The organism is Nostoc sp. KVJ20 (genome assembly GCF_001712795.1).
In the GTDB taxonomy this organism is placed as follows: Bacteria; Cyanobacteriota; Cyanobacteriia; order Cyanobacteriales; family Nostocaceae; genus Nostoc.
Genome location: NZ_KV757636.1, coordinates 1 through 107,689, shown reverse-complemented (window position 1 = coordinate 107,689; position 107,689 = coordinate 1). Strand labels below are relative to the sequence as shown.

Genomic DNA, 107,689 nt, shown 5'->3' with positions numbered 1-107,689 from the left:
GAAAGGGCTGGTCCTAATAACTTGTCTGAAATGGTATTAGTTTTATAAAAGCCTTTGGGAATTATGTGATTAAGTATATTCGTCTTAACTACACAGAAAAAACTCATGGGCTTTATAGTCTCTCTTGTCACTAGCCTAATTGCAATTCTCGTCTATCTCAATACACATAGCATCTCTGGTGAAAGGTCACGTTTAGCTATACGCACAATTATGATGTTGATTGGCAGTATTGCAGTACTGAATTCTTTTTCTAGGCTTTTGGTGATTGTCCCACCTGGTAATGTCGGTGTCGTCAATTTATTTGGTGAGGTTCCTGAAACTACTCTTAATCCTGGTGTCCACTTGCTGAATCCCTTTAGCAAGGTGCTGAATTTTTCTACTCGCCTTAAGGATATAAAGGAAAATATAGATGCGACATCCCAAGAAGGTTTGAGCCTAAATCTTGATGTTAGTCTTCAGTACAAGCTAGATCCGCAAAAGGCAGCTACAGTCTATAAAACAATTGGAACTGATGAAACACAACTGGTAATTTCCAGATTCCGCTCTACTGTCCGCGCTATCACGGCAAACTACCCAGCCAATGCTATTTACTCTACCAAACGCCAAGAAATTGCCCAAAAAATTGACCAACAACTCACCCAAGAAATACCGGCTTTGGGTTTCATCGTTGAGGAAGCTCTTTTACGAAACATCAAAATGCCTGATACTCTACAAGCTGCAATTCAAAACAAACTCAAGACAGAGCAAGAAAATCAGCAGATGAAATTTGTTTTAGAGAAAGAGCGTCAAGAGGCAGAAAGAAAGCTTATTGAAGCACGAGGTATAGCTGATTCCCAAAAAATTATCTCTAATGGACTTACCAACCAAGTGCTACAATTACGAGCGATTGAAGCCACAGAAAAGCTAGCTCAATCTAATAATTCTAAGCTGGTAATTATTGGCTCTGAAAAAGGCGTAGTGCCTATTATGATTCAGCCAGAAACAGGAACCTCAAAGCCCTAAAATTTTTCATCGGGTCAATATCTTGACATAATGCTAATTGTATGAATATACACTATGTAGGGGTTGCTAGTGAGGTGCGTAGGCTTTGCTCGCACTTCGGCTGCGCTCAATGACCGCCGTAGGCATCGCTCCAAGGCTGAGATTCTTGATTTCTGAGAGCAGTCGGGAATCTTTTTTAATCTATAAAAGGATTCGTAAACCGCACGCCCTCAACCGTCGCACCTGATGCAAAGTCCTCAGTATAAACTTCTTCAATTTGGTTGAGTCGCGCCGTTGCCCAAATTTGCGCGTCCCAAAACCCGAAGTAATGGGTTTCCACACCGCGAATCGCTTCTAGGGAAATGAGCCGTGTAATATCAACGACATGGCAAGCAGCTAAATAGTTACGCATTCGCACCAGCGCCTCAGCAGGAGTTAAAAGCAATCGCCGAGTCCTGGTTGTGGCCATAAAAAACTCTCCCAACACCTGGGTACTAATTACTGCCTTCCCAGAACGAATCAATTGGTCAGTAATTGCGATTGCTCGTTCCTGTTTCACTATATCTAGTGGGTCGTAGATATAAACGAGAATATTAGTATCCAGTAAAACCCTACCGTTCATAAAGGTCTTCACGCTGCCAATCCCGACCTCCAAGTTGAGCAGGTCGAGTTTTGATTTGCTCAATAAATTCTCTTTCGGCTTCCCACATTGCAAGATTAGTTTGAGGTGGAGTTATTTCACCAAGATGAAGATCAATAGCTTGGCGAATAATCTCTGCTTCACTTACACCCGCCTGTTGAGCGATCGCTTTTAGCAAATGTTCTTGACGTGGTTCAATATAAATTTGCTTGCGAATTTTACTTGACACAATTTAAATTTTATATGATGTATACATTACATTATACGTTATATGTGAGTACGCATTAGCCGGGTGTATTCGAGTAGGCTGGAGGAATTGTTTTTTCCACCTGACAAAGAGATTGACGATCGCTCAAATCTGGATACTTTTGCAAATAATCTCGTACCCACATACAACCAGAGTGCAATATCTGGTTACTATCTAAAACGCGATTGAGTTGCCAGAGAATCACAACATCATCTAACCCGGCAGATGCTAGCAATGCTCCTTGATTCTGGGTAGCGGGGTAAAAGGCAACATTCAATGCTCGCTGTTCATGTCCTTCCAGAGTAGCGCGGAGGATGCCATCTAGCGACCAAAGTTTTACTTTATTATCCCAACCAGCAGAGGCTAAGACAGTACCCCAGTTGTCGGGGAGTCCAGAATGGGGGGGAATGAAGGTGATGCCATTTACCCGATCTGTGTGGGCGGGAATGGTGCGAATTAATTTACCTTCTAACGACCACAGCTTAATTGTCCTGTCCTCGCTGGCTGTAGCAACGAACTTTCCATCAGGACTAAAGACGACATCCCAAATAGTATCGTTATGACTTTTGAGGGTGAATTGTGGCTGAGATGGAAACTTTCCCTTCGCGTCCCGTTGCCAGAGGCGAAGAAACGTATCTCGACCGCCGATCGCTAACCATTGGTTATCATGGCTAAATGCTCCAGCATTGAGGCGATCGCGGTTTTTGGGTAGGGACTCACTCAAGGTTTCGATGAAAGTACCATCCCGCTTCCAGAGTTTAGCAGTGCCGTCCCAACTGATGGAAGCTATTTCTAGCCCATCGGGACTAAACACCACATCCCGCACTGTTGCGTTATGGGCTGAAATCATTTTTAAGGGTTTTCCCTGCATCGTCCATAAAGTCAATGAACCATCGTCGCTACCTGCGGCGATCGCCTTCCCGTCTGGGCTGATATCCACTGACCAAACCTGTCCCGGTGGCGGGGTTAAGGTGTTGAGCAGTTGTCCGGCTCGACTCCACAGCTTAATGGTACCATCAGCACTAGAAGAAACGATTGTTTGCCCATCGGGGCTAATGGGCGTGTGCCAAACAGAGGCACGATGACCCCGCAATACCGTGAGAATATCGCTTTGCAGCTGCCACAACCGCACCAAGTTATCTTCACCAGCGGAAATCAAACGACGACCATCGGCACTGAAAGCTACTTCCCATGTACCGTTAATATGGGCATACAGGGTTTGATTGACAGTTCGATCGCTGTTCCAAAACTTAATTGTGTTATCCCAACCAGCTGAAGCGAGGGTTTGTCCATCGGGGCTAAAGGCGAGAGTCACCACACTGCTGTCGTGTTCTGTGGCAGTTTCCAATAAAGTGCCAGTGACAGTCCACCAGATAACATTACCAATCCAGTCTCCAGCTACCAGAGTTTGTCCGTCAGGGCTGAAGGTGACGCTCATCAGACGGTTTTTGCCTTTTTTGGATGCGATGGGATTATTCAGTGTCCGAATTTTCTTACCCTCTAGATTCCAGAGGATGAGAGTATTATCATCACTGACCGAGGCTAGGATGTTAGCATCAACAGGACTAAACGCCACCTTTGAAACTGCATCGCTGTGTCCCTTAAAAGTGCGAATCAAGCTGCCGTCGATGCGCCAAAGTTTTACTGTCCTGTCGTTACTAGCCGAGGCAATCCATTGTCCGTTAGGGCTAACGGCGAGCGATCGCACCCAATCTTGATGTCCGTTGAGTGTTTTAACCAGTGTGCCGTCCAGCTTCCACAGGCGCACCGTGCCATCTTGCCCAGTCGAAATTAGTCTATCGCCTTTGGGAGTAAAGGTGACATCAAAGACTTCTCCTTTGTGACCTCTAAGTACTTTTACCAATGTGCCATCGCTTTTCCACAGAGTAATCTTACCCTGTTGGTGAGCAGCAGCGATTGTCTGTCCGTCGGCAGTGATGGCAATACCCCGCACTTTTCCCTGTTTACCGTTTAGGCGGTTGCGTTCAATGACTTGAAAGGTGGCACGGCGCAATTCTCGATCTACCTTGGTAACTAACTCAGCAGGCACTCCCGACAATTTGCTCAATCGAGTCTGCGCTTTGATGGCACTGACTAAAGCATCTAATCGATTCCCAGAGGCAAACTGAGCTTCCGAGACGTTAGCGATCGCTTCAATTTCTCGGAGAGTGGCTTGATGTCTTTGAGCAAAGGCATACATTCCTAAAGAACTGGCGACGACGAAAGCAATACTAACAGTCCCCAGTAACCACTTTTGCAAGCGACTGGCGCGTTTTTCTTGTTGCAGCCGCTTTTCAACTTCTTGCAGTCGCCGGAATTCTTCTTGTCGTTTCAAATCATCTAAGTCGGTGCTGGTGCCAAACCATTTCACCACCTGTCCGCTTCCATCCTTGATGGGAATTGCCTGATTGAGAAACCAGCGATAGTTTCCCGCCACATCTTGTATTCTCAGTTGCACTTCATAGGGTGAGTTGGTTTCTACAGAATGTTTGCAGGCGGCAAGGTTATTAAGGCGATCTTCAGGATGAACCACATCCAGGCTTTTCCAATTTGTCACCTCCGAATGCGATCGCCCCAAAAAGGTGCTTAAGTGCTGGTTGGTATAAGATAGTCTACCATCTGGCTCTACAATCCATACCATCTGGGGCATTGCTTCTGCTAGTTGCCGAAAGAACCTTTCGCTTTCTTGCTGCGCCGCAAATTGCCGCCGGATTTCTTGCTGTTCTGCATCCTGACTGGTGGCAAGAAATTGGTAATCTAAATCGCTGAGGCTTTTGTTTTGCGCCCACTTTTGGGCATCAATCAGGGCTTGTCCCCGTAAAAGTCGAGATGTATCCTGTTGTTGAGAAGCAATCCAAGCTGATAGTGTTTCCGAGTAAGGACGTAATTGATTTAATTGTTCCTCTACCCATTCCCAATTGAAAACTTCTTGATATATGCGATTGCGGATTTGCAGATATCCTTGATGTTTAACTACCAAACCAGAAAGCAGCAGTTCTACCTGTTCTCGACTGTCGTCGGCTGCTACAGGCATAGCTTGTAAAAGTTGCTGATAGATACCCAGTAATCTACTAACGCGCTGGCTATTGTAAAGTAGGCGATTGCGAATTGTGCGTAAATGCTCTGGTTCGTCCTGAGATTCCCAATTTTTAATGATTTGCGATCGCACTAAACACTCTATCCAATCTGCTTCCTTACCTGGTGTAATCTCCAAAGGTGGGCTAGTTTTGCCGTTGCTACTTTCTAGATTCATGCCTTGGCTGTAATGCTGTTGCTTGGTTATTACCACCAACTGACATAATTTTTGCGTTAGAAATGGCTGTCCATTAGTCCAAGCAATAATTTCTTTAAATACTCTTTGGGGATTGTTCACAACTTGCTCTAATCCCACTACCAGAGGTTGAGCCTCTGCTAATGTAAACCCTTCTAAATTAATAGCAACACCGATATTAAAAGGTGTTTTGAGTTTATCTTGAATTAAATCAGAGGGAGTTGCAACCCCAAATAAAGCAAAACCCAGTCGTTCGTATTCAGGATTATGGACTCTTTGTTGATAACAAGCCCGAATCCACGCATAGAAATCATCTATGCCAAAGCTTAATTGCAGCAAGCTATCAATTTCATCAATTAAAATAAAAATGCGATTGTTACTCAGATTGACTAGCAAAATATCTTCGATAAAATTGCCCAAGCGTTGTATGAGTGAAAACTCAGTTTGTTCTTGCCACCAAGCTGCAAAATCGATTTTTTTAGCTAATCCAAAACTATGCAGCAAGCGGATAATTATCCCTTTATAAAATTGTGTCGGGGTGAGTTCTTGGCTGCGTATCTGCGTAATATCAATGTAAGCACAACTAAAGCCTTCATTTTGTAATCGTTGCTTGGTATGTACCAGCAGTGAAGATTTGCCTATTTGACGACAGTTGAATACATAGCAAAATTCCCCTGCTTTCAGGGCTGTATAAAGCTCAATATCTGCTTGTCTATTAACATAGTTAGCAGCATTAGCATTTAGACAGCCACCAACTTTATAAATGCTTTTGTTCATAATAGCAAATCATCATTTGCTTAACTTTGTTGAATTACGACATCAGATATTTTTTCAAGAAGCCTTGATATAATTGGCAACTAATTACCCATTTTTGTTGCTGCAACTGAATTAACCCCATATTTTCTAATTGGTAGGCAGTTAATATATCTAAATCGATATTTTTATCTTTTGTTAAAAAGATTTTCATAGTATCTAATAATTGGGTATTTTTTTGTAATTTATTTAATAAATTTTGTAAATGTTGACGATAAATTCCTACTTCTGTGATTGCTGTTTGCAAAATTTCTTCTAAGGTTAATTTATGATAAAGCAGGTGATAAAGAGTAATATTTAGTAATGCTGGATGTCCCCCGATTAATTCCATTAATTGCTGCACTTGCTTGTTTTGTTGCCAATCAATTCCATAGCGGTTTGCTAACTCAATTACTTGCTCAGAAGTAAATTCTGATAATTTCAATGGTAGCCCAATGTTAAAAGGAGATTGATTAATTTCAATAGAAAGACAAACATCTGTTGAATAAACAATCACCAAACGCAGCTTTGTCCATACTTCATCCTGTTGCGCTTCTTCTTGCCACGAACGTAACAGAGGTAGAAATTCATTGGCTAGATCGGGATATTCAAAAATATGCTGAACTTCATCTAATACTAATAATAAAGGTTTTTCTAAAGGTGCAAGCAAACATTCTTTTAGATAAAGAGTGCAGCTGAGTTTACTACCTATTTCTTCGTCCCAATGTTTATCGACATTAAATTCTCTGCCTAATTGACGAGCAATACTAGCAGCTAACCATTGCATGAATAATTGAGGTTTTCGCAAAACATCAATATCAACTTGATCGATATTGATTTTTGCAGTTTCATACCCTAACATTCTGGTATGAGCTACAATCCGCAACACCAGAGAAGTTTTACCCATGCCTCGACAACCTTGAATGCGAATTACGCATCCCGGTTGCGTGATTTCTTGATATGCTAGTTCTTCTAATGGAGGACGAGGGATATAGAATTTAGAATCTAAAGATAAAGGAGCGCAGGGATATTTTATATATTCACTAATCTTTGCTCCATCGTTGTAATTGCTCTCTTTGTTGAGTGTAATTTCACTCTTAATTTTCTCTTCACCGAGAAAGACGGAAACAATTTGAGATGGTGCAGTATTTGGTGTGATTGTTTGTTGTTCCCCCGACAATTCACTTTCTGGTAATAAATCTGCATTAGCTGAATTTTCAGATAAATCTCGATCTATCAGTTGTCTATCTTCTGGCGAATATTCCCGCAGAAAATCCATATCATTGGCATCATAGAGGGTGTAATCATCTTCATGCAACACTAAATCAAAAGCACTAAAGCAGATTCGCATGGTACGCGGATCTATCCTCGAATTCAAAGACCATAAACGGCTTAAACTAGAGGTAGAAATTCCAATGCGATCGCTTAATTCTACTTGGGTAAAACGTTTACTTCCTCTTTTTTGTCTCTCTTCTTCTAAAATTGCAGTTTGCAATCTCTTCAACCCAACAACAGTCAGAACTGCTCCTCTTTTTCGCAGTGATTTATTTTTGTCTGCTTTCATCTCTAAATGAGATTTTTTAGTTGTTTTCATATTAATTTTTATTAAAAGGGTTCTTTCAGACTTAAATGACGTATGTGATGTTTTAATTGCTGTAATCTAGATATCAACAGATATATACTACACCTTAACTGATGTAAGTGAGGTTTTTGAACTGCACAAACCTCAATTGATTTTTTAGTCGTGGCAAAATAAAACAGTATTAAAAAATCTTTAGAGGTATACGTAAGCAAGTAGTTAATACACGTATATAAAAATACAAATATTGTTAGTAAATGAAGTACACCTTTGCTCAATCCTTCCATTGTCAAAGCTACAGACTATACACGAGTGTTTTCAGCTAATTTGCGGGCAAGTTAGGTTAACTGATTTATCTGCGCTTGAAGTAAATAAGAAAATATGAAAGATTTAAAGGCAGTGCCAATTATTTCTTGCAATATGCTGTTCAATTAAGAGTTCGATTTGTCGAGGTTAAATAGAACGACTTGAAAAAAACAAACTATGTGAAGTAATGTAAAAACTTTGGTATTTAGTTCGTAGTAAGGACTTCAGTCCTCACTACAAACCTTTAATTATTTACACCATTCTACTTACTGTTTAAGAAGCTGACAACGCAAATGAAAGTCATCGTGTTTTAGACATACAAGAAAGGTGCAAAAACGCCGATTATCAAAACAGAATTCAGGAGTCAGAATTCAGAATTGAATTGGAGTCCGACTGGTGAATGAATAAGCGGCGTTTTTGCACCCCCACTAAATCAATGATTTAGCGGTCTGCAATTAGTGGCGGGTCAGAATCCCCCACTAAATTGGTTCTGACTTCTGAATAGGCAAAATCATAATGTTTTTTACTTAATTTGCTTGTTTTTGTATGAAGCTTTTAAATCCGCTTTGGGTAATCGCCATGAAAAGCATCAATAAAAAATTCGTTGCTCTTTGTTTTATCACTGCTGGCAGTCTTTTTTGGAGCATGGAGGGGCTGGTTAGCTCTGCCCAAGCTCAAAGTTTTGAACCTGTTTCTACAATCATTTCCCAATCTTCTAAACCTGTCACCTACATGACAGTACTGGACAAAAATACAATCGTCATCCAAATTACGGAGGGCGAATTTAACTTCCACGGCTATCTGGAGAGGACATCTGGCAATACATTCATTGGCGAAAACGAGCAGGTGCGCGTCATCTATGATCGAGGTACTAAGCAGGTTGTGGTGATTAACAAAAAGACGGGGACTGAGTTTTACAACTACTACTTCTCTGATACCAATGAAGGGGCGCTTTAGGTTAAAGCAATCCAATTTGTAATAATTCCTAAGATTATTTGCACTCTTGAGAAAACAACATGAAAATAAACCGTTTAATTCCGATCGTTGTGAGTTCCCTAATCATCACGATCGCCCTCAATGCCCAGGCTCAAAATGCTGGAGATCCCGTTCGCGGAATTCAAGATTTAGTGAATGTTCGCGGACGAGATGGAGAAGCCATACTCCAGAAGCGGGGCTATAGGTTTCGCTGGGCTGAAAAATCTGATGATTCTACTTATAGCTTTTGGACTCAAACTAAAACAGGTCGGTGCATTAGTGTGAGGACAGAACAAGGTCGCTACGTTTCTCTGGTTGATACCGGAACTACAGCAGATTGCGATCGCGGAGATAAGAAACGTCCTCAAAATACAGGCAATTCGTCTTCCCGACCCTTGCCAGACCTAGTAGGAGCGAGGGCTGGTCAAGCAGAGGGCGAATTGCGGCGGCGGGGATATACCTATCGCCGTAACGAAAAAGTGTCAAATACTTCTGTTGCTTCATTCTGGGTTGAAGGCAACTCAGGTAAGTGTGTAGAAATCGTTACCTCAAACGGTCGCTATCAAAACATCTTTTACGTTGATTGGCATCACTGCCATAGATAATCTAATCCTGTTCTTGTGTCTAAACCGATTGACACTGGCGAAATTCTCAATGATAGAGTTTCCAAACAAATTCATCTAGAGTCAATGCAACTAATGAAAAGCTTGCGAACATTAGCCCCTACTATTGTGGGTTTATTAACTCTGACAGTCACTCATCCTGTTAACGCTCAAGCAGTGATTGACACTTTAGACAACGGTAATCTGAGTGTGACTGGTATGACACAAGGAAGAGGCTGTACTGTCCTTTTTAACCCTCAAGGAGAGATCCTTCAACGGGGTCGATCCTGTAATTCAACAGAAATCCGTAAAGCCCAGACAGCGATCGATAGCTACCTGCGGGAACAGCGCACATCTGACAATCACAATAGCAGTTCGTCGCGCCAAAATCTGACCTTGATCTGCTATGGTGAGGGTCGCAAACCGACTGTCACAAATAGCTATGGATATGAATGGAACGATCGCCGCAATCGCTACGAAGCAAGTAATCGCATAGAGTCAACGACTAGCGACTTCGATTCCGAGGTTCAGGTCGAAATCCGTGATACACAGGGAAAAATCCATCTCGGCGGAAGGCTCATCGCGCCGATCAATTCCGGTGGTGACAATGGATGGTGGAAGCTCGACAACCTTCAGGTTTCGCCCGATCGCATTACGGGAAGATACCGGATGAACGGACTAAATAAACCGCGTGTTAATATCGACCGGCGCAGTGGCAGGATCGCCATAGATGGGATTGAAAAGTTTCGGGGCGAGTGCAACTCAGGCGATTGGGGCAGTAGCAGAACCCGATTCTAGTTTGCTGTATTGTTGGGTTTCGTCAAGACAAAAACAAAACCCATGTCTTCGCAGTTGAAAACTGGTTTGCTGATTAATTAGAACAATAAACAATGAATTGTTTGCGACGGAGAAACTATCACATGGAAAACTCTGCCTTGACTCTTATTCGTAGTGTTTTAGCCGCCTCGGTTATCACCACATCGCTCACATTTAGCTTCACTGCACCGTCGTTAGCTCAGGCTCATACGACAGTACGGTTTTCCGCTGGCAACGATAACACTTTTATGCGGTCTTCGATCACGGGCAACCACTACCACGACTATGTTCTGAATGCGCGGGCAGGGCAGAGGATGTCGGTTTCGTTGATTACCAAAGGATCAGCATACTTCAACATTCTCCCACCAGGCAGCACAGATCGGGCAATTTATAACAGCTCAATATCGGGTAACGACGGAAACGTTCGTTTGTCACAGAGTGGTAACTATACAGTTCGTGTGTATCTAATGGGTGGCAGTAAGGACAGAAATCGAACGGTTCCTTTTGAACTTTCAGTCGGTATCTTGTGATGGTTGCTTTTCAATACTAGAGAAAAGCTTGAAAACTGTTAGAAGCGATACGTTTATCGCATCGCTTTTAACAGTTTTCTTGATCGCTGGAAGTGCAACAGTCTAAACACCTCCAACAGCGTATTATGTGCGGGATCTTAGGCAGAAATTTTCTGCCCAATATAAGGGAACTCCAAAAAATAAATTATCCAATTTTCGGAATCACAACGACTTTTCCTCCCCCTGCTCCCTGCTCCCTGCTCCCCTGCCTGTTTAGCACCGCAAAAAGGAAAATTGTATGTCCCCCCTAAGAAACGAAGCCGCTGTACCGGTTGAATATCGGCTGTTTGGACTCGATCGCCGGCTCATTTGGCCGACGGTGAGCGTTTATCTTGTGGTGTTTTTATGGTCGGGAGTCATGCCAGCCATCAACGAGGCTGTTCATAACAAGGAGGTTTTAGCAGGGACAGCTTATAATGTCGGTTCCGTAAGTTTTACGCCAACCCAAGGCTGGGTGCTAACTAAGGCCCCATTCCCTGCCGGGAATTCATCAACCGCAGAGGTCTTCAAAGATGGTGTCACGTTTAGCGTCAAGAGCGGCGTCTGGAAGGGAACTGCCGAGGAACTCCTCAACCAGATCGTGAAAGACCAGAATGAATTTGTTGTCGAGGGTAAACCAGTTCCCATTACAACACTGCAAAAGGTTGCCGGAGTAGCTAAGAGAATTAATAGTCCCAACTATACTGGTCTACTGCTCGCATACGTCGATGGCAAGGGTCAGGGAATCGAAGTGATTGTGAAGGGCCCGGCCGCTACCTCCACACAACTGGAGCAACCGATCGCTGACATGATTAAGAGCATCACATTTAAACCAAAGGAGGGCGATTAGTGACTAGCACGGCAAAGAGTGAGGACACAATCCGCAAGGCTGCCATTGCTCGTTCAGGCTGGAGCTATCCCGTCCGATTTTTTCAGCCGCACAACCCGGCGTGCTACCTGTATTGGTTGCTCGTGCTGAAAGGCACCTATGTTTTCAGCGGACTTTTGTTGAGCAGCGCCATCTATCCCACCGCTCTGTTCATCGCCCTCTCGTCTCAGGCATTGTATTGCCTGCCTTGGATCTGGTTTCTCACGCACAAAGATCGCTATGAACGCGAGCCAGCCAAGCTCGCGCTGCTTGGCTTCCTCTGGGGCGGACTAGTAGCGCCGTGGGTCATGGCGCTCCCTGGCAATGGTGCAATCCTATCCCTAATAGCGAAGCTGGCCAGCTTCGACTTTTATAGCCATTGGAGTCCGCCCATCACGGCACCCATCGTGGAAGAAAGCTCCAAATTCGTCGGGCTTATCATGCTCTCTTTACTAGCACGCAACCATGTCCGCAACGCCTACGACGGGTTTCTGCTTGGTGCGTTTGTGGGTCTCGGCTTTCAGGTCTTTGAAAACGTGTCTTACATTGTGGGCGCACCCGACGCAAGCTTTGGATCGCAGCAGGTTGCTGATGCGTTCCAGGTATTGGTAGGGCGCACATCTGTCGGTTTCTGGAGTCACTCGCTCTTCACGGCGGTTGCGGGTACGGGATTTGGCTACTTCCTCGAAGCGAAAAATCGCTCGTTCGGCCATCGGCTCGCGGTTTTGGTAGGTTTCTTTCTGTTGGCTTGTCTGGCTCATGGCTGTTGGGATGCCATTATTGGGTTTATCGGCTTCGGGCTCATCGGCATCGTCATTGGAACGGTTGCGATTTTGCTTGCGTGGCGGTTCTCCGAGCAGCGTCAGCGCAAGTTTGTCCGCGTCCTGCTGGCTGACGATGTTGCAAACGGAATCGTGACAGAAGCCGAACTGGATGCGATTTCTAACCGACCGAGAAATCGGCGAGCTTACCTAAAAGAGATCAAGTCCTCATCCGGGTCTGAGGCGGCAAAACGCGCTGGGTTAATACTTGATGCGGCGATCGATCTTGCAGCTGCAATTGCATCTACGGACAGTCTCGATAGTCCGGCAGCCAAAGCCGCGCGTGCGGAGATTGCAAGGGTGCGCGGTGCAGCACAGTTAGGTCGATTAGAGTAGATTCCAGCGGAAATGCTGAGGCGATCGAGAGTGCCTGATACAGTAGAGCATGACTCCAAGATCGAGTTGCTCAATCACTTTACCAGAGATTATGTTCCTGTTTAATCGCTTCCTCCATTCAATAATTCGGTTTGTGCTAGTCAGCGTGATGACGATCGCAATAGTACTTGGTTGGAGTGCGATCGCCCACAGTCAACTCTCCTCCTCACCCACCGCCGCTTCTAACGATCCGCACAAACCGCCTAAAGGCGTCACCCGTCTCGGTGAATATGAAATTGCCAACGTGAATTCACCACTAGACAAAAACCTTTTATTTAAGGTTGTCTCTCCCACTGTTTTTAATCGCGACGAACCGCCAGAGGGAAGTCTTCCTGTGGAAGTACGTGCTGAAGAAATTACGCAACGGCTGATGCGAGCGCTCGATAGAGCCAACAAAGCCAAAGAAACTCCCATAATTTCTGTTGCCACCCTGAATAACCGCCTAATCCTCCAGCTCAATGACGATCAAACGACCCGTTCTTTAAGGCTGGTGACAGTGACAGAGCCAGATGGTGACTACTATGGGAAAACACTGGAGGAATTGGCCCAGGAGTGGCAAAAAATATTACAAGCAGAAGTGGAACGCATCGAGCGACTCTTCTCACCTAAGGTATTGTCTCAACGGGTTGGCCAGGCACTACAAATAAGCATCGGCTTGGTGTTGGGCAGTGTTGTGTTATGGTTCCTGCGGCGAACTCTAATTCGCAAACAGACGGTATTGCAAGCTCGTTATCAAGAGCATATAGCTGAGGCAAAAGAGGCTGCGGTCAAACGCTCTCAGGCAGAAACATCGGCCAATATTCAGGCAATCGACACCAGCGAATCAGAGGCACACACCATCGCCCATCAGCGATCGCAATTTCTAGAAATCATCCAGCGACAGTTCACTCTCAAGCGCCAACTGGGGATCTATTCTTTTCTTACCTTGCTACTGTTTTGGGCGTTTATTCTCGGATGGTACATCGGCATTGTGGTCATCATGTCTCGCGTCCCCTACCTGATGAGATGGTGGAGTGAAGCTTTAGCCCGTCCCCTCGCGCTGCTGATTATTTGGTTTTTCACTAGTATTGTCATTCGTATTGGCAAAAGCTTAATTGACTACATCATCGATGTCTGGACAACCCATCCCTCTCTCCCTTTGAGTGAAACTCAACGGATTACCCTGCGATCTGCAACAGTTTCCGGGGCACTAAAAGGATTAATCACCTTTGTTTTCATTACCTTCGGTATCTTGCGGACTCTAGACATTTTTAATGTACCCACTAGTTCAATTTTGGCAGGGGGTGCTGTCATCGGTATTGCAATTTCCCTTGGTTCCCAAAGTTTGATGAAAGATTTGGTCAATGGCTGCTTAATTTTGATGGAGGATCAATTTGCTGTAGGAGATGTGGTTGAGATTGGGAATAAAAGCGGACTGGTGGAAAATCTCAACCTACGCGTGACTCAACTACGCAATGGCGAAGGTAAGTTAATTACCATTCCTAATAGCAATATCACTGATGTCAACAACTTAACCCGCCTTTGGTCGCGGGTAGACTTTTCTATTGTGGTAGCCTATGAAAACGACCCGAAGCAGGTTTTAGAAATTCTCAGGCAAGTCTCCCAGCAATTGTATAGCGAAGTGGAATGGCGCGATCGCCTGCCAGAATCACCCGAAGTCCTGGGCATTGATGACCTCTCCCACACGGGTATGCTAGTGCGCGTTTGGATTAAAACGGCACCGATGGAACAATGGAATGTTGGGCGAGAGTTCCGTCTACGAGTGCGCCTAGCCTTTGAAGCAAACAATATCCAGATTGGCAGACCACAATGGATTACTTACAACACAGATAAAGAGTAAAGGCTTTAAACCCTTACCCTTTGCTCTTTCCCTAATCTACACAGGTCAATATTTGTGTGTTGAATTACTACTTACCATATCTTCACGCGGTCTTTTTCATCCAACCACATAGGATCGCCCGGTTTGATGCCAAAAGCTTTGTAAAATCCATCCTCATGCTGAAAAGGAGCAAAGCCACGATAAGAGCCTGTAGCATGGGGATCGGTTGCTGTCTCTTGGCGAAGAATTCCTTCATTGGTTTTCATAGCCCATAACTGAGACCAGGCAATAAAGCAACGCTGTTCGGGTGTGTAGCCATCGATTTTTTGATTAGCTTGGGGATTTTCTTGCAAATATTTTTGTAGCGCCTCATAAGCTAGACTGACCCCACCAGCATCAGCCAAATTTTCTCCTACGGTAAGTTTTCCGTTCAATTTCAACCCTGGAAGCACTTCAAAAGCATTAGCTTGTTTCACCAATTTATCGGTCTGGGCTACAAACTTAGCAGCATCTTCATCAGTCCACCAATTCTGGAGATTACCTTGAGAATTGTAAAGTCGCCCTTGACTGTCAAAACCGTGAGTCATTTCATGACCAATTACAGCTCCCATAGAACAAAAATTCACGGCTGCATCGCCCTTGCTATCGAAGTATGGTGGTTGTAAGAAAGCCGCAGGGATCTCAATTCCGTTTTGGCTTGGATCGTAGGCTGCATCTACGCTGATAGGCAATGTGGCTTCTGGGTCGTTGAACTCATCACGGATTACTGATTTGCCCAACAAGGCCAAATTGCGACGGGAGAGAAATTCTTTGATCCGTATCACGTTGCCAAAATAGTCATCCCGTTGAATATCAATACTGGAGTAATTAATCCATTTCTCTGGATACCCTACTTTGATAACCATACGGTCAAGTTTTTCCAGGGCTGATTTACGGGTAGGCTCACTCAGCCAGCGATTCGCTGCTAACCGCGCCCTGAACACCGATTTAATCTGTCCAATCATACCTTCTACCCGTTGTTTGGATTCGGGAGAAAAATATTCTTTGACATAGAGTTCAGATAGAGGATGACCTAATAATTCAGGAATCTGGCCGGATACAATCTCAGCACGGGGCGGAAGCTGAATTTTTCCATAGCGACTCTGAGCATAGGCAAGCGCAGGCTCGTTAAATGCAGGAGTCAGATAGTGTTTGGTTTGCAGCAATACCACCCAACGGAGATAGGTCTTGATGTCTTCTATCGGGTATTGCTTGAGTATCTGGTTTAGCTCTGCCAATGCCTGAGACTCGACAACAATGACATTTCCCTTGGTCGGTAATCCCAACTTTTGAAAATAGGTCTTGACATCGAAGTTGGATAGCAAAGACTCAAGCTCTGCAAACGACATCCTTTTGTATCTGCGGTTGGGGTCTCTTTTTTCTACAGGGCTAAGTTTTTTGCTGGCAAGGCGAGTCTCTATTTCCAGAATCTTCTTAGCTGTGGCGGCTGCTTTTTCAGGAGAATCGCCAGCGATTTTTAAGTTGTCTGTGATGAACTTTAAATAGGCACTGCGGATAGCAGCCGTGTCTTGATTCAAATATTCTGTTTGACTTAGGAGGGACAGTTGGCGATCGCCCACATAGACACTATTGATGGTTCTATTCTGGGTATCTGCTCCAATCTCAACCCTAAACATCAAGGTATCATCTCCACTGAATATGACTGACAAATCGGCGAGGGTTGCCGTTAAAGTCTGAGGAGAGTTGATAGCCTCAACACGGTCAAACATTGGCTTCAGAGGAGAAACCCCCAAAGCTTTCAGCCGCTTCTCATCCATGCCTGAGCTATAAAAGTTACCAACCTGTTGCAACGGGCTTCCTTTAGATGCCTTAGCGCTTTGAGCAGCTGCTTGTGACACTATTTTTTGCACCTGCTGGGAAACCTGCTTGGCTAAAAAGTCACTATCAGACACTCGCAGAAGGTCTGGAGTAAGTTGAACACCATCGAGCCATTTGCCTGCTGCAAATTTCTGGAAATCCTGCTTGGGGTCTACCGTGGTGTCTATTTTACTTACCGAAAAACCCAGAGGAAACTTAGTATGAGAAACTTGTTCGGCTTTGCTGCTATTGGATTGATTACTGCAAGCGGTAGTGTAGGGTATGGCGGAAATTCCCAGAATTAAAAAGATACTGCTGGTTAACCGGGGAATGGCAGAAATTTTCTGATTGTTTTTCATGTTTATCAAAATAGAATTTAGGAGTCAGAATGGGCTAAACCTTAGCTATCCGCTAACAGAATGAATTGGAGTTCGACTGGCGGATAGCGTAGTGTTAGCGAGTCTTTTCCCTTGGCGCTATCGAGCGTCTTGATTCAGAATTCTGAATTCTGAATCAATGCCAGTTTGTTAATTTCATTAAATCTTTGACTGGTTCTGGAACTGAGATTGAATATAGTGTTTATTTTTAGTCTTTGAAAAATTTATCTTGGTTAATTGCTTCATTTTCAGCTAGATTTGACTTTGATATTTTCACAAAATTATTAAAATTTAATAGCTATTCTCTCATAAGAGTTTGATTTCAAAAATAAATAAATACAAAATTTTTGTGTATACATGAAATCGAAAAATATCCTTAAAGTACTTTGCTTGTCGATTTACTTACTCAATGGAGTATAGTCTGTTGGAGCTATCTGAAAAAAGTCAGATGCTCGTAAGTAAGTTTCTGACCTTAACTGATGTATATGATGTTTTGAATAAAGTAATTTATCTCTTAACTGATTTAAGTGATATTTCTCTAACTGTAAGTAAATTCATGGATATTTTTTGATAAAAAAATAAAATATACAACGTATATTAAAGCTATTTTAAGAAAAATTTTAGGTTTACCTCCAAATTAAATATCAAAAAATTAATAATAAAACCTTGTAAAACAAGAGTAAAAATATAACTTTCTGACCAGTTTAATCATGATGGTGCTTTGGGCTAATTTGCCTGTAAGTAGATTAACTGATTTATCTGCACTTGAAGTCAAGAAGAAAACATGGGAAATTTAAATCTATCTAAAAATTTTAAGGATTCTGTTCTCTATCTTTGTTCCAAGATGGGTAAGTTTAACGAGCAAATCCGAAAACAAGCTACAAAGGCTAGGTCAAGTTTAATTTGTCAATATTTAGGCGAACAAAAATCATGAAACTTAAAACATTAATTGTTACTACTGTTGTATCTTTAGCATCATTTGTTGCGACTTCTCCAGTGAAAGCAAATATTTCTCACGGACGAGTGCAAGGAATTAATGATGTTTCTGTAACCCCAAATTCTTCTGTTGTAAATCAGTTAAACCAGCCTTATTTCATCGCTAGAACTAATTGGGTGACACTAGCTGGAGGACGGTCAAAAAGAATTAACCTACGTACAAGACCAACTATCAATTCATCTACTAAGGGCTACGGGTTAGGTGGCGATCGCGTCCAAAACTTAGAATGCGTTCAAGACAAAGATAGAGGTGGTCGTAACCGTAACTGGTGTCGAGTGAAATTCCCGAAATCGGGAGCAATTGGTTGGATTCGTAGCGACAACATTATTTTCAGCGATGGTGGCGAATAAAATTGCAGTCGTACACCATAGACACTGGACGATGACTTTGAGTGAGTCTATTGCCGTTCAAGAATCGCTTAATTTGTAGTGTGAAAAGTTTGTGAGTTTTTAGTTTTTGAAAGATTAAGGTGTTAATCAATGGAATATATTGCTTATCCCTCTTTTGTCAGAGTGGGAGAATCCAATCGCCCAAAAGGTTACAGGGCTTTAATTTCCACGTTTTATCTATAATTTTTAGCTTCTGTTAGAAAATAAAGCCTCAAACCTTGATGAAATCAAAGTCTTAGAATCAGGCTGAGATTATTGTTTTCCGAGAGTGACAAAACAGGGTTATTCATCTATGTTCGTGGCCTACGAAGAGGCAAACGGTCAGGCAAAATCTATCGACTATGAATTTCCCAAGTTTGACTTAGATTGGAAGAAGTCTCTGAAATCTTCTGTTTGGTTATCGTTAGCTGGTTTTATAGTATTTTTTACAGCTATTACCCAAGTGTCAGCAGCATTAGGCGCTTATGTCAGAACTAACGGCAGTTGTCTTAACGTGCGTGTAAGCCCCTACACTAGTTCTTCAGTTGTAGACTGTATTCCCAACGGTACTAGAATTACCAGCACTGGTAGAGCCAATGGTTTTGTTCGCCTATCCAGAAATAGATATGTAGCTGCAAGATGGGTAGGTGATACGTATAACTCTCGTTCAAACAACCCAACCTCTGCTGGAGTAGGTGGACGCATCACACTCAGTTATGGTTCTAGAGGTTCTGCTGTATCACAAGTACAAAGGCGTTTAGGGATTAATCCTACAGGTTATTACGGAAATACGACTATTGGGCTAGTCCGGCAGTTTCAAGCCAACAATGGTTTGCGTGTCGATGGTATAGTCGGCCCCCAAACTCGCAGTGCTTTATTTGGATCGTATAGCACTGTAGATGAAGGATACTTATAAACATAAGTAATCTAGTAGTTCGCCAAGTGAACTTGGCGGGGTAAAGGGTAAGGGGGAAGGGGGAAAGGGTTTAAATCCCTTAACCTTTCCCCTTTTCCCTTTCCTCAGTCCTCACTTAGCATTTTTGGGTTGGCAGACTACTAGGAATGACCAGAAAGAAAAAGGTACAATCCCCTTAAACAGCACTCAATGTTTCATAACCCACACTCAACGATCCGCATTAATCAATATGTCTGAGATTCAAAACAAAGTGGTAATCATCACCGGAGCCAGCAGTGGTTTAGGTGAGGCGACTGCGAAGCGACTTGCAGCTAGTGGAGCCAAGCTGATGCTGGCTGCCCGCCGAGAAGATCGGCTCAAAGAATTGGTTGCAGCGATCGCTAAATCAGGAGGGACTGCAACCTACCGAGTGACGGATGTGATAGATCGCGCACAGGTAGAAACTTTGGCGAAGGAAACTTTGAGTACTTATGGCCGTATCGATGTGCTGATCAATAATGCTGGCTTGATGCCGCTTTCTCCCCTCGACCAAGTAAAAGTGGAAGAGTGGGATCGGATGATTGATGTCAACATCAAGGGCGTTCTCTATGGGATTGCTGCCGTGTTGCCGATTATGCGTCAGCAAAAGTCTGGTCATATCATTAACCTATCGTCTGTGGCTGGACATAAGGTGTTTCCGGGGGCAGCAGTCTATTGTGCTACCAAATACGCAGTACGAGCAATTTCTGAAGGACTGCGGCTAGAGTCAAACGGTGAAATCCGTTCAACCAATATCTCACCAGGAGCCGTTGACACTGAACTGACTACCACGATTACCGATCAAGACACAGCAGCGGGAATTAATCAACTTTATGCGATCGCCATTGATGCAGATGCTGTTGCCCGTGCGATCGCATACACTATTGAGCAGCCTAGTGATGTTGATGTGAATGAAATCATCATCCGTCCAACACGTCAAGAACTTTAGTTGATATCCTCACTGTAGCTTTAGCTTTTTTCTTGAATCTGTGGGTGACTTCATCCCATTCGCTGATGAGCGAGTGCAACAGTGAAGAAATGAGGATTTTTTAATTAAAAATAGTATTTCATAGACAACAGAAGACTCTATGATCAAAAAAGGAGCCTAACTTAGGCTCCTTAATCAAAAAGTGGTAAGAGAATTGTGACTACTTGATAGTTACCTTACCGCCAGCTTCTTCGATCCGCTTCTTAGCATCTTCAGCGGCATCCTTAGCAATACCTTCTTTAATTGCCTTGGGCGCAGCTTCCACCAAGTCTTTCGCTTCTTTCAGACCCAAACCGGTCAATTCGCGGACAATCTTCAGGACAGCAATTTTCTTATCAGCTGGGACTGATTCGAGAAGCACTTCAAACTCAGTTTGCTCAACAGCTTCTTCAGCAGGAGCAGCACCACCAGCACCAGGCATCATCATCATGCCACCAACGGGTGCAGCAGCACTCACGCCGAAAGCTTCTTCAATTTGCTTAACTAACTCAGAAGCTTCGAGCAAAGAAAGGGTTTTTAGTTGTTCTAAAATTTGATCGGTTGCAGCAGACATTGATATAACTCCTGTAATTTTGATTATTTATTTGTCATCGGTCATTGGTCTTTAACTATAGACTTTTGACTCTTGACTGATGAACCACGAAGTCTATTCAGCAGCAGTTTCAGTGCTACTATCAGCTTCAGTCGCGGCTTCGGTGCTGCTATCTTGTACAGCAGCAGTCTCGGTGCTACCACCACTTTGCTCTTGGTCGGCCACAGCCTGCAAAGCACGAGCCAGTGAACCAGGAACTTCGTTGATACCCACAGCAATCTTGGTCGCCAAAGCGTTGATAGCCCCAGCAATTTGTGCGATGAGTTGTTCCTTAGATGGCAAGTCTCCGAGAGCCTTGACATCTGGTTCTTTGAGTAGGCGACCTTCCATAACACCGCCACGAAGTTCTGTCTTCTTGGTGGCTTTTTGGAAGTCTTGGTAAGCCTTAATTGCAGATGAAAAATCTTCTTTGACCAGCAAAAAGGCTGAAGAACCTTTGAGTAGTTCTGACAATGGCTGCCATTTTTCTTCACCTTCAATAGCAATGCCCATCAAAGTATTTTTAGTTACTTTGCAGACAGCACCACTCGGACGTAGCCGCCGCCGTAAATCGGTAATCTCAGCAACAGTTAATCCTTGATACTCTATTACCAGTGCCAGAGTTGACTCACTCAAAGTTTCTTTGAGGTCAGCTACTATCTCTTTTTTATTTTCTAGTGTTCTACCCATTCCAATCTCACCTCCTTAAAACAATCGGGGAAGTGCCCTACTTGTACGTTTTTTCTCAACCTGAACCAAACAAAACAACAAACCCCAGCTAACATAGCCGGGGTTGAGAGTAAGACTCGTGATGCCATAGTTATTACACCTTCATAGGTGGTAATTCTGACAATTAGAGTTTCAACCTCGGCAGGATATTTAAGCTATTAGCACCTGCTGTCTCCGGCTTTGTCTATTTAATTTTGTCATTAGTCATTTGTCCTTTGTCTTTTGCATTTACAAATGACTAATGACTAATGACTAAAAATCAACTTGCTTCGCTCAGTTTCAAATCTCGTAGGGCGCTGATATCAACTTTAATTGATGGCCCCATTGTGGCTGACACATAAAATGTGCGCCAATAACGACCTTTAGCTCCTGAAGGACGGTTACGGTCAATCGTCTCCTGCAATGCCTTCAGGTTGACTAACAAATCTTCAGGCGAGAAAGTTGTCTTACCAAACATAACATGGACAATACCAGTTCGATCAGCTCGGAATTCTAATTTACCAGCTTTGAATTCTGCGATCGCACCTGCTAAGTCAAATGTTACGGTTCCACCCTTGGGCGATGGCATCAAACCACGCGGCCCAAGCAACTTACCCAGTTTCGCTACCTGTGGCATCACATCGGGTGTGGCAATCAGTTTGTCAAAATCCATTCTACCTTTCTGGATTTCGTCAATCAGTTCTTCTGACCCTACTAAATCAGCACCAGCGTTGCTTGCTTCGTTTACCTTTTCGCCTCTGGCTATCACCGCCACTCGGACGATTTGTCCTGTACCTTTGGGCAGTGCTACCGTTGTCCGCAACTGTTGGTCTGTATACTTGGGGTCAATTCCGAGCCGGATATGGGCTTCAGCAGCTTCGGTAAATTTAGCTGTTGCTGTGTCTTTAAGAAGGGCTAAAGCCTCTAAAGGATGATAGTCCTTCTCTTCTACTTTTGCTTGCAATCCCTGCAAACGACGCGATATTTTTGGCATTTTGTTCTCCTGGGGTAATTCCGAAGCTTCGCCTCTCCCCCGATAATTTTTAGTTATTTGTCCTTTGTTATTTGTCCTTCGTCAGTTACCAATGACTAATGACTAATGACCAATGACTAATCCGTGACTGTTATACCCATATTTTTAGCCGTTCCTGCCACAATCTTCATTGCCGCGTCGATGTCGTTGGCATTGAGGTCAGGGAGTTTGGTTTGGGCTATTTCTTGCAGTTGTGCTTTGGTAATTGACCCAACCTTCTTTTTGTTGGGTTCATTTGAGCCTTTCTCAACTTTTGCCGCCTTCCGAATCAGCACTGATGCTGGTGGCGTCTTGAGTACAAATGTAAAACTCCGGTCTTCAAAAACCGAAATTTCTACAGGTATTACCATTCCAGCTTGGTCTGCTGTTTTGGCGTTGTACTCTTTACAAAACATCATGATGTTGACACCATGTTGACCCAATGCGGGCCCCACTGGCGGTGCTGGGTTGGCTTTTCCAGCATTCAAGGCCAGTTTAATGACCGCCACTACTTTCTTCGCCATTTGTATTTAGCTCTGTTTCTCTACCTGATTAAATTCCAATTCAACTGGTGTATCCCTACCAAAAATTGAGAGCAAGGCTTTAAGCTTACTCCGCTCTGGAGAGACTTCAATCACCTCGCCTTCAAAGTCTTTAAATGGACCAGAAAGCACCATTATCTTATCACCAGTAGCCATGTCAATTTTGACAACAGCTTCTTGTTCGCTGGTTTGTTTGAATATACGTTCTACTTCTGAAGAACTCAGTGGTATGGGATGCACGTGACCGCGACCCTTACTACTACCACGTTTTTGTTCTGAACCGACAAAATTAATTACATGGGAAGTGTTTCGTACCACCTGCCAGGTATCATCATCCATCATCATCCGCACCAACACATAGCCAGGGAAAACCTTTTCCTCTGTATGCTGGCGACTGCCGTCTTTGCGGATTTTCACCGCTGGCGTTTGCGGAATTTCTACTTGGATAATTTTGTCAGCTACATCAAAAGTTTGAATGCGTTGTTCTAGGTTCGTCTTTACACGTTTTTCACAGCCTGAGGCCACTTGCACTGCATACCAGCGTGCTTCTTTTGACGCTGTTTCTGCTGCTTCTGCTGTGTCTTCCGACTGGAAGGTTGAGTTGCGAGGTTCGTCTGTTGCAAAAGTCATCAGAATACCTGTTTGGCTGCCCAAGCAAACAATCCATCGACCAAGTATATCAAAGATGCGGAGAGTGCCACCATTAACAACACAGCGGCGGACTCGCTCACTATCTGTTTCCGACTGGGCCAAACTACTTTTTCAAGTTCTTCTTTGGTTCCCTGGATGAAGTTGCCAAAGCTAAACCCATTTGTGGTTTCTGGCAATTCTGCTTCATTTTTTTTGGCCACGACCGATTATCCCCCGTTTCTTACTCAATTTTGGATTTGGGATTTTAGATTTACCCCATGCTTTTAGGCAAGGGTACTCAACTTCAGATTTTGGGTTGTCAATTTATTTAGAGTTTTTGTCAATCCCAAATCTCAAATTTAAAATCTAAAATTTGTTCGTCCAGTTTTGCAGTTTCGACTCTATTTCACTTACTGGAAGCAAAACAACTACAAACACAATAAGTTTACCCGAAATTATTATCGCTAACTGCTATATTAACAGTTGCGTAATTATTTCGGGCTTAGTTTTTGCTCTTGAGCGCGCCCTGGAGGACTTGAACCCCCGACATCAGGTTTTGGAGACCTGCGTTCTACCAACTGAACTAAGAGCGCACAAGCTGTTTTTGATTCAGTGATTGCGCTGAACTAAATTTTAGTTTAACGCAATATGAGATTTATATCATACCTTAATTTTGTCTGAAAAACAAGTCAGCGGCAGATGCCGCTTGAGATTTCTCCCATCATGATTGAAGGACGAATCACAAAGGGCGGTCAAACCGTTGCTTGATTCTGGTTGCCTTACCTACGCGATCGCGGAGATAATAGAGTTTAGCACGGCGTACCTTACCGCGACGTATGACTTTGATGCTGTCAATCCGGGGAGAATGCAGCAAAAATACCCGCTCAACGCCCACGCCTTGAAAAACCTTACGGACTGTAATCGTTTCGTTGATGCCACCATTACGCTTGGCAATTACTACTCCCTCGTAGGGTTGTACGCGATATTTTTCGCCTTCCTTGATTTTCACTCCCACTTTTACAGTGTCGCCCACGTAAATGTCGGGCAGATTCGATTTTATCTGTTCCGCTTCAATGGAGCGGATAATCTCTTGAGCATTCATAGTCTTTCTGTCTGCTTAAAAAAATCTCACGATCATCAATGATAAATCGATAATCCTATTTCAGTCTACTTGTTGGGATTGATAATTTTACTGATACAACGGTCTAAAGATCAAAGCTATATTGCAGAATGCTGTACCACAGGGGTAAAATTTATGAAATTTAGCGTCGTCATCAGTACCTATAATCGCTTGAATCTGCTGCAAAGAGCAATTGACTCGGCTCGGAACCAAACAATCGAGTGCGAGGTGGTTGTTGCCGATGATTGTTCATCTGATGACACCCAAACCTATCTTAAAGGCTTAGGCGACAAGGTTGTTTATCATCGTAATGAAGTGAACCTTGGTCATGCAGCAACAGTAAATGCTGGAGTTGCCAAAGCTAGCGGCGACTGGATTAAGTTTTTAGATGATGACGACTATTTAGCGCCTAACTGCATAGAAGAGATGGCAAAAGCGATCGCACTTCGTCCCGATGCTGTAATCTGCTCTTGTGTCGCGGCTCAGGTGGATGATAATGAAGTTGAACTCTCTCGCACTCCCCAAGTTGGCCCCGGTTTAGCTTTTTATATCCCCCAAGCCGATATTCACTACGGTATGCTTTTAGAACTTGTACCTTTTGGCACACCTGTACAAGTAGCTTGCCGACGTGATGCTTTCCTGCAAACTGGTGGTTGGGACTCTACACTCGATGCTAACTGTGATGACATCGATTCCTGGATTCGGATTGCTCAATTTGGTGATGCTATTTTCTTCAACCAGTGTCTTGCTTACCGCACTATCTGGCCTGGTGCGTATAATCAAAAGTTTTCTTTGTCTCGGCGGTTGGCGACAAATATTTTGATGAAGGAGAAAATTTACGCTTTGGTAAATGAGCAGCATCGCTCAAAGATTCCAGTCTTGCAGGATATAAAAAATTACCTGAAACTCCATTGGATTTTAGTAGCACTGAAGCAAAAAAATATCAAGAGTTTTCTTTCAATGATCGATCCGTCTATACTTTCTCCTCAGTCTTGGAAGTTTTTGCTAACTGCTGCTTCATCACGCCGCTCTCAAGGAAACAATTCTCAGGTTCGTAAACTTGTATTAATTGCGTCGTAGCTTTTTAAGCGTTGGCAGTACTTTCCCTTATTGTTTATACCAATTTTCTAAGAAGCTGCACAGAATCAGCCTTGGTGAGACAAGTTGCTCAGAACAACTGCTTTTATAGCAACCTCACAGGTAATTGGTATTAGCAACTATGCATTAGTCACACCTTTCTTAAAAAGGTCAAAACCCTTGTTGCAAATTTGTTTTATGACTTTATAAAAGATGCATTATATCAATAATCATGAATTGATTATTGATATAATGCCTATATTATTGACATTGAATCACAAATTCATTACCTGTAAGCGATCGCACTGGCAAAAAGTAATGGATAGCCTTAACAAAGGGAGGGTGATCGTGTAAATGCTAGACAAAGACGTTTGTACCAACTACCAGATTTGTAGCAGTGAAATTATTCAAAGTCACAAAGGTGTTAAAACTTTCAATACCACCAAAACCATCGGGGTCAATCTGAACTTGCGTAGAAGTACCCGATTGTACAAACTGCAAGTATTGGTTGATGCCAGGAATTCCACTGTCGTCTAGACTTCTGAATAGATCACTTAAATCTAACTGATCTTCGCTCTGATTAAAATCAGTGATCGTATCACCGATGTCACTCAAGGCTTGGTAAACGAACTGGTCATTACCGCTACTGCCAGTGAGGATGTCATTACCAGCACCACCAATGAGGATATCATTGCCACTACCACCAATGAGGGTATCATCCCCCGCACCACCACGCAGCAGATCGTTTCCACTCTTGCCATCAATGCGGTCATTACCCCCCTGACTGCTGATCACATCGTTGGAGTTGTCAAGACCGTTGACATTATTGTTCAGGTCGTTAAGGAAGGTGACTCTATTTTTACCAAAGACGGTGCTTTGGGTAGAGTTTGCATCGAAGACATCAAAGCTGTCTTCAATGCTGGTTTGCCCATCAAACAGGATATTACCCAAATCTACGCTGGCTCCAGTAGATTTGCGGAGATTATCGAGTTTTTCTAGATCAAAGTTTTGCAGGATGACGTTTGGACTGTTCGCCAAGTTTTCAAAGGAGACTAACAGATTGCTACTATTCTGGGTGAGCAGCAGATTTCGGGCAGTTAAGCCAGTACCCTCAAATTTAAGGGTATCAGCTTCGGCAATCACCGCATTTGTTGGGTTTGTTCCTTTACCCACACCACCGAAATTTGTGATAATCTGCGTTCCCTCGTTGAGGCCAATCACAAATTTGTTTTGACCGCCATCGCCTGCAAAAGTTTGGACTTCATAGGCACCAATGTCAACTTTACTGCCAGATATCCGATCAAATCCAGCGCCACGTTGGTCAGTGGTGACACCAACAGGAATTAGGGCATTATTGCCAGCATTAATAGCAGGACTACCCACAAGTGGAGCATTAGTTAAGGTGACACCACCATTATTTTCTAGTGGCCCTAGTTTAGAGTCGATGGGGTTGACGCTGTTACCCACAATGCTGTTGGTAGTAAAGCCAGTGCTACCTGTGTTGTCACCAATCAGGTTATTGCCGACATCAGTGAAGTTGCCAGAAACGTCAGGCTTGAGGATAGAGGATTCAGAAGAGTCATATAAATTTTTGTTGAAGTTGCCTGCAATGATGGTGTTGCCAGCGATAACAGTACCATCTGAGTCATTAAAAATGCCTCCACCATCGGCATTACGAACGTAAAAGTCTTGTGCGTTGTTATTGGTAATGGTGCTGTTGGCGAGGGTAAGACTGCCTGAGTTAGAAATGCCACCGCCGTCGATGTACCCCCTATTGCCAGAGATAGTACTATTGCTCAGGTTGAAGATGCCTGAGTTATAGATGCCGCCACCGCTTTCGGCTGTACTATCAGAGATGGTGCTATAGTTCAGGTTCACGGTACCTGAGTTATAGATGCTGCCACCGTAAGATGGCAAAGGGTTAGGGCCGCCGCGCTCAAGACCACTAGCGATCGCAATATTATTAGAGAAAGTACTTCCCGTTATGCTGAGGTTACCTGTATTGAATATTCCGCCGCCGTAAGCGGGGTCGTATTTGATCGAGGCAATGTTATTAGAGATGCTGCTATTAATTAGGCTGAGATTGCCTGTGTTAAATATGCCGCCTCCTAGTGACGATCCCCTATTATCCGAAACAGTGGTGTTAGTCAGGCTAAGGCTACCTCTGTTAAAGATGCCGCCTACAGACCCAGTGCTACCAGATACAGTGCTATTGGTCAAGTTTAGGCTGGCATTGCTATTGAGAAAAATACTACCAAAGCTATCACTAGCATTAGCAATTTTCAAGCCATTAATGCTAGTATCTGTCCCTGTTCCTGATATCTCAAATACGCCTTTACTATTGTGTCAGTATTAATAGGTGGCTTGCTAGTGAATTGGACTTCATAAGCACCAATATCAACCACACCGTTAGATATTCGGTCAAATCCAGGGCCTCTTTGGTCTGTGCTGGCGCTAACTAGGGAATTATTGCCTGCATCAATGGCGGGACTACCCGCAAGTAAAGCTTGAGTTAATGTTGCACCACCATTATTTTGTAGAGGGCTGAGTTGGGGATTAATGGGGCTGGCGTTGGTGCCCACTAAGGTGCTGGTAGTCAAACCAGTACTACCAGTATTATTACCAACTAGGTTATTGCCAGAGTCGCTAAAACTACCAGCCACATCGGGCGTGATGTTGCTGGAGGTGGAGTTGTCGAAGTTACCGGCAATGATGCTGTTCCCAACGGTTATAGTCCCACCATCGTTGAAAACGCCGCCACCGTCGCCAGTCCCATCAGCGTTAGAGTCAGCTGTGTTATTAGTAATTGTGGTGTTGATGAGGGTGAGGGCGTCGTTGTTATAGATGCCGCCGCCCTCAGTAGTATTTGTATTCCCAAATACAGTACTGTTCGTCAGGGTAGCTGAACTGGAAGAAAAGATATATTCATCTTGGATAGATAAGTTAGAAATGCCGCTTCCTGTATTGTTTGATACAGTACTATTGTTAAGCCAGAGAATGCTGTCTCGGTTATAGATCCCAGTTTTCGTATTACCTGAGACAGTGCTATTTGTAAGCCTGATGTTACCAGGATTAAGTATGAACGGAGGAATACCAGTGATGGTGTTAAAGATGCCGTTTTCAGTATTGCTAGAGACAATGCTATTAGTTAGACTGACTGTGCCTCCTTCGTTAAAGATGCCGCTTCCCGTATTTCCAGAAACAGTGCTGTTAGATATATTTAGGCTACTATAGCCTCTGTTAAAAATGCCGCTTCCTGTATTGTCAGAAACGGTGCTGTTAGTTAGACTGACGTTGGTATAGGTTTCGTTAAAAATGCCGCTTCCTGTATTGTCAGAAACGGTGCTGTTAGTTAGGCTGAGAATAGCATTGTTGTTAGTTTTAATACCGCTATCATTACCATTAGCGATCGCCAAACCATCAATGCTAACATCTGTTACTAATCCTGATATCTCGAACACCCTGGAAGCATTATTTCCACTCACGGTAAGCAAAGATGACCCAGTGCCCAAGATGGTAAGATCATCAGTAATCGTCAGTTGCCCAGAGGTCAGGGTAATTACATCTGGGGTGTTATCCGTGAATACACCCCCAAAAGTGATCACATCATCCCCTGGAGTAGCATTAGCTAAGTTAATTGCTTCCCGAAGTGTGGTAATGCCGTTGTTCGCATCACCATCATCTGCGTCTCCGGTATCATTCACCGTTATGGAATTTAATTGGAAGTTTGGAGTATGTGGAGTTAGCATTTTGTTACTTCAAGATAAGGTTATGAGGTCAACTCAAACTGACTGAAGCTTTATATTTACTAGGGTTTTCACACAAATACTAACAGTACTAACGAATTATTTATTACTATTTATTTCTTTTTTATCATCAGGCAAATTGCTGTTTTTGTAAAGTCATAAAAGTATTTCAGTAGTGGCCAAGAGAGGGAAATGGGGAATTCTAACAAGGACGATTTTGGAGTTTTACCCCGATTTATCGAGCCGTTATTGAATAACTCTTTAAGCTAAGTAACTAGTTAGAAACGCTTTTAGTCAGTAGTAAGTGGTCATTTTTACACACTACTGACTGCTTTTGAGTTGTCACTGAAGAACTCAATAAGTATAGCGGTAGCCACATAGGTTAGGACATTTTGAAAACCCCAAGGCTAGGAATAGTAATACTTTTACCTCCTGCCTCCTGCCTCCTGCTATATGTAGATTCACACTCAGTTACTTATCTTTATTTTTTATACACATCTTAAAGATTATGCGAATCATACATATTTTGAACCATGTTCAAGAAATAGGTAACGGTATTGTGAATGTGGCTGTGGATCTGGCTTGTCTACAGGCAAAATCTGGTTATGAGGTAGCGGTTGTTTCTGCTGGTGGTGAATACGAGACTTTACTAGATATTTATGGTGTTAAACACTACCAACTAGACCAAAGCCGGAAACCGATAAATATGATCAAAGCAGTTATGCGTTACCGAGCGATCGCAGCTGAATTTCAGCCGGATATTGTTCATGCCCACATGATGACGGGAGTGATATTAGCACGTATTTTTAAAGGAAACAAATATGCTTTAATTTCTACAGTCCACAACGAATTTCAACGTGCGAGTCTGCTGATGGGTTTGGCTGACAGGGTAATTGCTGTCAGTAAGGCTGTGCAAGATTCTATGTTTAGGCGCGGTATTCCAGAAAACAAGTTGCGGGTGGTATGTAACGGAACTTTGGGCAGTCCCCGCACTCGACAAATACAAGATTATCAACCTCTACCATTACAGCATCCAGCGATCGCAACTGTAGCCGGGATGTATCAACGTAAGGGAATTGCTGAGTTAATCGCCGCCTTTGAACAAATTGCCTCAGATTTTCCCCAAGCGCATCTTTATTTGGTAGGAAATGGCCCTGATAAGCAGCTATTTGAGGCACAGGCACAAGCAACTTCTGTAAAAGAACGCATTCATTTTGAAGGTTTCCAACCAGAACCTCAACGCTATCTGATATCTTGTGACATATTTGTGCTGGCTTCCCACCGTGATCCTTGCCCTCTGGTACTTTCGGAAGCTAGAGAAACTGGAACTGCGATCGTTGGTACTCAGGTAGATGGGATTCCTGAAGCTTTGGATAATGGGCAAGCAGGTCTTTTGGTGCCAGTAAAAGATAGTAATGCTTTGGCTGGGGTCTTAGTGCAATTACTGAGTAATGCCGAGATGCTGGACGAGTGGAAACAACGGGCAAATCAAAACCTAGAGAGGCTGAGTGTTGCCCGTGTCCATCAGGAAACAATGACAGTGTATCGGGAGTTAATTACAAAATGAGGGCATGGGGCATTGGTGATTATTCAGTTATCACCAGTCCCCAGTAACAGCTTTAACAGTGTAGCGATCGCTTTAGTTTGAAAGCTACCCCTAAAGCGCCAAAAACGAGCACACCCAAAACATTAGTTGATTCAGGAATGGCGGTGTAAGAAGCACCCACCCGGATCGGCCCATCTCTATCCTCTTGATCTGCTGGTATTGCTGGAATGATTCCACCACCTGGGGTTAAATCGGGTTTGGTAGAAAATAGATTGTAAAATATATCTCCGTCTCGGATTACGCCACCACTATAAGTGATCAGGTTGCCTTCAACGGTAACGTTTGCAAAGATATCCTCTAGACCAGGAATACTAGAGAAACCAATCTTTCCATCTCCATCAACATCTCCCCACTCTACCGGCTCATTATCAAATGATGGATTAGAATCGGCATTAGTATAGAACAGCGTTTGTAAGTCAAAAACGAAGCTTCCTATATTATTGCCAGTACCATTTATTAAATTGTTAGCTCTATCTGGGACACCATATTCTATTCTTTCTCCTGGTAGAATATCTGGCCCAAGGGTTCTTGGTTCTCTCGTTTTGAATATGTCTTCATTCACAGTCGTCACGATGGGTTCTACAAAAATGACGGCTCTTGCTGGTGTCCAAGATAAAAGACTAATTCCTGCTGCTCCTAGAACAGATAAGGCTATTTTGGTTGCAATTGTAGTCATATTTGTGTCCTTTTCATATTGGTTAAGAGAATGCTATACCGCATGGGTTAAATCAAACAGCAAAAACTCACTTTTCAACTGCTATCTATCTGCTAGATAAATAGTGGTTAATGTGTGCTTGCTCACTGAGTTGATATCTACTCATAGGTTGATTTATAAAGCAATTCTTGTAATGCTTTATCACGATAACTAGTAATTTCACGCAATCTTTATAAAAAATCTAAATTAGAACTGATGCGTTGACATATTAGACAATATGTGAATCATAAAATTATCTTTACTTCTATTGAAGAAGAATTCAGAATTCAGAATTCAGGAGTCAGAATTCAGAATTCAGAATAAAGACGCGACGCTCGTTCGCCCTTGGCGTCTCCCCTTGGGAGAAGACTCGCTAACGCTGCGCTATCGCGGCTTCGCTTACAGTCAGGGATTCAGACCGACGCAGAAATTGTTGCACCACCAAATTTTCTTGTTTTGTGGGAGTGCAAAAACGCCGATTATTCAGACGCAGTATTCGAGCGTCATTACGAATTACGAATTACGAATTACGAATTACGAATTATTCTAATCCTGTTGGTGAGCGAATTTATAACCGCCCCAGAGAGAAAGAGCGATCGCAATTACCAGCAAAATCGGTATGCTGTACCAAGGAAACTGGGACAAGGGTAAATGAGCCGCTGCACGCAGTCCGATGCTGGCGTAGGTCAACGGTAACAGGTAAACTACAACCTTGAGGGCAGATGGTAATGTCGCAGGGTCAAAGAAAGTCGCTCCTAAGAATGACATAGGGATAATTATAAAGTTGTTGTAGAGTCCAACTGATTCGAGCGATCGCACACTCAACCCCACAATCACCCCTAACCCAGCAAATACCGAACAATTCAGCACTACTAACAGTAAAAATAGTGGGTTGAGAAAATTCCAGTTTCCAGTCAACAGCAACGCTACCAAAATCACCGAACCGGAAGTCATCAACCCCCGCACGACTCCCGCCAGCATTTTACCTATGTGCAGCGCTAAGGGGTGTATAGGAGTTAACAACAATTCCTCGAAGGTTTTGCTAAATAGTCTGTCTCCACAAATTGAAAATGTCGTTCCACCAAAGCTAATCGTCATGGATGATAGCGCCACCATTCCCGGTAATATGAATTCCAAATAGTTGTCATAATTACCACTAATCCCTGAGCCGGGTTTGATAGAACTACCCAAACCCAAGCCAAAAGCTAAAATATATATCAGTGGAGATATTAATCCTGATGCAGCAACTTGTACAATTCTCACACGTAAATCTAACCAATCTCCCCAAAAAATAGTCAGAGTATCAGCTAGGAAGATTTGAAGTTGCGAAGTTTTGAACCTCTTGCCCGAAAGTAGCGCTCTTTGAGATGTCACGTGCTTTCAATTACTTATCAAAATTTCATTAAGTGTTAATTTACATTGTTTTACACATCAATTACTAGGGGTAACAAAAATATCTCATCCTAAAAATTGAAAAGTAACAACAAAAGCTAGATAATCTCAGCATTCTGACTGTTTTAATAGTGAAAATTGAATTAAGACCATCTGATAATCATCAAAAATGTGCTATCATAATCCATCAATACAAGAAGTAAAAAATTAACTAACAAGTCAAACAAAACTCATAACTAACAACAATTGGTTAACAATCAAACTAAATAAAAATACTCACCAATTATTCCAGATAGAAGCAATAAGACATAAAGTTGAACTTCTGTCCAGATATTATGTGCCAAATATTATGTGAAGTCGGCAAGAATGAATTTAGCTATTTTAAACTAATGTAAAATTAATAATATTGGGAGGAAGCCCAAAGAGTGATATTTGGAATCTCTCACTGATTCAAAGTACCGAATACAGTGCTGGGAGGACATTAAGACCACTAAGTTATCAAGATAAATTCATATTTTTCTCAGTTACCGTGAACGTAGCACAGAAAATCACAGACAATTGCATTAAAGACTAGGCATACTGAAAAGAGGGAGCAAACTTTAAACCACTCCCTGCCAAATAGGCGTGAAGGTGATTAAGCAACAATGAGACGTAAACCCACTGGTAGATCGACTACTACTTCTAAACCCTCTATTTTCCAATCCCCTATGTTTAACCTCTTCACCATCGCCATTATGGGAGGGGTGTTGATTTTGGGAATTGGGATTGGCATTGCTTTTAGTTCTACAACCACGTTGGCGCCATCAAATGTGGCTTCCCGTGAATTCATTGACACCAAAGCACCAAACCCTGAGATTTGTGTACAGTACGGAGCTAGCGCGATGGTGATGGACGCTAGACTGTTCGTCACTCTCAACCCCTTCAACGTCTATGTTGCCCAGCCGAGTATGCGTCCTGGATGCGTAATCCGGCAAAATAACTGGGCGCTTTTAGAGCAACGTAAGCTGGTAACTAACGATCAGGTAAGAGATTGCAAAAATCGCTTGAATACCTTTGGTTTCACAGGTAACTTGGACAGTGACAAACCTGATATTAGGTGTATATATCAGAATGAAGCTGCTCAAAACTTCTTCACGGCTCAACCAGGAGCAGTTGGAACACCTCAAGAAACGGACAGATTTTAGATTTGGGCATTGGGTATGGGGCATTGGGCATGGGGCATTGGGCATTGAAAAGAGGCAGAGGGGCAGGGAGCAAAGGAGAAAGAGGTAATTTTTTATTCTCCCCCTTGCCCCCTGCACCCTGATCCCCTGCTTCTTCCTTGTCCCCCTCAGTTCCCCCTGCTTCCTATCTATTTTTAGGAAGGGGTTGACCAAACTCGATCACCTGGACATCGGGAACATTAGGGACTGTTGGAACTGGAAATTCCGACATACCGAAAGGAGGAATGCTATTCAAATTACCGGGTTGATTTGGGAAAGAAGGAGGGGGAAGAATCAAACCAGGTTGTTGAGAGGATGTATTCGGAGTTAGGGGAGGTACGGTTACAAAAGGCTGTCCTAAATTATTAGTAATTGTTGAGGGCAGTTCATTGGATGGAGGGGGTACTGTCAGTAAGGGTGGTTGTGCGTTAGTAGTACTTATCGGTAGGTTAGTAGGAAGTTGAGGTAGTTTCTTGGGTGAAGGTGGGGAGTTTGCTGGTTTCACTACAGCAGTTTTACCAGAAATAACTGGACGTAATACCCAGCGAGTGGAGTTTTTTGGGGAAACGGGTTGCAGTTGTACTTGTTTGGGATTAAAAGCTGTGCCCGATGCTAAATCTAGGACAATGCGGGTGTCGTTCTCATTCAATTGAGAAACGCGAATGCTTTTGATTGATCCAGAATAATTTTGTTGCGTGGTAACGTTACCCAACTTAGTATTTGGTAAATCTACAACAAGGCGAGGAGGTTGGGCTAAGTAGAAATAACGGGGAGTTGTGCCTGCCGAGAGGGTGATTTCGAGTTGCTGTGTTTTGGTAGAAAAACGCCATTTATTTAGCTTTGCCACTGGTGTAGCAGCTGTAGTGAAAGTTTCGAGGGCGATCGCTGCACAAAAGCCTAATAGACTGATGCTAAATAGCTGCTTGCGCCATTGGCAAAATTGCCTAGTCTTTAGTCCCTGATCCATTCTTTTTATCTGCTCCATAAAGCCCATACAATGCGCTCACATTGCTGTTTACTTCGCCCTTCCAATAACTATCCCCACTCCCCAATTCAATTAGCTGTTTTGGGGCACAGCGGTAAATTTCAGAGTTTTGGGAATGCCATTTATAGTTAATTGACCTGTCATATTACCTTTATCTACCAATTGCATTTGAATTGTGACTGAGTTCAGAGGATCATTTTGGGGGTAAGGAATATTACAAAGGATTGATTTGCCAACTTTCCCAGATAGATTTAATTGTTGGTTTTTCAAAATGCCTGCCAGAGAGTGCTTTTCATCAGTATTGGCGCTAGCGTTTGCCGATAAGACAGAGGCATTTAAGTAAATACCCGACTGTTGAATGTTTAACGTCAGGGTATCCGATTTTTCACAGTTAGGCAAATTCTCAGCCAGCGTTAGACGATACCTGCCGTTAACTAGAGGAGGAGCCTTGAGATTGTTTTCTCCATAAATGGTTACAGTTTTAAACAACAGTAGCACTGAACTTATTGCTACTCCGTAAAAAGCTAAAGATTTGAAGTTGAAATGATTCATGTGTTGGAGTGGGGAGTGGGGGAGCAGGGGAGCAGAGGAGCAAGGGAGAAGAGTTTTCCCTTCTGCCTCTTTTCAAGCCCTCTCTTGTGCCGACTGGGTTACCACAGCGCTGGCTCCTCTTGATTACTAACTTCAGGAAGCATGGAAGTTAGATGAGCGGTGACTTGACTGTAGCGGCGGGTAATTAGCAGGGAGGAACGGCATTGGATGGCTAGTTGATCTGTATATCTTCCCAAGGTTTGACGCTCAATGCCCCAAGTGCGGCTGGTGCCAGCAATTGTCAGGTCTACACTTTTTGAGGCTTCGATTAAGGCTTGGATTGGCTCTGGGGACTGGACAATTTTGATTTCAATGCGATCGCGTACACTTTTCGGTAATTGCTCGATCATCGTGTCGAGTTCGTAACTCAATTTATCTTTGAGGCGATTTTCGGGTAAAACGTGTAAAACCTGCAACATACAAGTTTCATGATTGATGAGCAGTCTGAGCGCAAGTATAAGCGCCAAATCATCATGGATATTTGCAGAATAGGGGACTAACAAACTTTCTAAGCGATCGCTTCCCCGGTCTACAAATACTGCCACATCAACTGGTGCAGTGGTGAGAATTTGACCGACTTTTCCACCTAAACGATTGCTACTAAAGGCTGGACGATGCCATCCCACGAGAATTAAATCAACTTGGTCTAGTGCGGCAATTTGTGATGTTTCCCGTGCGACATTGCTAGATGTGCGAACGATGGGATGCACATAAGAGCGTGTTTCTAGCGGTTCGAGAGTATTTATCAATTCATCTAGTTGTTGGCGACGCTGGGCGATTAATCGGTCTGCTTCATCTGGGGTACTTTCAAAGGCATAATCTTCTTCAAATTCAATCAGGCTAAGAGGGTTAACAATGGCGGGATGTCGGTAGTTAAGAGCGATGCTGACTGCCAACTGTACCAGCCCTTTTTGGGTACTCGGATTAGCCACTGGCACTAAAATTCGGTAGGGATGAAGATAACTTACACTTCCAGCGGTGACATCTGTATCTATATCGTCATCGTCTGTTTCTGCTTCCAACTCCGGTTCCATGACATCTAACCTGATCAGCTTCTTCGGGTATGTCCATTCCACCAGTGGCGAGGTCATGAATGTAGTTACCAATGCCATAATTACCAGCATGGTAAATATTAAGGGGGAAATTACCCCTAACTCTAGACCAATGTTTAGCACTATTAGTTCAGTTAAGCCGCGAGTATTCATTAACCAACCGAGTGCCGAGGCTTCTCGTTTACTAATGCCACTGACACGAGCTGCTACATAAGTGCCAAAATATTTGCCTGCGATCGCCACTCCTAAAACCAACGCACACAACAGCCACAATTTTGGACGGTTGAGCAAGCCAATATCCGTCCGTAAGCCACTGTAGGCAAAAAATATTGGCAGCAAGAATATCAGGACAAAATCTTCGGTTTTTACTGCCAATTCCCGCACTAAATCTTCATTTTTGGGCATGGCTACTCCCAGTAAAAATGCCCCAAAAATTAAGTGAATACCAATTAGTTCGGTGATTAGTGCCGACGCAACCACGCCCATATAAATCCCAGCTAGCCACAATTGGCTGAGGCGTCCCGCACGAAGGTAGTGTTTGACAAGACCTTGGAGAAACCAACGTCCCAGCGTCAACATCAAGCCGATGTAAATTATGCTGGCGATAATTGTGGGTATAGCACCAGCAAAGTTACCAGTCCGAGCAACTGCGATCGCTACTGCTAAGAGACACCAAGCTGTCACATCATCCACCGCTGCACAAGTTAACGCTAAGGTTCCTAAACGCGTTCCTTGTAAATTGTTTTCAGTAATAATTCGCGCCAACACTGGAAAAGCAGTAATTGACATTACCGCCCCCAAAAACAACGCGAAGGCAGTGAAGGATACGCTTGCATTGGAAACTAGGGGATAAATTATTACTGCTAGCAATGTTCCTAGAGAAAACGGCACCAAAATACTCACATGAGAAGTCAAAACAGCCACGTCTAGCTGACTATTGAGGTATTTAGGATTTAGTTCTAACCCAATCAGAAACATGAAAAATATTAGTCCCACCTGAGACAAAACATTTAGGAAAGGAAAAGTCTCTGGTGGAAACAAGGTAACTGCTACGTGGGGAGCAATTAAACCAAATAAAGATGGGCCGAGCATAATTCCGGCGACAATCTCACCAATTACCAGCGGTTGCTTAATAGAACGGAATGCTAATCCTACTAGCCTTGAAAGTCCAATAACAATCAGCACCTCAACCAGAACGAGAATAACTATGTGCATGGTTTCCTCACAATTAACTATCTGGTTTCTATCAGATGATTCTTTAAAAGACTGGAAAATGTCAAGTTCGTTAGATCAAACCAAGAGTAATTTGTGTTTTGTTGTTATGTCAATTGCTGTTACGATGCAGTAGTAGGCAGGAAACAAGAATTATGATGATTTTCGCAGCTAAATCTCTAATTATCGGCATTAAAAAAATTAAGTAATAGTTAGTCAGTTTGTAGTAGCGCTTAAACGCAACTACAAACAAAATAGCGGTGATAATGAAGTTGAAAGCAGATAATTTTACCCAAATACTAGGTAACTAATTTTATATTTGAATCTGCTTAAGCGGAAGATTTATCGTAGCTTGTATTATGTAACAAAAAAGCAACGAGCGGTGATGCCATCAGGGTAGTAATGACTGCCATAATCACCATAATCGTGAATAAAGTGGGGGTAATTATCCCTTGCTCCAGACCAATATTGAGGATGATTAATTCCATCAAACCACGAGCATTCATCAGAGCGCCGATAGTTGCTGATTCCCGCCAATTTTCGCCAGCCAATTTTGCAGCCAACATACAAGCAATGCCTTTACCGAGAATTGCGATCGCAATAATTAAGAACGTAATTCCCCACAAAGTCGGTGTATTTACCAGTCCAATTTGAGTGTTCAATCCAGAGAAAACGAAAAATATCGGTAACAGAAAAGAAGTAGTGATAAACTCTGTATATTGGCGAATCTGTTGGGCAAATTCTCCGCGTGGTGTCACCGCTCCCAGCACAAAAGCACCAAATATTGCATAGATGCCTGTGACATCGGTAAACCACGCACAAAACATCAAAATTATCAACATCAAGGTCAAGGTTTGTCTGTTCACACCTGCATCGCGTTTTGTCATGCGTGTGAATGCTCTCAGTAGAGGTTGTCCGACAAAAATTGCAAATAGCACGTAGCAAATGCCACCACCAATTGCTAATATGGCAATGCTCAGAGAATTTTTCACGCTAGCAAGGACGATCGCTAGCAAACACCAAGCAACTGCATCATCTACTGATGCTGCACCTAAAGCCAAAGTCCCAAACCGGGTTTGTGCAAGACCGCGTTCGTAAAGAATGCGAGCTAACATCGGAAAAGCCGTAATTGTCATCGACGCACCTAGATACAATGCGGCTGACCAAGCTGTAACTTTTGGTTGAAAGAAATTGCCATTGTGATAAAACCAAAAAGATGCGATCGCTCCTAAAATAAAAGGAGTAATAATTCCAGCCGCAGATAGCAAGCTTGCACTTTTGATATGATGTTTTAAGAGTTTGGTGTTGAACTCTAAACCAATCAAAAACATATAAATTGCCAACCCAATTTGGCTGATAGCATATAAAATCGACATTGATGGATTGGGTATCTTGTCTCCTAAAGCTGTAATGATGGGAAGCTTAGGAAATAGCCATTGCTGAAAATCTGGTGCAATCAATCCTAAAAGAGATGGCCCTAGCATGACACCTGCAATCATTTCGCAAACAACATCGGTTTGACCAAGATAGCGGCGTCCTAAAATCGTAACAATGCGACAAGTGACTAAAATAACAGTGAGTTGCAGAAATAGCTGAATAACCAGATCAAAATTTGACATTGCACCTCTTTAATTTGCGTCTCTGCATTGAACAATCTCTCCAGACTCCAAAACTTGTCCTTTTTTTCTCATTAATACATCAACAAAAGTCCCAATTTTGGAACAGAAGATAGCTGTTTTTAATTTGATGAGATACAAGAAGCAATGCGTTGCTTTGGTTTCCAAAGTTGTAGTAATTGTCATGTTGTTCTTAAGAACACACACAACTGTACGTCAATACAACATATTGCATCCAAACTAAAACCGCCATATATGATTTTTTATGATTTGTTAAATTGCGATTTATAAACTTTTTCATCTATTTGAACCACAATCTGATGCAATACTGCTCGAATAAGCATTTTGAACTCGGAATTGGGTTTTGGGAAAAGTTTAAAGGGTAAAGGTTAAAGGTTAAAGGTTTTTTCTTTCCCCTTTCCCCTTTCCCCTTACCCTTTTCCCCAAAACCCGACAGGTATTGCAATCTGATGTAGAGACGCACATATATATGTCCCTACACTATGGTTTACCTGAAATTGCTATAATTTATGATTAAATTAGTTTCGAGTATCTAATTTATTACAACCATTCTCCACCCCGGAAACGCCAACGGGGAAAGATAATTCGCATTAAGCTTTGGGAAGTAATAAACACTGCTAACCACACGATGCTATAGTGCAGTAAAAAAGCTCCTGGCGACAGTTCCTCTTTCGGTAAAGGTATTGGTAAAAAGCCAAACAGCTTGACTCCACAAAACACAAATACTAATTCCCATATACCAGCTAAGAGTTGATAAACTGCGGGCCAATCTCTATCCCAGCGTGATTTTTGCAGATAGTCATAAAGCACATCCCAACCTATGCCAAAGATGGCGACATAAGCAAGTATCCAAAAATAAACCGAGTTAGCACCAGGCCCAATCCAACCCATTACAAAAGGCAAAGATACAAGTACACCTACAGTTGCAAGTAATAATAATCGAGTTTGCCAGCGACCAAATAAAGTTGGTGTCATAGGAGTGCTGAGTTGGAAGTTGGGAGTTGGGAGTTATAAAAAAGAGAGAAGTTGGAGTTTTTATAAATGGATGTTAGATTGGCTTTCATTAAAAATTTCGGAAGATTGTGGTGCTTTTGCCATGATGGCAAATATGAGAATCTGGACTAGCCTCAAAGCACCAACACATCTATCATTATTAGGATGGTTTCAGGTGATAATCAAATTGAGAATGGTGAACTGCGTTGGCAAAACCCACTTTTCGAGTAGCGTCTCGTAGAGAAGGCATGGCATCCCAATTTATTACATCCTCTAACAAAGCTTGATAACCTATTGTATTGGGATGAAGTCCATCTTCACTCAAGCGTTTGAGCCGCCAAGTTTCACCACGTTCCATCCATTGCTCAAAAATATCTAAATAGGGAATCTGCCGTTTTGTACAAGCAATTCGAGTTGCTTCTTTGTAACGGTACTGGTCGGCATGATTATAGTAAAAACAATCTAAAAATGGCATCTTGGCTTCATTCACTGGCACCATGCCCACAAATAACACAGGACAGAGTTGCTGTGCTAAATCTAGCAGAGAAGCAATTTCCTTTTCAAACAATGTAAAGTCTGTGTAACTTCGACCATCGGGACGCGCCAACCGCGCTGAGTCATTCACGCCTACTGATAAAATAATCAAGTCGGGAACACGATTTCGCAGTTCACCCCGGTGGCGAAATTCAACTTCTAGCCTTTGTGCTACTTGTTGCGTGCGATCGCCTCTTACCCCTAAATTATAAAGAATATGACCGTCACTATCCGGCAACATCCACCACCGCCGTAGTTGCTCAATCCAGCCTCCTTTTTCCGGATCACCGAATCCATAAATTAAGCTGTCCCCCAGTGCGACAATCTTCATAGGCTGCAAGTGATTTGGTGGTGCGGACAGCTGCATTGAGGAAGAAGCTAGAAATGTGTGCATTTAACAACTATATTTTATATTTTTACAAGTTTCTATACATTTCTATACCATAAATGGCTATCCTATAGGTTTTATCCCCTTTGCCAAAACTGCCGTAAAATCTCCCCTGGTTTTCTATCCCAAGTGTCTATATGCTCGTATATCAAATTGTCTTGGTTGAATTTATACGTTGAGTACCCATTAAAAAGCAAACCAGCTTTCCAAGGAACCCGCAACACTCCCCGCACTGTCCACTTTGCTAAAATCGTGTCTTCGGCTGACTGATAAACCTCATGGACATCAAAGTAAATTTGGGTAAAAAATAGCCGAGCGTGAAATCGCAAAGTCCAAAATATAATCCGATAGTTAAATTTGTATTTGAATGTATTCACCGGATCTTTAAAATAGATATCCTGTGTATAAATTTGATATGAGATATCTTTTTCAAAAAGTGTCGGTAAATCCTCTTTTAAAGTCTTAATTACATGTTCCACCGAAAATTGAGATTCCACGAGCCTTTTCCCTTAAAAAATCTTTTTTAACACCCTTTGCAACCCTGGCCAAATAGAAGATGTTTTCTTGTGACTCACACCACCCGCACTCAAATCTGACAGAGTGGGAAATGATGCAGATTTAGCATAAGGCCCATTTCGCAAAACTTTAGCTAGGGTATTATTATTTTCGCGTAAACCCTCGTAAAAAAAGAATACTTCTCCTTGAATGCCCAGTTGGCGATTGTATTCAATTGCCTGCACAAGATATTCTGGACTAATGCAGTAAGAGCCAAGTTTCATCAGTATTCCCGGCGCTAACTTCGGCAGTGTCGCATCTGTGAACTGCTGGTTTACTAGTTTATCAGCGATCGCAGAATAACTTCTAAAGTCACGACGATAAATCTGCGGCTGAATCATATCAACTATTCCCCGCTTCAGCCATGCGGGCGAGTCTTGCAGATATTCCTGAAATGCCCAATCATGGATATTAGGTGCGATCGCTACTAGCAAGTTAGGATTCACTGCTTTCACTTCCTGGTAGAGACGCGCCAAGAAGTTAGTCAGAATATCTGCACGCCACTGTAACCATTGCCTATCCTTGGAATTTTGTGGCGGATTGCAATTAAATTGTTGGCGATAGCGGGTGACAGTTCCCTCATCATAGCCACCTTCAGAGGGGAATGCTGGGAAGCGATCGTCACCTTGGACACCATCGACATCGTAATTATTCGTAACTTCTAGCACCAAGTTCAATAAAAATTCCTGCACTTGAGGGTCGAGTGCATTCAACCACTCAAAGCCATTTTTCTTCAGTAAGTTACCATTACAATCACGCGCAGACCATTCCGGTTTTTTCTGTAAAAGTAAACCACCATTCAAATTGTAAGAACTGGCAAAGCCATATTCAAACCAAGGAATAACTTTCAACCCAACTCGCCGCGCCTCAATCACTAACTCTTCTAAGGGGTCACGACCTACAGATAGCGGGTCAATTTCGACTCCAAAAGTCTGCCGCATTGTTTGACTAGGATATAAAGTTACTGCCTTGTTCCAAACAACGGGAAACACCACATTAAATCCCGTCTCGGCGAGGAAATCCATCGCCTTGGCAATGCGTTCTTTTGACCTGAGAACTTTACTATCAGTAGTGGTCAGCCAGATACCACGAGTTTCGATTATTGCCATTTCTATAAATTAAAATTCTCGCTACTGCACCATCTAAACATTGACTAGCCGACGATACCGCGCTTGTATTATTGTGTAAATTCCATAGGCAACCAAACCTAACGCCACAATACCCAAAAGCCATGCTCCATTCGGCTGTTGCGCTAGCGTCTGTAATACTTCATCCAAACCTTCGGCAGTAGCGGCGTTCGACTGTCTTGCTGCTTCGATTAAAAACCAACCGATAATACAAAATACTATACCCCGTGCCGCTAAACCAAATCTGGCAATCCTCATTACCCATTGGGCTTCTGTGTTGCTTAACTCAGTTAAATTGAGTTCTTTACGAAATTTGCCACTAAAAGCTTGATAAAACTGATAGAAACCTAGAGCAATTACAAATGCCCCCGCAGTTCCAACTAACCATTGACCAAAGGGTTGAGAAAGCAAACGTGCTGTCGAATCTTCAGTAGAATCACTACTATTTTTAGCGCTACCTGTACCCATAACGATTTGCACAGCACTTAAGGCTAAACTTGCATAAATCAAGCCATTAACTGCGTAACCAATTCGCACTGCCAAACCTTTGGCATCATTACCTTTATTTTCTGGGTCTTTAATTGCCTGTACAAAACGCCAGATTACGTAACCAATCAAGCCGATTGCAACTAAAGCCAGCAAAAATTTACCAAATGGCTGGTTGACGATTGTTTGGAGAGCGCCTTGAGTATCAGTTGTTTTACCACCCGTGCCAAAAGCCACCTGTGCCGCCAGTAGTCCAACTATACCGTAAACGACTCCCTTGGAAACATAGCCAAATCGTCCCAGCCGCTCAATCCACAATGAAGCATGGTTTGTCAACTGTTGTGTCATGGTAGTTGGGGAGAATTATTATATCTACTTCTACCAAAATTTACCTATGATTCACATCTATCTCAGGGCAAATTGTCTAACTTTTTGCAAAAAATCACTATCGTAATACTGTCTTTTAATAGATGTGAGACTGCTCAGAAGAATATTACAATTTTTAAATACAGTATTATTATTTAGTGTTTTTTAATGCTGAATTTGTATTAATTATGTCTCTAATAGAAAGTTCTTGGAAACACGAATATATAACTAGCAATGGGGTAAAACTACACTACGTTACCCAAGGTGAAGGCCCTTTAATGTTGATGCTGCACGGATTTCCTGAATTTTGGTACTCTTGGCGGCATCAAATACCAGAGTTTGCCCAAGATTTTAAAGTCGTCGCCATTGATTTACGTGGTTACAACGATAGTGATAAACCAAACGAGCAATCAGCTTATGTAATGGATGAATTTATCAAAGATGTTGAGGGAGTAATTAAAGGATTAGGATACCAAAAATGTGTTTTAGTTGGACATGATTGGGGTGGTGCGATCGCTTGGGCTTTTGCATATACTTACCCCGAAATGGTAGAGCGATTAATTATCCTTAACCTGCCTCATCCTGCCAAATTTAGTCAAGGCTTACGCACTCTCCAACAGTTGCAGCGTAGTTACTACATCTTCCTCTTCCAACTACCGTGGATACCAGAAGTATTCTTACAATCTTCAGACTACCAAGCAATTGAAACAATTTTTAAAGGTACAGCAGTTAACAAGAGTGCTTTTACTAAAGCGGATATTGACGCATATAAAGATGCTGCTGCAAAACGCGGTGCCCTGACAGCAATGTTAAACTACTACCGCAATGTTTTTCAACAAAGAATACTAAATTCAAATTGGGGTATTTTGGAAGTGCCAACACTGATGATTTGGGGAGAGAATGACACCGCACTTGGCAAGGAACTAACCTACGACACCGCAGCCTATGTCAGGGATTTTCAAATTAAGTACATTCCCAATTGTGGTCATTGGGTACAGCAAGAACAGCCTGAATTGGTTAATCAGTATATGCGAGAATTTCTATCTGAAGACTTAAGCTAAATTATATAATTCATCGAGTATAAATACTTATCAAATCAGCTTTATGACGAATTGTACAAGCTTTTAAAAAGATTTAATAGTGATTTAATACTGGCAATTTTTGCCGAATTATCGGCTAAAAATCACCAAAATCAGAATCAATGGCATTTGTGACATTATTTTTATTCTTGTTTCATATCACAACTAAGTTATCAGGAGATAGATTGACCTTACGAAATTTAGTGAGATAATAGAATTGTGAGGGACAGAACGGACGCAACTTGATTATTTAAGGGGGAAAATTATGAAACTCCAGCTATTAGCGGCCATGGCCTTAGCAACTCCCCTATTTTTCACTAGCTCGGTTAGAGCCGAGAATCCGCAGGACTTACAAAAGCTGCTTTCAACTGGGGAATGTATCCAGTGTGATCTATCAGGAGCTAACCTCAGTGGCGCTCATCTAATTGGTGCTGACTTGAGAGGCTCGAAGCTCCAAGGAGCCAATCTTGTAGGAGCCAACCTCGAAGGTGCTGACTTAACTGGTGCAAACTTGGCAGGTGCTAATCTAACATCCGCTTATGTAACCAATGTGAATTTGAAGCAAACAAATCTTAACGGAGTAAATTTTACTCGCGCTACGATTCACGATTCTAATGTGTATAAAGCATCAATGAATGATCTCAATCTCACTGATGCCGAAATATTTAACACTGGAATCGGGATTGGTGGAGAAGATGCCGAAATTCCCGATTGGGACTAGGCTCAACTAAGTTGGCAGGTTAAAATAAACACAACATAGGTTTTTGCGGGTTTTAAATCAAAGGAACTGGTTTTTTGCCAGCATTAATCCCTAAAATCTGCCTCTACAAAAATATTAAGATAAATGAAACCCCTCTGCCTTGTAATTATTTTCTTATGACGAAGGCGGAGGGGGTTTCTTATTGGGATTTCGGATTGAGCCGATATTCACTTAAAAAAGTACAATATGTTCTGAAAAGCTCTGCTAAAATCAGCTTTCAGCTTTTTTATTAGAAGAATTGGCTTTTTGAAAGACTCGAAACGCGAATGAATATTCAGGCGAATAGCAAAAATGAGGGTATGCATAACTTATCAAGTTGCCTATACCCTCACGTAGATAAACTCAGTTTTTGCAGTAGCGTATAAGTCTAGGTTAGTGCCTGAGCAACTGCTGCCGAAAGTGACTCATTTGCTGCTTGCTTCAACAATTCGGCTTTATCGGTCTGTTCCCAAGGCAAGTCTAAATCAGCCCGCCCAAAATGACCGTAAGCCGCGACGTCCTGATAAAAACGTCCGCCTCGTTCACTTGGTAAGTTGCGTAAGTTGAAGGTATGGATAATCCCCGCCGGACGCAGTTCAAAGTGCTGATTGATTAATTCTAGTAAGATTTCTTCATCCACTTTGCCAGTGCCAAAGGTATCAACTAGGATACTTGTTGGTCGCGCTACGCCAATCGCATAAGATAGCTGGATTTCAACTTTTTCTGCCAACCCGGCGGCGACAATATTTTTCGCCACATAACGAGCTGCATAAGCAGCAGAACGGTCTACTTTCGTGGGGTCTTTGCCGGAAAAAGCGCCGCCACCATGTCGTGAATAACCACCGTAGGTATCAACGATTATTTTCCGTCCTGTCAGACCAGAATCTCCCTGAGGGCCACCAACGACAAATTTGCCGGTGGGGTTGACTAAAAAACGTGTTTCCTGATTAGGTTTAACGTCAATGTCGCCAAAAACAGGTTCAACCACTGCTGACCAGAGGTCTTGTTTAATTTTGGCTTGTACAGCCGCCTCATCCGTTATTTCCCCAATACTGGCTGTATGCTGGGTTGAAATCAGGATAGTATCAATACCTACGGGGCGTCCGTCTTCGTAGACTACAGTTACTTGGGTTTTGCCGTCAGGACGCAGGTATGACAATTCACCTGTTTTGCGGACTGCTGCCAATCGGCGAGCAATGCGGTGAGCAAGACTGATGGGTAAGGGCATCAGTTCTGGTGTTTCGTTGCTGGCAAAGCCAAACATTATACCTTGATCGCCCGCACCAATTTTATCGAATAGTTCATCACTATCTTGCTGACGGGTTTCTTGGGCGGTGTTAACGCCTTGGGCAATATCGGGTGATTGTTCGTCTAAAGCTAGCAAAACACTGGTGCTGTTAGCAGAAAAGCCATTGTCGGCATTGGTATAACCAATTTCGGCAATTTTTTTGCGGGCGAGATTGACGAAATTTACGTTGGCTTTGGTGGTTATTTCACCAGTGATTAGCACTAAACCAGTATTAACTACTACTTCAGCGGCAACACGGCTGCTGGGGTCTTGTGTCAGTAGGGCATCCAGAATGGTATCAGAAATCTGATCGCAGATTTTATCTGGATGACCTTCGGTGACTGACTCGGAGGTAAATAAATATCGACGAGACAAAGGAAATTCCTCCTAACTTGAGTTTTTTAGCTGACTAAATGTGGTATCTAGATCAACTAGCTAATTTATGAAATGATAACAATATTTATACTTCACTAGTTAGTATCTGATTGATATTGATAAAAACCGCTAATTATAAGGTAAGTATCTGTAAATAAGATAAATGTATGCTAATTATTTTCTGGGAAAAATGTATTTAATAACACAAAAAAATGGGGACACCCGGAAGCGCCCCCACAAGCTTTGACACAAACACTGCTGCTTTAAACCTGAACCGCTAACTTTGCTTCTGTAGCTGTCAACCGTTCATAGGCAGCACGCATCTTCAAACCTGTAAGCACTTGGAAGAAACCAGTACCATTGTTGGAACCTGGATACTCACGGTGCTGGAGTAACAAGTGAGTCAATTCACCCTGATATTTTGTGGATGTATTGCTGAGATGGGTTTCGATGTAAATTACTTCTTCCAAGTTATCAAATTGACCATCTACTTCTAGTACTGAGACATAGCGTCCGTAGTAAACATCAGATCCGTAGTATAGTTGCATACCAGGATAAGAACAGGTCAATTTGCGTCCACAGGGAGTCCAATTAATTGTTGACCCTTCATCAAATAGGTAGGTTGGATCAAAGCCTTCCTTACCTTCCCTCTGGAGCATACGTACCCTTAAGACTCTACGCTCCGTATCGTTTTTGATCAAGTTCGTGGGTAATACCTGGAGAACCACATCGGCAAATTCTCTTTGTGGTTCGATAAACTTTTCAAAGTCAGGTTTGCGGGAATTGATTTGTGCTAAAACATCTTCGTAGCGATGACCGCGTTCAGCCATATCTCGCTGGATTTTCCAGGCAATTTTGACCTCATCGCTAATGTCAAAATAAACACTGAAGTCGATTAGCGATCGCACCCGCTCATCATATAAAGGATGCAGCCCTTCAACAACTATAATGTGATTCGGCTCTACCCGCTCTGGCGGGTCAATCAAGCCAGTTTCATGGTTGTAAATCGGCTTATCAATCGCTTGACCACTTTTGAGCGTTTTAATTTGCTCATACATCAGATCAAAATTGTTCGCCCTGGGGTCTAGTGCCGTTATCCCGGTTTCTTTGCGCTGTTTGCGATCCAGGGAGTGATAATCATCTAAACAGATGACTGTCATTAAGTCTTCACCAAACAAATCTATCAAACGACGCAAAAACGTAGATTTACCGCACCCAGAGTCTCCGGCTACTCCAATCAGTACCACGCGTTCAGGCTTACTTGTCATAAATCTCCTCTAAAATACTAAAGTTGTGTCAATATTTTTTCACACAGCAGATTCTGAAGCTAGGAGTTTACCCCTTTGGTTTATCCTGCGTTCTTGCTACCTAGCACATCTATAAGACACCAAGCGGGTAGGCAACAAAGTAATTAAGTTGCTACTCGTCGGACTAGCCTGAATGTTGGTGCCGGTAAGTATTTAATCCTAGTGGTATATTTGATTTTAACAGAAGGGGGTATCCCATACAAGATTGCTGTCAAGAAGAATTAGCGTGGATCATCAATCATTTTTTTGTTGATTTAGTTGTTAATTTAAAAATGGGGATCAACACCGCTCATGAGTGTTGCACTTTTCTCATTCTGCTACTTGTGACTCTATATAATCAAGTCTATAAGGTATAATTTGCTGTTGTAGCGAATTTTTTGACTTTCCTAAATTGTAATTCCCGTTCGACAATGCTTAAGATATTCAAAGCAAAAATCTATCCAAGGAATGAGCCAACAACTTGCATTGGTCAAATTATTCGCTGTAAATTTATGGATATGCTCAAATAGAAGCGTTGGCGTTATGGCAAAGCACTGAATAAAGGTTGACAGATTTTTCACATCAAGTGAAACTAATTACATCTGCTTAAATTACGATTCTCTCTGTCGTTATGTTTGTAGCTGAATTTGTCCCAGTTATGTAATTTTGAAAGACAAGCCACAAATATGGCTAACAATATTTTCGGAGGGCAGTAGATTTTGAGAAACAAAATCAATCGGCAGAAAACTTTCCGGGATTGATATTCTCTAATTTAATACATTGAAGTAGACAAGCAAAATGGCAATTTTTAGAGGTAAACTGAGCGGTAGCTTCCACCAATCAAAGTAGTCCTCCAATCAATATCTGCTACCGTCAGTTGCTTGTTGGGTAGTAAGGCAAAAAGCTATATCCCTGTTCTGGGTGGTAGTTAACAAAAAAAAGATTAAATTGACTCATTATTAACATTCTCCCAATAACTTATCCTTTACCTTAGAAGGTGAACAGGTGTGTTTTTTGCTGTGCCTGCATGTCTTTGGTGAGTGTACTTAGCAAGGCATTAATTTAATGATGCCTTTTTCTCAGAGAGCCAGTTTTGTGAAACGAAAATCCGGTAAACTAAAGCTGGCATGGGATGAGAATAGTTTTTTTTTGAAAAACGGTTAAGTAAATTATCGGAGTGGTAGAACGAATGTACAATCAAGGTGCTGTTGAGGGTGCTGCCAACACAGAATTAGGTAGCCGCATCTTCCTTTATGAAGTGGTGGGTTTGCGTCAGAGCGAAGAAACTGATCAAACTAACTACCCAATTCGGAAAAGTGGCAGTGTGTTCATCAGAGTGCCTTACAACCGCATGAATCAAGAAATGCGACGTATCACTCGTCTAGGCGGCACAATTGTTAGCATCCACCCTGCAACTGCGCTACAGCCAGTTAATGGTAAAGCCTCATTTGAAAATGCTACAAGCGAAGTCAGCGAGTTAGCGACATCTGGGGAAACTGCTGACAGTGAAGGGAATGGTAAAGCCACACCTGTAAAAGCTGATAGTGAAGTCAAAGGCTTCGCTAAAACACCAGCTGAAGAACAGCTCAAGAACAAGGACAAGAAAGGCAACACCATGACTCAAGCGAAAGCCAAAAAAGACCACGGTGACGTTCCTGTTAACACTTACCGGCCCAATGCTCCGTTTATTGGTAAGGTAGTATCTAATGAACCACTAGTCAAAGAAGGTGGTATTGGTATTGTTCAACACCTCAAATTTGACATTTCCGCAGGTGATTTGAAATATATAGAAGGTCAAAGTATTGGGATTATTCCCCCAGGATTAGACAAGAACGGCAAGCCGGAAAAACTTAGACTCTATTCCATCGCTTCAACTCGTCATGGCGATGATGTGGATGATAAGACAGTATCACTGTGCGTCCGCCAGTTGGAGTACAAGCACCCAGAAACAGGCGAAACAGTGTATGGTGTTTGCTCTACCCACCTGTGTTTCCTCAAGCCAGGGGAAGAGGTAAAAATTACGGGGCCTGTGGGTAAGGAAATGTTGTTACCCAATGATCCTGATGCTAATGTCATCATGATGGCAACCGGAACAGGTATTGCTCCCATGCGAGCTTATCTGTGGCGTCAGTTTAAAGATGCAGAAAGAGCAGCCAACCCAGATTACCAATTTAAAGGATTCTCTTGGCTAATATTTGGTGTGCCGACAACTCCAAACCTTTTATATAAGGAAGAACTGGAAGAAATTCAACAAAAATATCCTGAGAACTTCCGCCTCACTCCTGCCATCAGTCGGGAACAAAAAAATCCCCAAGGCGGTAGAATGTATATCCAAGACCGCGTAGCAGAACATGCTGATGAATTGTGGCAATTGATTAAAAATGAAAAAACCCACACCTACATCTGCGGTTTGCGAGGTATGGAAGAAGGTATTGATGCAGCCTTAACAACTGCTGCTGCGAAAGAAGGCGTAACCTGGAGTGATTACCAGAAGCAACTCAAGAAAGCTCATCGCTGGCACGTAGAAACCTATTAAGTTAGTCATTAGTCATTGGCCATTAGTCATTAGTTTTAGACAAAGGACGAAGGACAAAGGACAAATGACAAAGGAAGCAGGATAATCAGTAGGTAGGGCAAACGCTCTACCTACAATTGTTTTGTTATGAATATTGTAAATAGCTGAAGCAAGAGTTCTCAGTTCTGAAGAGTAGAGTACTAAATAATACTTGTTACTACTCAGCACTCAGCACTCAGCACGGGCTAAACGCCCCGCTACCGCTAACAGCACTAAAAAATAAATTGGGTGCAAAATTTGTGGGTGTGAAACTAGGAATACTGGGATTAGGCACCGTGGGAACGGGAACAGTGCAGTTGTTGCAAGATAGCGCTGGGCGTCACCCATTGTTGCAAGAGATAGAAATTTATCGGGTGGGAGTGCGATCGCTCGATAAACCCCGTGCAGTAGAATTGTCTACGGAAGTCTTAACTACAGATTTAGATTCTATTGTCAACGACCCGGCGGTAGATATAGTTGTCGAGGTGATGGGCGGACTAGAGCCGGCGCGATCGCTAATTCTCAAAGCTTTAAGTAATGGTAAGCATGTAGTCACCGCCAATAAAGCAGCGATCGCCCGCTTTGGGGCGGAAATTTTCACAACTGCCAATCAAGCAGGCGTATACGTCATGCTAGAAGCCGCTGTGGGTGGTGGGATTCCGGTGATTCAACCCTTAAAGCAGTCTTTAAGTGTTAACCGCATTCACACTGTAACGGGCATCGTTAACGGTACAACGAACTACATCCTGACGCGGATGCAAACAGAAGGTAGCAACTTCAGCGATGTTTTAGCTGACGCGCAACGTTTGGGTTATGCTGAGGCTGACCCTACAGCTGATGTTGATGGCTTAGACGCAGGTGATAAGATTGCGATCCTCGCATCATTAGGCTTTGGTGGACGCATCAACTTACAAGATGTTTATACTGAGGGGATTCGGCAAGTGAGCAAAACAGATATTGCTTACGCCGAAAAATTGGGATTTGTGATTAAATTGTTAGCGATCGCTAAACGTGATACTCCCTCATCTCCCCTTTCCGTCAGAGTTCATCCTACCCTAGTGCCCAAAGCCCATCCTTTGGCTAGCATCAACGGCGTTTACAATGCCATTCTTGTGGAAGGAGAACCCATCGGCCAGGTAATGTTTTTTGGTCCCGGTGCTGGTGCTGGTGCAACCGCCAGTGCTGTCACATCAGATATTTTGAATTTAGTTGCTGTCCTCAAAACCAATACAGAAGTTGCAAATCCCTTATTAACTTGTGGACATCAGGAATATTGCCAAATTGCGCCGATGGCAGAATTGATAACTCGGTTTTACGCGCGTTTCCTCACCAATGACCAACCTGGAGTTATCGGTAAATTGGGGACTTGCTTTGGCAATTATGGCGTTAGCTTAGAGTCAATTGTCCAAACTGGCTTTCAAGGAGAACTTGCAGAGATTGTGGTTGTTACCCATGATGTGCGGGAAGGGAATTTTAGGCAAGCTTTGGCAGAAATTCGGGATTTGTCAGCGATCGAAAGCATTCCTAGCTTACTGCGTGTACTTTGAGATTAGTCGGGAGTGAAGCTCGTCAACTTGCTTTGCTCCAATTTTTAATTACCCCAAAGGATTCTTAGCTGCGAGTAAAACTTGGTTAAGTACGCAAGCTAAACTAAAAAATAAACTTCACCCCAGCGCGAGGCTAGACCTATGACCTCTGCAACCGATCCATCCACCGCCCTCACTCCTTTCCCCGATCATACGCAGCTACCAGAGTCTAATGGTACTTTCGTGAAAAATTGGCAAGAGCATCCCCAAAGCATCTTACTCACTGATTCGATAACACCTGTCCTCAAACAATTACATCCTGAAGGTGAATATTGTATAGGTCAGGACTTAGGTATTTACTGGCGGTTGACAGATCCGCCAGAACGAGGCGCAGAAGCACCAGATTGGTTTTATGTCGGTAATGTACCGCCTTTGCTCGATGGACAAACGCGGAGGTCTTATGTATTGTGGCGAGAATTTATTGCCCCCTTAATTGCCTTGGAATTTGTTTCTGGGGATGGTAGTGAAGAACGAGATAAAACCCCTTGGCAGGGCAAATTTTGGATTTATGAGCAAGTAATTCATCCGGCTTTTTATGGCATTTATGAAGTGAATAAAGCCAGTGTAGAAGTTTATGAATTAATTGGTGGACAATATCAGTTATTAGCAGCAAATGAACGCGGACATTATCCGATTACCCGCTTGGGAGTTGAGTTAGGTATTTGGCAAGGAGTTTATCAAAACGCCGAATTGCCCTGGTTGCGTTGGTGGGATTTGCAGGGTAATTTGTTGTTGACTGGTGATGAAAGAGCCGATCGCTTGACTGCTCAATTGCGATCGCTCGGAGTGGAACCAGAAGCCTAATATTTTTGGACTTTGGGTTAAAAGTGCGTAGAGAGGTAGCGGCTTGTGTTCAGGAATCGGCAGCTAAACTACCTTAAAATTGCAAATAGAAGCAACTACAAATCACTCTGAAATATGGCTCAAATCTTAGTTGAAAATTTAGATCCTGTGATTCTAGAAAAGCTAGAAACTATTGCCAAACAACATGGTAGGTCTTTGCAAGAGGAACTAAAGCAGATCCTAGAGCAAGCAGCTGAAAAAGCGACACACTATCACACTGGCGGTGACATAGAAAAAGTCAAAGAAGCTGTAGCACGCGCTCAAGTCACATATACAGGAAAAATTTTCAGTGATAGTACTGAACTCATCCGCGAGGACAGAGAACGGTGAGTCAGTATGTTTTAGATGCTAGCATTGCGATAAAGTGGTTCATCCCTGAAGTCTACTCTCATGCAGCTAGACGTTTACTAGCAAGTAACCATACTTTCTTAGTTCCAGATTTTTTTTTCCCAGAAGTAGGAAACGTTTTGTGGAAACGAGTACGTCGCGGTGAAGACACTGCTGAAAATGCAAGACAAACATTAGCAGATTTAAATATAGTTCCTGTAGAAGTTTACTTATCTCAACCATTAATGCCACTTGCTTTAGATATTGCTATTCAGACAGATCGCGCAGTATATGACAGTTTATATTTAGCCCTTGCTATTACTCAACAATGCCAGATGGTAACAGCAGACGAAAAATTTTACAATGCTCTTAAAACCAGTAGCTACGCAAATAATCTTCTGTGGGTGGAAAATATTTAGATAGCGATCGCTCGGCGTTGAACCAGAAGCCTAGATTTTTAGCTGATTGGTATGAGAAAAACCCCCATTGATTTATACCGTATGGGAAATGCGACTTCTTCGAGAATAGATAACATTCGTTCAAAAGACATTGAAACTTACGAAGAAGATGGTGATATTTGGGTTATTGCAGGTTCAGGCGGGATTTCAACGTTTGCAGTTCAGGGGGTTGGAAAGAATTGGTGGAAGTTGGATAGGGGAAGTAATATTCCCAACGAACTCCGCTTGGTGAATGATTACGGCAATCATTGGCTGTGGGAACCAAGCTACACTATGCGAATGGAAGACTACAAGACTGCATTAGGGTTAGTTGGTGAGGCATTTTACAAAGTCAATTAAGGGAGTTGTTAAACGTGAATTTTTCTCCTAAAGCAATTCGATTTATTGTTGAGGCGCTAGAATATCGAATTGAAGCTTATCAAAAGCAATTAGAGACAGAGAATTTAAATGATGATGAGGTTTCAGATGTCACCAATGACATGATGTTTTTGGAATCTTTGTCGCAAGAATTAAAGAAGGAACTCTCAACAATTGCGCCATCTGTTTTTTAACTTAATTAATGGGCGAAATTGCGATCGCTTGGCGTTTAACCAGAATTCCTAATCTGCAAGCGAGATAAAGGCGCACCGAGCTTCGCAAAAATTAAATAAGAGTTCGATATTGCAATCAAGCGAGAAGCGCAATATTGAATTCGGGCGGTCGTTTATTGAATTCGGGCGGTTGTTTATTGAATTCGGGCAGTCGTTTATTGAATTCGGGCGGTTGTTTATTGAATTCGGGCGGTTGTTTATTGAATTCGGGCAGTCGTTTATTGAATTCGGGCGATCGTTTATTGAATTTAGATCATCAGTAAATTAACTTAAGTCCCATAATGAATTTTGTATTAAATATTTTAAACAATACTGAATATTTCGGGTGCTAATCACCCCGATTTTGTTTATCCTAATGGTGTAAAGACAAGGATATAAGCCAGTTTTTATCCTAGTGCATGATTAACAAAAGGAAAGTTATTTATGTCACGTCCAAAACGTGGGTCTAAAGTACTTGATAGGGCACAGCGTCGGATTGCGGCTTTGAAATCGATTAGTTCCACCTTAGATTTAGGTAATGGAGTCACTATTGACACCTTTGCCGCCGCCATCAAAAAAACACAGGATAAGTTGGAAGTTTATAACTCCAGCCTCTCCACCGTGGATCTAACTCAGGGAGCTTTAGAATTAGCCGAAAAGTCGCTGATGGAACTAACAGAACATGTCTTAGTCAGCGTAGCTGCAAAGTATGGCAAGAATAGCGATGAGTACAAAATGGCAGGGGGCGTTCGTCGCAGCGAACGCAAGCGTCCAGTGCGGAAGCCTAAGCAAGAGGTTGTTATTTGATCAAAGACAATACATTTGGGTTTTTTTGACACTCTCCCGAATTCAAATCGGGAGATTCTTGGTTAGGTGGCAGCTTTATAAAACCCTGAATTTGAGAGAAAATTTAAGAATCGTAATCAGAGTAAATTTAAATGCACGTTATTAGTCAATACAGTTCAGATAAGCCCAAAACACTTGTAGAGACGGCGATTCATCGCGTCTTCAAAGACAAATTATCTACACCAGTAACCTTAACTGAACCGTATTGCGTTATTAGTCGCAGAATTCTACGAGAATTTTGTGAGGCACATACAGATGCAAGGGAAGCACTTTATGATTGGTAGAGGATAGCAACTAAAGCTGAATGGGAAAATGACCCGTACTTTTAATCCAGAATCTTATGGTAAATTGCTAGCCGAGTATCAGCCAAAAATCATTACCACGGATGCAGAAAACGAACAAGCGATCGCACTCGCATTAACCTTAGAACATCGTCCCAATCGTACACCAGAAGAAGCATTTTGGTATGAGGTTACAGGTGCTTAGACGCCCAGTGGCTTGTCTTTTAGACATCGCTTCTCTACTCGATACAACAGCTACAAAATCTTTTGCCAGTTAGCTTCAAATGATAAAGCTATGAGCCTGCATTAAAAATTCTATGTCTTAACCATCCCATACCCAAGCCTAGACCAGAAGTGCCTGCCAAAATTGGAAAATTATGAAGCAATTCTCGTAATTTCATTTCAGCATCACTTTAGCTAGAACCACAGCCACAGCAAGAGGCCAACCCAAAACCATACCCACGACTACAGCCAAAGCTACAACTACAGCCCCATTTACAATCTTATTCCAATGCCAAACGACGGCTACAAGTGCAACCCAAACCCATAACGGAGGGATATATCCGAATAATAAGTAGACTATTAGGATAAAGGCTAAGATAGAGGCGACTAAAGCGCAGGCTCTCAATATGTACCCCACTAATACACTAACAAACCTAATAGCTTTTTTTAGTTTGTTTTGAAGACGAAAAACTTTTTTACTATAAACTGATTTAACAAGGGGTAGAAGTTTCACTTTTCGTGCTTCTAGCATTGCCAACCATTTCTGCATCGACTGAGGGCGGTCTTTTGCCTCCAGCGCCATACCCTTGAGAATTGCTTTATTTAATTGATCGCTGATGCTTGGATTAATTTGTTTAGGTGATTTAAGGGAAGCATTATCGAGCTTGCGAGCCAGCGAAGTTGTAGGTCTTTGACCTGTCACCGCATAATAGAGTGTAGCAGCTAGACAGTAAACATCAACTGTTGGTTTTCGACTGCCTCTGACCTTCTGCTCATAGGGCGCAAAGGCTTCATGACCATCCTTGTTAGTTGAACTAATAGTTGAGGGAACTACTTGTTTGGCGATTCCAAAGTCAATTAAAACTGCTTTGCCATTTTTCCGCACCATGATGTTTCCAGGATGGGCATCTCTATGTACTAAACCTGCTTGATGCACGACGCTCAAAGCTTCCCCGATCTGGCGGATGCAGGGTAGAATCTCCGCTTCTGGTAAAGCCCCCTTAAGCTTCACCGCCTCAAACAAATTTTCTCCCTCAACAAAGTCCATCACTAAACAGTGGGTAGCACCTTCCTCAAACAAATCAATCACTCCCACAATGTGAGGATGAGGGTCTTCTGATAAGCGTGCGAGTGTCCGCCCTTCTTGGATAAATCTCTCTATGTACTTTTCATATTCCGGATCGTGACTGAGATATTCATTAGGTGTCTTAATTACAACTGTCTGGTTGAGTTCAACATGCAAAGCCTTATAAGTAATCCCGAATCCCCCCCGTCCCAGGACTGTCTCAATTACATATTTGCCACCTTGCAATTGTTGTCCTGCTATCCAGGGCATGAATACCTCTAAGTAAAAAATTACTCTAATGCCAGCATTTTAATGAAAGTTTAGCTAATTCTACGGTGTTTTGCTAGTTGATGGACTGGGAGAGAGTGACGGTGGACTAGAAGACGGAGAGGGTTTAAAAATAGGAATCCAGCCAGCCATAGCTCCGATACCTCCAAGTAGACCTCCAAAAGCAGCGATCGCAGCTATAACATGTGTCCAATTGATTGGGTTGGGCTGAGGGGGTACAATTGAAGCAGGCTGAGGAGTTTCCCCAGTTAACCCCAGAGAGTCGAGCCATTCTCGCATTGATTGAGGGCGCTCTTTAGGATCTAGTTTCATCCCTGTTAGAATTGCGCGGTTGGTGCGATCGCTAATCTGAGGATTAAAGTCTTTTGGAGACACCAAATGTTCACCGTTCAGTTTGCGTTTTATTGCATCGACAGGTGTTTTTCCCGTCAGAAGTTTATAGAGCGTAGCTGCCAGTGAATAAATATCGCTATACGCATGAGTTATAGTACCTTTAGCGTAAAGTTCAGGGGGTGTAAATCCATCAAACACTTCCTTGGTTCCGTTTGTGGTTAAGATATGGTCAAAATCTAGAGCTAGACCAAAATCGATTAACACCGCTTCTGACAGACCCTCTCGGTTCCGCAACAAGATATTTCCCGGATGCACATCCCGATGAATTAGTCCATTCTTATGTACAACTATCAGTGCTTCCCCAATTTGCTGAATGTAACATAGTGCGTCAGGTTCCGAAAGTTTTGGTGGACGGAGGTCAGCCAAACTCACTCCATCCACATACTCCATTACCAGATACGGATAATCTCCTTCTTTAAACGGTGTTCTGAACTGCACAATATGCTGATGCTGACATCGGGTGAGATTTACCGCCTCCTGCCAAAACATAGTCTCTAATCGAGCGCGTTCGGGCTGGCTAAGGGATTGGAGCAGATTATCATTTAAGGTTTTAATGACTAAGCGATCGCTATTCCTGTTTCTTGCCAAATAAGTAATACCAAACCGTCCCCTTCCCAATTCCTTTTCAATAGTATATTTGCCACCTTGCAATTGATCACCTGCTGCCCAAGCCATCCTTGCAACTCCTAAAATCTTTGTATTAATTTTCACATAAAAAAGCCTGAAGAACTGGAGCCTAGCTTGACAGAAACAGCGCCATGTTTCAGAACAAGCCGCTCCGCATCTACGCTTGCTAAACTAAAAAACAACCCTTACATTCTGCAAAGGTAGTCTTATGACCTCTGCAACCGATCCATCCACCACCCTCACCCCGTTCCCAGACCATACACAGCTTCCTGAGTCTGATGGTACATTCGTGAAAAACTTTCAGGAACATCCCCAAAGCATTCTCCTAACAGACTCGATTAAACCGATATTGCAAAAACGTCATCCTGATGGGCAATACTGTATTGGTCAAAATAGCGGTATTTACTGGCGCATCACTGACCTCCCAGAAAAAGGTGCAGAAGCTCCAGACTGGTTTTATGTAGGGAATGTACCACCTACTTTGGATGGGCAAACGCTCAGGTCTTATGTATTATGGCGAGAGTTTATTGCCCCATTAATTGCATTGGAATTTGTTTCTGGGGATGGTAGTCAGGAGCGAGATAAAACTCCGTGGAAGGGGAAATTTTGGATTTATGAACAGGTGATTCGTCCTCCCTTCTACGGCATTTATGAAGTGAATAAAGCCAGTGTAGAAGTTTATGAATTAATTGGTGGACAATATCAGTTATTGACAGCAAATGAACGCGGGCATTATCCCATACATCCTTTAGGAGTTGAGTTAGGAATTTGGCAGGGACAATATCATAATATGGAATTACCTTGGCTACGCTGGTGGGATTTGCAAGGTAATTTGTTGTTGACTAGTGAGGAAAGAGCCGATCGCTTGACTGCTCAATTGCGATCGCTTGGTGTTGAACCAGAAGTCTAATATTTTGGGATTGTAGCATACACACAAAAATCACTATATGAGCCACACAATTGATTGCAAGGCTCATATAGCAGAGGTTTTAGTTATTTCATTTTTTCAAAACTACATGGAAAGAATTTAAATACCCAGTAATGGTTTTAGCTAATGTCTTCTGCTGTTTTTTTGTAGTTATTGCCATTACTTGATATAATCTCCCTTCGGCAACATACATTCTACTTTTAGTGATTTTCCCTCCAGAATTGATGTACTCAATTTCTTTGCCAGGATGATTATTGGAACTACGAATGTTTCGTTGACTAATTAAATTACTTTTCGTAGTCTTTAAAGCCATATCCCGTGCATTATTAAGTACAGCTTGGGGGTCAGCCATTTCACCATAACTATAAGGAAAATCATTGTAAGCAACTATGTATGCTACTTGCTGTTTTGGTGGTTCAGCAACAAATATTTCTAAGTTAATTTCCCCCATATAAGTTTTTTGGGATTGGGTATTTCTGTTGGGGCTTCCCGGCATCAAAATACTAAAGCGTCCATCTGGAGGGGTGTATAACTTCCATTGTGGCTGCACAGGTTTAGTGACGGTTGCTTTGACAACAGCCACCGGGGGTTTGGGTTGACGCGCTTCCACGAGAATAGAACCACCACAGACAAAGGTGGCGGCGATTAATGGCAACAGACTTTTAATTGTCATATTTTTTGCCTTTTGAGATGCTGATCTCACTGATGATGCCAGCTGTTATAACCTAGCAGCACATAAAGCAGCACCTATTAGCCCCACTTGCGGGTTGAGAATAATATACACGGGTATCTCTTCAAGGAGGCGGCGCATCCTGCCTTTTTGAGTGAAGTTTAATAAGAAACCGCTGTTTTCAATTAACGGTAGGATTTTGGGTGCAATTCCACCAGCGATGTATAAGCCACCATAAGGTAAGAGTTTCAGGGCAAGGTTGCCGGCTTCTGCACCATAAGCGTCTATAAATAATTGCAAGGTTTGTTCACAGAGGCGATCGCGTTTTTGTAGTGCAGCCGTACCAATAGCAGCACCAGGATCGACACTTTTCTCTTCCTGTCCCGCTTCTTGTTCCCAAGTTCTGACGACTTGGGCGATATCTGGAGATTCAGCGGCAAATTTGCGATCGCGCAGAAATTGGTAAATTGCCACAATCCCCATTCCAGAAACCACGCGTTCCACAGAAATGCGCTGGATATCATGTTTACCCAGCAGGTATTTCAACAGTTGAAACTCAATCTCGTTCCGAGGGGCAAAGTCAGCGTGTCCACCTTCTGAGGGAAAGACTTGATAGTAGTTTCCCTGTTTAATTAAAAATCCTTGTCCTAAGCCAGTACCAGCACCAATAATTCCAATCGGGGCTTCTGGTTGAGATTTGCCAACTTGCAACGTCAGTAAGTCTTGTTTTTGTAAACCTAAAATGCCATAGCCAACGGCGGCGAAGTCGTTAATCAAAGAAATGTGCGGGATACCCAATTCTTGTTGTAGACGTTCTGTATCCAGGAACCAGACTAAATTGGTCAGTTTGGCAGTATTTTTGACAATGGGCCCTGCGATCGCAAAACAGGCCTTTTCTGGTGTGGGTGTATTAGCTTTGACCAAAAACTGCTGCACTATGGGCACTAAATCGGGAAAATCAGCACTGTGGTAACTTTCCTGATAAATAGTATGTAAAACTGGTGAATCTGATGTTTCAACCAATCGCAGAATAGTTTTCGTACCGCCGATGTCTCCTGCTAGTAACAATGTCATAGAACTTATTCGCGGATTAATTACTTTATTTGTAGGATATACCCAACCTAGCAGAAGCTATGAACACAAATCCCTATTAGAGGTTTAAGCAAATCGAATAACTTCTTCTATGTGGGTTAAATGGGAAGTATCTCCCGTGAGTTCTAATAACCATTCTGGTTCCTGGCGTACCACTTTTACCAAGGAACATAAAGAAGCTTTAACTTCTGTTTTGGCAATTTCCCCCACTAGTCCCATTGCTCCGCCCAACACAGATGCGCCATGTGCCACTAGCAGGATATCCTGTGGGAAGAACTCAGTAGCTAAACATCTGGCAGTTTGCCCAGAACGTTCTCGGACTTTTTCGTGAGTTTCAGGATATTTGGCGGCGATGCGCGATGTATAGCTAGTGTCAATTCTGGGGAATAATTTTGCTAAGGCTGGAGTTGAGAGTCTTTCGGGTTCTTCCGTCATCCAAACTGGGTTTAGCCATTCACTCAAACCTGTTTCGAGTTTGATCGGCAATTTGAGCATTTCTGCAACTGCGTTTGCTGTTTGTACGGTTCGCAGGAAAGGAGAAGCGAAAATATGACCAATATTTTCTTTTTTCAAACGTTGAGCTAATTGCTGTGCCTGAACCATACCATCATCAGACAATGGCGGATCATAGCGTCGTTCAGCGGTGAGAAACCAATCGGGGTTTACGAAATCGAGGCGGTTAGCGTGTCTTGCTATCCAGACTATTTGACTCATAAGTTTAATTATTCCAATGAATAGAATTCGCCGCTAAACAAATATATAGATATCTGCAAGGAGGGCTGCAAATATTAATATATGACAAAAATCGTAATATTATTTAATAATACTAATGATTAGGAAAAGTTATCAGTATAAATTAGCTAAGATTGTGTAATGAACTCAAATATAAGTACCAAATTGGGACGGTTCAAACCAAACTCCACGCTCAATAACTGATAGTAGATGGCTGACGGTAATTGTTTTGAGTGTGCCGTGACTTTTGCGATAGTAACATTCAAAAAGTAGAGAAAATAAATGTGGTTCTTCATGGAAGTAATGGTAAAAAACAAACCCCTGCCAATCTATGCAAAACTGTTCAGCAATTTTACAAAATAGTGCATCAACATCATCACCATCTATTTTGAGGTCTTCCCGAAGCCGTGTATTAAGAGTCATATCTTTTGTTTGCACACCCAGTTCATTAGAAAGGATTGCTGTAAGTTGATTAAATCTATATGTAAATGACATAAGCTTTTTAGGTGATAAACTCCAGTATTAACAATCCTATCAACAAAAAAATTGTTATCAGGGAATACTGTTTAAGTGTCTATAGTCTAGTACCAAGATAGGGTTATTGTAGCCATTCCTTTAGTTTTTCCAAAGCTAGATATAAATTTATGCAATTGATTACAACTTCAACCATCCAAATAGTTGCTTTACAGTTAATTGAAAGCCGTTAACTAAATCGGGAACTGGTAATATTTCTTGTTCTTCTTGTAAAATTTCTGGTTGCTGCTTTGGTGGATAAACTAAAACAGAATGCTCATCTGGATCAATAAGCCAACCGAAGCGACTACCATGTTTTAAACAATGTAGAATATTTCCAGTTACTTTAGTCTGGCTTTGATCAGGCGAAAGAATCTCAATTGTCCAGTCTGGACATGTCTTAAAGACATTTGCCACTTTTCCACGCTCGTCTAATAAAATCCGTTCCCAAGCAAACACAGCTATATCAGGGACAATTGAACGTCCGCCAAAAGTACATCGCAATTCTGGAAATGCAAGGGCAATTTTTTGAGGTTTGGTTACAGAATTGATATTACTGACTAGTTCACCCTGAAGAATACTATGTTTTCCCTGTGGCATTGGCTTTTGAATAATTTGACCGTTGATGTATTCTAAGCTAGGCTTTGTTTCTGGTAGTTTTAAAAACTCTTCCAAAGTTAGAGGCTTAGTTGGTGATTTTACCATCTGCTTGTACTTCCTAAGTTTTCATATACAACAATAAATCATATATCGTTTAAAATTTTAACTGGGTAAGCACGAATTGCATCATCGACAGTCACAATAGTAAGGTCATGCTGCAAAGCTTGACAAATTAGCATTCGGTCAAACGGATCGCGATGGATATTAGGAAGCTTGCTAAGTTGTACAACACTATCCTCTGTTAAAGGAAGACTAGTAATCAAATGCCTCTCACGCTGTATCGGCAGATAAATCTCAGGTGATTGAGGTAAAGGTAATTTGCCTAATTGATACTTAACAGTTGCTTACCAAATAGAAATTATACTTAGATATACATCATTATCCGTATTACGAATAATCTCTATAAACCTATTTGACAAACGGTTATCGCTACTAATAAACCAGAGGAAAATATGGGTATCTAGTAGGGGTTTGATTTACCCTCAAACTCACTTATAATATTCTCTGGCAGTGGTTCATCAAAATCATCGGGTACAAGAAACTCTCCTGCACAGAGTCCGAATGGTCTAGAGAGATCAGATACTTTTACCGTCGGTTTAATTTCAGCAATTGGCTTTCCACCACGTATAATTATAAGAGTTTCTCCAGCTTCAACGCGCTGAAGGTAGCCTAATAAGTCACGTTTTATTTCATCGACACTAATCCAGTTCATAAGAATCTTATTGGATTATTACTCTACTATAATCATCACCCTACCCTAAATAAGCTTTTTTAACTCGCTCATCACTAATTAATTCTGATGCTGCACCTGTTAAAGTTATAGAACCAGCTTCTAGAACGTAACCGCGATCGGCAATTTGTAGCGCCAGATTAGCGTTTTGTTCAACTAACAAAATAGTCACGCCTGTAGCCCGGAGATTTTCAATAATAGAGAAGATTTCCCGGACGATCGCAGGTGCTAAACCTAAGCTAGGCTCGTCTAAAAGTAAGAGTTGTGGTCTACTCATGACAGCACGTGCGATCGCTAACATTTGTTGTTCACCACCGCTGAGGGTTCCTGCTAGTTGATTGCGTCTTTGTGACAAGCGGGGAAATAGCTCAAATTGGCGCTGAATATCTGCTTTTATCTCAGCTTGATTGGAGCGAATATAAGCACCCAAAAGTAAGTTATCAAATACTGTTTGCCGCGTTAATACTCTGCGTCCTTCAGGACAATGGGCGATACCAAGTTGTACAACTTCGTGAGTTTGGCGGCGGGTAATATTATGTCCATTATAGATAATTACGCCACTCTTAGGATTAACTACTTTAGATATGGCGCGGAGCGTAGTAGTTTTACCAGCACCATTAGCACCAACTAAAGTAACTACCTCGCCTTTTTGAATAATTAAATTAATCTTTTTCAGAGCTTGGATGCCGCCATAATTAACATCAAGTTCTTGAATTTCTAAAATTGTATGGTTTGGACTACTATCAGATTTCATCAGCGGTTTATATCCAGAAATGTTGATTCAAAACCTAGTATACATAAATGTTGAATTATCGGATTTTTTTAACATTCAACACTTTTGCTAAAGAAGATATTGTATTAGGATTTTATGTTCCTTATAAACGCGAATTTACTGATTTTGTTGTTGGATAATTAGCAGGAAATAAGCAATAGTAAACTTTGCCCTAATGATCCACTATCCGGTAAACTCAGAAATGCTGCGTTATTCCTCATCATGTCCGATTCCCAAACTGTTAGTGCTGCTGTTGCCAAACTCTACAATACCTACCCCTTTCCGCCCGAAGCCCTGTTGGATGAACCACCTCCAGGTTACAACTGGCGCTGGAATTGGCTAGCCGCTCATAACTTCTGCACAGGTCAAAAACCCCAAAGGCAGGATATTCGGATTTTAGATGCAGGTTGCGGTACTGGTGTGGGTACAGAGTACCTGGTTCACCTCAATCCTCAAGCTTCTGTGGTGGGAATTGACCTCAGTACAGGCGCTTTAGCTGTAGCAACAGAGCGTTGTCAGCGTTCAGGGGCTAACCGCGTTGAATTTCATCACCTCAGTTTGTTTGACGTGGAACAGTTACCAGGTGAGTTTGATTTAATTAACTGTGTTGGCGTTTTGCATCATACTCCCGATCCCATTCGCGGTATTCAAGCTTTGGCGAAGAAGTTAGCCCCAGGCGGGTTGATGCACATTTTTGTGTATGGGGAATTGGGGCGCTGGGAAATTCAACTCATGCAAAAAGCGATCGCACTTATTCAAGGTGACAAAAAAGGCGACTACCGCGATGGTGTCCAAGTCGGGCGAAAAATATTTGCTTCCTTACCAGAAAATAACCGAATTGTCAAATATGATAAACAACGTTGGTCATTAGAAAACAACAAGGATGAATACTTTGCTGATATGTACGTTCATCCCCAAGAAATTGACTACAACATTGAGACGCTGTTTGAATTAATTGATGCTTCGGGATTGGAATTTATTGGTTTCTCAAATCCGAGTTTCTGGGATTTAGAAAGACTTTTGGGTAAAGCACCAGAGTTAGTGGAACGGGCAAAAGAATTGAGCGATCGCCAGCTTTACCGCCTGATAGAATTATTAGACCCAGAAGTAACTCATTACGAGTTTTTCCTCGGTCGTCCTCCCTTAATCAAAGCTGACTGGTCAGACGATAACGCCCTACTAAGAGCGATTCCCGAACTTAATCCTTGCATTGAGGGATTTCCCAGTCAATGTTTCTTTAATTACGATTACCAGATTGTTAACTTATCTGTAGCAGAGTTTGAGTTTATGCAAAAGTGTGACAAAAATTCCACAATTGCAGAAATTTTGGCAGGTATAGAACTGGGATTAGATGGGGTAAGAACGCTCCTGCAACAGCAGCTAATTTTGTTGACACCTGCTTAGGAACTTCCAAGTAAAAAAAATCCAATTATTGATTGTGGGATGGCCGTTTCGACTATCCCACAAAAGATATTTATCAAGAAAAGCAGTTATTGCTGGAGGAAAACTGCCCTGGAGCTTCAGTAAAGCAATGCTTCTGGCAGACTACGCCAATGCACTAAGAACAAGGGTTTTAGTCCCCCATTTTCGTGTCAGCTTTGCACTGCGTAGGAGAGTTCAGGGCTGCCAAATCATCCGGGGTCGAATAATGAATGCGCCTTCTGCCTCCTGCCGACGCTCGCGGACTCGCTAACGCTGCGCTATCCTGCCTCCTGCCTCCTTCAAGCCACAACAGCCGAACTTGCTACCTTCTCTTGTCTTTGGGAAGGCGGACGCATTTCCAAACCAAGTAAATTCAGCATTTCTCGGTCAGTATCGTAATCTGGACAAGGAGTTGTTACCGTCAACATCTTATTGTCGTCACTGGAAAAGATAGAATTAGCTCCTGCCATAAAGCAGAAAGCTTGCTCAACTTGAGAAAGTCTCGCCCTACCGGCACTAAGACGCACATCGGAAGTTGGCATTAAAATCCTGGCTGTGGCAATCATCCGCACAATATCCCAAATGGGGACATCAGGCTGATTTTCTAAGGGTGTGCCTGGTACTTGTGAAAGAATATTAATTGGTACGGACTCTGGATGGGGATGTAAATTTGCCAGAGTTTGTAACATTCCAACACGGTCATCGACAGTTTCGCCTAAGCCCAGGATGCCGCCGGAACAGACAGTGACGTTTGTCTGACGGACATTCTCAATTGTGTTCAAGCGATCGCCATATGTCCTTGTGGTAATAATTGTGCTGTAATATTCCTGCGAGGTATCTAAGTTATGGTTGTAGGCGTAAAGTCCCGCTTCTTCCAATTTTTTGGCCTGATTTGCCGTCAACATACCTAGAGTGCAGCACACTTCTAAACCCATTGCGGTTACATCCTTGACCATATCCAGGACTTCCTCAAATTGTGAGTTATCCCGCACTTCTCGCCAAGCAGCACCCATGCAGATGCGACTAACACCAGTTTCTTTAGCTTTCTGGGCGATGTTAACCACCGTTTCTTTTTCGAGGAGTGCTTGCGCCTTTACCTCTGTTTTATAGCGGGAAGATTGGGCACAGTAGCTACAATCTTCTGGACAACCTCCCGTTTTAATCGATATGAGCTTACAAACTTGTATTTTTGTTGGGTCATGATATTGGCGATGCACGCTAGCAGCTTGATAAACAAGCTCTAGCAATGGCGTGTTGTATATCGCCCGAATCTCTAATTCCTGCCAATCGTAGCGTATTCCCACCACATCACTATCCTTCTTGTAAACTGGGTTAATCAAGAGCTGTCTTTTGCTTGAATTTCCTGCGGTACAGCGTTTGGGCAAAGCGATTTTATCGAAGTTATGCCCCGCACCGTGCTTTGTCACCTATTGGCTCTCAATCCTTCCGCTCTAGATATTAGACATCAGCTTATCAAGATTTTGGTTGAATGGCAGATTAAGAGTAAAAATACTCACTCTATCTTGTTGTAAGGATCGTGGATTTAATAACCTGTGTAGTCGCGTCACAAGCTTAAATTGTGAGCATATATGCTGACCATTAACCAAGCAACACAAATTTCACAAACCAAAATGATGACGCATCTTTTGAGCAATTTCTTCATGAAATTGAAGGTTAGACAGCAAAATTAATGTCACCTTTTCACTGGAGAAAATCAGTCCCAAACATAGATAAATTTATTCTTAATCGCAGCAGGAGCGGGCAGATAAAATTACCTGATTGTGGCGAAAATCTGCCAGATATTCCTCTAAAACACTAAATTGGGGCAAATTTAAACTGTAATAAATCCAGCGTCCTTCCTGACGGGAGTTAACTAAGCCAGCTTCCTTGAGGGTTTTCAGGTGAAAAGATAGCTTTGACTGATTTACCCCCAAGGCTTCACACAAATCACATACACATAATTCTCGCTGTCGTAGTAATTCCAGCACACTAATCCTGAGTGGATCAGAAAGGGCGTGAAAGCCAGCAGCAATCAAATGAGGAATGGTAGCTGAGGAAATGAGCATCAATTACAGTTTGATAAGGGTATGGTAACTCTATTGTGAACTAGAAACTATAGCTTTAGGTGCGTAGACGCGCAGGGGCTTGTCGTCAGACATCGTGCTTGAACAAGACTATTTTTTACTAAGATGTATATTATATCAATCTCTAATTTACCCATTCATGAGATACGGTATCTGACAGCAGCTTCTGGTGGTATTGGTGTTATTGAGAGATATTTACCAGTTTTACTAGCAGAAGTTGATTATTTACCTAATAATTTAGAGGCAATTACTGTTACTAGTGATATACAAGGAATTGACCCGAAAAATCAACAACTTCTCGGTTATCTTGTTATAGAAGAATTAGAAAATTTGGCAGAGAACGGAAAAATCCCCTCACTAAAAAATACAGGCATTATATTAGCAGGTGATTTATATGCAGAGGTCAATAGACGTAGTGGAGTAGTGGGCGATATCCGAGAAATTTGGCAAGCTTTTAATCGACGATTTTGTTGGGTGGCTGGTGTTGCTGGAAATCACGATAGTTTGGGAAATACACAAGAAGAAATTCAGATTTTTAAACAAAATCGGAGTATTTACTATCTTGATGGTGATATCAGAAGAAATGGTGAGCTTAATCTTGCCGGGATTTCTGGTATTATCGGCAAAAAAAGCAAACCCTTCAGACGCTCTGAGAAAGAATTTATTAAAGCAATTCGGGAACTGATAAAGCAGTCACCAGATATTTTAATTTTACATGAAGGGCCGGATTACCCACAAGGTAATTTGGTTGGTAAAGAATCTATCCGCAAGGAGTTAGAAAAAATCAATCTAACTAATAATTTATTAGTTATCTGTGGTCATTCTTATTGGAAAATTCCGATGATCACTTTAGAAAATGGTATCCAAGTCATCAAAGCAGATAGCCGTGTTATCGTACTTCAGGCAAAGAAATAATATCAAGTCCCTATTAAGATATAAAATTGGGCGATCGCAGTTAACATCAGGGCATAATTCTTTTTACATCAGAATAGGCAAGTATTTTTTCATCTACACTCACCAAAGGAACATCATACATTCTTGCTGTTGAAACTATAATTCTATCGGCTGGATCTTTATGAAAATTTCCTGGAAGTGAGTACGAATCAATGGGAATTTGGGGAGTAATTGATAGAAGAATTACTCCCTCTTGTGCCAAAGCAATATCGAACCATTCTTGAATCGAACAGGGAAGAATTAACTTCTTTTGGGTAACAAGTCTGCTAATCTCTAACAAACTGATGGAGCAAACACCTAAACCATGAGTTCTTTCCCTATTTATTGCTTCACGGTGGAGAGAAGTCAACTTGGAATCATTGTGATTCCACCAAACCCAAATATGAGTATCAAGAACGATCACAAATCATTCACTTCCAAATTCTGATTCATTTCCCAATCATCAGGAGAAATAACAGGTTCATTTGGATCTGCCAAATAAGCATAGGGTTGCATTTTTACAAGAGGATTAATGGCAAATTTGCCTTGATTCTCAGAAGAATAGCTAATTTGCCCAAACTTTTCTTGAATACTTTCCCTCAAAATAGAAGAAGCTAATTCTTCAACAGACATTTCTTTTAAAGCAGCAGCTTTAATTAAAGATTCTTGAGTTTCTTGACTGATGTAAATATTAGTACCAATCATTTTTCACCCTATCTACTTTTTACATGATATCAAGCATCATCAGCAAAAAGTTTAGTCATATAATGTTGGGTTTCCTTCCTCTAATCAACTAACGAGATCGGCGATCGCTCCTGAAGCAGAGGCTACAGCTTCAGGTTGATAGCGGATGCCGGCTTGCTTGAAGCGATGTAAAACTTCACCCAAGCGATCGCAATCTGCAATCAAACTGATCCTTACATAACCCTCACCTGCAACCCCAAAGGCATTACCTGGAGTCAGAACAACACCAGTTTGTTGCAACACATTCAAGGCAAAATCTGTGGAACCCATACCAACGGGACATTTCACCCAAAGATACATTGTCGCCTTAGTTTTGGGAATCTCCCAACCCAACTCTCCTAATCCGTCAATGATAAAATCGCGGCGGGTACGGTAGCGTTGTTGTACTTCGTGCAAATAGACATCTGGTAGTTGCAAAGCGGTTTCGGCGGCTTTTTGCAAGGCGGAAAAAATGCCGTAATCTAAGTTAGTTTTCAGTGTCCGTAAACCTTGAATTACATGGCGATTACCCACGACAAAACCAACGCGCCAACCAGCCATATTGTAGGTTTTAGATAAGGTGTGAAATTCCACACCAATTTCTTTCGCACCGGGAATTTCTAACAGGCTAGTGGGTTGATAACCATCAAAAGCTAACTCGGCGTAACACAAATCATGCACCAGCAAAATTTCATATTTGCGGGCGAAGGCGACGATTTCTTCAAAGAATTCGCGGGGGGCGGTGGCGGCGGTGGGATTGCTGGGATAGTTGAAATAGAGAATTTTAGCTTGTCGTGCAACTTCATCAGGAATGGCGGCTAAATCAATTAACCAGTCATTTTCGGGTTTCAGAATCAAGCTGTGGATTTTCCCACCAGCGATCGCTGGGCCCCGAAAATGTGCAGGATAAGCTGGGGAAGGAACCAGAACTAAATCGCCAGGGTTAACGTAAGCGATCGCTAAATGGGTTAATCCTTCTTTAGAACCAAGCAGTGGTAAGGCTTCACTATCAGGATCGAGAACCACACCATAACGGCGATGATACCAGTTGGTAATCGCACGGCGAAAACTAGCAGTCCCTTCAAAAGGCGGATAACCGTGATTTGCAGGATCTTGCAAGGCTGCGATCGCCGCTTCTACAACTGGTGCTGGCGTTGCACCATCGGGGTTTCCCATGCCCAAATCAATTAAATCCAACCCTTGTTCCCGTGCTTTAGCTTTCAGTTCATCTAAACGGGCAAATACATAAGGTGGTAGTTTTTGTATGCGTTCTGCTGGGACAATCCAATTTAAACTCATAAAACCTCGTCACTCATTCCCTTGGGCGAAACTCGATTCGTAGTGTCTCTACTATCTATAGGTGCAGTAGTAGAAACCATTGCCGCCATCAACTGTTCTGGCGCGACTTTAAACGGTAGTCGATGGATGTCAGAATTAGGAACTAGAGCAATTTCAGCGGCCGTTTGCAACTCGCCTAATGTAATATTGCCCAATCCCAAATCACTCAATTTTTGGGGTAGTCCAATTTCTGTGTAGAACTTTAACAACTGTTGTCGTGATGATGCTGCTAGTTGATTGCCTTGTAGCATTTCTTCTAAACGCAGTTGCACCAAAATTCCAAAAGCAACTTTTTCGCCATGAATACTGCCATGTCCTGAAATGTGCGTTAAACCATTATGCACTGCATGGGCGGCTACTGTGCGACACTGCGCCCCTCCAAGTCCACCAACTACTCCAGCGAGTAAAACACTGGCGTCTACCACTTCTCGCCAAATTTCACTACCTGGTTCTTTCAGGGCGGTGACTGACTTTTGCAAAAGGATATCTCGCAAAACTCGTGCTTGTTGCACCGCAGCAATAATTAAAGTGTCTTGCAAGTGTCCACTACTAACTGAAGCTTCGTACCATTTAGCGATCGCATCACCAATTCCAGCTACTAAAGTCCGTTGTGGTGCAGTTTTAATCAAGTCATAATCGAGTATCAATAAATCGGGACAACGAGATAGCCCCACATCGTAGAGAAACGCCCCATCTTCGGAATAAACATTCGATAAGGCACTCCAAGCTGCACAAGTAGCCCCTGATGTCGGAATTGTCACCACAGGCAACTGTAACTGCTGCGCGAGTAATTTCGCTGTATCTAGGGCTTTGCCCCCACCAAAACCAATAATCACATCAGCTGTGTGTTCTTTTGCCGCCTTTTGTAAAGACTTCAGGCTAGCTTCACAGCAATCTGCACCATAAGTAGCTTGGACAGTTTGTAACTGTTGTCTTTCTAAAACTGGTTGCAAATTTTGTTGGCTAATGGCAAGAGTAGAATCACCTGTCACAACTAAGGGGCGACTTCCCAAACAGGCGATTTCTGCTGCGCCTGCTTGCAACACCCCAGAACCACGAATTACTTTTGCTGGGGCAACTGTGAGCGTCAATAATGAACTAGAGTTTTGAGTAGACAAAGAAGGTTGAGTAATAAAATTATTGTGCATATAATCTAGTTTGCCAAAACTTTGATATTTCTTAATCAAATAGACTAGTGATCAAGGATACTTGTTGCCAAGCGGGTTTTGGAATGGCTCCAACCTTACAGCCGACTCATCTGGATTTGAGCCAAGCAATGAAATAGACAAAGCCTATAGCCGACTGATTGAGTAGTTTGACGACGTTGCTTGAATCTATAATGCCCATTGACCTGAAATTCCGAACTATCAAAGTTTTGAATAACCGTATAACTAATTAACATTACCATTGTCAGATTCTCAAGAAAAGCAATTGAGAATCGATAATGTGTAGGCGTTCATGGCGTTCATGCTATTTCATGCAATTTCATGCAATCCTTAGCTACAGATACATACTTAGGGGTGTGCAACTATACGCCCCTACAACTGATTCCCTTGCTGCAAAGACTTGTGAAAATGGCAACAATTGTAATTAGGACAACAACTGACAAATCACAACTGTCAGTACCCATTACCCGCACGCCGATTAACTTTTTATCACAGTGTAACCACTAAAGTGTGAATATCTTAATCTAAATATAACTATTAATGTATCAGTAAATACAAAATATATTTTGTCATCCTGATAACAGGTAAATAAATTTTGTTTTCTGGGATTGGGATTAGGGAAGAGGTGACAGTTGAGAGGTTATAGGGAATAATCTGTACCCTATAACCTGTACTCTATTCCCTTCTTTACTCCTCTGCCTCTTAAGCAGTAGGTTTTGGCAATTTGGCGAAATTGTCTGTGTAAATTTTGACTGTTACTGGAGAATTTTGATGAGAAACGAGCGATCGCTTGGCCTCACCCAAGTAAACTGGTACAGAAGTCCCTGGTTCCGGGTGGATAATGGTACGAGCGCGAACTGTCAACTTGTCGTCTTCCCGTGTACCTGAACGACCATAAGAAAACAAATTACTAGCTGCTTGACGTAAAGTTGCTTCTAATTGTGTGGGTGTAATTTGAGTTGATGTAGCAATCACTGCTTGGGTTGACCCATTGTCATAAACTAAAGTATACCTGGCTGCTCCTGGAATCACAGTCCGACTCAAGGGAACTATTGAGAGTGCAAATAAACCACCAGTCAGCACCAGCATAAAGCCAGTCGTACCCACCAGTCGAAAGCGGATGCCCCATTTGAGAATAAAAGCCAAAACTGTTAAGGCAGCAAATACCAAGGTAGCTATACCTGACCATTGGGTGTACTGAAGAAAGTTAGCTGTTGTGAGCATAAGGTTGGTTATGGATGCGTCTTTTTTTCGTTACCGACACACCCATTTTACCGGAGAGCTTACACCATAAGGGTTATCGTAACCATCGCTTGATGCGATTGTATTAGAAAAAGTGTTGAATAAGAATTCAGAAGTCAGAATTCAGGAGTCAGAATCAAGACGCGACACTCGTGACGCTCGACAACTCGCTAACGCTATGAAGCACCGCCAGTCGTACATAATTCATTCTGTTAGCGGTAGCGGGGCGTCTAGCCCATTCTGACTCCTGAATTCCGTTCAATAAATATTTTAGTGATCAACAAGACCGTGGAGGTTTCATAGCAACCACTGATTACAAATTACGTTAGCGAGTCCGCGAGCGTCATTAAAAATTACGAATTACGAATTACGAATTATTTAGTATTGCCGACAAATAATAGATTTATTTCCATCATCTGAAGTTGAAACATATATCCTATATTCTGCCGAACATATTTCAAATGAATTACCTGTGGTGATTTGGATGTCATCGGCAAGCTCACAAGTGTGAAATTGTCCTTTTTCATCGAAAGATATATAACTTTTTCCTCGGCAGGGAAAATTAGATATCCCCGAAAGAGAACTGGAAACTTGTACAGTCATATTTTGCTTAAGTATACAAGTTAACAGTGAACCATTGGGATAATAAATTATATTTCCTGCTTCACACTCAATTGCTGCTTTAGCAGGTGGAGTAAAAGCAAAACTTATTGTAGATAATCCTAATGAAGAAGTTAAAAATACAAAGCCTTGTAAGGATAATTTCATGAATAAATTGCGGTTTTTTATGAAGCTAAATATTTATTTAAATTATGTTTAACTGAGAAAAATAATAAATATACAAAAGGGCATCTACAAGAGATGCCCGTCATGCAGGAAAACCCCAAAGGGTTTTCCCTACACCTTCCCAACAATCAGCAACAGTGACTAATTAGGTATTAGTCACACTCACAGTCACAGACGTGAATATAGTAATCTTATTAACTTAAAACTCTAAATGTCCCCAGTGCATACACTGAAAACTAATCATTACTTATAGTAAGTTATTATGTCTGCTCAGGCATAGCCCGTGCTAGACATCGTTTGATCCTTTAATATTTAGATGAATTAGCTTTTTATCGAACATAATTCAGGAGTCAGAATGGGCTAAACGCCCTGCTAACGCTAACAGAATGAATTCTGTATGACTGGCGGTGCTTCGCAGCGTTAGCGACGCAGGAGCGTCTGAATAATCGGCGTTTTTGCACCCCCACGAATTGAAAATTTGGTGATGCAACAATTCCTGCGCCAGTCTGAATCCCCGACTGATTTATTCTGACTCCTGAATTCTGACTCCTGAATTCTTCTTCAAGATGTAAATACTTACTGTTCGTCATTTACTAACTAATTTTAACGAGATGCAAGCCTTTCTTGCTCATGACAATGATGTACTACTCCACAAATGGCAGCCAAAATTAACCATGAAAGTGCATTTAAACGGAAATCGAAGAGAGTTACATCTACCATATTCAATAAAATCCAGCCAACAAAAGCTAGAAGATAACTGAAAAATATTAATCTGTCCTTTGTATTTATATATTTTGAATTTTGCAGTAATTGAATACCTGTAATCAAAATCCAAGCGAGTAAACCACAAAATAAAAAAGCACTTGGAAAACCAGTTTCAGCAGATAACATCAAAAACAAGTTATGGGGATGACCCAAAGGAATCTGCATCTTTGCTTTGTAGAGGTCACTAAAACTGCGTAATCCCCAGCCAGTCCAAGGATGTTGTTGGGCTAAAGACCAGGCAAACTCCCACTGAGTTTTTCGCATTAAAGCAACTGGTCTATCTGGATACATATCGTCATTTAACCTTGCCCAAAAGAATGCAGGAACTACCCGGCGAAAAATTTGAGCGACTGGTAAGGGAGCAAAAGCTGCCAAAAGCACACTAGAAACGATCGCAGCAACACCACCCACAAGAATGCGCCAACCTTGGTAAAGTGCATAAGCTAAACAGGCAAAAATTGCGATCGCCCACCCATTACGCGAGTTGGTGAAAATCAAGGCAATAAAATTTATAATCACCGCAATGGTTAAGAAGATAAAGGGGAGTGGGGAACGGGGAGTGGGGGATGAGGGAGAATTATTGAATAAGTCTCTCCTTTGTCTCTTCTCTATGCCCCATGCCCAATGCCCCATGCCCCATGCCCATTGTTCTAGCCACAACCCTAGAGCAAGGATGAAAATTATTGCTAGATAAGCTGCGAAGGTGTTAGCGTGCAAGAAAAGTGAAGCGATGCGACCTGGCGGATTTCCTCCTGGTCTGATTGTCCAAGCTAAGACAATCCACAAAATCTCGAATTTCAAACTCCAGCCTAAAAATAACTGTCCCAAGCCGATAATTATCACTGGCATGGAACCGATCACCAAAATCCAAGCCATTTGCCGCAATTGGGCAAATGTTTGAATCAAAACGCTATGGGCGGCGAAAAGTAAAAAGAATGGTAATAAATTAAATAAGCCGAGGAAAGCTGTTGTCTTGTCTTGGGCAAACCCAGCACTCACGATCAGCAATACACTCAAAAGAGCAAATCCCCAGTTTAAGGGGCGGCGACTAATTTTGCGGGCTTGTTTCAGCCAAGTTATTAATGATACAAGTCCTATAGTCACAGCCCCCACTAAGGGACTCAATGGGAAGATGAATAGTGCCCATAGAGAGTAGTTCCAAGAATATTGCCAACGAGATTTGAAATAGTCAAAAACCTTGTTCAAGCTGGCTCCCAACATTCTTCACGAGTGAGGCGAATTTGAGCTAAGGTGAAAATAGTAGGGATGATTCGACCATAGTTAGTGGCGATCGCTCTCCACCCTAAATCTGCAACAAACCAAGTCCACATCATTGGCCCAATTACGGCAAACATAGTGCGGGCTGCTCCATAACGAGCTGCACTTACTGTCATACCCCGTTGCGCCATTTGCATAGCTACATAGCTTTGAAATTGTTTTGTAGCTACTTCTGAGCCTTTAATCGCAGCTTGTTTTGCTACTTCATAAGTAGCAAAGTGGATGGCAAATTGACGGGCAATTTGCTTCAGTACAAGTGGCTGGAGAAGAGAAGTAACTGCGATCGCACTACCGCCTTTGAAAAGTAACCCCAAAGGGTCACGTTGCAATAAAAGTGGTAGCGGTTGTTTGAGTTCTGATTTGAGCAGCTGACGCTGTACCTGTACAGTCAATTTTTGCTTTTCCTGCTCCGGCAATTTTTTCCACACCTGTCCTAACAGATGTAAAAATACTTCTGCTTCTAAATCAATAGTTGCCAGCTGATTAGAATAGGGAATTTTTAGATACTTACATACTTGAACTAAAGCTTGTCGGTAAGTTACCTGGCCTGTGCGTCCCCGTAATACAGTCATCCCATCTGCCGCCAAAAAGCGAAAGCGACCTTCTAGTGCGTCTAACCAAGCTTTGCGGTCTTGGCTTTGCACTTCGATGGGTTCGGGTGTGTGTACATAGTCTAGGGGATTGAACTTACGACTAAATAGAATTGCCGTTAAGTCTTGCAATTCCTCTTCAGTCGCTAACTCTAGCGCCGCCCTCATTTCATCCAATTTCCCATCCTCCCTTCCGTGCAGCTTTCTGTACCTTATTCTACTATTAGCTATTTTGTCCTTTGTTATTCGTCCTTGGTCATTTGATAAATAATGACTAAGGACAAATAACAAAGGACTATGGACTCATGACTGATATTGCAGTAATTGGTGCTGGAATCGCCGGTTTAGTTTGCGCCCAGCAGTTAAGTCAAGCTGGATATTCGGTGGTAGTAGTGGAAAAGTCCCGTGGCTTGGGAGGAAGACTAGCTACACGGCGTTTGCATGGAACTTGCGCTGATCATGGGGCTTGTTATCTGAAGCCAAAAGGTGAATTATTTAGACGTTTTGTGGAGATATTGCGATCGCGCCATATCCTAGAAGTTTGGACGGAGGAGGTTTACGAACTCACAGCAGGTACTCCTTTATCTGAACCGAAAAACCGCAGTCCCCGATATGTTGCGCCTGGGGGAATGAGTGCGATCGCTAAATCCCTCGCCCCAGGTTTAGAAATATTACTGAATCAGCGTGTCATCGCTATTACCCCAACTCCCGAAAATGGTTGGCGTTTGACTCTCGAATCTAGTACTAGTAACGAAGGATTATCTGCAAAAGCTTTAGTTATAGCTATTCCTGCACCTCAAGCTGTGATGCTGTTAGAACCTTTGGGCGAAACTGTACTTGATGCAGTCTTCCTTGATAACTTGCGTTCTGTAGAATTTTATCCCTCAATTAGTGCGATCGCTGGATATCCTCCCACATCCGAACCCCTCCCTCAGTGGAAAGCTCTAACTTTTGTGGATGATATCGATTTAGCCTGGATTGGCTTAGACAGTAGCAAGCGTTCCAACCCTCAGCAGCCACATTTTGTAGTTCAAAGTAGCGCTGATTTTGCCCAACGTCATCTAGAATCCCAAGATTTACAACCTGTCGGACAGATCATATTGCAACAAGCAGCTGAATCTCTGTCCCTCCCTTGGCTGAATACTCCCGAATGGATGCAAGTACATCGTTGGCGTTATGCCTTTCCTAGCCATCCTTGGCATGAAGCTTTTTTGTCTGCCGGAACTTCCCTACCTTTAGTTTGTTGTGGTGATTGGTGTGGTGGCAATCTTGTAGAAGGCGCGATGCTTTCTGGATTAGCTGCGGCTGATGAAATTAATCATCAGTTGCGTCATCTACCTTTAGATAATGTGAACTTTCTAAACGTTTTTGTCTGATCCCTTCATCTGTCGCTAGACTGATTTTGCACTCTAGCGAGTCGCTATTTTTATGACTTCCTAAATCAAAGTGCAACAAATAAGTTTTTTAGATGAAACAGCAAATTTTGCAGCAAACGTAAAATGTGATGTAAATTACCAACAAAGCTTAACTTCATTAAAAACTTGTTCCTAATTCAAGTTGTTTTATTGCCGTTAATCTTGATCCCCTAGCCTTCATGCTGCGTTTTATGTAGATTTCTGCCTTTTTGGCAGAAATTTGAAATAATTAGGATTATAAATATAAAATGTCGCAAACTTACCAGATATTGGACGCTGCTTTAATAGTTTATGCTGTGAAACAGTATAAATTTTAACTAAAACAGGCAGAGGAAAATGTCTAATGTCCTACTAAGATAAAAGGCTAGTTTCGGTGTCTATCACATCAATTAGTTGAATCAGTTTTAAATGATTATCATGACGACATTGCCATCTAAAAAAGTTGTTTTCTCCATCAATCATTGACTGGATTAAAAAAGGAGTTTAAGAATCATGAAAACGGTAGTTAATTTAACACAACAATCAATAGTAGGAGAAATTGAAAGCGTTTTAGATACATATCCATACCATCCATATCAAGAAGCCTTTGCGATTCCAGACTTACGCCAAGAGCTAATTGCTTTCGTCCTCAATCGTATTCCCTCCTTTTACACCGCGATGTCTGATAGACAGATTCCGTTAGCGGATGCTGAAGAAGGAAGCTTGGCTTATTACAAATTGCCTCGTAAACCTTTGGAACAGCAACTACATTTACAGAATTTGATTCACCAAGGCATTTGTTTAATCGTTCAAGAAAAGTCAGATTGGATTAGCCATCATGTTTGTGAAACAGTTCAACCAGCTTGTGAACCCTCTCACTGGTTTGGTTAGTTAATAGTTCGCAGTAAATTTTGAATTTTTGAGCTAATCCCACGAAGCCTGTTGGATTAGCTCAATATTTTTTAACGAACTTTGGGATGTTTAAGTTCTAGCCTTTGAAGGGCAGCGCGAATTGAAGCCTAAGCTAAATCCCTAGACGATCGCAGACTCGCTAACACAAAACGTAATTGCGTTAGCGCGTTCGCTTTTAGCGTCTCGTAGAAAGCATCATTGCGAATTACTTTAAGTATCCTGCTCTTGAGGTGTAAACTTTGACAATTACCAGGTTCAAAGGACATTCCCAGGATATGAGAAAAATAACTGCTCTAATGTTGGTAAGTATTACTGTGACTGTCGGGGTGGGAGCATTAACACCCAAAGTCACTAATGCCCAATTATTTTATCCACCAGTAAGCGATCGCCATTCATTAATGGTAATCGGTCAAGGGGTAGTGAGAGTGCCAGCAGATACAGCCGATATTGAATTGGTATTCAGTAGCGGAGATAGCAATAATGAGTTAGAAACGCAACCATCAGCCATCCCTGAAGCCCGTCGCTTGTCCTCACGGACTCTACTCTTAAATTACAAAACAGCAGCAGAATCTTTACCAAACACAAAATCCCTCACGAAAGCAACTCTCCAGCCTGTAGTTAATAGTCTAGTTGCCAAAGGAATTAGGGCTGATAAAATTCAAGTACAAATTAGCACTAATTCCAGTGAAAATAACGCCAAAATATTGGTGAGACTGGAAAAACCAACACGCGATCGCGTCCAGGAAATTGTTGCTACAGCGAATAAGGCGACGAGCGAAGTTGAAAATCTTTCCGTCAAGAGCGTGGGCGTTGAGTACGCAGTCAATGACTGTCAAGCTTTGCAGAGTTCAGTTTATCAATCAGCGATGAAAGATGCTCAAAGCCGCGCTCAAGCTTTAGCAGGTGCTATGAATGTTAAACTTGATATTCCTTCTGTAGCCGAGCCATTTTACACATTATTATATCCCTCGTGTAGTTCTAAAACTGGAGTTCCTTTACCGTCATTTGCTAGTTTTTTATTATCACCAGCTTATGATCCAGATGCTCCAGCAGAAGTAGAGATGAAAAAGGATATTTTTGTGACATATACAACGAAATAAGCATTTATATTAAGTGTGTCGCACTTTTATTTCGTCAAAATTAGGAGTGCGATCGCTTAATTATTTTCTTCTGCGTCTAATCAATAACCCAATACGGTTTAGTTAAGGTTACTGGTGTAGATAATTTGTCTTTGAAAACGCGATGAATCGCCGTCTATACTAATGTTTTGGGCTTATCTGAACTGTATTGATCAATAACCCATAGGTGCGATTACCGAAGAAAGGCAGAGGACAGGAGGAAGAAAATATATTTTTTACCCTCTGCCAAAGGGTCTGAGAGCAACTAAATTTATTTATGAAAAACAAAAAAAATATGTATCAAATTATAAAAATCACTAATAATACTCAACTACGGCAGCAATAGCAGCAGCAACTTCCTCCATAATTTCACTCGAACATCCTCCAATTTTACGGATAAATCTTTGTATATCCATACCGCGCAGTTGCAAAATATCTACAGCAGAAGTTTTTGTTAGACTATTTGCAATATCTGGTTCAATTTTAACGTGCCAAATATTGCTAGCATAATATTCTTTCCAGTCTGTGATTGGTGCAATCAACTTAATGGGTAGCTTGCCAACACCATCAGAACTTACTACTATAGCAGGACGAATTTTTTTAATTTCTGCTCCCACTGTCGGATCAAAATTAGCAAGCCAAATATCACCCCGTTTAGGAGATGGATATCTAATAATCAATCAAGTCTCCTGTCTGTAACTCCTGCCATTCTCTATCTTGCTCGTAATGTAATAACATTAACTCAGCCTGTGCTGCTAATATGCATCGCCGTTCTTCTAATGACAATTTCATAAACTCTCGACGGCTGATACTCTTAGCTTGTACAAGTGTTTCCGAAGCTTGTAGCTGTGGGTTTTCTCGCTGAGGAGTAGAATTTGAGATTTCCATACTTTCTCAGTAATTTTTATAAAAATTCCTAATTTATATTTATTTTACTGCACACCTATATAGGACTCATATTTGATTTTTTAAAAAAACTCAGTACACCTTTATTCCTTCTTCCCAGTCCCCAGTCCCCAATCCCCAGTTCCTTACCTCTACGAGTGATTCAGAAATCAAATCGGATTACTATAATATGCGTGTTCATAATCAAAATCAAATATTCACTTGAATTTAGACTAGATTTCTGATTTGAAACTCCAGTAATGAAAAAACTCCAGAAATGTTTGTGACAAATCTGGAGTCAGGAAAGATACGCATTTACCTATACCAAATTTTCACCCTGAGAAAATCTTACGTCATCAGGGTATACACTCAAATGCAGATAAAAGTGTTTGAAGATTCTCGTTTACCTCTGTACAGGACAAAAAATAGCCCCAGATTAACTGAGGCTGTTTTGCGAGAGTTGTTTGGCAGGAAGGGTACATCAATAAGTGATGCCCGTGTTAAATATAGATAATTCAGTATGCATCCTTATTCAGCCATGTTTTACCATATCAGGATGATTGGGAAAATTTTCATGGATTTTATTCCAAAAAGAAACTCCAGATGCCCTTAAGGCATTCTGGAGCAGTAACAGGTTTCTAACATCAATTAATTTTTACATCTGCGATCGCCCAATGTCGTTAGGGTATATACTCAAATGTGTTTTATGTCTACTCATCCGCAAATCGAACAACAAGTTACCTTTTTTTCTACCTCTAACCTGAATATATCTACAGAATTCTACGAACAAAAACTGGGCTTGGAGTTATGGCTTGACCAAGGAACCTGTCGAATTTATACTATTAGTGGCTCTGGATACTTAGGATTGTGTCAAGCAAGCGAAATATTGACTCCTCCAGCCGACAAGCAATCAAGTGTCATTTTTACCGTGGTAACACAGCAGGTGGATGAGTGGTTTGAATATCTCAAAGAACGTGGCATCGAATTTGAAAAACCACCTACACTAAACGAAAAGTACAACATTTATCACTGTTTTTTCCGTGATCCTGATGGTTATTTGATTGAAATTCAACGTTTCGAGACTAACGACAAAAAAAGACATAACTTATTTAGTTATGTCTAGATGTTTAATTTACAGGGCAGGGTTTATATAGGTTAGAAATTTTTGATTTACTAAGATACACAATGATATATGACCATCATCGATAAGTATGCACCTTTTCTTCTATAGATTTATCAAGGTGGAATGCGAGATTTATGCAGCCACGGCGAAATCTGTACATTTCTTTACAATTGCTGCCTAGGCGTCGCTTTTGACTTTTATATAATGTCTGACTAATTGCTATATAGTTCAATCAATATTTTATTAAGGTAACTAAATGATAGCCGAAAAAATTAAGTGGGTAAGTACAGCATTACAACCTAAAGGTTCAGTAATGAAAGCAGTTTTTAAACATATTTTATGGTGTGGATCTTTCGGATTTTTAATTTCTCTGCTTTACTATTTTAAAAAACCTGTATCCCAGCCTATTTTAGGAAGTGTTATTCCTAGTATTGTTTTAGGTTTGTTACTTGTATTTCGTACAAATACGGCTTATGAGCGATTTTGGGAAGGGAGAAAATGCTGGGGTTCTATAGTAAATAACGTCCGAAATCTAGCTCGGCAAATTTGGGTATCAGTTGATGAAATATCACTAGAAGATAAAGACAATAAAATTACGGCATTAAAGTTATTGGCAGCTTTTGCCGTAACAACTAAATTACATTTGCGAGGAGAAGCTGTCAATAAAGAGTTAGAAGACTTAATGCCATCTACTAAGTATATAAAACTGAAAATTATGAATAATCCCCCTATAGAGGTTGCTTTTTGGATAGGAGATTATTTACAGGAACAGTATAATCGTAATTGCATTAATAGCTACCAGCTAACATCTATGCAAGAATTGTTGAATAATCTTGTGGATAACTTAGGTGCTTGCGAACGTATTTTAAAAACGCCTATGCCGCTTGCTTATGCTTTTCATTTGAAGCAATTGCTAATACTATATTGCTTTTTGCTACCATTTCAAATAGTAGAAGAACTCGGTTGGTGGACAGGTTTAATTTCTGCTTTGGTTGGATTTACTGTGTTTGGCATTGAAGCCATCGGTTTGGAGATAGAAAACCCCTTTGGTTATGACGCCAACGATTTACCATTAGATGCAATTTGCGAGACAATGAAACGCAATATTGACGATTTAATTACTTTGACGCCCAATGTGCGATCGCGTACAGAAAATATATGATTAAAGTAGACATTGCAAATTAATATAATATTGAAAATACTTCTTGAATAAACTGGTCATATAGTATTGAGTCTTCGCTCAATACTTCTGTCAAGTTAAAATAGGTGGATACTATTGGATCATTCTGAATACGGGTGTGTACTTCAGTAGTGATACAACTGGCAATTAAAATAGATTTAACCTTTGGGTTCCTCCGAAAAACTTCTTCAAAGGATTTTTTAGCAGCACCGTAACGTTCTAGTGCTCCCGCAGGATCAGTTCCTCCTTTTATCTCAATTACACCGACTGTTTTACCCTGATTATTTAAAAGTGAAATATCTGGCTCACTAGAAAAAAGTATAGAGGTTTGATTAGCCAACATTACACCGCGATAGTCCTCAATATTTCCTAGTTGTTCTTCAAGTCTGGCAGGATTATATACTTCAACTCTTGTACCCTGACGAGGAATAAAAGCAGCAAGAAGATTGCGTTCCTTAACCTCTTTGATAAGAAGTCGCTGTACAACTTTTTCTGCTTCTTCCCCAATAGCATTACGCCAAGAACCGTCTATTTGTGTCCCTGTTGAGGCTAGTAGTAGTCCATATAGTTCTTCCTCAGTCAAACTTTCTATAGAACTATCAATTATCAGCGATATATGTTCATTAAAAAGTCGAGAAAGAGCTAAGACTTTATCTTCTCCTAGAAAATATTTATTTTCTTGATCAAGTTCAATTCTCTTTACATCAATTGCTGCTAAATACTTAACGGCTTTCTGAGAAAGCGCCGCAATATTACGATAATAAGCTAACACTGAAGAGTGTTCTCGAATTAACCTAGGATGGCAAAATACCTGAATTAGCTGCAAATTAGGATGTTCATTGATGTAGGTAAATGCTTCTTCTCCAATACCCCATTCTGCCCAATTTGCCCAACTATATAAATGATTAACTGGTAACAAGGCATTAATTTTATTTGGCAAAGAGAGCGTTTTATATTCTTTAAGCTTGCGATAAAAGAAGGTTGAACGCAAGCGATAGTTTATACGATGCGCCTCAGTTAAGAGATTTGTTTCATCTAATGGCACAGTACTCACTTTTCCCAAATATAAACACATTTACGTAGTTCTGTGCGCCCATGATTTCCCATTTGCTGGCTACTATTTCCTTTACCTCTTCCTAATGTCCAAATATATCGCGTTTTCAGTCCAAAAGACTCTGCTATATCTGATAAAATTAGGTCTACAGGAACTTCTTCTCCAGCATACCTGACGTTATCATTTACCATTGCGACTATACCACCAGATTTAAGAATACGAGCTAATTCATAAATTACAAAGCACATTTCGTAAAAGTAGTTACCTACCATTCTGACAATATTATCATTATTTAATTTACCTTGTTTTTTGTAATTTTCTAGTACTATTAGTACTTCTTGTAAAGCAGCCTGGTTTTTAAAGGTAGAATCTATTTTTAAGAAATCCTGATGTCTATTTCTAATAGTATAAAATTGTTCTAAGTAATTACATTTGCCACGGTTTTCTACAGTGCATGATAGCATTTGCTGACGTAAAGACTTTACTTTTTCTTCACTACATCCCAAAAATGCAAGTTCAAGAGCATACGTGCGAGTGTAATCATATCTATTAACATAGGGTGGAGACGTAATGACAAAATCAACACTATTCTCTTGGATAGTTGGAAGAATTTCTAAACAAGAACCTTCATAAAGTTTAGGTTTTGTCTTTTCGACAATACTAGATTTAGTCGTTGCCAATTCTAATAGTAAATTCTCACTAAATAAATTTAGTTGGACAAGACTACTTTTTAAATCTGATATAATTTGCTTTAGTTTTCGATTAATTGCATCTTCAAAAGATAAAATTTCTCCTTTATTAAATTTACCATTTCCCTTTGAGCGACCTGAACGATTATCCCAGCGCAGATATTGTCCATCTTTTCTAGTGTAGCTAATATCCTCCAAAATACAAAATGCAGCATATATAAATATAGTATTTATATCTTTATTTGGAATAATATTCTTACAATAAGATATGTAAGCAATTAGTTGTTCTTCATTTATCGAAGAAAATGCTCCACGGGTTATTGCTAAATGATTAAATACGGAAAATTGATCGTAATAGTCCTGAAAATTGATTTGTTTGAACTTTGTAATTTCTAAATTTAATAATTCTACATCTATTTTCTGAGCGATAATTCGAGCTTGTGTAGCAAAAAGCCCAACAGGTAAAAGTTCAATTCCCGTAGTTTGCCACCCCAATGCACTTGCAGCAAACAGAGATGAGCCAACTCCTGAAAATGGATCTATCAGTACACCTGGTTTTGGCTTAAATGTTTGAAGAAGATAGGTGACTAGACGTTCTGAAAATCCTTCTCTATACTTGAACCAAGAAGAAAATGGAGTTTGTTTATTACCCTGATAACTAACTAAGGTTCTATCTAAATAAGAATTATGAATAATCTTTAATTTAAATTTTTCGTAAAGCTCATTTCTTTGATTTGAAGAGGATATAAGTTGCATCAAATTACTTAGGTATTAAACTTTTGTTGATAAATATATTAATACTTGTTAGCTGTTTTATAGTTTTTATTTATCCTCAATAAATATAATTATTATTTCTCAGTTCATCATTCTATTAACTTTTTTATAGACTCCGAATCGCAATTTCTAACCCTTCGCATACACCAGTAAGAAAATCTAAATCCAAAGTAGCGATCGCATCACTAGCTTTGTGATAATGTGGATTCCGCAAGAATGCCGTATCTGTCACCATCATTGCCGGATAACCCAAATCCCAGAAAGGTGCATGATCACTAAGTCTGGTTTGGGGAACTATTAAACCTCGATTCGGCACGGGTAGCCATTGACTCGGTACGCCAGCTTTGCGAATATTACGGCTCATACCAATTAAGTCAGGCAATGTCCGCAAATTCCCAATTAAAGCAATAAAATCGCCTCTGTCTGGGTAGAAGCGTTCCAGAGGAGGAGGGTAACTTTGGGAGCCAGGTGTAGAATCCTTATAACCCAGCATTTCTAAGGAAATCATCAAGCGTAGCTGTTGCTTTTGTTGATGCAACAAGGCTGCGTAGTCAGTGCTACCCAGTAAGCCATATTCTTCCATATCGAAAGCAACCAGCCTTAAGGGATATCTAACAGGTTCAGCAGCAAACTTTCTAGCTAACTCCAGCAACACCGCCACACCTGTAGCATTATCATCCGCCGCTGGTGTTCCCGGAACGCCATCATAGTGAGCGCCAATTAAAATTGGTAACAAATCCTTTTTTTGCCCTCTAGTTTGGGAGGGTAAATTTAATATCAAGTTATTACAAGCTTTACCTCTGACTTCAAAGGTGTGGATTTCCACACTCCCCCATTGGGAAAATTGCTGGCGGATGTATTCTTGGACAAAAAAATGTCCAGCCGTTGCCATGTAAGGATCGCGTTCTCGCGCGATCGCACTCAGGGAAGTTTGTAACCGCTCTGTTAAATTCAAATCTTTAAACTATTGACAATATTAGAGTTTTCAAGCACTCAAAAAAGCAGAGCAAGTATTATTAAGGTGCATTTGCCCAACTTGCAGATACCGTAAACAGAAGTAGGCGGATAACAAGAATTGAGGCTGCTTGGGCACACCAACCATCTCAATGCTATCCTAGTCTTGCAACTATCTCCTCTAGCTGCACTTCTTAGCTCACTGCCTTAATGATAACTATCATACCATTGAGGTGTTTCATCCTGTAGCACAAAGCTAAAGGTAGTTCCGCCCAATCATAATAAATGTATAAGACACTTTAGGAGAAGAGTAACGCATGGGCAAGGTAGTCGGCATCGACTTGGGTACAACCAACTCAGTAGTCGCCGTTATGGAGGGTGGCAAGCCGGTGGTGATTGCCAATGCAGAAGGAATGCGAACAACCCCCTCCGTAGTTGGCTTCAGCAAAGATGGTGAAAGAGTTGTTGGGCAAATGGCACGGCGACAAACCGTCCTCAATCCACAAAACACCTTTTTCGCAGTTAAACGTTTCATTGGGCGGAAGTATGGCGAACTTAATCCAGATTCTAAGCGTGTACCCTACACCATCCGCAAAGACGAAGTAGGTAATATTAAAATTGCCTGTCCCCGCCTCAAGAAAGATTTCGCCCCAGAAGAAATTTCGGCAATGGTGCTGAAGAAATTGGCAGACGATGCTAGCCGCTATTTGGGTGAACCCGTGACTGGGGCAGTAATTACAGTACCCGCCTATTTTAACGATTCTCAACGGCAAGCAACCCGTGATGCTGGCAGAATTGCTGGCTTAGAGGTGTTGCGAATTCTTAATGAACCGACTGCTGCATCTTTGGCTTATGGATTAGATCGGGGTGACACGGAAACCATTTTAGTCTTTGACTTGGGTGGTGGAACCTTTGACGTGTCAATTTTAGAAGTAGGCGATGGGATATTTGAAGTCAAGGCTACCAGTGGAGATACGCAACTAGGTGGTAACGACTTTGACAAAATAATAGTCGATTGGCTAGCAGAGCAATTTCTGGAAACAGAAGAGGTAGACTTAAGACGCGATCGCCAAGCTTTACAACGTTTGATGGAAGCTGCGGAAAAAGCCAAAATTGAGCTTTCTGCTGTTAGCGTCACCGATATTAACTTACCCTTTATTACTGCCACTGAAGATGGCCCCAAACATCTGGAAACTCGTCTAACGCGTTCCCAGTTTGAAGGTTTATGTGGTGATTTGGTGGGGCGCTTACGGATACCAGTGAAACGGGCGCTCAAAGATGCCGGACTCTCGCCTAGAGACATTGAAGAAGTTGTTTTAGTTGGCGGTTCTACACGGATGCCAATGGTGAAGCAGCTAGTGCGGGACTTGATTGGTACGGAACCGAACGAAAACGTTAACCCCGATGAAGTCGTGGGAGTGGGTGCAGCAATTCAAGCAGGAATTCTCGCCGGCGAACTCAAAGATGTCCTGCTTTTGGATGTCACACCCCTTTCTATGGGATTGGAAACCATCGGCGGCGTAATGAAAAAACTTATTCCCCGCAACACCACCATACCAGTCCGGCGTTCTGACATTTTTTCTACGTCTGAAAATAACCAAAACACTGTGGAAATTCACGTAGTCCAAGGCGAACGGGAAATGGCAGCAAACAATAAGTCTTTAGGACGTTTCAAGCTGTATGGTATCCCGCCAGCGCCACGAGGAATTCCCCAAGTTCAGGTGTCATTTGATATTGATGCTAACGGTATTTTACAGGTAACAGCCTTAGATAGAACCACTGGGCGAGAACAGAGTATCACCATTCAAGGCGCTTCCACCTTGAATGAGTCGGAAGTGAATCGGATGATTCAAGATGCTCAAAAATACGCTGATGTCGATCGCGAACGCAAAGAAAGAGTAGAAAAACGGACTCGTTCTGAAGCCTTGATTTTCCAAGCAGAACGGCAACTTAGAGAAGTAGCTTTAGAATTTGGTATGCAATTTGCCCGCAGCCGCCGCCAAAGAATTGATAATATTTGTCGAGACTTAAAAGAGAGTCTTAAGGAAAATAGCGATCGCGGTATTGATCAAGCCTACGCCGATTTACAAGATGCTCTCTATGAGCTAAATCGGGAAGTCCGCCAGACTTATGCTGAAGATGAAGATGACGACTTGTTTGGTACCATCCGTGACATCTTTACTGGCGGTGATAAGGAACGAGAACGCGAATTTCCCAGAGATACATATCGGGAACGCGACTCATACAGTCAGGACTATGGCAGAGATTACGGCAAAGATTACGGCAAAGATTACGGCAGAGACTATAACCGAGACAGTCGTTCTCCCTCTTATGAAAGCCGTCCTCCACGCAGCAAATCCCGTCCTAGCTACCAAGATAACTGGGATGATGAAGAAGACAGTGATTGGTTGTAATTAGAAGGCAGGAGGCAGAAGGCAGGAGGCAGGAGGTAAAAGCTGCTCAGGAAAATGATTTCACTGGCTAGCATTTTATGTTTAATTATGTCTACCTAATTAGTACTTCTGATAAGAGTTAAGAGTAGAAGTTAAAAATTAAATCTTTCAACTCCTAACTCTTAACTCCTAACTCATGATTAATCCAAAATCTAAAATCTAAAATCTAAAATTTAAATAACTGAACTATGCAAAATTTGCCGAACTTTCGCGATTACTACGAGATTTTAGGAGTGTCTAAAGATGCCTCTGGCGAGGAAATTAAAAAGGTTTATCGGCGGTTAGCAAGGCAATATCACCCCGATCTCAATCCGGGTAACAAAGAATCTGAGGAAAAATTTAAGGATATTGGCGAGGCTTATGAAGTCCTTTCAGACTCAGCCAAGCGATCGCAGTACGACCAGTTTAGCCGCTACTGGAAGCAAAAAGGCTTTGCGGGCAATAAACAGACGCCAAAGGCTAAAACTTGGCAGAGTAACGCTAGCGATCGCAATGGCAATCAGGACGTAGATCCCAGCCAATTCTCCGATTTTGAAAGCTTTATTAATCAAGTTATCGGCGTCAAAAATAAGAGTGGAGCCAGTAATTCTAGTAATGGTAACAATAGCGATCCATTTCGTTCCCCCAGAACAAAAGTTGCCTATACCGTTAATACCCCCCCACCTCGCACAACCCGCCGGGATATAGAAGCCAGATTAACACTCCCATTAGAAAAAGCTTATCAAGGTGGTAATGAACGCATTCGCTTAGAAGATGGACGATCGCTAGAGGTTAATATGCCTCCAGGTATGGTATCAGGTCAAACCATCCGTTTGCGGAATCAAGGCGTTGGTGGTGGCGATCTATACTTAAAAATTACCGTTGAACCTCATCCATTATTTAAACTAGAAGGTGCAAATATCCTCTGCCAAGTACCAGTTACTCCCAGCGAGGCAGTTTTAGGAGGACAGGTAGAAGCACCTACTCTTGATGGCCCTGTAAAAATGACTACCCCTCCCGGAGTTAGGTCTGGTCAAAAATTTCGACTAGGTAATAAAGGCTATCCCAGTGATGATGGTAAACGTGGGGATCAATTAGTAGAAATTCAAATAGTTACACCGAGAAATATTAGTCAAGAAGAACGGGAACTTTACGAAAAGTTACGGCAAATTGAAACCTTTAAACCCCGTGCTGATTTAATCCGTTAGGGATAATACAGTAGAATTCAGAATTCAGGAGTCAGAATTCAGGAGTCAGAATTCAGGAGTAAAACAGGCTCTATACCTAGTTTTTAGACTTAGTTTGTGTACTTTACTAACTTGAAATCATCTGTATATAAAGCCATTGACCAAAATAATGACTAATTCGTAATTATTTTGGACTTCAGTCTTCATCTTGAAAAATAGTTTCTATATCTTGTGAGCCATGCAAGATACGTACAATTTCTATACCTTCGTCTATTGGACGATAAAAAATTAAATAATTTTTCACTGGGAAACTTCGCAAAAAAGGAGCCAACTCACCTCGTAGTCTGCCCATTTGGGGAAATTTAACCAGTTTCGGAAAATTTTCTCGCAGAGTATCAAAAAGTGTGTCAGCAGCTTTTAAGTTATTTGGCGCGAGATATTCCCATATATCCTCAATATCTCGCGCTGCTTGAGTAGAAATCCGAAATCGATTCATAGAGAATCGCTATCAGCAGAATTTTGCTGTACTCGCCCTTTAATATTGGCAAAAAAAGCTGAAATTGACTCCTCATTATATTCAGTATAATGACCGCTTTCAAGTTGCTTAATACCAATGTCAATCTGACTGCGTAACGCTTCTAGCTTAAATTTTTGCAGTTCTTCTTCAAGGCGCTGAAGTTGATCTATCATCTGCTGAAACGCTTGTGCTTCATGTACCACAACCTCAGCTTTACCATTCACAGTTAGTACAAGCGGGGACTTTGTAGCCTTGATCCGTTCTACGTAATCCTTGGCATTGCGCTTGAAGTCGGTAAGAGTTTGAATATTTTCGAGATTAATTTTGATGTGCATCGCATCTAATTAAATGCTTTATAAAATATTTTATCAGATGCTAGACCTGTTGTGTCTTCTCGAATTCACAAAGGATTTAAAATATAAAAAATATCTTTGAGCAAAGTGACTCAAACAGCCGTGAATCACAACAGGGCAATGCCACAAAGCAGTGAACCAACTTATTACTCCCTGCTAGGACTGCATCCCTGGGCATCGGTAATCGATATTCGTCGCGCTTATCGGCAACTGAGCAAACTCTATCATCCTGATACTACAGACTTGCCGACTGCGATCGCCACTCCCAAATTCCAGCAAATCAACGAAGCCTACGCCACCCTTAGCCATCCAGAACGTCGGTTAAGCTATGATCTAAAAATTGGCTATTCCCGCTTTGGAGTGATTCAACCACCCCCTGATTTGAATCATCCCGTCTCACGTTCCTATGATTTTTCAAAATCAGCATACCTTGATGCGAGCGATCGCCCCTTATCATCTGGCGAAATCTTTGCCTTATTTATGCTGGTGTTAACATTTGTAGGTTGTCTATTATTAGCAGTTGCCATTGCCTTAACTCGTGGTGAGGCTGCTATCCATTCCCATTTGCTACAACCATCTGCGTTTGTACAACAGCAGATTACTTATATGTCGCAACTAACTACTCATCTGAAATAATTAAAAATTAAAAAATTCCCTAATCCAAAATCCAAAATCCAAAATCTAAAATTCCTATGCCTCTTCTTCCCTCCGATACTCCCCTATATAATCATCCCCTGCCACAAATTGAGCAGTGGCTAAAAGACCAAGGCTGTCAACAAGATGACACACAGAGACATTGCTGGCACGTGCAGCGGCCTAGCTGGAAAGCTGAACTATGGCTCGACGTTGAGCAAATCGTAGTGCGATATGTCCAATCTGGGGAAAATGGGCAAGATATCCAACGTTCATTCAAGTATTCTCTGAGTCGAGATGATGTAGAACAAGCGGTGTTTTCTGGGCCATAAGGAATTGCTAAGTACGATCCTTTCCAATTAACTTTGTAAGAAGAATTCAGAACTCAGGAGTCAGAATGGGCTAAACCTTAGCTATCCGCTAACAGTATGAATTGTGTACGAGTGGGTGATAGCTTGCGGAGTGTGAGTCCACCTTAGCGAGTATTTTCGAGTCGCGTCTGAATATTGGTTAAAAGCAAGTGGAATGGTGGGCGAAAAAAATTAAAATATTCTCACCTTAAAACTCTATTCCTTTATGGTTAGACTAATTCTGAATTCTGAATTCTGAATTCTGACTTCCGACTTCTGATTTATTTGCATCGAGCTATTTAGATCGCATAGTGATTGCACCCTGAAACCACTCAACAACACCATCTGCCAAGACTCGCGCTAATTTTTTTTGTTCATCGGCGTTGGCTATCCATTCAAATTCTTCGGGGTTGGTCATAAAACCCAGTTCCATTACCACTGATGGTGCTGTAGAGGGACGAGTTAGCGCCAAGTTATTCCAAAATACCCCCATTGATGAACGTCCTAGGTGGTTAGTTAGATAATTGTGGAGAAAAACGGCTAGGCTATGGGCTTGGGAATGATACCAAAAAGTTCTAATGCCTTTGCTATTCTCTGCATCTCCGTCATCGGGTACTGCTGTGTAATGTATAGTGAGAGCGATCGCTGGTTGTTGTTGCTCGATCATGGCTTGGCGAGCAGACAAAGCTATTTCTCTGTCATCTTCTCGCGTCATCACTACTAACGCGCCTCTTAAGACCAGTTCATCACGCAGCAACTTAGATACTGTCAGGCTGACATCTTTAGCTAAATATCCTGTTGGCCCAGCTGCGCCAGTTTCTTGACCTCCATGTCCTGGGTTAACTAAAATCTTTATGCCAGATAAAGGTTGTAATTGTACTTGTGCAAAAGCTGGTGAAGAAATAAATATGGAACTGATCGCTAAACCTAAAATTGGTTTCACTGATATAGACTCCTATATGAGGGAGATGAGGAGAATAACCAATGCCCCATGCCCCTCCCTTAAACTTTCCCAAACCGCCGTTCGCGTTGTTGGTAGGCACATAAAGCGCGATGAAACTCAGCCCGATCAAAATCTGGCCAGAGAGCATCGGTAATATAAATTTCTCCATAAGCCATTTGCCAGAGAAGAAAATTTGAGAGGCGCATTTCTCCACTGGTACGAATTAACAAATCTGGGTCACTAATTCCTGCTGTGTACAAGTGGCTTTCAAACACCTGTTCATTAATTTCATTGGGTTGTAGCAGACCTTGCTGGACTTGTTTTGCGATCGCCTGACAAGCTTGTAAAATTTCCTGCCGTCCACCATAATTAGTTGCTACCGAAAACCGGATACCGCGATTATCCTTAGTTTCTTCCATTGAACGGGATATTTCTTGTTGGAGCGATCGCGGCAGGTCTTGCAAATTTCCCACAAACTTAATTTGAACATTCTCTTCAACCATTTCCCGCAATTCTTGCCGCAAAACTCTTTGAAACAGAGTCATCAAAAAATCCACTTCTTCCTGCGGTCTTTTCCAGTTCTCCGTTGAAAAAGCATAAGCTGTTAGCGCCTGAATTCCCCAATCCTGACAACAGCGAAGTAAATCTTTAAGAGCATCTACTCCTCGCTTATGACCCATAATCCGGGGTAGACCCTGACGTTTAGCCCATCGACCATTACCATCCATAATCACCGCAACGTGCTGCGGCAATAGTTCTCGTTTTAAGTCAGTAGGCAAATCTTGCAGTTTAGTTTGTTGTGCTGTCATTTTTTATCTCGAGAAGCGGTCGATGGTAGTCCGAGTAAACGTGAAACCAGTGCTAGTGTCTTCCCACCTGTCCGACGAACAAAGCTCAACAGACCAGGTGCAACTGCTTCCCGATCCACGGTTGGGGACAAAAGAGCCTCTAATGACTCTTTCAGCTTTCTAATCGTCAGCGGTCTATTTAGGGTTCCCCGTTCCGCTAAGGAAATAGAACCCGTTTCTTCAGATACAACGACACAAATGCAATTTTCGACCCGCTCAGTAATTCCCATTGCCGCCCGGTGGCGTGTTCCCAACTGGCGCGAGGCTGTGCGTCCCGAAAGTGGTAAAATTATACCTGATGACACTATCCGTGATCCACGAATCAGTGTTGCCCCATCGTGTAACAAAGTTTTTGGCTGGAAAATTGTCTGGATTAGTTCTTTAGAAACTTCCGCATTTAGCTTTACTCCTGGCACAGAAAAGTCTCGCTCATCAATTGGCCCTGTGGTTTCCACAATTAGTAAAGCTCCAATGCGGTTTTTTGACAATTCTTTAACAGCCTCAACAATTTCATCAATTACACTATCAGATTTAGGGATTGCCAGCCGATCGGGTTGAAATAGCTGGCGGAATTCGCCACGCCCCAATTGCTCCAAAAATCGCCGAAACTCTGACTGTAGAGCAACTGCCATCGCCACAGCACAACCAATTACCAATTTTTCTAATACAAAACTTAGCAGAGGTAGTCCTAATCTGCCACTTAGTGCCGAGGCTAGCATTAAGATAATGAATCCCCGCACCATCCACAGTGTCCGGCGCTCACTAATGATAACTAATATCATGTAAGTCAGCGCCAACACCAACACAATATCCAGAGTCCCAAGTAGCAAGGACTGTGACCATCCTAGGTTTGTCAGCCATTGCTTCCACCAATCTCTCATGACATCTGGATTACACTTTTGCCTCTAATTTACGGTTGGTCATTAGTCATTTGTCCTTTGTCCTTTGTCATTTGCAAATGACTAATAACCAATGACTAATGACAAATGACTATTTCTTTAATCTTTCTGGTAGGCGATCTTGTCGAATCAAGTCTTGATAAGTTTCACGTTGCAAAATTAAATTTGCTTCGCCATTGGCCACAACAACAGCTGCCGAACGGGGCAAGCGATTGTAGTTAGATGCCATACTGTAATTGTACGCACCAGTTCCCATAACTACGAGAATATCCCCTGGTTCAGTCTTTGGGAGTAGAGCGTTATGAATCAGAATATCTCCTGATTCACAATGTTTACCAGCAATTGTGACTGTTTCGGTTAAGGGAGAAGACATTTTATTAGCAACGACTGCCCGATAAACTGATTGGTAAGTAATCGGGCGAGGATTATCAGACATTCCTCCATCGATCGCTACGTAGGTACGAATTTCTGGGATAACTTTGGATGAACCAATAGTATAGGCAGTGACGCAAGCTGTGGCAATTAGCGATCGCCCCGGTTCACACAGTAATTTTGGCAAAGGTAAATTTTCGGTTGCACAAGCTTCTTGAATTACCTCACAAATCGGCTTCACCCACTCTTCAATGCTGGGGGGATCGTCTGATTCTATATACTTAATCCCTAAACCACCACCGACATTTAATTCTGTAAAATTTAACCCATACTTGGCCGCATCACGTAACCACTGTACCATCAGAGCCGCTAAATCTCGATGCGGTTGGCGCTCAAAAATTTGGGAACCGATATGAGCATGTAACCCCACGCAGTTAAGGAAAGACTGTTTACTGACAAAAGTAAATAATTCCTCTAACTCATTCGGATCAAAGCCAAATTTACTATCTAGTTGCCCAGTGCGAATATATTCATGTGTGTGACATTCAATACCCGGAGTCAAGCGCAACAAGAAACGAGGCTGTACGGAGGGTGAATTTGCTGTCTCAACAATTTCTACCAAAGTGCGTAACTCGTGCCAGTTATCCACCACAATAGTGCAACCTACTTCTGTGGCAAAAATCAGTTCTTCACGAGATTTATTGTTGCTATGAAGATAGATTTTCTCAGGATTGACACCTGCTTGCAGCGCAGTGTAGAGTTCACCACCTGATGCGACATCAATTCCTAAACCTTCTGAAGCCGCGATCGCGCAAACTGCTAAACAATTCCAAGCTTTTGAGGCGTACAATACTTGAGATTCACCCTTGTAGTATTGCTTGAAAGTATCTCGGTATTGCTGACAAGCGGAACGCAGGGTTTCTTCATCTAAAATATATAAAGGTGAACCAAATTGTTCAACTAGGGTTGTGACATCACACCCACCAATTTCCAGGAGGTCATGATTATGAACTCTGGCAGTCAAGGGTAAAAGTTCTTGATTGGGCGATGGATTTGTGTTGGTGTCGTGCCTTTGAGGTAAATATTGACTTCCAGAATGTTGAACCCCAGTGGGGTGAGTCGATACCATAACTATAAAAATTTTCCTTGTTCAATTTACGGGGTGTGAGTTCATCTCCCAATTCCCAGTTTACAAAGGGTTTGTAACGTTATTCAATAAATGTGATCTCATTAGACTTAGAAATTAAATTACTGACAGCAGAGCATCTGAGTGCATTGTTGGAACTGGATCAAGCCTGTTTTGGTGGTTTATGGACAATGGAGGGCTACCAACGGGAGTTGGACAGCCCCAACAGCGATCTGTTGGGTTTATTTTCCCCTGTCTCTAATTCGATGCTGCTGGGAATGGGTTGTTTTTGGTCAATTTTAGACGAAGCCCACATTACAATTTTGGCGGTTCATCCCCAATATCACCGTCAAGGGTTGGGACAGGCTTTATTATATGCACTTATTAAGACAGCTTGCGATCGCAAAATGGAGCGAGCTACCCTCGAAGTTCGAGCTTCAAACTTGGGAGCCATATCTTTATATCAAAAATTTGGCTTCAAAACAGCTGGGCGGCGGCGGCGTTACTACCAAGATAACGATGAAGACGCCCTAATCCTTTGGCTCCCAGATTTACAACACCCCAAATTTCAAGCAACTTTAGACCAGTGGCATTCCATGATTAGCGATCGCCTGGACAAATCCTCTTGGCACTTGATTTTTAAGTAGTTGAGAATTATTAATTTTGAATTATCGGAGTTTGGATCAGCTTCAGCAAAAAAATGCAACTTTGCTGCATCTATTTCTATATAAATATTTTATATAAACTATGATTTTCATAATAAAAAACTATATAAACTATTTTTGCTTGATATTAAAAAATATATATGCTATATATAAATGTTTGGGATTAAGTAAACTAACTCTCAATGTAAGCAGTGAACTGTTTGTAGTAAATCTCAAAAACGCTGGTGAACTAAAGCTCCTCAGTACACTAGCCACATAAAAGTAGTCAAGAGTTAACAATTAGCCCATCAACCCAAGTCATAGCTTCAGGATGTCTATAATCTGTTATACAGGCATCCAAAAGCTTTGCCTGTGCTAAAATCAGCATACCGGCACGACCGCAGGTGATGGGAAAAATGCCATGTTTGAACGCTTCACAGAAAAAGCCATTAAGGTAATCATGCTGGCCCAAGAAGAGGCCCGCCGTTTAGGTCACAACTTTGTTGGAACCGAGCAGATCCTCCTGGGTCTGATTGGCGAAGGCACTGGTGTGGCTGCCAAGGTGCTGAAATCAATGGGCGTCAATCTTAAAGATGCCCGAATTGAAGTTGAAAAAATTATAGGACGGGGATCAGGCTTTGTTGCCGTGGAAATTCCGTTTACGCCACGGGCAAAGCGAGTTTTAGAACTCTCCTTGGAAGAAGCACGCCAACTGGGGCATAACTACATTGGCACCGAGCATCTGCTGTTGGGCCTAATCCGCGAAGGGGAAGGCGTCGCAGCCAGGGTGCTAGAAAACCTCGGTGTGGATCTATCTAAGGTCAGAACCCAAGTCATCCGCATGTTGGGAGAAACTGCCGAAGTTTCACCAGGTGGTTCATCTGGGCGCACAAAAACCCCGACTCTGGATGAATTTGGCTCCAACCTGACCCAGATGGCGATAGACAATAAGCTCGATCCAGTGGTGGGACGCGCCAAGGAAATTGAGCGGGTGATTCAGATATTGGGTCGCCGAACCAAAAATAACCCAGTGCTGATTGGGGAACCAGGGGTTGGTAAAACTGCGATCGCTGAAGGTTTAGCTTCACGCATTGCCACCAAAGATGTCCCTGACATCCTCGAAGATAAACGCGTCGTCACATTGGATATTGGTTTGCTCGTAGCAGGAACCAAGTACCGGGGTGAATTTGAAGAACGCTTGAAAAAAATCATGGATGAAATCCGCTCTGCGGGTAATGTCATTCTCGTGATTGATGAGGTACACACCTTAATTGGTGCAGGTGCAGCAGAAGGTGCTATTGACGCAGCGAATATCCTCAAGCCAGCTTTGGCCAGAGGTGAGTTGCAGTGCATCGGAGCTACAACCCTAGATGAATACCGGAAGCACATCGAGCGAGATGCAGCGCTAGAGCGGCGTTTCCAACCAGTAATGGTTGGCGAACCAACAGTTGATGAAACAATTGAAATTTTATATGGTCTGCGCGAACGCTACGAGCAACACCATAAACTGAAAATCTCCGACGAAGCATTGGTGGCGGCGGCGAAGTTATCAGATCGTTACATTAGCGATCGCTTCCTCCCAGATAAAGCCATCGACTTAGTTGATGAAGCTGGTTCTAGGGTGCGCTTGATTAACTCCCAACTGCCACCCGCAGCCAAAGAGTTAGACAAAGAACTGCGTCAGATATTAAAAGAAAAAGATGATGCAGTGCGCTCTCAAGACTTTGACAAAGCTGGAGAACTGCGCGATCGCGAAATGGAAATCAAAGCCGAAATCCGGGCGATCGCTCAAAGCAAGACCAATGCAACTGGCACAGAAGGTGAAGAACCTGTAGTTACAGAAGAAGACATTGCTCACATTGTCGCTTCCTGGACAGGTGTACCGGTGAACAAACTCACCGAATCTGAATCTGAAAAGCTGCTGCACATGGAAGACACCTTGCATCAGCGTTTAATCGGTCAGGATGAAGCTGTGAAAGCAGTTTCACGGGCAATTCGTCGCGCTCGTGTCGGATTGAAAAATCCCAACCGACCCATAGCTAGCTTTGTCTTCTCTGGGCCTACTGGCGTAGGTAAAACCGAGTTGGCGAAATCCTTAGCTGCTTACTTCTTCGGTTCCGAAGAAGCGATGATCCGCTTAGATATGTCCGAATACATGGAGCGTCACACCGTCAGCAAGCTGATTGGTTCCCCTCCAGGTTATGTTGGCTATAACGAAGGTGGTCAGCTAACTGAAGCCGTGCGGCGGCGTCCTTACACCGTGGTGTTGTTCGACGAAATCGAAAAAGCCCACCCCGATGTATTCAACATGCTGCTGCAAATTTTGGAAGACGGTCGGTTAACTGATGCCAAAGGTCGCACGGTAGACTTCAAGAACACCTTGCTGATTTTAACTTCCAATATTGGTTCTAAGGTAATTGAAAAAGGCGGTAGCGGTATCGGCTTTGAATTCTCCGAAGATGCCAGCGAGTCAACTTACAACCGGATTCGCTCTTTGGTCAACGAAGAACTCAAGCAGTACTTCCGTCCAGAGTTCCTCAACCGACTCGATGAAATTATCGTCTTCCGTCAGTTGAACAAGCCGGAAGTGACCCAAATCGCCGAAATTATGCTCAAGGAAGTATTTGGTCGTCTGACGGAAAAGGGTATCACCTTAGAAGTCACAGACCGCTTCAAGGATCGTTTGATCCAAGAAGGTTACAGTCCCAGCTACGGCGCAAGGCCATTACGTCGGGCAATTATGCGCCTGTTAGAAGATAGCCTAGCAGAAGAAATTCTGTCTGGTCGTATCAAAGATGGCGATACAGCCCTTGTTGATGTGGATGAAAATGGCATTGTCCAAGTTAGTTCTCAACAGCGCCGGGAATTGTTACCCCAAGGTGTTGAGTAAGATTTAGGGTTTGGGATTTAAATCTCAAATAAAAAATTAGAAAACGGTAGAGTATTTATTGCTCTACCGTTTTTTTCGGCAGAAAATTGATTTCAATACATAAACTTAATTTAGGAATCTTTGAGCATGATAGAAATCAAACCTTATCCTGGTGATTTCATTCACGGCATTAATCTTAATGATTGGTATCCATGTTGGAATCTTGCATTATGTGGTCGCCTATATTCTCCAGATTTTGCTGCACTTTGTGATCCTGGTCTTGCAGAATCTCACCGTTGTGTAAAAGACCTTTCTATCGCTCATCAACCCAACCTACATCCAGTCAAAATCTTAGATTGATGAGGTAAGCAGTAACAAGCATGACTTACGCAAGTTTCACCAGCACCGACTCAGGTCAGTAGTTACTCGTCAATTAGCCAACCACGCTCTATCCCGTGTTCAATTCCGCCAGCCCAGTCCATTTTCAGATGCTTCCGTACTTTATGGAATAGATGTTGAACTACAACTGGGTTAATTGAATTTTTAACATATTTTTCTTCATACCTAAATTCTCGGTCAGTGTTTTTCTGCTGACGTAGTACGTAAATTTGGTCAACCTTGTACTTGCGAAGATTGACATCACTAGTCAACTTGATCCACTCCATAAGTACAACATATAAACTATTTGGATTTCTTGCCTTTAAATCCTCTGCTGCTCGTGATGAACCTTCGAGCATAGTTTTATCGAGATATGTCTTACATTCAATTGCAACAACTGGAATATCGAAAATGTGCGTTTCAGTGTTTCCCGTAACTGTAACTTCCGAGTAGTTTTCTGGTTCCTCTTTAAGAAGTGGGAGTATTTCACCAGGATTTTCATCTTTCTCTGGTGGAATTGCCGCTTCAAATGATACTTGAATAGTGGCTCCAATTACAAAGTCATGATCTTTCTTTTCAATACGTGCATACGGACGCTTAAGCATCTCAGAGTATTTTGGCGGCACAAAGAAAATATCTTTGAACGTATGTGATTTGCCGATAAGAGCATTTTCTCCGAAGTCTCTGACTAAATCTTTAAACAGATAATAAAGGAATTCCTCCAGCACGCTAGAGTGAAGGTTTGATCGAGAATCAAACTTTTCAGCATAGTGCTGCTGGTCTAAAAAATTCTTATATTTTGATAGAAGCTCTACCCTACGAGCAATATTTTCGTCATCTTCATCGGTAGGTGTTGATGTCGGGCCAACTAATTCGAGATTAGCAGAATGCCACTTATCATACTCAGTTCTAATCTCGCTGAGATATTTTTTACTCTCAACATCTCTGTATTTTGTGCGGTGACTCTCCTTTTGTTCAAGATTAGAGCCGTGAACTAAAGGGTTCCGATCGCTTTTGGGCATAGCTCTAATTTCTCTTGAAGATGAAGTGCGATCGCTTTAGCAAGAATAGGTGGTACAGCATTACCTACCTGATTGTACTGGCAAAGAAACTTCTCGTCGAATCTCTCTTCTCGATGTAATAACTTATGAGATACAACAGTCTTCTTCCCTAGAAAACGATAAGTGTCAGGAAAAGATTGAACACGTGCGCCTTCACGGGCTGTCAAATTGCGATGCTGAAAAGGATGAAGAAAATTGGCGTAAAACGAAGCTGCTATTGTGTGTGATGGTTTATATGGATTTAAACGTCGGTTATTCTGGTCATAATTTATCTCAGATAACTCACCATTTCCACTACGCCGTCTAGCCCCATGTTCTTTTGGTGCATCTGAACTTGATTCACCCCATTTAATATGTTTGAAGCGTTCTACAAGCCTCTGGGAATGATCCATTGCAACATGATTATAAAGTGTTCTACTGCCATTCCTGATCCAGCTTTGATAGTTATTGAGAGGTTCTGAAATATAAGGTTGTTCTTCTTCACCCTCACGTGCATTCAGTGGTGGTAAATCTGATATAGCATCCCACAAGCTCATGGCAGGAAGTAAACCCATGTAGGCAAATATTGATAATTGAGAGCTATTGATATGCAATAAATCTAAGGAGTGTGTTTTTGGAGGAGTACCTAATTCTTGTCCTGTTTTATTTCCAACAATAAAAATACGCTCCCTAATTTGTGGCACACCATATTCAGCAGCATTTAATGACCATATTTCTACAAAATATCCTAGATTTACAAAAGTTTCTTTAATAATATCTGTTACTTTTTTTCCTTCAATATTTTTGCGCGAAAGTAAACCTTTAACATTCTCCATTACAAAAGCTTGAGGTTCGAGAAAACATATCCACTCAGCAAAGTTAATGAATAGACTATTTCTAGGATCTTTAGGATCTTTTTGTGCTGGCCCGGCAATACTAAAGCCTTGACATGGAGGCCCACCAATAACAATATCCGGTTTGAAGTGACAGATATCCTTAATGCTACTTGCAGTGTTTAAATTACGGATATCCTGTTGAATAACTGTCATATTAGGGCGGTTATAACGTAGTGTATCACAAGCCCAGGTATCAATCTCAACGGATAAAGGAACAGAGAAACCTGCCATCTCGAAACCTAGACCAAAGCCGCCAGCCCCAGCAAACAAATCAATAGTGATAGGTTGTGCTGTTAGCATAGACTCTTAATGTGGTTACTCATCTGGTTTACCTTCTAAACATTCTAGGATGATACTCTTGTACCACTTTGTCAACCTGCTACACAGTTCTTCTGATCAAGTTATCTTGGCTATAAGTAATTTTTAGTATTCTTCAATCAATCGACTGATTCTGAATTAGACCTGAAGTGCATTTAAAATGGGAGAATATAAAGAATCATTAGGAGAAATAAATCATCATGAGTGTGATAGTTGCGAAGTGGACGATTGACGAATATCACCGCATGATTGACGCTAATATTTTGAGCGATCGCAAGGTTGAACTACTTCATGGAGAAATTGTCGAAAGTCATTATTAAGTGTAAGTTTACGGAGAATTGGTGTTACTTGTTATAGAGCTACGAGCCTTCATTCGTTATTTGAACAGTGGATTGGCTAGATTGGGCTAGATAGATACCCGCTAAAACTACAGCAAAGGTTGCCCAGTCAAATAAACCTACCTGTTCTGAAAAAATGAACCACGCAAAAATGGAAGCTAAAACTGGTTCTAGGAGAAGTGTGACGGCGACAATGCCTGAAGAGATTCTGCTGAGGCTATAAGCCAAAAGCCCCTGACCTAACACTTGGCAAAAGAGGGCTTGGAAAATTATGAAAAACCAACCTGTCCAGGAATAGGGCAACAGTCTATCTTCCAGAAATGGGAGGACGGGTAATAGAAACATTGTTGTCACTCCACAGCGCCACAGCATAATAGTTGCAGTGCTAAATCTGGTTCGGAGTTTTTCTATCAGCAGCATACACGTAGCCATGAAAACCGCAGTTAGTAACGCCAAGGCATCACCCAGTATTTGGTCATTTGCAAATTGCACCTTATTAAGTTCAAATGCGATCGCTCCTCCCAAGGCTATGACTAGACCAATCACGAATCTGTGATCGAAGCGGCGACCGAATAACATATACCCGGCTAAAGCAACGAATAAGGAGTTTAAATTAGACAGTAAAGCCACGTTGGCCACGCTAGTTTGACTCAGCGACCAAGCCCACAAGAGGAGGTAGGTTCCAGCAGAGGTTCCCATTGCCAACAATAGCCACACTTCTTGTCCGGTGAAAGGCTTCTGTTCTATAGATTGGCTATCGGACTGTTGGTAGCGGAAAGCCTCAAGTCCATTCCACAGCGCAAAGACGACTGTTGCAATCCAACTGCGATGAAATACTACAGCATTTGCACCAATTTCTTGTTGACACAATTTGGTTAGAGATGGGGCTAAAGATATGGGAATTAGAGCAAACAATAATGAGGCCGTTCCTAATAAAGCTGGTGTTTCGGAGAATTGTTGCCTTAGTAATGACAGTTTGAACGTCATACTTTTAACGAAAGTGTTAACTATATTTTTGACTGATTCCTGGAATGGGAAATGAATAGCAGCTTGGCTAGATACGGCTAAGTATAAACCTATTAAAACTACAGCGAAACCTATCCAATTTGAAAAAGTTAATTTTTCCGAAAATATTATAAGAGCGAAAATGCCGCTAAATACTGGCTCTAATAAATGCACTAAGGAGACAACCACAGAAGAAAACCTGGCAAGGCTATAGGTCAAAAGCCCATGACCAAAGACTTGGCAAATCAGGGCTAGGGAAATGACCCAAAGCCAACCACTGACTGTAGAAGGAAAAATTTGATCCTGAGTAAACAAAAGTATGGGGAAAATGACTAAAGCCGCGATCGCACAGATCCACAACTGGATTGTGTCAGGAGAAAATTTTGTTCGTAATTTTTCTACAATCAGTAGGTATGCACCCAAGAAAATCGCCGAAACGATCGCAGCCAACCCTCCTTGAACTTCGTCTGTGGCGATTTGCAACTCCTCAAATTCAATAGCGATCGCTCCCCCAAGGGCAATGACCATACCAATGAGGAATTGCCTCTCAAAACCCTGACGAAATAATAGCCACGCCCCTAAGCTGGTAAATATGGGGGCGAGATTGTGCAACACACTAGAAATCGTGACGCTGGTTTGAGTCAGCGACCAACCCAAACAGACTAAAGTAGCTGCCCAAAGAATACCAGCACCTAGCAATAGCCATAGATCCTGACTGGTGTAGGGCTGTTGTTCTACAGGTTGAACTAAGGAAAATCGCTGCCGTATTGCCTTGTATCCATTCCAGAACAAGAAGACCACACTAGCAAGCCAAAAGCGATTAAATACAGTAGCATTGGGGCTGAGTTCAGTTTCGCTTAATTTCATAAAAATAGAGCCAAAAGATATAGCACCTACACCTACAAATAATGAAGCGATCGCTATCTTTGTTTGATTGGATACATTCATTAGGAAATTTAAATTCAATTTTTTACCAATAAATAATTAATTAACTAATATATAAGCAGTCAAATTCTCGGCGAATCTAAAGGATTTACACTGTTATTAATTAAATTAACTGTTTTTTACCTTTTAACCCAGCCATTGATCTTTTCCATAATTAATCCATTGTTGCACAAGAGCGATCGCGGATACAAGAATCACAAATGATAGGCTTTTATATTTTCTTTTTCCTGGAAAACAACAATACAAATAACCTAAAGCTAGAAAAAAGAAAGGTACTGCAAATATATATCTGCCTAAACTCGCTAGGCGATTTTGTGTAAAAAATACGATTAAAGCATTTATTACTGAAAAATATATGCAGAACCAAAATAGATAATTCTTTTGTAAGCTATTGGTAAATGTAGAGGTAATTATTTCCTTTTTTCTACCTCGCCAATAATTCAATACATACGCTAATACTAAGACGGGCGGGTATATTATTAAAATATCCCAAATAAATCTTTTTGGAATAAATACCAATAATTTATGATTTTTAGATTTACAATATATTAGGATAAAAGAAATTATTAGAATCAGAATTGGTAGATATAAACCTAATAAATCAAACAAGGGAGATTTAGGTAAAAATAGTAAGTCTAAATTTAATCCTAATGTTTTACCCCATTGTTTTTGATCGTTGAATGGCGCGAAAAAATTTCCTCTTGATTGGAGACATGAAAATCCATAAATAGAATATCCAAATATCGCTGAAATGGATATTGTAATCGTTTGGAAAAGATGACTTTTACTTAGTTGTTTTGTTAACAAAAATATTGTTATTAATGAGAAGAAGCAGGCGAAAATAATCTGAATTAATACTGGACGAGTTAAAGCCATTAAAATACTAATAACCGATAACTGTATTAATTTGATTTTTTCATTTAATCTATTTTCAGGTAAAAGCAGCCATATAAAAAAAATCCCCAGTAGAGAAAACAAGCTTTCTGTATAGCCTATAACGCGGAAAATTGCCATAGGGTTAACGGTGTAAGCAAGGGTAATTGTTAATGCCAAAAGTTGATTTTTTAAAGCCTTTTTAAATACCCAAAATACTAAAGGAGTAGATATGCAAAAAATTGCTGTAGCTGTAATTTTAAAATAATTTGTATATTGTTCTAGATTTTGGGGATGAAATAGGTGAGTAATTATAAAACCCCAAAGAGGATAAAAAGCAGTACAAGTATTTTGCAAAGCCATATTTGCATAAAGTCCTATATCCCAGTAGTAACTTTTATGTGGTAATGCGGGGGGATTTACACGGGGTAACTGAGTGGGAGAAAAGAACTTATAAAAAGTATCTGGGAAAATTAGCATCCCCACAATAGCGCAAACAATAAAAGCACTATAAATAATTATATAAGGGGTCAAATCTTTAGGGAAACTTGCTTTTTTCATTGGCTATTTTATCTTTATTTGAATTAATATATCCTTGAATAAACTAATTAATTAAAATCTCTAAAGTAAATAGGTAAGCATAAATTCAACTAGATTATGTAATGCAAAATTAATGAAATTCATTCTTAGTAAACTGCTCCAGCACTTTTACAAGGTCTAGAGCAGCTTACTACAAACCGACTGGGAAAATTTATCGTTGGGATAAGGCAGAATGGAAGAGAGTTTTGACCCAGTTCATCTTTCTTTACGTTATTAGGTTTTATGGCGTTTACCAGTCTAATAAAGTACACTAATTAAGATAAATTCAGTGCATCTACTCAAGGGTAAAAATGAAACCATATTCCCTCGACTTTCGCCAAAAAATATTGGATACATACTTGTCAGGTGGAATATCACAACGTCAATTAGCAAAGAGATTTTGTGTGAGTTTAGGTTTTATTG

Annotated in this window: 101 protein-coding genes, 1 tRNA gene, 2 pseudogenes and 1 other annotated feature; of the genes and pseudogenes, 41 read left to right on the top strand and 63 right to left on the bottom strand. The window is 41.8% G+C overall.

The window, feature by feature from the left end; translation table 11 throughout:
- Positions 1 to 105 precede the first annotated feature (105 nt).
- Positions 106 to 1,002: a prohibitin family protein gene (locus A4S05_RS20145; RefSeq protein WP_069071573.1), complete on the top strand. Its 897-nt coding sequence runs from the start codon at positions 106 to 108 to the stop codon at positions 1,000 to 1,002.
- A gap of 175 nt (positions 1,003 to 1,177) precedes the next feature.
- Here A4S05_RS20145 and A4S05_RS20140 read toward each other — a convergent pair whose 3' ends face one another.
- The 4 genes from A4S05_RS20140 to A4S05_RS20125 are packed head-to-tail and all read right to left on the bottom strand — an operon-like array spanning position 1,178 to position 7,525.
- Entirely contained in the window at positions 1,178 to 1,603 is a 426-nt protein-coding gene (locus A4S05_RS20140; protein ID WP_069071572.1) for a PIN domain-containing protein, read from the bottom strand.
- Positions 1,593 to 1,850 (bottom strand): hypothetical protein, encoded by a 258-nt coding sequence (locus tag A4S05_RS20135; protein WP_069071571.1) that lies wholly within the window; start codon positions 1,848 to 1,850, stop codon positions 1,593 to 1,595. The genes A4S05_RS20140 and A4S05_RS20135 overlap by 11 nt, the downstream gene beginning before the upstream one ends.
- 55 nt (positions 1,851 to 1,905) lie before the next feature.
- Positions 1,906 to 5,916 carry an AAA-like domain-containing protein gene (locus A4S05_RS20130; RefSeq protein ID WP_069071570.1) on the bottom strand — a complete coding sequence of 1,337 codons (4,011 nt, stop codon included), beginning with the start codon at positions 5,914 to 5,916 and terminating at the stop codon, positions 1,906 to 1,908.
- Between the two features lie 34 nt (positions 5,917 to 5,950).
- Positions 5,951 to 7,525 carry an AAA-like domain-containing protein gene (locus A4S05_RS20125; protein ID WP_084227174.1) on the bottom strand — a complete coding sequence of 525 codons (1,575 nt, stop codon included), beginning with the start codon at positions 7,523 to 7,525 and terminating at the stop codon, positions 5,951 to 5,953.
- Between the two features lie 870 nt (positions 7,526 to 8,395).
- Here A4S05_RS20125 and A4S05_RS20120 point away from each other — a divergent pair.
- From A4S05_RS20120 to A4S05_RS20090, 6 genes are all read left to right on the top strand, one after another.
- The gene (locus tag A4S05_RS20120) at positions 8,396 to 8,773 is read left to right on the top strand and encodes a hypothetical protein (protein WP_218107961.1); all 378 of its coding nucleotides are present in this window, start codon (positions 8,396 to 8,398) and stop codon (positions 8,771 to 8,773) included.
- A 59-nt stretch (positions 8,774 to 8,832) separates the two neighbouring features.
- The gene (locus A4S05_RS42645) at positions 8,833 to 9,396 is read left to right on the top strand and encodes a hypothetical protein (RefSeq protein WP_069071569.1); all 564 of its coding nucleotides are present in this window, start codon (positions 8,833 to 8,835) and stop codon (positions 9,394 to 9,396) included.
- A gap of 15 nt (positions 9,397 to 9,411) precedes the next feature.
- Positions 9,412 to 10,191: a hypothetical protein gene (locus A4S05_RS39110; RefSeq protein WP_084227173.1), complete on the top strand. Its 780-nt coding sequence runs from the start codon at positions 9,412 to 9,414 to the stop codon at positions 10,189 to 10,191.
- Between the two features lie 825 nt (positions 10,192 to 11,016).
- The gene (locus A4S05_RS20100; protein ID WP_069071567.1) at positions 11,017 to 11,607 is read left to right on the top strand and encodes a hypothetical protein; all 591 of its coding nucleotides are present in this window, start codon (positions 11,017 to 11,019) and stop codon (positions 11,605 to 11,607) included.
- Complete coding sequence (locus A4S05_RS20095) at positions 11,607 to 12,782, top strand: PrsW family intramembrane metalloprotease (protein ID WP_069071566.1); 1,176 nt, start codon at positions 11,607 to 11,609, stop codon at positions 12,780 to 12,782. Before A4S05_RS20100 ends, A4S05_RS20095 begins: the two co-directional genes overlap by 1 nt.
- 49 nt (positions 12,783 to 12,831) lie before the next feature.
- Positions 12,832 to 14,661 (top strand): mechanosensitive ion channel family protein, encoded by a 1,830-nt coding sequence (locus A4S05_RS20090; protein ID WP_256091051.1) that lies wholly within the window; start codon positions 12,832 to 12,834, stop codon positions 14,659 to 14,661.
- A gap of 71 nt (positions 14,662 to 14,732) precedes the next feature.
- Here A4S05_RS20090 and A4S05_RS20085 read toward each other — a convergent pair whose 3' ends face one another.
- Entirely contained in the window at positions 14,733 to 16,856 is a 2,124-nt protein-coding gene (locus A4S05_RS20085) for a M13 family metallopeptidase (protein WP_084227172.1), read from the bottom strand.
- Between the two features lie 948 nt (positions 16,857 to 17,804).
- On the opposite strand from A4S05_RS20085, the gene A4S05_RS20080 reads away from it, so the two are divergent.
- From A4S05_RS20080 to A4S05_RS20070, 3 genes are all read left to right on the top strand, one after another.
- Entirely contained in the window at positions 17,805 to 18,221 is a 417-nt protein-coding gene (locus tag A4S05_RS20080; protein ID WP_069071564.1) for an SH3 domain-containing protein, read from the top strand.
- Positions 18,222 to 18,552: 331 nt separating this feature from the next.
- Entirely contained in the window at positions 18,553 to 19,155 is a 603-nt protein-coding gene (locus tag A4S05_RS20075; RefSeq protein WP_069071563.1) for a peptidoglycan-binding protein, read from the top strand.
- A 229-nt stretch (positions 19,156 to 19,384) separates the two neighbouring features.
- Positions 19,385 to 20,122: an SDR family oxidoreductase gene (locus tag A4S05_RS20070; RefSeq protein ID WP_069071562.1), complete on the top strand. Its 738-nt coding sequence runs from the start codon at positions 19,385 to 19,387 to the stop codon at positions 20,120 to 20,122.
- Between the two features lie 199 nt (positions 20,123 to 20,321).
- On the opposite strand, the gene rplL is transcribed toward A4S05_RS20070, so the two are convergent.
- The 8 genes from rplL to rplS all read right to left on the bottom strand — a co-directional run bounded on the left by rplL (position 20,322) and on the right by rplS (position 24,726).
- Entirely contained in the window at positions 20,322 to 20,714 is a 393-nt protein-coding gene (rplL, locus tag A4S05_RS20065; RefSeq protein ID WP_069071561.1) for a 50S ribosomal protein L7/L12, read from the bottom strand.
- Between the two features lie 93 nt (positions 20,715 to 20,807).
- The gene (gene rplJ, locus A4S05_RS20060) at positions 20,808 to 21,422 is read right to left on the bottom strand and encodes a 50S ribosomal protein L10 (protein WP_069071560.1); all 615 of its coding nucleotides are present in this window, start codon (positions 21,420 to 21,422) and stop codon (positions 20,808 to 20,810) included.
- A 67-nt stretch (positions 21,423 to 21,489) separates the two neighbouring features.
- Positions 21,490 to 21,657 (bottom strand) — a sequence feature (ribosomal protein L10 leader region).
- A 63-nt stretch (positions 21,658 to 21,720) separates the two neighbouring features.
- Positions 21,721 to 22,434, bottom strand: coding sequence for a 50S ribosomal protein L1 (rplA, locus tag A4S05_RS20055; RefSeq protein ID WP_069071559.1), 714 nt, complete (start codon positions 22,432 to 22,434; stop codon positions 21,721 to 21,723).
- Positions 22,435 to 22,550: 116 nt separating this feature from the next.
- Positions 22,551 to 22,976: a 50S ribosomal protein L11 gene (rplK, locus tag A4S05_RS20050; protein WP_069071558.1), complete on the bottom strand. Its 426-nt coding sequence runs from the start codon at positions 22,974 to 22,976 to the stop codon at positions 22,551 to 22,553.
- 6 nt (positions 22,977 to 22,982) lie between these two features.
- On the bottom strand, positions 22,983 to 23,624 hold the full coding sequence (gene nusG, locus A4S05_RS20045) for a transcription termination/antitermination protein NusG (RefSeq protein WP_069071557.1): 642 nt from the start codon (positions 23,622 to 23,624) through the stop codon (positions 22,983 to 22,985).
- On the bottom strand, positions 23,624 to 23,845 hold the full coding sequence (secE, locus tag A4S05_RS20040; protein WP_069071556.1) for a preprotein translocase subunit SecE: 222 nt from the start codon (positions 23,843 to 23,845) through the stop codon (positions 23,624 to 23,626). The genes nusG and secE overlap by 1 nt, the downstream gene beginning before the upstream one ends.
- Before the next feature lie 299 nt (positions 23,846 to 24,144).
- Positions 24,145 to 24,217, bottom strand: a tRNA-Trp gene (locus tag A4S05_RS20035).
- Positions 24,218 to 24,363: 146 nt separating this feature from the next.
- Complete coding sequence (rplS, locus tag A4S05_RS20030) at positions 24,364 to 24,726, bottom strand: 50S ribosomal protein L19 (RefSeq protein ID WP_069071555.1); 363 nt, start codon at positions 24,724 to 24,726, stop codon at positions 24,364 to 24,366.
- Positions 24,727 to 24,879: 153 nt separating this feature from the next.
- On the opposite strand from rplS, the gene A4S05_RS20025 reads away from it, so the two are divergent.
- Complete coding sequence (locus A4S05_RS20025) at positions 24,880 to 25,824, top strand: glycosyltransferase family 2 protein (RefSeq protein WP_069071554.1); 945 nt, start codon at positions 24,880 to 24,882, stop codon at positions 25,822 to 25,824.
- Between the two features lie 354 nt (positions 25,825 to 26,178).
- Here A4S05_RS20025 and A4S05_RS43435 read toward each other — a convergent pair whose 3' ends face one another.
- The gene (locus tag A4S05_RS43435; protein WP_069071553.1) at positions 26,179 to 28,107 is read right to left on the bottom strand and encodes a choice-of-anchor Q domain-containing protein; all 1,929 of its coding nucleotides are present in this window, start codon (positions 28,105 to 28,107) and stop codon (positions 26,179 to 26,181) included.
- Entirely contained in the window at positions 28,104 to 29,570 is a 1,467-nt protein-coding gene (locus A4S05_RS20015; RefSeq protein ID WP_069071552.1) for a right-handed parallel beta-helix repeat-containing protein, read from the bottom strand. Before A4S05_RS20015 ends, A4S05_RS43435 begins: the two co-directional genes overlap by 4 nt.
- Positions 29,571 to 30,075: 505 nt before the next feature.
- Here A4S05_RS20015 and A4S05_RS20010 point away from each other — a divergent pair.
- Positions 30,076 to 31,134, top strand: coding sequence for a glycosyltransferase family 4 protein (locus tag A4S05_RS20010; protein ID WP_069071551.1), 1,059 nt, complete (start codon positions 30,076 to 30,078; stop codon positions 31,132 to 31,134).
- 52 nt (positions 31,135 to 31,186) lie between these two features.
- On the opposite strand, the gene A4S05_RS20005 is transcribed toward A4S05_RS20010, so the two are convergent.
- Both A4S05_RS20005 and A4S05_RS20000 read right to left on the bottom strand, forming a co-directional pair.
- Positions 31,187 to 31,849, bottom strand: a complete 663-nt coding sequence (locus A4S05_RS20005) for a hypothetical protein (RefSeq protein WP_069071550.1) — start codon at positions 31,847 to 31,849, stop codon at positions 31,187 to 31,189.
- Between the two features lie 564 nt (positions 31,850 to 32,413).
- Positions 32,414 to 33,241, bottom strand: a complete 828-nt coding sequence (locus A4S05_RS20000; RefSeq protein ID WP_069071549.1) for an ABC transporter permease — start codon at positions 33,239 to 33,241, stop codon at positions 32,414 to 32,416.
- Between the two features lie 662 nt (positions 33,242 to 33,903).
- Here A4S05_RS20000 and A4S05_RS19995 point away from each other — a divergent pair.
- A complete protein-coding gene (locus A4S05_RS19995; protein WP_069071548.1) occupies positions 33,904 to 34,443 on the top strand; it encodes a DUF3172 domain-containing protein in 540 nt (179 codons plus the stop codon).
- Between the two features lie 163 nt (positions 34,444 to 34,606).
- Here A4S05_RS19995 and A4S05_RS19990 read toward each other — a convergent pair whose 3' ends face one another.
- The 9 genes from A4S05_RS19990 to A4S05_RS19950 all read right to left on the bottom strand — a co-directional run bounded on the left by A4S05_RS19990 (position 34,607) and on the right by A4S05_RS19950 (position 44,369).
- Entirely contained in the window at positions 34,607 to 35,428 is an 822-nt protein-coding gene (locus tag A4S05_RS19990; protein WP_069071547.1) for an AMIN domain-containing protein, read from the bottom strand.
- A 90-nt stretch (positions 35,429 to 35,518) separates the two neighbouring features.
- Entirely contained in the window at positions 35,519 to 35,998 is a 480-nt protein-coding gene (locus A4S05_RS19985) for a hypothetical protein (RefSeq protein WP_069071546.1), read from the bottom strand.
- A 98-nt stretch (positions 35,999 to 36,096) separates the two neighbouring features.
- Positions 36,097 to 38,304: a cation:proton antiporter gene (locus A4S05_RS19980; RefSeq protein WP_069071545.1), complete on the bottom strand. Its 2,208-nt coding sequence runs from the start codon at positions 38,302 to 38,304 to the stop codon at positions 36,097 to 36,099.
- A gap of 326 nt (positions 38,305 to 38,630) precedes the next feature.
- Complete coding sequence (locus A4S05_RS19975) at positions 38,631 to 39,920, bottom strand: cation:proton antiporter (RefSeq protein WP_069071544.1); 1,290 nt, start codon at positions 39,918 to 39,920, stop codon at positions 38,631 to 38,633.
- Between the two features lie 558 nt (positions 39,921 to 40,478).
- Entirely contained in the window at positions 40,479 to 40,913 is a 435-nt protein-coding gene (locus A4S05_RS19970) for a hypothetical protein (RefSeq protein WP_069071543.1), read from the bottom strand.
- 178 nt (positions 40,914 to 41,091) lie between these two features.
- The gene (locus A4S05_RS19965; protein ID WP_084227171.1) at positions 41,092 to 41,859 is read right to left on the bottom strand and encodes a GDSL-type esterase/lipase family protein; all 768 of its coding nucleotides are present in this window, start codon (positions 41,857 to 41,859) and stop codon (positions 41,092 to 41,094) included.
- Between the two features lie 71 nt (positions 41,860 to 41,930).
- A complete protein-coding gene (locus A4S05_RS19960; protein ID WP_069071542.1) occupies positions 41,931 to 42,350 on the bottom strand; it encodes a C6orf136 family protein in 420 nt (139 codons plus the stop codon).
- Between the two features lie 12 nt (positions 42,351 to 42,362).
- Positions 42,363 to 43,517, bottom strand: coding sequence for a glycoside hydrolase family 10-like protein (locus tag A4S05_RS19955; protein ID WP_069071541.1), 1,155 nt, complete (start codon positions 43,515 to 43,517; stop codon positions 42,363 to 42,365).
- A 33-nt stretch (positions 43,518 to 43,550) separates the two neighbouring features.
- Positions 43,551 to 44,369, bottom strand: a complete 819-nt coding sequence (locus A4S05_RS19950) for a DUF1206 domain-containing protein (RefSeq protein WP_069071540.1) — start codon at positions 44,367 to 44,369, stop codon at positions 43,551 to 43,553.
- A gap of 206 nt (positions 44,370 to 44,575) precedes the next feature.
- On the opposite strand from A4S05_RS19950, the gene A4S05_RS19945 reads away from it, so the two are divergent.
- Positions 44,576 to 45,448, top strand: coding sequence for an alpha/beta fold hydrolase (locus tag A4S05_RS19945; RefSeq protein ID WP_069071539.1), 873 nt, complete (start codon positions 44,576 to 44,578; stop codon positions 45,446 to 45,448).
- Between the two features lie 283 nt (positions 45,449 to 45,731).
- Positions 45,732 to 46,187 (top strand): pentapeptide repeat-containing protein, encoded by a 456-nt coding sequence (locus A4S05_RS19940; RefSeq protein ID WP_069071538.1) that lies wholly within the window; start codon positions 45,732 to 45,734, stop codon positions 46,185 to 46,187.
- 406 nt (positions 46,188 to 46,593) lie between these two features.
- On the opposite strand, the gene metK is transcribed toward A4S05_RS19940, so the two are convergent.
- Together metK and A4S05_RS19930 are read right to left on the bottom strand one after the other, a co-directional pair.
- The gene (gene metK / locus A4S05_RS19935) at positions 46,594 to 47,868 is read right to left on the bottom strand and encodes a methionine adenosyltransferase (protein ID WP_069071537.1); all 1,275 of its coding nucleotides are present in this window, start codon (positions 47,866 to 47,868) and stop codon (positions 46,594 to 46,596) included.
- A 263-nt stretch (positions 47,869 to 48,131) separates the two neighbouring features.
- Complete coding sequence (locus A4S05_RS19930; protein WP_012409283.1) at positions 48,132 to 49,136, bottom strand: phosphoribulokinase; 1,005 nt, start codon at positions 49,134 to 49,136, stop codon at positions 48,132 to 48,134.
- Between the two features lie 1,207 nt (positions 49,137 to 50,343).
- Between A4S05_RS19930 and petH the strand changes: the two genes are divergently transcribed.
- The 10 genes from petH (at position 50,344) to A4S05_RS19885 (ending at position 56,823) form a co-directional block, all read left to right on the top strand.
- On the top strand, positions 50,344 to 51,690 hold the full coding sequence (gene petH / locus A4S05_RS19925) for a ferredoxin--NADP reductase (protein ID WP_069071536.1): 1,347 nt from the start codon (positions 50,344 to 50,346) through the stop codon (positions 51,688 to 51,690).
- Between the two features lie 278 nt (positions 51,691 to 51,968).
- Complete coding sequence (locus A4S05_RS19920) at positions 51,969 to 53,255, top strand: homoserine dehydrogenase (protein ID WP_069071535.1); 1,287 nt, start codon at positions 51,969 to 51,971, stop codon at positions 53,253 to 53,255.
- A gap of 141 nt (positions 53,256 to 53,396) precedes the next feature.
- The gene (locus tag A4S05_RS19915; RefSeq protein WP_069071534.1) at positions 53,397 to 54,098 is read left to right on the top strand and encodes a Uma2 family endonuclease; all 702 of its coding nucleotides are present in this window, start codon (positions 53,397 to 53,399) and stop codon (positions 54,096 to 54,098) included.
- A 114-nt stretch (positions 54,099 to 54,212) separates the two neighbouring features.
- Positions 54,213 to 54,467: a FitA-like ribbon-helix-helix domain-containing protein gene (locus A4S05_RS19910; protein ID WP_069071533.1), complete on the top strand. Its 255-nt coding sequence runs from the start codon at positions 54,213 to 54,215 to the stop codon at positions 54,465 to 54,467.
- Positions 54,464 to 54,883, top strand: a complete 420-nt coding sequence (locus A4S05_RS19905; RefSeq protein ID WP_069071532.1) for a type II toxin-antitoxin system VapC family toxin — start codon at positions 54,464 to 54,466, stop codon at positions 54,881 to 54,883. The genes A4S05_RS19910 and A4S05_RS19905 overlap by 4 nt, the downstream gene beginning before the upstream one ends.
- A gap of 51 nt (positions 54,884 to 54,934) precedes the next feature.
- Positions 54,935 to 55,261: a Tse2 family ADP-ribosyltransferase toxin gene (locus tag A4S05_RS19900; protein ID WP_069071531.1), complete on the top strand. Its 327-nt coding sequence runs from the start codon at positions 54,935 to 54,937 to the stop codon at positions 55,259 to 55,261.
- A 14-nt stretch (positions 55,262 to 55,275) separates the two neighbouring features.
- Complete coding sequence (locus A4S05_RS19895; RefSeq protein WP_069071530.1) at positions 55,276 to 55,473, top strand: hypothetical protein; 198 nt, start codon at positions 55,276 to 55,278, stop codon at positions 55,471 to 55,473.
- A gap of 462 nt (positions 55,474 to 55,935) precedes the next feature.
- Positions 55,936 to 56,298, top strand: coding sequence for a hypothetical protein (locus A4S05_RS19890; RefSeq protein WP_069071529.1), 363 nt, complete (start codon positions 55,936 to 55,938; stop codon positions 56,296 to 56,298).
- A gap of 131 nt (positions 56,299 to 56,429) precedes the next feature.
- The gene (locus A4S05_RS39100; RefSeq protein ID WP_084227170.1) at positions 56,430 to 56,621 is read left to right on the top strand and encodes a type II toxin-antitoxin system HigB family toxin; all 192 of its coding nucleotides are present in this window, start codon (positions 56,430 to 56,432) and stop codon (positions 56,619 to 56,621) included.
- A gap of 28 nt (positions 56,622 to 56,649) precedes the next feature.
- The gene (locus A4S05_RS19885; protein WP_256091050.1) at positions 56,650 to 56,823 is read left to right on the top strand and encodes a hypothetical protein; all 174 of its coding nucleotides are present in this window, start codon (positions 56,650 to 56,652) and stop codon (positions 56,821 to 56,823) included.
- Positions 56,824 to 57,015: 192 nt separating this feature from the next.
- Here A4S05_RS19885 and A4S05_RS19880 read toward each other — a convergent pair whose 3' ends face one another.
- Positions 57,016 to 58,176: a serine/threonine protein kinase gene (locus A4S05_RS19880; protein WP_141699759.1), complete on the bottom strand. Its 1,161-nt coding sequence runs from the start codon at positions 58,174 to 58,176 to the stop codon at positions 57,016 to 57,018.
- Between the two features lie 60 nt (positions 58,177 to 58,236).
- A complete protein-coding gene (locus A4S05_RS19875; RefSeq protein ID WP_069071528.1) occupies positions 58,237 to 59,262 on the bottom strand; it encodes a serine/threonine protein kinase in 1,026 nt (341 codons plus the stop codon).
- 160 nt (positions 59,263 to 59,422) lie between these two features.
- Here A4S05_RS19875 and A4S05_RS19870 point away from each other — a divergent pair, with 160 nt between their 5' ends.
- Positions 59,423 to 60,124 carry a Uma2 family endonuclease gene (locus tag A4S05_RS19870; protein WP_069071527.1) on the top strand — a complete coding sequence of 234 codons (702 nt, stop codon included), beginning with the start codon at positions 59,423 to 59,425 and terminating at the stop codon, positions 60,122 to 60,124.
- Between the two features lie 88 nt (positions 60,125 to 60,212).
- Here A4S05_RS19870 and A4S05_RS19865 read toward each other — a convergent pair whose 3' ends face one another.
- The 8 genes from A4S05_RS19865 to A4S05_RS19835 all read right to left on the bottom strand — a co-directional run bounded on the left by A4S05_RS19865 (position 60,213) and on the right by A4S05_RS19835 (position 65,293).
- The gene (locus A4S05_RS19865) at positions 60,213 to 60,815 is read right to left on the bottom strand and encodes a hypothetical protein (RefSeq protein ID WP_069071526.1); all 603 of its coding nucleotides are present in this window, start codon (positions 60,813 to 60,815) and stop codon (positions 60,213 to 60,215) included.
- Between the two features lie 45 nt (positions 60,816 to 60,860).
- A complete protein-coding gene (locus A4S05_RS19860) occupies positions 60,861 to 61,886 on the bottom strand; it encodes a glucokinase (RefSeq protein WP_069071525.1) in 1,026 nt (341 codons plus the stop codon).
- A gap of 84 nt (positions 61,887 to 61,970) precedes the next feature.
- On the bottom strand, positions 61,971 to 62,618 hold the full coding sequence (locus A4S05_RS19855; RefSeq protein WP_069071524.1) for a histidine phosphatase family protein: 648 nt from the start codon (positions 62,616 to 62,618) through the stop codon (positions 61,971 to 61,973).
- Positions 62,619 to 62,783: 165 nt separating this feature from the next.
- Positions 62,784 to 63,131: a DUF1493 family protein gene (locus A4S05_RS19850; RefSeq protein ID WP_069071523.1), complete on the bottom strand. Its 348-nt coding sequence runs from the start codon at positions 63,129 to 63,131 to the stop codon at positions 62,784 to 62,786.
- A 159-nt stretch (positions 63,132 to 63,290) separates the two neighbouring features.
- Complete coding sequence (locus A4S05_RS19845) at positions 63,291 to 63,854, bottom strand: Uma2 family endonuclease (protein ID WP_069071522.1); 564 nt, start codon at positions 63,852 to 63,854, stop codon at positions 63,291 to 63,293.
- A 38-nt stretch (positions 63,855 to 63,892) separates the two neighbouring features.
- On the bottom strand, positions 63,893 to 64,072 hold the full coding sequence (locus A4S05_RS43430) for a type II toxin-antitoxin system VapC family toxin (RefSeq protein ID WP_256091047.1): 180 nt from the start codon (positions 64,070 to 64,072) through the stop codon (positions 63,893 to 63,895).
- Positions 64,073 to 64,269: 197 nt separating this feature from the next.
- Positions 64,270 to 64,521: a type II toxin-antitoxin system Phd/YefM family antitoxin gene (locus tag A4S05_RS19840; RefSeq protein ID WP_069071521.1), complete on the bottom strand. Its 252-nt coding sequence runs from the start codon at positions 64,519 to 64,521 to the stop codon at positions 64,270 to 64,272.
- 40 nt (positions 64,522 to 64,561) lie between these two features.
- Positions 64,562 to 65,293 (bottom strand): ABC transporter ATP-binding protein, encoded by a 732-nt coding sequence (locus A4S05_RS19835; RefSeq protein ID WP_069071520.1) that lies wholly within the window; start codon positions 65,291 to 65,293, stop codon positions 64,562 to 64,564.
- Positions 65,294 to 65,533: 240 nt separating this feature from the next.
- On the opposite strand from A4S05_RS19835, the gene A4S05_RS19830 reads away from it, so the two are divergent.
- On the top strand, positions 65,534 to 66,715 hold the full coding sequence (locus tag A4S05_RS19830; protein WP_069071519.1) for a class I SAM-dependent methyltransferase: 1,182 nt from the start codon (positions 65,534 to 65,536) through the stop codon (positions 66,713 to 66,715).
- A gap of 317 nt (positions 66,716 to 67,032) precedes the next feature.
- Here A4S05_RS19830 and bioB read toward each other — a convergent pair whose 3' ends face one another.
- Together bioB and A4S05_RS19820 are read right to left on the bottom strand one after the other, a co-directional pair.
- Positions 67,033 to 68,040 carry a biotin synthase BioB gene (gene bioB / locus A4S05_RS19825; protein WP_069071575.1) on the bottom strand — a complete coding sequence of 336 codons (1,008 nt, stop codon included), beginning with the start codon at positions 68,038 to 68,040 and terminating at the stop codon, positions 67,033 to 67,035.
- A 435-nt stretch (positions 68,041 to 68,475) separates the two neighbouring features.
- Complete coding sequence (locus tag A4S05_RS19820; protein ID WP_069071518.1) at positions 68,476 to 68,799, bottom strand: ArsR/SmtB family transcription factor; 324 nt, start codon at positions 68,797 to 68,799, stop codon at positions 68,476 to 68,478.
- A gap of 123 nt (positions 68,800 to 68,922) precedes the next feature.
- Here A4S05_RS19820 and A4S05_RS19815 point away from each other — a divergent pair, with 123 nt between their 5' ends.
- Positions 68,923 to 69,732 (top strand): metallophosphoesterase family protein, encoded by an 810-nt coding sequence (locus A4S05_RS19815; protein ID WP_069071517.1) that lies wholly within the window; start codon positions 68,923 to 68,925, stop codon positions 69,730 to 69,732.
- A 46-nt stretch (positions 69,733 to 69,778) separates the two neighbouring features.
- On the opposite strand, the gene A4S05_RS19810 is transcribed toward A4S05_RS19815, so the two are convergent.
- The 8 genes from A4S05_RS19810 to A4S05_RS19775 form a co-directional block, all read right to left on the bottom strand.
- Entirely contained in the window at positions 69,779 to 70,174 is a 396-nt protein-coding gene (locus tag A4S05_RS19810; protein ID WP_069071516.1) for a type II toxin-antitoxin system VapC family toxin, read from the bottom strand.
- Complete coding sequence (locus tag A4S05_RS19805; protein ID WP_069071515.1) at positions 70,171 to 70,455, bottom strand: hypothetical protein; 285 nt, start codon at positions 70,453 to 70,455, stop codon at positions 70,171 to 70,173. Before A4S05_RS19805 ends, A4S05_RS19810 begins: the two co-directional genes overlap by 4 nt.
- An 84-nt stretch (positions 70,456 to 70,539) precedes the next feature.
- Positions 70,540 to 71,772, bottom strand: a complete 1,233-nt coding sequence (locus A4S05_RS19800; protein ID WP_069071514.1) for an aspartate aminotransferase — start codon at positions 71,770 to 71,772, stop codon at positions 70,540 to 70,542.
- Complete coding sequence (locus tag A4S05_RS19795) at positions 71,769 to 72,959, bottom strand: iron-containing alcohol dehydrogenase family protein (protein ID WP_069071513.1); 1,191 nt, start codon at positions 72,957 to 72,959, stop codon at positions 71,769 to 71,771. The genes A4S05_RS19800 and A4S05_RS19795 overlap by 4 nt, the downstream gene beginning before the upstream one ends.
- Positions 72,960 to 73,679: 720 nt before the next feature.
- On the bottom strand, positions 73,680 to 74,201 hold the full coding sequence (locus tag A4S05_RS19790) for a Ycf51 family protein (RefSeq protein WP_069071512.1): 522 nt from the start codon (positions 74,199 to 74,201) through the stop codon (positions 73,680 to 73,682).
- Positions 74,202 to 74,597: 396 nt separating this feature from the next.
- A complete protein-coding gene (locus A4S05_RS19785) occupies positions 74,598 to 74,987 on the bottom strand; it encodes a hypothetical protein (RefSeq protein WP_069071511.1) in 390 nt (129 codons plus the stop codon).
- 621 nt (positions 74,988 to 75,608) lie between these two features.
- Positions 75,609 to 76,991: an O-antigen ligase family protein gene (locus tag A4S05_RS19780; protein ID WP_069071510.1), complete on the bottom strand. Its 1,383-nt coding sequence runs from the start codon at positions 76,989 to 76,991 to the stop codon at positions 75,609 to 75,611.
- Positions 76,973 to 77,815, bottom strand: a complete 843-nt coding sequence (locus A4S05_RS19775) for a YaaW family protein (protein ID WP_069071509.1) — start codon at positions 77,813 to 77,815, stop codon at positions 76,973 to 76,975. Before A4S05_RS19775 ends, A4S05_RS19780 begins: the two co-directional genes overlap by 19 nt.
- Before the next feature lie 128 nt (positions 77,816 to 77,943).
- Here A4S05_RS19775 and A4S05_RS19770 point away from each other — a divergent pair, with 128 nt between their 5' ends.
- The 3 genes from A4S05_RS19770 (at position 77,944) to A4S05_RS19760 (ending at position 81,044) form a co-directional block, all read left to right on the top strand.
- Positions 77,944 to 79,014 (top strand): NAD(P)/FAD-dependent oxidoreductase, encoded by a 1,071-nt coding sequence (locus A4S05_RS19770; protein ID WP_069071508.1) that lies wholly within the window; start codon positions 77,944 to 77,946, stop codon positions 79,012 to 79,014.
- A 531-nt stretch (positions 79,015 to 79,545) separates the two neighbouring features.
- Positions 79,546 to 79,923, top strand: a complete 378-nt coding sequence (locus A4S05_RS19765; protein WP_176727050.1) for a hypothetical protein — start codon at positions 79,546 to 79,548, stop codon at positions 79,921 to 79,923.
- Between the two features lie 260 nt (positions 79,924 to 80,183).
- Complete coding sequence (locus tag A4S05_RS19760; protein WP_141699758.1) at positions 80,184 to 81,044, top strand: SIMPL domain-containing protein; 861 nt, start codon at positions 80,184 to 80,186, stop codon at positions 81,042 to 81,044.
- A 335-nt stretch (positions 81,045 to 81,379) separates the two neighbouring features.
- Here A4S05_RS19760 and A4S05_RS19755 read toward each other — a convergent pair whose 3' ends face one another.
- Both A4S05_RS19755 and A4S05_RS19750 read right to left on the bottom strand, forming a co-directional pair.
- On the bottom strand, positions 81,380 to 81,742 hold the full coding sequence (locus A4S05_RS19755) for a type II toxin-antitoxin system PemK/MazF family toxin (RefSeq protein ID WP_069071505.1): 363 nt from the start codon (positions 81,740 to 81,742) through the stop codon (positions 81,380 to 81,382).
- Positions 81,732 to 81,950 carry a hypothetical protein gene (locus A4S05_RS19750; protein WP_069071504.1) on the bottom strand — a complete coding sequence of 73 codons (219 nt, stop codon included), beginning with the start codon at positions 81,948 to 81,950 and terminating at the stop codon, positions 81,732 to 81,734. Before A4S05_RS19750 ends, A4S05_RS19755 begins: the two co-directional genes overlap by 11 nt.
- A gap of 703 nt (positions 81,951 to 82,653) precedes the next feature.
- On the opposite strand from A4S05_RS19750, the gene A4S05_RS19745 reads away from it, so the two are divergent.
- Both A4S05_RS19745 and A4S05_RS19740 read left to right on the top strand, forming a co-directional pair.
- Positions 82,654 to 83,070, top strand: a complete 417-nt coding sequence (locus tag A4S05_RS19745; RefSeq protein ID WP_069071503.1) for a VOC family protein — start codon at positions 82,654 to 82,656, stop codon at positions 83,068 to 83,070.
- 256 nt (positions 83,071 to 83,326) lie between these two features.
- On the top strand, positions 83,327 to 84,232 hold the full coding sequence (locus A4S05_RS19740; RefSeq protein WP_069071502.1) for a bestrophin family protein: 906 nt from the start codon (positions 83,327 to 83,329) through the stop codon (positions 84,230 to 84,232).
- 19 nt (positions 84,233 to 84,251) lie between these two features.
- Here A4S05_RS19740 and A4S05_RS19735 read toward each other — a convergent pair whose 3' ends face one another.
- The 3 genes from A4S05_RS19735 to A4S05_RS19725 all read right to left on the bottom strand — a co-directional run bounded on the left by A4S05_RS19735 (position 84,252) and on the right by A4S05_RS19725 (position 87,722).
- Positions 84,252 to 85,295 (bottom strand): XcyI family restriction endonuclease, encoded by a 1,044-nt coding sequence (locus tag A4S05_RS19735; RefSeq protein WP_176727049.1) that lies wholly within the window; start codon positions 85,293 to 85,295, stop codon positions 84,252 to 84,254.
- A gap of 5 nt (positions 85,296 to 85,300) precedes the next feature.
- Positions 85,301 to 86,749, bottom strand: a complete 1,449-nt coding sequence (locus A4S05_RS43425) for a class I SAM-dependent methyltransferase (RefSeq protein WP_069071500.1) — start codon at positions 86,747 to 86,749, stop codon at positions 85,301 to 85,303.
- 124 nt (positions 86,750 to 86,873) lie between these two features.
- Positions 86,874 to 87,722, bottom strand: coding sequence for a M28 family peptidase (locus tag A4S05_RS19725; RefSeq protein WP_069071499.1), 849 nt, complete (start codon positions 87,720 to 87,722; stop codon positions 86,874 to 86,876).
- Between the two features lie 316 nt (positions 87,723 to 88,038).
- Between A4S05_RS19725 and dnaK the strand changes: the two genes are divergently transcribed.
- Both dnaK and A4S05_RS19715 read left to right on the top strand, forming a co-directional pair.
- Positions 88,039 to 90,135: a molecular chaperone DnaK gene (dnaK, locus tag A4S05_RS19720; protein WP_069071498.1), complete on the top strand. Its 2,097-nt coding sequence runs from the start codon at positions 88,039 to 88,041 to the stop codon at positions 90,133 to 90,135.
- A gap of 227 nt (positions 90,136 to 90,362) precedes the next feature.
- Entirely contained in the window at positions 90,363 to 91,361 is a 999-nt protein-coding gene (locus A4S05_RS19715; RefSeq protein ID WP_069071497.1) for a DnaJ C-terminal domain-containing protein, read from the top strand.
- A 175-nt stretch (positions 91,362 to 91,536) separates the two neighbouring features.
- On the opposite strand, the gene A4S05_RS19710 is transcribed toward A4S05_RS19715, so the two are convergent.
- Both A4S05_RS19710 and A4S05_RS19705 read right to left on the bottom strand, forming a co-directional pair.
- Positions 91,537 to 91,836, bottom strand: a complete 300-nt coding sequence (locus A4S05_RS19710) for a type II toxin-antitoxin system RelE/ParE family toxin (RefSeq protein ID WP_069071496.1) — start codon at positions 91,834 to 91,836, stop codon at positions 91,537 to 91,539.
- Positions 91,833 to 92,192 carry a type II toxin-antitoxin system Phd/YefM family antitoxin gene (locus A4S05_RS19705; protein ID WP_069071495.1) on the bottom strand — a complete coding sequence of 120 codons (360 nt, stop codon included), beginning with the start codon at positions 92,190 to 92,192 and terminating at the stop codon, positions 91,833 to 91,835. Before A4S05_RS19705 ends, A4S05_RS19710 begins: the two co-directional genes overlap by 4 nt.
- 138 nt (positions 92,193 to 92,330) lie before the next feature.
- Here A4S05_RS19705 and A4S05_RS19700 point away from each other — a divergent pair, with 138 nt between their 5' ends.
- The gene (locus tag A4S05_RS19700) at positions 92,331 to 92,846 is read left to right on the top strand and encodes a J domain-containing protein (RefSeq protein ID WP_069071494.1); all 516 of its coding nucleotides are present in this window, start codon (positions 92,331 to 92,333) and stop codon (positions 92,844 to 92,846) included.
- Positions 92,847 to 92,902: 56 nt separating this feature from the next.
- The gene (locus A4S05_RS19695; protein WP_069071493.1) at positions 92,903 to 93,175 is read left to right on the top strand and encodes a DUF3143 domain-containing protein; all 273 of its coding nucleotides are present in this window, start codon (positions 92,903 to 92,905) and stop codon (positions 93,173 to 93,175) included.
- A 313-nt stretch (positions 93,176 to 93,488) separates the two neighbouring features.
- Here A4S05_RS19695 and A4S05_RS19690 read toward each other — a convergent pair.
- The 4 genes and pseudogenes from A4S05_RS19690 to lysA all read right to left on the bottom strand — a co-directional run.
- Positions 93,489 to 94,064 (bottom strand): annotated as a pseudogene (locus A4S05_RS19690) (N-acetylmuramoyl-L-alanine amidase); the annotation flags it as partial.
- Positions 94,065 to 94,195: 131 nt separating this feature from the next.
- On the bottom strand, positions 94,196 to 94,945 hold the full coding sequence (locus A4S05_RS19685; protein ID WP_069071491.1) for an isoprenyl transferase: 750 nt from the start codon (positions 94,943 to 94,945) through the stop codon (positions 94,196 to 94,198).
- The gene (gene cdaA, locus A4S05_RS19680; protein WP_069071490.1) at positions 94,942 to 95,865 is read right to left on the bottom strand and encodes a diadenylate cyclase CdaA; all 924 of its coding nucleotides are present in this window, start codon (positions 95,863 to 95,865) and stop codon (positions 94,942 to 94,944) included. The genes A4S05_RS19685 and cdaA overlap by 4 nt, the downstream gene beginning before the upstream one ends.
- A gap of 109 nt (positions 95,866 to 95,974) precedes the next feature.
- The gene (lysA, locus tag A4S05_RS19675) at positions 95,975 to 97,384 is read right to left on the bottom strand and encodes a diaminopimelate decarboxylase (protein ID WP_069071489.1); all 1,410 of its coding nucleotides are present in this window, start codon (positions 97,382 to 97,384) and stop codon (positions 95,975 to 95,977) included.
- A 92-nt stretch (positions 97,385 to 97,476) separates the two neighbouring features.
- On the opposite strand from lysA, the gene rimI reads away from it, so the two are divergent.
- The 3 genes from rimI (at position 97,477) to A4S05_RS19660 (ending at position 101,254) form a co-directional block, all read left to right on the top strand.
- Positions 97,477 to 98,028 (top strand): ribosomal protein S18-alanine N-acetyltransferase, encoded by a 552-nt coding sequence (gene rimI / locus A4S05_RS19670; RefSeq protein ID WP_069071488.1) that lies wholly within the window; start codon positions 97,477 to 97,479, stop codon positions 98,026 to 98,028.
- Positions 98,029 to 98,446: 418 nt separating this feature from the next.
- Entirely contained in the window at positions 98,447 to 100,915 is a 2,469-nt protein-coding gene (locus A4S05_RS19665) for an ATP-dependent Clp protease ATP-binding subunit (protein WP_069071487.1), read from the top strand.
- Between the two features lie 126 nt (positions 100,916 to 101,041).
- Positions 101,042 to 101,254, top strand: coding sequence for a hypothetical protein (locus A4S05_RS19660; protein ID WP_069071486.1), 213 nt, complete (start codon positions 101,042 to 101,044; stop codon positions 101,252 to 101,254).
- 62 nt (positions 101,255 to 101,316) lie between these two features.
- On the opposite strand, the gene A4S05_RS19655 is transcribed toward A4S05_RS19660, so the two are convergent.
- Positions 101,317 to 102,294, bottom strand: coding sequence for a Bpu10I family restriction endonuclease (locus tag A4S05_RS19655; protein WP_069071485.1), 978 nt, complete (start codon positions 102,292 to 102,294; stop codon positions 101,317 to 101,319).
- A complete protein-coding gene (locus A4S05_RS19650) occupies positions 102,267 to 103,508 on the bottom strand; it encodes a DNA cytosine methyltransferase (RefSeq protein ID WP_069071484.1) in 1,242 nt (413 codons plus the stop codon). Before A4S05_RS19650 ends, A4S05_RS19655 begins: the two co-directional genes overlap by 28 nt.
- 218 nt (positions 103,509 to 103,726) lie before the next feature.
- Between A4S05_RS19650 and A4S05_RS40420 the strand changes: the two are divergent.
- A pseudogene (locus tag A4S05_RS40420) lies at positions 103,727 to 103,834 on the top strand (Uma2 family endonuclease); the annotation flags it as partial.
- A 51-nt stretch (positions 103,835 to 103,885) separates the two neighbouring features.
- Here A4S05_RS40420 and A4S05_RS42630 read toward each other — a convergent pair.
- Together A4S05_RS42630 and A4S05_RS19635 are read right to left on the bottom strand one after the other, a co-directional pair.
- Positions 103,886 to 105,817 carry a DMT family transporter gene (locus tag A4S05_RS42630; protein WP_218107960.1) on the bottom strand — a complete coding sequence of 644 codons (1,932 nt, stop codon included), beginning with the start codon at positions 105,815 to 105,817 and terminating at the stop codon, positions 103,886 to 103,888.
- 123 nt (positions 105,818 to 105,940) lie between these two features.
- Positions 105,941 to 107,248, bottom strand: a complete 1,308-nt coding sequence (locus A4S05_RS19635) for a mannosyltransferase (protein WP_069071483.1) — start codon at positions 107,246 to 107,248, stop codon at positions 105,941 to 105,943.
- Positions 107,249 to 107,689 lie beyond the last annotated feature (441 nt).

Excerpts from the sequence above, each read along its gene's own strand:
- A4S05_RS20145 (WP_069071573.1), top strand. The coding sequence starts at position 106 with ATGGGCTTTATAGTCTCTCTTGTCACTAGCCTAATTGCAATTCTCGTC.
- A4S05_RS20140 (WP_069071572.1), bottom strand. The coding sequence starts at position 1,603 with ATGAACGGTAGGGTTTTACTGGATACTAATATTCTCGTTTATATCTAC.
- A4S05_RS20130 (WP_069071570.1), bottom strand. The coding sequence starts at position 5,916 with ATGAACAAAAGCATTTATAAAGTTGGTGGCTGTCTAAATGCTAATGCT.
- A4S05_RS20125 (WP_084227174.1), bottom strand. The coding sequence starts at position 7,525 with ATGAAAACAACTAAAAAATCTCATTTAGAGATGAAAGCAGACAAAAAT.
- A4S05_RS20120 (WP_218107961.1), top strand. The coding sequence starts at position 8,396 with ATGAAAAGCATCAATAAAAAATTCGTTGCTCTTTGTTTTATCACTGCT.
- A4S05_RS42645 (WP_069071569.1), top strand. The coding sequence starts at position 8,833 with ATGAAAATAAACCGTTTAATTCCGATCGTTGTGAGTTCCCTAATCATC.
- A4S05_RS20100 (WP_069071567.1), top strand. The coding sequence starts at position 11,017 with ATGTCCCCCCTAAGAAACGAAGCCGCTGTACCGGTTGAATATCGGCTG.
- A4S05_RS20090 (WP_256091051.1), top strand. The coding sequence starts at position 12,832 with ATGACTCCAAGATCGAGTTGCTCAATCACTTTACCAGAGATTATGTTC.
- A4S05_RS20085 (WP_084227172.1), bottom strand. The coding sequence starts at position 16,856 with ATGAAAAACAATCAGAAAATTTCTGCCATTCCCCGGTTAACCAGCAGT.
- A4S05_RS20080 (WP_069071564.1), top strand. The coding sequence starts at position 17,805 with ATGAAACTTAAAACATTAATTGTTACTACTGTTGTATCTTTAGCATCA.
- A4S05_RS20075 (WP_069071563.1), top strand. The coding sequence starts at position 18,553 with ATGTTCGTGGCCTACGAAGAGGCAAACGGTCAGGCAAAATCTATCGAC.
- A4S05_RS20070 (WP_069071562.1), top strand. The coding sequence starts at position 19,385 with ATGTCTGAGATTCAAAACAAAGTGGTAATCATCACCGGAGCCAGCAGT.
- rplL (WP_069071561.1), bottom strand. The coding sequence starts at position 20,714 with ATGTCTGCTGCAACCGATCAAATTTTAGAACAACTAAAAACCCTTTCT.
- rplJ (WP_069071560.1), bottom strand. The coding sequence starts at position 21,422 with ATGGGTAGAACACTAGAAAATAAAAAAGAGATAGTAGCTGACCTCAAA.
- rplA (WP_069071559.1), bottom strand. The coding sequence starts at position 22,434 with ATGCCAAAAATATCGCGTCGTTTGCAGGGATTGCAAGCAAAAGTAGAA.
- rplK (WP_069071558.1), bottom strand. The coding sequence starts at position 22,976 with ATGGCGAAGAAAGTAGTGGCGGTCATTAAACTGGCCTTGAATGCTGGA.
- nusG (WP_069071557.1), bottom strand. The coding sequence starts at position 23,624 with ATGACTTTTGCAACAGACGAACCTCGCAACTCAACCTTCCAGTCGGAA.
- rplS (WP_069071555.1), bottom strand. The coding sequence starts at position 24,726 with ATGAATGCTCAAGAGATTATCCGCTCCATTGAAGCGGAACAGATAAAA.
- A4S05_RS20025 (WP_069071554.1), top strand. The coding sequence starts at position 24,880 with ATGAAATTTAGCGTCGTCATCAGTACCTATAATCGCTTGAATCTGCTG.
- A4S05_RS20015 (WP_069071552.1), bottom strand. The coding sequence starts at position 29,570 with ATGCTAACTCCACATACTCCAAACTTCCAATTAAATTCCATAACGGTG.
- A4S05_RS20010 (WP_069071551.1), top strand. The coding sequence starts at position 30,076 with ATGCGAATCATACATATTTTGAACCATGTTCAAGAAATAGGTAACGGT.
- A4S05_RS20005 (WP_069071550.1), bottom strand. The coding sequence starts at position 31,849 with ATGACTACAATTGCAACCAAAATAGCCTTATCTGTTCTAGGAGCAGCA.
- A4S05_RS19995 (WP_069071548.1), top strand. The coding sequence starts at position 33,904 with ATGAGACGTAAACCCACTGGTAGATCGACTACTACTTCTAAACCCTCT.
- A4S05_RS19990 (WP_069071547.1), bottom strand. The coding sequence starts at position 35,428 with ATGGATCAGGGACTAAAGACTAGGCAATTTTGCCAATGGCGCAAGCAG.
- A4S05_RS19985 (WP_069071546.1), bottom strand. The coding sequence starts at position 35,998 with ATGAATCATTTCAACTTCAAATCTTTAGCTTTTTACGGAGTAGCAATA.
- A4S05_RS19980 (WP_069071545.1), bottom strand. The coding sequence starts at position 38,304 with ATGCACATAGTTATTCTCGTTCTGGTTGAGGTGCTGATTGTTATTGGA.
- A4S05_RS19975 (WP_069071544.1), bottom strand. The coding sequence starts at position 39,920 with ATGTCAAATTTTGATCTGGTTATTCAGCTATTTCTGCAACTCACTGTT.
- A4S05_RS19970 (WP_069071543.1), bottom strand. The coding sequence starts at position 40,913 with ATGACACCAACTTTATTTGGTCGCTGGCAAACTCGATTATTATTACTT.
- A4S05_RS19965 (WP_084227171.1), bottom strand. The coding sequence starts at position 41,859 with ATGCACACATTTCTAGCTTCTTCCTCAATGCAGCTGTCCGCACCACCA.
- A4S05_RS19955 (WP_069071541.1), bottom strand. The coding sequence starts at position 43,517 with ATGGCAATAATCGAAACTCGTGGTATCTGGCTGACCACTACTGATAGT.
- A4S05_RS19950 (WP_069071540.1), bottom strand. The coding sequence starts at position 44,369 with ATGACACAACAGTTGACAAACCATGCTTCATTGTGGATTGAGCGGCTG.
- A4S05_RS19945 (WP_069071539.1), top strand. The coding sequence starts at position 44,576 with ATGTCTCTAATAGAAAGTTCTTGGAAACACGAATATATAACTAGCAAT.
- A4S05_RS19940 (WP_069071538.1), top strand. The coding sequence starts at position 45,732 with ATGAAACTCCAGCTATTAGCGGCCATGGCCTTAGCAACTCCCCTATTT.
- A4S05_RS19930 (WP_012409283.1), bottom strand. The coding sequence starts at position 49,136 with ATGACAAGTAAGCCTGAACGCGTGGTACTGATTGGAGTAGCCGGAGAC.
- petH (WP_069071536.1), top strand. The coding sequence starts at position 50,344 with ATGTACAATCAAGGTGCTGTTGAGGGTGCTGCCAACACAGAATTAGGT.
- A4S05_RS19915 (WP_069071534.1), top strand. The coding sequence starts at position 53,397 with ATGACCTCTGCAACCGATCCATCCACCGCCCTCACTCCTTTCCCCGAT.
- A4S05_RS19910 (WP_069071533.1), top strand. The coding sequence starts at position 54,213 with ATGGCTCAAATCTTAGTTGAAAATTTAGATCCTGTGATTCTAGAAAAG.
- A4S05_RS19900 (WP_069071531.1), top strand. The coding sequence starts at position 54,935 with ATGAGAAAAACCCCCATTGATTTATACCGTATGGGAAATGCGACTTCT.
- A4S05_RS19890 (WP_069071529.1), top strand. The coding sequence starts at position 55,936 with ATGTCACGTCCAAAACGTGGGTCTAAAGTACTTGATAGGGCACAGCGT.
- A4S05_RS39100 (WP_084227170.1), top strand. The coding sequence starts at position 56,430 with ATGCACGTTATTAGTCAATACAGTTCAGATAAGCCCAAAACACTTGTA.
- A4S05_RS19885 (WP_256091050.1), top strand. The coding sequence starts at position 56,650 with ATGACCCGTACTTTTAATCCAGAATCTTATGGTAAATTGCTAGCCGAG.
- A4S05_RS19880 (WP_141699759.1), bottom strand. The coding sequence starts at position 58,176 with ATGCCCTGGATAGCAGGACAACAATTGCAAGGTGGCAAATATGTAATT.
- A4S05_RS19875 (WP_069071528.1), bottom strand. The coding sequence starts at position 59,262 with ATGGCTTGGGCAGCAGGTGATCAATTGCAAGGTGGCAAATATACTATT.
- A4S05_RS19870 (WP_069071527.1), top strand. The coding sequence starts at position 59,423 with ATGACCTCTGCAACCGATCCATCCACCACCCTCACCCCGTTCCCAGAC.
- A4S05_RS19865 (WP_069071526.1), bottom strand. The coding sequence starts at position 60,815 with ATGACAATTAAAAGTCTGTTGCCATTAATCGCCGCCACCTTTGTCTGT.
- A4S05_RS19860 (WP_069071525.1), bottom strand. The coding sequence starts at position 61,886 with ATGACATTGTTACTAGCAGGAGACATCGGCGGTACGAAAACTATTCTG.
- A4S05_RS19855 (WP_069071524.1), bottom strand. The coding sequence starts at position 62,618 with ATGAGTCAAATAGTCTGGATAGCAAGACACGCTAACCGCCTCGATTTC.
- A4S05_RS19850 (WP_069071523.1), bottom strand. The coding sequence starts at position 63,131 with ATGTCATTTACATATAGATTTAATCAACTTACAGCAATCCTTTCTAAT.
- A4S05_RS19845 (WP_069071522.1), bottom strand. The coding sequence starts at position 63,854 with ATGGTAAAATCACCAACTAAGCCTCTAACTTTGGAAGAGTTTTTAAAA.
- A4S05_RS19840 (WP_069071521.1), bottom strand. The coding sequence starts at position 64,521 with ATGAACTGGATTAGTGTCGATGAAATAAAACGTGACTTATTAGGCTAC.
- A4S05_RS19835 (WP_069071520.1), bottom strand. The coding sequence starts at position 65,293 with ATGAAATCTGATAGTAGTCCAAACCATACAATTTTAGAAATTCAAGAA.
- A4S05_RS19830 (WP_069071519.1), top strand. The coding sequence starts at position 65,534 with ATGTCCGATTCCCAAACTGTTAGTGCTGCTGTTGCCAAACTCTACAAT.
- A4S05_RS19820 (WP_069071518.1), bottom strand. The coding sequence starts at position 68,799 with ATGCTCATTTCCTCAGCTACCATTCCTCATTTGATTGCTGCTGGCTTT.
- A4S05_RS19815 (WP_069071517.1), top strand. The coding sequence starts at position 68,923 with ATGTATATTATATCAATCTCTAATTTACCCATTCATGAGATACGGTAT.
- A4S05_RS19805 (WP_069071515.1), bottom strand. The coding sequence starts at position 70,455 with ATGATTGGTACTAATATTTACATCAGTCAAGAAACTCAAGAATCTTTA.
- A4S05_RS19800 (WP_069071514.1), bottom strand. The coding sequence starts at position 71,772 with ATGAGTTTAAATTGGATTGTCCCAGCAGAACGCATACAAAAACTACCA.
- A4S05_RS19795 (WP_069071513.1), bottom strand. The coding sequence starts at position 72,959 with ATGCACAATAATTTTATTACTCAACCTTCTTTGTCTACTCAAAACTCT.
- A4S05_RS19790 (WP_069071512.1), bottom strand. The coding sequence starts at position 74,201 with ATGCTCACAACAGCTAACTTTCTTCAGTACACCCAATGGTCAGGTATA.
- A4S05_RS19785 (WP_069071511.1), bottom strand. The coding sequence starts at position 74,987 with ATGAAATTATCCTTACAAGGCTTTGTATTTTTAACTTCTTCATTAGGA.
- A4S05_RS19780 (WP_069071510.1), bottom strand. The coding sequence starts at position 76,991 with ATGTTGGGAGCCAGCTTGAACAAGGTTTTTGACTATTTCAAATCTCGT.
- A4S05_RS19770 (WP_069071508.1), top strand. The coding sequence starts at position 77,944 with ATGACTGATATTGCAGTAATTGGTGCTGGAATCGCCGGTTTAGTTTGC.
- A4S05_RS19765 (WP_176727050.1), top strand. The coding sequence starts at position 79,546 with ATGAAAACGGTAGTTAATTTAACACAACAATCAATAGTAGGAGAAATT.
- A4S05_RS19750 (WP_069071504.1), bottom strand. The coding sequence starts at position 81,950 with ATGGAAATCTCAAATTCTACTCCTCAGCGAGAAAACCCACAGCTACAA.
- A4S05_RS19745 (WP_069071503.1), top strand. The coding sequence starts at position 82,654 with ATGTCTACTCATCCGCAAATCGAACAACAAGTTACCTTTTTTTCTACC.
- A4S05_RS19740 (WP_069071502.1), top strand. The coding sequence starts at position 83,327 with ATGATAGCCGAAAAAATTAAGTGGGTAAGTACAGCATTACAACCTAAA.
- A4S05_RS43425 (WP_069071500.1), bottom strand. The coding sequence starts at position 86,749 with ATGCAACTTATATCCTCTTCAAATCAAAGAAATGAGCTTTACGAAAAA.
- dnaK (WP_069071498.1), top strand. The coding sequence starts at position 88,039 with ATGGGCAAGGTAGTCGGCATCGACTTGGGTACAACCAACTCAGTAGTC.
- A4S05_RS19715 (WP_069071497.1), top strand. The coding sequence starts at position 90,363 with ATGCAAAATTTGCCGAACTTTCGCGATTACTACGAGATTTTAGGAGTG.
- A4S05_RS19710 (WP_069071496.1), bottom strand. The coding sequence starts at position 91,836 with ATGAATCGATTTCGGATTTCTACTCAAGCAGCGCGAGATATTGAGGAT.
- A4S05_RS19705 (WP_069071495.1), bottom strand. The coding sequence starts at position 92,192 with ATGCACATCAAAATTAATCTCGAAAATATTCAAACTCTTACCGACTTC.
- A4S05_RS19700 (WP_069071494.1), top strand. The coding sequence starts at position 92,331 with ATGCCACAAAGCAGTGAACCAACTTATTACTCCCTGCTAGGACTGCAT.
- A4S05_RS19695 (WP_069071493.1), top strand. The coding sequence starts at position 92,903 with ATGCCTCTTCTTCCCTCCGATACTCCCCTATATAATCATCCCCTGCCA.
- A4S05_RS19685 (WP_069071491.1), bottom strand. The coding sequence starts at position 94,945 with ATGACAGCACAACAAACTAAACTGCAAGATTTGCCTACTGACTTAAAA.
- cdaA (WP_069071490.1), bottom strand. The coding sequence starts at position 95,865 with ATGAGAGATTGGTGGAAGCAATGGCTGACAAACCTAGGATGGTCACAG.
- lysA (WP_069071489.1), bottom strand. The coding sequence starts at position 97,384 with ATGGTATCGACTCACCCCACTGGGGTTCAACATTCTGGAAGTCAATAT.
- A4S05_RS19665 (WP_069071487.1), top strand. The coding sequence starts at position 98,447 with ATGTTTGAACGCTTCACAGAAAAAGCCATTAAGGTAATCATGCTGGCC.
- A4S05_RS19660 (WP_069071486.1), top strand. The coding sequence starts at position 101,042 with ATGATAGAAATCAAACCTTATCCTGGTGATTTCATTCACGGCATTAAT.
- A4S05_RS19655 (WP_069071485.1), bottom strand. The coding sequence starts at position 102,294 with ATGCCCAAAAGCGATCGGAACCCTTTAGTTCACGGCTCTAATCTTGAA.
- A4S05_RS19650 (WP_069071484.1), bottom strand. The coding sequence starts at position 103,508 with ATGCTAACAGCACAACCTATCACTATTGATTTGTTTGCTGGGGCTGGC.
- A4S05_RS42630 (WP_218107960.1), bottom strand. The coding sequence starts at position 105,817 with ATGAATGTATCCAATCAAACAAAGATAGCGATCGCTTCATTATTTGTA.
- A4S05_RS19635 (WP_069071483.1), bottom strand. The coding sequence starts at position 107,248 with ATGAAAAAAGCAAGTTTCCCTAAAGATTTGACCCCTTATATAATTATT.